The organism is Desulfovibrio desulfopostgatei (genome assembly GCF_053570645.1).
Genome location: NZ_JBRBQS010000002.1, coordinates 1167915 through 1281653, shown reverse-complemented (window position 1 = coordinate 1281653; position 113739 = coordinate 1167915). Strand labels below are relative to the sequence as shown.

The 113739-nt window shown below is 57.4% G+C and carries 111 protein-coding genes and 1 tRNA gene (1 of these 112 cut by a window edge); 63 read left to right on the top strand and 49 right to left on the bottom strand.

From position 1 onward, the window contains the following. The 6 genes from ACUZ9Q_RS05735 to ACUZ9Q_RS05710 all read left to right on the top strand — a co-directional run. Positions 1 to 169, top strand: partial view of a class I SAM-dependent methyltransferase gene (locus ACUZ9Q_RS05735; RefSeq protein ID WP_449247486.1) — the 3' portion only. 416 nt of this gene lie to the left of the window's left edge; only the last 169 of its 585 coding nucleotides appear in the window; its start codon lies beyond the left edge, outside the window; its stop codon occupies positions 167 to 169. Between the two features lie 87 nt (positions 170 to 256). Then, positions 257 to 1825 (top strand): glycosyltransferase family 4 protein, encoded by a 1569-nt coding sequence (locus tag ACUZ9Q_RS05730; protein ID WP_449247485.1) that lies wholly within the window; start codon positions 257 to 259, stop codon positions 1823 to 1825. Beyond that, the gene (locus ACUZ9Q_RS05725; RefSeq protein WP_449247484.1) at positions 1740 to 2816 is read left to right on the top strand and encodes a glycosyltransferase; all 1077 of its coding nucleotides are present in this window, start codon (positions 1740 to 1742) and stop codon (positions 2814 to 2816) included. The genes ACUZ9Q_RS05730 and ACUZ9Q_RS05725 overlap by 86 nt, the downstream gene beginning before the upstream one ends. Before the next feature lie 15 nt (positions 2817 to 2831). Next, on the top strand, positions 2832 to 3983 hold the full coding sequence (gene wecB, locus ACUZ9Q_RS05720) for a non-hydrolyzing UDP-N-acetylglucosamine 2-epimerase (RefSeq protein WP_449247483.1): 1152 nt from the start codon (positions 2832 to 2834) through the stop codon (positions 3981 to 3983). Further along, on the top strand, positions 3971 to 5230 hold the full coding sequence (locus ACUZ9Q_RS05715) for a radical SAM/SPASM domain-containing protein (RefSeq protein ID WP_215647675.1): 1260 nt from the start codon (positions 3971 to 3973) through the stop codon (positions 5228 to 5230). The genes wecB and ACUZ9Q_RS05715 overlap by 13 nt, the downstream gene beginning before the upstream one ends. 66 nt (positions 5231 to 5296) lie before the next feature. After that, positions 5297 to 6847 (top strand): hypothetical protein, encoded by a 1551-nt coding sequence (locus tag ACUZ9Q_RS05710; RefSeq protein ID WP_449247482.1) that lies wholly within the window; start codon positions 5297 to 5299, stop codon positions 6845 to 6847. A 190-nt stretch (positions 6848 to 7037) separates the two neighbouring features. Here ACUZ9Q_RS05710 and hslU read toward each other — a convergent pair whose 3' ends face one another. Next, a complete protein-coding gene (gene hslU / locus ACUZ9Q_RS05705; protein WP_215647677.1) occupies positions 7038 to 8351 on the bottom strand; it encodes an ATP-dependent protease ATPase subunit HslU in 1314 nt (437 codons plus the stop codon). Positions 8352 to 8605: 254 nt separating this feature from the next. On the opposite strand from hslU, the gene tpx reads away from it, so the two are divergent. Continuing rightward, positions 8606 to 9109, top strand: coding sequence for a thiol peroxidase (gene tpx, locus ACUZ9Q_RS05700; protein ID WP_215647678.1), 504 nt, complete (start codon positions 8606 to 8608; stop codon positions 9107 to 9109). A 119-nt stretch (positions 9110 to 9228) separates the two neighbouring features. On the opposite strand, the gene ACUZ9Q_RS05695 is transcribed toward tpx, so the two are convergent. The 4 genes from ACUZ9Q_RS05695 to ACUZ9Q_RS05680 form a co-directional block, all read right to left on the bottom strand. Then, on the bottom strand, positions 9229 to 10092 hold the full coding sequence (locus ACUZ9Q_RS05695) for a metal ABC transporter permease (protein ID WP_233482756.1): 864 nt from the start codon (positions 10090 to 10092) through the stop codon (positions 9229 to 9231). Beyond that, a complete protein-coding gene (locus ACUZ9Q_RS05690) occupies positions 10085 to 11011 on the bottom strand; it encodes a metal ABC transporter ATP-binding protein (protein ID WP_192111504.1) in 927 nt (308 codons plus the stop codon). Before ACUZ9Q_RS05690 ends, ACUZ9Q_RS05695 begins: the two co-directional genes overlap by 8 nt. After that, positions 11001 to 12047 (bottom strand): metal ABC transporter solute-binding protein, Zn/Mn family, encoded by a 1047-nt coding sequence (locus tag ACUZ9Q_RS05685; protein ID WP_449247481.1) that lies wholly within the window; start codon positions 12045 to 12047, stop codon positions 11001 to 11003. The genes ACUZ9Q_RS05690 and ACUZ9Q_RS05685 overlap by 11 nt, the downstream gene beginning before the upstream one ends. Positions 12048 to 12134: 87 nt before the next feature. Then, the gene (locus tag ACUZ9Q_RS05680; RefSeq protein WP_209817622.1) at positions 12135 to 12995 is read right to left on the bottom strand and encodes a pirin family protein; all 861 of its coding nucleotides are present in this window, start codon (positions 12993 to 12995) and stop codon (positions 12135 to 12137) included. A gap of 124 nt (positions 12996 to 13119) precedes the next feature. On the opposite strand from ACUZ9Q_RS05680, the gene ACUZ9Q_RS05675 reads away from it, so the two are divergent. Further along, the gene (locus ACUZ9Q_RS05675; protein ID WP_346654785.1) at positions 13120 to 13986 is read left to right on the top strand and encodes a M23 family metallopeptidase; all 867 of its coding nucleotides are present in this window, start codon (positions 13120 to 13122) and stop codon (positions 13984 to 13986) included. A 119-nt stretch (positions 13987 to 14105) separates the two neighbouring features. Here ACUZ9Q_RS05675 and ACUZ9Q_RS05670 read toward each other — a convergent pair whose 3' ends face one another. Both ACUZ9Q_RS05670 and ACUZ9Q_RS05665 read right to left on the bottom strand, forming a co-directional pair. Then, a complete protein-coding gene (locus ACUZ9Q_RS05670) occupies positions 14106 to 14429 on the bottom strand; it encodes a hypothetical protein (protein WP_215647681.1) in 324 nt (107 codons plus the stop codon). A gap of 2 nt (positions 14430 to 14431) precedes the next feature. Beyond that, the gene (locus ACUZ9Q_RS05665) at positions 14432 to 15280 is read right to left on the bottom strand and encodes a 50S ribosomal protein L11 methyltransferase (protein ID WP_022658596.1); all 849 of its coding nucleotides are present in this window, start codon (positions 15278 to 15280) and stop codon (positions 14432 to 14434) included. Between the two features lie 227 nt (positions 15281 to 15507). Between ACUZ9Q_RS05665 and ACUZ9Q_RS05660 the strand changes: the two genes are divergently transcribed. From ACUZ9Q_RS05660 to queD, 4 genes are all read left to right on the top strand, one after another. Then, a complete protein-coding gene (locus tag ACUZ9Q_RS05660) occupies positions 15508 to 16284 on the top strand; it encodes a class I SAM-dependent methyltransferase (protein WP_215647683.1) in 777 nt (258 codons plus the stop codon). After that, complete coding sequence (locus ACUZ9Q_RS05655; protein ID WP_449247480.1) at positions 16281 to 18029, top strand: YcaO-like family protein; 1749 nt, start codon at positions 16281 to 16283, stop codon at positions 18027 to 18029. The genes ACUZ9Q_RS05660 and ACUZ9Q_RS05655 overlap by 4 nt, the downstream gene beginning before the upstream one ends. Before the next feature lie 358 nt (positions 18030 to 18387). Then, the gene (gene queE, locus ACUZ9Q_RS05650; RefSeq protein WP_449247479.1) at positions 18388 to 19026 is read left to right on the top strand and encodes a 7-carboxy-7-deazaguanine synthase; all 639 of its coding nucleotides are present in this window, start codon (positions 18388 to 18390) and stop codon (positions 19024 to 19026) included. 8 nt (positions 19027 to 19034) lie between these two features. Beyond that, positions 19035 to 19391, top strand: coding sequence for a 6-carboxytetrahydropterin synthase QueD (gene queD / locus ACUZ9Q_RS05645; RefSeq protein ID WP_022658592.1), 357 nt, complete (start codon positions 19035 to 19037; stop codon positions 19389 to 19391). A 473-nt stretch (positions 19392 to 19864) separates the two neighbouring features. On the opposite strand, the gene ACUZ9Q_RS05640 is transcribed toward queD, so the two are convergent. Then, positions 19865 to 21055, bottom strand: a complete 1191-nt coding sequence (locus tag ACUZ9Q_RS05640; RefSeq protein ID WP_215647686.1) for an HlyD family secretion protein — start codon at positions 21053 to 21055, stop codon at positions 19865 to 19867. A gap of 175 nt (positions 21056 to 21230) precedes the next feature. Between ACUZ9Q_RS05640 and ACUZ9Q_RS05635 the strand changes: the two genes are divergently transcribed. Then, on the top strand, positions 21231 to 21953 hold the full coding sequence (locus tag ACUZ9Q_RS05635; RefSeq protein ID WP_192111493.1) for a hypothetical protein: 723 nt from the start codon (positions 21231 to 21233) through the stop codon (positions 21951 to 21953). Between the two features lie 465 nt (positions 21954 to 22418). Here ACUZ9Q_RS05635 and ACUZ9Q_RS05630 read toward each other — a convergent pair whose 3' ends face one another. The 4 genes from ACUZ9Q_RS05630 to ybgF form a co-directional block, all read right to left on the bottom strand. Continuing rightward, positions 22419 to 23336 carry a manganese-dependent inorganic pyrophosphatase gene (locus tag ACUZ9Q_RS05630; RefSeq protein ID WP_192111492.1) on the bottom strand — a complete coding sequence of 306 codons (918 nt, stop codon included), beginning with the start codon at positions 23334 to 23336 and terminating at the stop codon, positions 22419 to 22421. A gap of 185 nt (positions 23337 to 23521) precedes the next feature. Further along, positions 23522 to 24643: a tyrosine recombinase XerC gene (locus ACUZ9Q_RS05625; RefSeq protein WP_449247478.1), complete on the bottom strand. Its 1122-nt coding sequence runs from the start codon at positions 24641 to 24643 to the stop codon at positions 23522 to 23524. Continuing rightward, positions 24640 to 26004: a DNA-processing protein DprA gene (dprA, locus tag ACUZ9Q_RS05620; RefSeq protein ID WP_449247477.1), complete on the bottom strand. Its 1365-nt coding sequence runs from the start codon at positions 26002 to 26004 to the stop codon at positions 24640 to 24642. The genes ACUZ9Q_RS05625 and dprA overlap by 4 nt, the downstream gene beginning before the upstream one ends. A gap of 42 nt (positions 26005 to 26046) precedes the next feature. Then, a complete protein-coding gene (ybgF, locus tag ACUZ9Q_RS05615) occupies positions 26047 to 27387 on the bottom strand; it encodes a tol-pal system protein YbgF (RefSeq protein WP_449247476.1) in 1341 nt (446 codons plus the stop codon). Positions 27388 to 27846: 459 nt separating this feature from the next. Here ybgF and ACUZ9Q_RS05610 point away from each other — a divergent pair, with 459 nt between their 5' ends. Then, the gene (locus tag ACUZ9Q_RS05610) at positions 27847 to 28866 is read left to right on the top strand and encodes a hypothetical protein (RefSeq protein ID WP_449247475.1); all 1020 of its coding nucleotides are present in this window, start codon (positions 27847 to 27849) and stop codon (positions 28864 to 28866) included. A 122-nt stretch (positions 28867 to 28988) separates the two neighbouring features. On the opposite strand, the gene ACUZ9Q_RS05605 is transcribed toward ACUZ9Q_RS05610, so the two are convergent. Together ACUZ9Q_RS05605 and ACUZ9Q_RS05600 are read right to left on the bottom strand one after the other, a co-directional pair. After that, the gene (locus ACUZ9Q_RS05605; protein ID WP_449247474.1) at positions 28989 to 30275 is read right to left on the bottom strand and encodes a CgeB family protein; all 1287 of its coding nucleotides are present in this window, start codon (positions 30273 to 30275) and stop codon (positions 28989 to 28991) included. After that, entirely contained in the window at positions 30275 to 31555 is a 1281-nt protein-coding gene (locus tag ACUZ9Q_RS05600; protein WP_449247473.1) for a glycosyltransferase family 9 protein, read from the bottom strand. Before ACUZ9Q_RS05600 ends, ACUZ9Q_RS05605 begins: the two co-directional genes overlap by 1 nt. A gap of 233 nt (positions 31556 to 31788) precedes the next feature. Here ACUZ9Q_RS05600 and ACUZ9Q_RS05595 point away from each other — a divergent pair, with 233 nt between their 5' ends. The 5 genes from ACUZ9Q_RS05595 (at position 31789) to tilS (ending at position 36374) form a co-directional block, all read left to right on the top strand. Then, complete coding sequence (locus ACUZ9Q_RS05595) at positions 31789 to 32496, top strand: precorrin-2 dehydrogenase/sirohydrochlorin ferrochelatase family protein (protein WP_449247472.1); 708 nt, start codon at positions 31789 to 31791, stop codon at positions 32494 to 32496. Beyond that, positions 32483 to 33310, top strand: coding sequence for a cytochrome c biogenesis protein CcsA (gene ccsA / locus ACUZ9Q_RS05590; RefSeq protein WP_192111486.1), 828 nt, complete (start codon positions 32483 to 32485; stop codon positions 33308 to 33310). The genes ACUZ9Q_RS05595 and ccsA overlap by 14 nt, the downstream gene beginning before the upstream one ends. A 13-nt stretch (positions 33311 to 33323) precedes the next feature. Continuing rightward, positions 33324 to 34616 carry a glutamyl-tRNA reductase gene (hemA, locus tag ACUZ9Q_RS05585; RefSeq protein ID WP_022658581.1) on the top strand — a complete coding sequence of 431 codons (1293 nt, stop codon included), beginning with the start codon at positions 33324 to 33326 and terminating at the stop codon, positions 34614 to 34616. Beyond that, a complete protein-coding gene (locus tag ACUZ9Q_RS05580; protein WP_449247471.1) occupies positions 34616 to 34954 on the top strand; it encodes a hypothetical protein in 339 nt (112 codons plus the stop codon). Before hemA ends, ACUZ9Q_RS05580 begins: the two co-directional genes overlap by 1 nt. A 289-nt stretch (positions 34955 to 35243) precedes the next feature. Next, the gene (tilS, locus tag ACUZ9Q_RS05575; protein ID WP_449247470.1) at positions 35244 to 36374 is read left to right on the top strand and encodes a tRNA lysidine(34) synthetase TilS; all 1131 of its coding nucleotides are present in this window, start codon (positions 35244 to 35246) and stop codon (positions 36372 to 36374) included. A 354-nt stretch (positions 36375 to 36728) separates the two neighbouring features. Here the strand turns inward: tilS and ACUZ9Q_RS05570 are convergent, their stop codons facing one another. Further along, positions 36729 to 36998, bottom strand: a complete 270-nt coding sequence (locus ACUZ9Q_RS05570) for a hypothetical protein (protein ID WP_449247469.1) — start codon at positions 36996 to 36998, stop codon at positions 36729 to 36731. 409 nt (positions 36999 to 37407) lie between these two features. After that, positions 37408 to 40188, bottom strand: coding sequence for a DNA polymerase I (gene polA / locus ACUZ9Q_RS05565; protein ID WP_449247468.1), 2781 nt, complete (start codon positions 40186 to 40188; stop codon positions 37408 to 37410). A 94-nt stretch (positions 40189 to 40282) separates the two neighbouring features. Between polA and ACUZ9Q_RS05560 the strand changes: the two genes are divergently transcribed. From ACUZ9Q_RS05560 to ACUZ9Q_RS05540, 5 genes are read left to right on the top strand one after another with little or no spacing between them, the layout of a single operon-like run. Further along, a complete protein-coding gene (locus ACUZ9Q_RS05560) occupies positions 40283 to 41410 on the top strand; it encodes an MlaE family ABC transporter permease (RefSeq protein ID WP_227117839.1) in 1128 nt (375 codons plus the stop codon). A gap of 1 nt (position 41411) precedes the next feature. Next, positions 41412 to 42332: an ABC transporter ATP-binding protein gene (locus tag ACUZ9Q_RS05555; protein WP_449247467.1), complete on the top strand. Its 921-nt coding sequence runs from the start codon at positions 41412 to 41414 to the stop codon at positions 42330 to 42332. Beyond that, a complete protein-coding gene (locus ACUZ9Q_RS05550; protein ID WP_192111481.1) occupies positions 42329 to 43297 on the top strand; it encodes an MlaD family protein in 969 nt (322 codons plus the stop codon). Before ACUZ9Q_RS05555 ends, ACUZ9Q_RS05550 begins: the two co-directional genes overlap by 4 nt. Continuing rightward, positions 43297 to 43893, top strand: coding sequence for a PqiC family protein (locus ACUZ9Q_RS05545; protein ID WP_192111480.1), 597 nt, complete (start codon positions 43297 to 43299; stop codon positions 43891 to 43893). Before ACUZ9Q_RS05550 ends, ACUZ9Q_RS05545 begins: the two co-directional genes overlap by 1 nt. Continuing rightward, positions 43890 to 44987, top strand: a complete 1098-nt coding sequence (locus ACUZ9Q_RS05540) for an HD domain-containing phosphohydrolase (RefSeq protein ID WP_227117563.1) — start codon at positions 43890 to 43892, stop codon at positions 44985 to 44987. Before ACUZ9Q_RS05545 ends, ACUZ9Q_RS05540 begins: the two co-directional genes overlap by 4 nt. A gap of 105 nt (positions 44988 to 45092) precedes the next feature. On the opposite strand, the gene ACUZ9Q_RS05535 is transcribed toward ACUZ9Q_RS05540, so the two are convergent. Beyond that, positions 45093 to 45479, bottom strand: a complete 387-nt coding sequence (locus tag ACUZ9Q_RS05535) for a carboxymuconolactone decarboxylase family protein (RefSeq protein ID WP_449247466.1) — start codon at positions 45477 to 45479, stop codon at positions 45093 to 45095. 105 nt (positions 45480 to 45584) lie between these two features. Here ACUZ9Q_RS05535 and ACUZ9Q_RS05530 point away from each other — a divergent pair, with 105 nt between their 5' ends. Further along, a complete protein-coding gene (locus ACUZ9Q_RS05530; protein ID WP_449247465.1) occupies positions 45585 to 46565 on the top strand; it encodes a LysR family transcriptional regulator in 981 nt (326 codons plus the stop codon). A gap of 66 nt (positions 46566 to 46631) precedes the next feature. On the opposite strand, the gene grpE is transcribed toward ACUZ9Q_RS05530, so the two are convergent. Continuing rightward, positions 46632 to 47285 carry a nucleotide exchange factor GrpE gene (grpE, locus tag ACUZ9Q_RS05525; protein ID WP_225529781.1) on the bottom strand — a complete coding sequence of 218 codons (654 nt, stop codon included), beginning with the start codon at positions 47283 to 47285 and terminating at the stop codon, positions 46632 to 46634. 206 nt (positions 47286 to 47491) lie between these two features. Between grpE and hisD the strand changes: the two genes are divergently transcribed. The 5 genes from hisD to ACUZ9Q_RS05500 all read left to right on the top strand — a co-directional run bounded on the left by hisD (position 47492) and on the right by ACUZ9Q_RS05500 (position 51317). Further along, positions 47492 to 48796: a histidinol dehydrogenase gene (gene hisD, locus ACUZ9Q_RS05520; protein WP_192111477.1), complete on the top strand. Its 1305-nt coding sequence runs from the start codon at positions 47492 to 47494 to the stop codon at positions 48794 to 48796. A 27-nt stretch (positions 48797 to 48823) separates the two neighbouring features. Then, the gene (locus ACUZ9Q_RS05515; protein WP_192111476.1) at positions 48824 to 49705 is read left to right on the top strand and encodes a phosphoribosylaminoimidazolesuccinocarboxamide synthase; all 882 of its coding nucleotides are present in this window, start codon (positions 48824 to 48826) and stop codon (positions 49703 to 49705) included. Positions 49706 to 49922: 217 nt separating this feature from the next. Continuing rightward, positions 49923 to 50693, top strand: coding sequence for an enoyl-ACP reductase FabI (locus ACUZ9Q_RS05510; protein ID WP_192111475.1), 771 nt, complete (start codon positions 49923 to 49925; stop codon positions 50691 to 50693). An 81-nt stretch (positions 50694 to 50774) separates the two neighbouring features. Next, positions 50775 to 50915, top strand: a complete 141-nt coding sequence (locus tag ACUZ9Q_RS05505; RefSeq protein WP_022658565.1) for a hypothetical protein — start codon at positions 50775 to 50777, stop codon at positions 50913 to 50915. 310 nt (positions 50916 to 51225) lie between these two features. Beyond that, positions 51226 to 51317 (top strand) — tRNA-Ser (locus tag ACUZ9Q_RS05500). A gap of 337 nt (positions 51318 to 51654) precedes the next feature. Here ACUZ9Q_RS05500 and ACUZ9Q_RS05495 read toward each other — a convergent pair. Beyond that, on the bottom strand, positions 51655 to 52335 hold the full coding sequence (locus ACUZ9Q_RS05495) for an outer membrane protein (protein ID WP_192111474.1): 681 nt from the start codon (positions 52333 to 52335) through the stop codon (positions 51655 to 51657). Between the two features lie 297 nt (positions 52336 to 52632). Beyond that, positions 52633 to 52929: a hypothetical protein gene (locus ACUZ9Q_RS05490; RefSeq protein WP_192111473.1), complete on the bottom strand. Its 297-nt coding sequence runs from the start codon at positions 52927 to 52929 to the stop codon at positions 52633 to 52635. A 303-nt stretch (positions 52930 to 53232) separates the two neighbouring features. On the opposite strand from ACUZ9Q_RS05490, the gene ACUZ9Q_RS05485 reads away from it, so the two are divergent. Next, positions 53233 to 53499: an RNA recognition motif domain-containing protein gene (locus ACUZ9Q_RS05485; RefSeq protein ID WP_022658563.1), complete on the top strand. Its 267-nt coding sequence runs from the start codon at positions 53233 to 53235 to the stop codon at positions 53497 to 53499. 350 nt (positions 53500 to 53849) lie between these two features. Here ACUZ9Q_RS05485 and ACUZ9Q_RS05480 read toward each other — a convergent pair whose 3' ends face one another. After that, positions 53850 to 54062: a hypothetical protein gene (locus ACUZ9Q_RS05480; RefSeq protein WP_192111472.1), complete on the bottom strand. Its 213-nt coding sequence runs from the start codon at positions 54060 to 54062 to the stop codon at positions 53850 to 53852. A 163-nt stretch (positions 54063 to 54225) separates the two neighbouring features. After that, positions 54226 to 54513, bottom strand: coding sequence for a hypothetical protein (locus ACUZ9Q_RS05475; RefSeq protein WP_449247464.1), 288 nt, complete (start codon positions 54511 to 54513; stop codon positions 54226 to 54228). A gap of 1308 nt (positions 54514 to 55821) precedes the next feature. On the opposite strand from ACUZ9Q_RS05475, the gene ACUZ9Q_RS05470 reads away from it, so the two are divergent. Continuing rightward, positions 55822 to 56511 carry a MotA/TolQ/ExbB proton channel family protein gene (locus ACUZ9Q_RS05470; RefSeq protein ID WP_215647694.1) on the top strand — a complete coding sequence of 230 codons (690 nt, stop codon included), beginning with the start codon at positions 55822 to 55824 and terminating at the stop codon, positions 56509 to 56511. Between the two features lie 2 nt (positions 56512 to 56513). Then, positions 56514 to 56945: a protein TolR gene (gene tolR / locus ACUZ9Q_RS05465; protein ID WP_449247463.1), complete on the top strand. Its 432-nt coding sequence runs from the start codon at positions 56514 to 56516 to the stop codon at positions 56943 to 56945. Between the two features lie 270 nt (positions 56946 to 57215). Here tolR and ACUZ9Q_RS05460 read toward each other — a convergent pair whose 3' ends face one another. The 10 genes from ACUZ9Q_RS05460 to ACUZ9Q_RS05415 all read right to left on the bottom strand — a co-directional run bounded on the left by ACUZ9Q_RS05460 (position 57216) and on the right by ACUZ9Q_RS05415 (position 65867). Then, positions 57216 to 58304, bottom strand: coding sequence for an ABC transporter substrate-binding protein (locus tag ACUZ9Q_RS05460; RefSeq protein ID WP_192111468.1), 1089 nt, complete (start codon positions 58302 to 58304; stop codon positions 57216 to 57218). A 202-nt stretch (positions 58305 to 58506) separates the two neighbouring features. Further along, positions 58507 to 59274 (bottom strand): ABC transporter ATP-binding protein, encoded by a 768-nt coding sequence (locus ACUZ9Q_RS05455; RefSeq protein WP_371740799.1) that lies wholly within the window; start codon positions 59272 to 59274, stop codon positions 58507 to 58509. A gap of 18 nt (positions 59275 to 59292) precedes the next feature. Further along, the gene (locus ACUZ9Q_RS05450) at positions 59293 to 60165 is read right to left on the bottom strand and encodes an ABC transporter permease (RefSeq protein WP_192111467.1); all 873 of its coding nucleotides are present in this window, start codon (positions 60163 to 60165) and stop codon (positions 59293 to 59295) included. Between the two features lie 4 nt (positions 60166 to 60169). Next, complete coding sequence (locus ACUZ9Q_RS05445) at positions 60170 to 60982, bottom strand: ABC transporter permease (RefSeq protein WP_227117568.1); 813 nt, start codon at positions 60980 to 60982, stop codon at positions 60170 to 60172. Between the two features lie 16 nt (positions 60983 to 60998). Continuing rightward, positions 60999 to 61700: an ABC transporter ATP-binding protein gene (locus ACUZ9Q_RS05440; protein WP_022658549.1), complete on the bottom strand. Its 702-nt coding sequence runs from the start codon at positions 61698 to 61700 to the stop codon at positions 60999 to 61001. A 558-nt stretch (positions 61701 to 62258) separates the two neighbouring features. Continuing rightward, complete coding sequence (locus ACUZ9Q_RS05435) at positions 62259 to 62516, bottom strand: hypothetical protein (RefSeq protein WP_215647696.1); 258 nt, start codon at positions 62514 to 62516, stop codon at positions 62259 to 62261. Next, positions 62513 to 63577, bottom strand: coding sequence for a DMT family transporter (locus ACUZ9Q_RS05430; protein ID WP_449247462.1), 1065 nt, complete (start codon positions 63575 to 63577; stop codon positions 62513 to 62515). Before ACUZ9Q_RS05430 ends, ACUZ9Q_RS05435 begins: the two co-directional genes overlap by 4 nt. A gap of 9 nt (positions 63578 to 63586) precedes the next feature. Then, entirely contained in the window at positions 63587 to 63988 is a 402-nt protein-coding gene (gene gcvH, locus ACUZ9Q_RS05425; RefSeq protein ID WP_022658546.1) for a glycine cleavage system protein GcvH, read from the bottom strand. Positions 63989 to 63992: 4 nt separating this feature from the next. Next, the gene (gene lpdA / locus ACUZ9Q_RS05420; protein WP_449247461.1) at positions 63993 to 65420 is read right to left on the bottom strand and encodes a dihydrolipoyl dehydrogenase; all 1428 of its coding nucleotides are present in this window, start codon (positions 65418 to 65420) and stop codon (positions 63993 to 63995) included. Positions 65421 to 65429: 9 nt separating this feature from the next. Further along, a complete protein-coding gene (locus ACUZ9Q_RS05415) occupies positions 65430 to 65867 on the bottom strand; it encodes an OsmC family protein (RefSeq protein WP_022658544.1) in 438 nt (145 codons plus the stop codon). 205 nt (positions 65868 to 66072) lie between these two features. On the opposite strand from ACUZ9Q_RS05415, the gene ACUZ9Q_RS05410 reads away from it, so the two are divergent. Further along, a complete protein-coding gene (locus ACUZ9Q_RS05410) occupies positions 66073 to 67491 on the top strand; it encodes a sigma-54 interaction domain-containing protein (RefSeq protein ID WP_192111462.1) in 1419 nt (472 codons plus the stop codon). A gap of 53 nt (positions 67492 to 67544) precedes the next feature. Here the strand turns inward: ACUZ9Q_RS05410 and ACUZ9Q_RS05405 are convergent, their stop codons facing one another. The 3 genes from ACUZ9Q_RS05405 to ACUZ9Q_RS05395 all read right to left on the bottom strand — a co-directional run bounded on the left by ACUZ9Q_RS05405 (position 67545) and on the right by ACUZ9Q_RS05395 (position 71659). Continuing rightward, positions 67545 to 68525, bottom strand: a complete 981-nt coding sequence (locus tag ACUZ9Q_RS05405) for a hypothetical protein (RefSeq protein WP_233482732.1) — start codon at positions 68523 to 68525, stop codon at positions 67545 to 67547. Positions 68526 to 69133: 608 nt separating this feature from the next. Then, positions 69134 to 69682 carry a hypothetical protein gene (locus ACUZ9Q_RS05400; RefSeq protein WP_298992658.1) on the bottom strand — a complete coding sequence of 183 codons (549 nt, stop codon included), beginning with the start codon at positions 69680 to 69682 and terminating at the stop codon, positions 69134 to 69136. 90 nt (positions 69683 to 69772) lie between these two features. After that, complete coding sequence (locus ACUZ9Q_RS05395) at positions 69773 to 71659, bottom strand: alkaline phosphatase family protein (RefSeq protein WP_192111459.1); 1887 nt, start codon at positions 71657 to 71659, stop codon at positions 69773 to 69775. 658 nt (positions 71660 to 72317) lie between these two features. Between ACUZ9Q_RS05395 and ACUZ9Q_RS05390 the strand changes: the two genes are divergently transcribed. Continuing rightward, the gene (locus tag ACUZ9Q_RS05390; protein ID WP_192111458.1) at positions 72318 to 73892 is read left to right on the top strand and encodes an outer membrane homotrimeric porin; all 1575 of its coding nucleotides are present in this window, start codon (positions 72318 to 72320) and stop codon (positions 73890 to 73892) included. Between the two features lie 183 nt (positions 73893 to 74075). Here the strand turns inward: ACUZ9Q_RS05390 and ACUZ9Q_RS05385 are convergent, their stop codons facing one another. Further along, a complete protein-coding gene (locus tag ACUZ9Q_RS05385; protein ID WP_215647783.1) occupies positions 74076 to 74924 on the bottom strand; it encodes a MerR family transcriptional regulator in 849 nt (282 codons plus the stop codon). A 494-nt stretch (positions 74925 to 75418) separates the two neighbouring features. On the opposite strand from ACUZ9Q_RS05385, the gene ACUZ9Q_RS05380 reads away from it, so the two are divergent. The 25 genes from ACUZ9Q_RS05380 to ACUZ9Q_RS05260 all read left to right on the top strand — a co-directional run bounded on the left by ACUZ9Q_RS05380 (position 75419) and on the right by ACUZ9Q_RS05260 (position 97739). Next, on the top strand, positions 75419 to 76015 hold the full coding sequence (locus ACUZ9Q_RS05380; protein ID WP_192111456.1) for a BMC domain-containing protein: 597 nt from the start codon (positions 75419 to 75421) through the stop codon (positions 76013 to 76015). A 20-nt stretch (positions 76016 to 76035) separates the two neighbouring features. Then, positions 76036 to 77487, top strand: coding sequence for an aldehyde dehydrogenase family protein (locus ACUZ9Q_RS05375; protein ID WP_449247459.1), 1452 nt, complete (start codon positions 76036 to 76038; stop codon positions 77485 to 77487). Positions 77488 to 77545: 58 nt separating this feature from the next. Continuing rightward, positions 77546 to 80104, top strand: a complete 2559-nt coding sequence (cutC, locus tag ACUZ9Q_RS05370) for a choline trimethylamine-lyase (RefSeq protein WP_449247458.1) — start codon at positions 77546 to 77548, stop codon at positions 80102 to 80104. A 57-nt stretch (positions 80105 to 80161) separates the two neighbouring features. Beyond that, positions 80162 to 81094, top strand: a complete 933-nt coding sequence (gene cutD, locus ACUZ9Q_RS05365; protein ID WP_215647779.1) for a choline TMA-lyase-activating enzyme — start codon at positions 80162 to 80164, stop codon at positions 81092 to 81094. Between the two features lie 57 nt (positions 81095 to 81151). Further along, positions 81152 to 81691, top strand: a complete 540-nt coding sequence (locus ACUZ9Q_RS05360; RefSeq protein WP_192111452.1) for a BMC domain-containing protein — start codon at positions 81152 to 81154, stop codon at positions 81689 to 81691. Positions 81692 to 81694: 3 nt separating this feature from the next. Then, positions 81695 to 83206, top strand: a complete 1512-nt coding sequence (locus ACUZ9Q_RS05355) for an acetaldehyde dehydrogenase (acetylating) (RefSeq protein WP_449247457.1) — start codon at positions 81695 to 81697, stop codon at positions 83204 to 83206. Between the two features lie 129 nt (positions 83207 to 83335). After that, positions 83336 to 83623, top strand: coding sequence for a BMC domain-containing protein (locus ACUZ9Q_RS05350; RefSeq protein ID WP_022658528.1), 288 nt, complete (start codon positions 83336 to 83338; stop codon positions 83621 to 83623). Between the two features lie 192 nt (positions 83624 to 83815). Continuing rightward, positions 83816 to 84487: a phosphate propanoyltransferase gene (locus ACUZ9Q_RS05345; protein WP_192111450.1), complete on the top strand. Its 672-nt coding sequence runs from the start codon at positions 83816 to 83818 to the stop codon at positions 84485 to 84487. Position 84488: 1 nt separating this feature from the next. Next, positions 84489 to 85310, top strand: a complete 822-nt coding sequence (gene eutJ, locus ACUZ9Q_RS05340; protein WP_192111449.1) for an ethanolamine utilization protein EutJ — start codon at positions 84489 to 84491, stop codon at positions 85308 to 85310. A 58-nt stretch (positions 85311 to 85368) separates the two neighbouring features. Further along, positions 85369 to 85962: a hypothetical protein gene (locus tag ACUZ9Q_RS05335; RefSeq protein ID WP_022658525.1), complete on the top strand. Its 594-nt coding sequence runs from the start codon at positions 85369 to 85371 to the stop codon at positions 85960 to 85962. 7 nt (positions 85963 to 85969) lie between these two features. After that, positions 85970 to 86257 (top strand): EutN/CcmL family microcompartment protein, encoded by a 288-nt coding sequence (locus ACUZ9Q_RS05330; protein WP_022658524.1) that lies wholly within the window; start codon positions 85970 to 85972, stop codon positions 86255 to 86257. Positions 86258 to 86260: 3 nt separating this feature from the next. Continuing rightward, on the top strand, positions 86261 to 86833 hold the full coding sequence (locus ACUZ9Q_RS05325; protein ID WP_240824675.1) for a BMC domain-containing protein: 573 nt from the start codon (positions 86261 to 86263) through the stop codon (positions 86831 to 86833). A 29-nt stretch (positions 86834 to 86862) separates the two neighbouring features. Continuing rightward, a complete protein-coding gene (locus tag ACUZ9Q_RS05320) occupies positions 86863 to 87192 on the top strand; it encodes a hypothetical protein (RefSeq protein ID WP_449247456.1) in 330 nt (109 codons plus the stop codon). A 45-nt stretch (positions 87193 to 87237) separates the two neighbouring features. Beyond that, the gene (locus tag ACUZ9Q_RS05315) at positions 87238 to 87516 is read left to right on the top strand and encodes a BMC domain-containing protein (RefSeq protein WP_108702565.1); all 279 of its coding nucleotides are present in this window, start codon (positions 87238 to 87240) and stop codon (positions 87514 to 87516) included. 201 nt (positions 87517 to 87717) lie between these two features. Next, complete coding sequence (locus ACUZ9Q_RS05310) at positions 87718 to 89043, top strand: 4Fe-4S dicluster domain-containing protein (protein ID WP_308584809.1); 1326 nt, start codon at positions 87718 to 87720, stop codon at positions 89041 to 89043. A 17-nt stretch (positions 89044 to 89060) separates the two neighbouring features. Further along, positions 89061 to 89612, top strand: a complete 552-nt coding sequence (locus tag ACUZ9Q_RS05305; protein ID WP_192111444.1) for a BMC domain-containing protein — start codon at positions 89061 to 89063, stop codon at positions 89610 to 89612. A 139-nt stretch (positions 89613 to 89751) separates the two neighbouring features. Further along, positions 89752 to 90099, top strand: a complete 348-nt coding sequence (locus ACUZ9Q_RS05300; RefSeq protein ID WP_192111443.1) for a BMC domain-containing protein — start codon at positions 89752 to 89754, stop codon at positions 90097 to 90099. Between the two features lie 7 nt (positions 90100 to 90106). Next, positions 90107 to 90538, top strand: a complete 432-nt coding sequence (locus ACUZ9Q_RS05295) for a EutP/PduV family microcompartment system protein (RefSeq protein WP_215647770.1) — start codon at positions 90107 to 90109, stop codon at positions 90536 to 90538. 841 nt (positions 90539 to 91379) lie between these two features. Continuing rightward, positions 91380 to 91853, top strand: a complete 474-nt coding sequence (locus ACUZ9Q_RS05290; protein WP_192112053.1) for a cytochrome c family protein — start codon at positions 91380 to 91382, stop codon at positions 91851 to 91853. A 91-nt stretch (positions 91854 to 91944) separates the two neighbouring features. After that, entirely contained in the window at positions 91945 to 93909 is a 1965-nt protein-coding gene (locus ACUZ9Q_RS05285) for a methyl-accepting chemotaxis protein (protein ID WP_233482722.1), read from the top strand. A 141-nt stretch (positions 93910 to 94050) separates the two neighbouring features. Beyond that, a complete protein-coding gene (locus tag ACUZ9Q_RS05280) occupies positions 94051 to 94401 on the top strand; it encodes an ArsR/SmtB family transcription factor (RefSeq protein WP_449247455.1) in 351 nt (116 codons plus the stop codon). A gap of 75 nt (positions 94402 to 94476) precedes the next feature. Next, complete coding sequence (locus ACUZ9Q_RS05275; RefSeq protein ID WP_449247454.1) at positions 94477 to 95619, top strand: permease; 1143 nt, start codon at positions 94477 to 94479, stop codon at positions 95617 to 95619. A gap of 18 nt (positions 95620 to 95637) precedes the next feature. After that, positions 95638 to 95880 (top strand): thioredoxin family protein, encoded by a 243-nt coding sequence (locus ACUZ9Q_RS05270; protein WP_192111438.1) that lies wholly within the window; start codon positions 95638 to 95640, stop codon positions 95878 to 95880. Positions 95881 to 96032: 152 nt separating this feature from the next. Next, positions 96033 to 97064 (top strand): acyltransferase family protein, encoded by a 1032-nt coding sequence (locus ACUZ9Q_RS05265; protein WP_296934994.1) that lies wholly within the window; start codon positions 96033 to 96035, stop codon positions 97062 to 97064. A 105-nt stretch (positions 97065 to 97169) separates the two neighbouring features. Then, positions 97170 to 97739, top strand: coding sequence for a hypothetical protein (locus tag ACUZ9Q_RS05260; protein ID WP_449247453.1), 570 nt, complete (start codon positions 97170 to 97172; stop codon positions 97737 to 97739). Positions 97740 to 97868: 129 nt separating this feature from the next. Here the strand turns inward: ACUZ9Q_RS05260 and ACUZ9Q_RS05255 are convergent, their stop codons facing one another. Continuing rightward, positions 97869 to 98747: a PhzF family phenazine biosynthesis protein gene (locus ACUZ9Q_RS05255; protein WP_449247452.1), complete on the bottom strand. Its 879-nt coding sequence runs from the start codon at positions 98745 to 98747 to the stop codon at positions 97869 to 97871. A 215-nt stretch (positions 98748 to 98962) separates the two neighbouring features. On the opposite strand from ACUZ9Q_RS05255, the gene ACUZ9Q_RS05250 reads away from it, so the two are divergent. Then, on the top strand, positions 98963 to 99184 hold the full coding sequence (locus ACUZ9Q_RS05250) for a YgdI/YgdR family lipoprotein (protein ID WP_192111434.1): 222 nt from the start codon (positions 98963 to 98965) through the stop codon (positions 99182 to 99184). A 111-nt stretch (positions 99185 to 99295) separates the two neighbouring features. Here ACUZ9Q_RS05250 and ACUZ9Q_RS05245 read toward each other — a convergent pair whose 3' ends face one another. From ACUZ9Q_RS05245 to ACUZ9Q_RS05235, 3 genes are read right to left on the bottom strand one after another with little or no spacing between them, the layout of a single operon-like run. Next, on the bottom strand, positions 99296 to 100072 hold the full coding sequence (locus ACUZ9Q_RS05245; RefSeq protein WP_192111433.1) for a MetQ/NlpA family ABC transporter substrate-binding protein: 777 nt from the start codon (positions 100070 to 100072) through the stop codon (positions 99296 to 99298). Between the two features lie 51 nt (positions 100073 to 100123). Beyond that, positions 100124 to 100819, bottom strand: coding sequence for a methionine ABC transporter permease (locus ACUZ9Q_RS05240; protein WP_022658505.1), 696 nt, complete (start codon positions 100817 to 100819; stop codon positions 100124 to 100126). Next, positions 100816 to 101796: a methionine ABC transporter ATP-binding protein gene (locus ACUZ9Q_RS05235; RefSeq protein WP_297891459.1), complete on the bottom strand. Its 981-nt coding sequence runs from the start codon at positions 101794 to 101796 to the stop codon at positions 100816 to 100818. The genes ACUZ9Q_RS05240 and ACUZ9Q_RS05235 overlap by 4 nt, the downstream gene beginning before the upstream one ends. An 83-nt stretch (positions 101797 to 101879) precedes the next feature. On the opposite strand from ACUZ9Q_RS05235, the gene ACUZ9Q_RS05230 reads away from it, so the two are divergent. Then, a complete protein-coding gene (locus ACUZ9Q_RS05230) occupies positions 101880 to 102110 on the top strand; it encodes a hypothetical protein (protein WP_449247451.1) in 231 nt (76 codons plus the stop codon). Positions 102111 to 102162: 52 nt separating this feature from the next. Then, positions 102163 to 103221 (top strand): 4Fe-4S binding protein, encoded by a 1059-nt coding sequence (locus ACUZ9Q_RS05225; protein ID WP_449247450.1) that lies wholly within the window; start codon positions 102163 to 102165, stop codon positions 103219 to 103221. Positions 103222 to 103315: 94 nt separating this feature from the next. Here ACUZ9Q_RS05225 and ACUZ9Q_RS05220 read toward each other — a convergent pair whose 3' ends face one another. The 9 genes from ACUZ9Q_RS05220 to ACUZ9Q_RS05180 all read right to left on the bottom strand — a co-directional run bounded on the left by ACUZ9Q_RS05220 (position 103316) and on the right by ACUZ9Q_RS05180 (position 113370). Next, entirely contained in the window at positions 103316 to 105409 is a 2094-nt protein-coding gene (locus ACUZ9Q_RS05220; RefSeq protein WP_449247449.1) for a cytochrome c3 family protein, read from the bottom strand. A 35-nt stretch (positions 105410 to 105444) separates the two neighbouring features. Next, positions 105445 to 106017 carry a hypothetical protein gene (locus tag ACUZ9Q_RS05215; protein WP_300553572.1) on the bottom strand — a complete coding sequence of 191 codons (573 nt, stop codon included), beginning with the start codon at positions 106015 to 106017 and terminating at the stop codon, positions 105445 to 105447. A 13-nt stretch (positions 106018 to 106030) separates the two neighbouring features. Further along, complete coding sequence (locus ACUZ9Q_RS05210; protein WP_022658500.1) at positions 106031 to 106156, bottom strand: hypothetical protein; 126 nt, start codon at positions 106154 to 106156, stop codon at positions 106031 to 106033. 13 nt (positions 106157 to 106169) lie between these two features. Continuing rightward, complete coding sequence (nrfD, locus tag ACUZ9Q_RS05205; protein WP_227117611.1) at positions 106170 to 107348, bottom strand: NrfD/PsrC family molybdoenzyme membrane anchor subunit; 1179 nt, start codon at positions 107346 to 107348, stop codon at positions 106170 to 106172. Continuing rightward, on the bottom strand, positions 107342 to 108352 hold the full coding sequence (hmcB, locus tag ACUZ9Q_RS05200) for a sulfate respiration complex iron-sulfur protein HmcB (protein ID WP_323389992.1): 1011 nt from the start codon (positions 108350 to 108352) through the stop codon (positions 107342 to 107344). Before hmcB ends, nrfD begins: the two co-directional genes overlap by 7 nt. A 96-nt stretch (positions 108353 to 108448) precedes the next feature. Further along, positions 108449 to 109477, bottom strand: coding sequence for a hypothetical protein (locus tag ACUZ9Q_RS05195; protein ID WP_449247448.1), 1029 nt, complete (start codon positions 109475 to 109477; stop codon positions 108449 to 108451). Between the two features lie 13 nt (positions 109478 to 109490). Further along, on the bottom strand, positions 109491 to 111599 hold the full coding sequence (locus tag ACUZ9Q_RS05190; protein ID WP_449247447.1) for an aldehyde ferredoxin oxidoreductase: 2109 nt from the start codon (positions 111597 to 111599) through the stop codon (positions 109491 to 109493). A gap of 81 nt (positions 111600 to 111680) precedes the next feature. Beyond that, positions 111681 to 112448: a 4Fe-4S dicluster domain-containing protein gene (locus tag ACUZ9Q_RS05185; RefSeq protein ID WP_022658495.1), complete on the bottom strand. Its 768-nt coding sequence runs from the start codon at positions 112446 to 112448 to the stop codon at positions 111681 to 111683. 31 nt (positions 112449 to 112479) lie between these two features. Further along, positions 112480 to 113370: a formate dehydrogenase accessory sulfurtransferase FdhD gene (locus tag ACUZ9Q_RS05180; protein WP_323389991.1), complete on the bottom strand. Its 891-nt coding sequence runs from the start codon at positions 113368 to 113370 to the stop codon at positions 112480 to 112482. Positions 113371 to 113739: the final 369 nt, after the last annotated feature.

Sequence of the window (113739 nt, the reverse complement as noted above, 5' to 3'; positions counted from 1 at the left end):
ATATTCGCATGCAGGCTACAAGCACCTTCTTGAAGCCGCAGGCCAGACATGCCTTTACAGTTCATCTGCATATATTGGGAAATATATAGGAGGGGGATACCTGGATTGGAACACTTGCATCAGCTCACCCTTCCCGACTTTTGAAAATGCACTTACATTTACATTCTAAGGAGCAGTGAGGCTCCCTGCTAACAATACGGTGCAACACAATGTCATTTTTTGGGAATCACACACAGATGTAATGAAGAGAATTTAAATGCCTCCTATGCAGACACTCCACTTCACTCCACGTAATAAAGCTGTCACATTAAAAATTGACGGTTGTGAAACCAATTTTCCACCGCCAATTCATATTCACGCAGGGCAATCAATTCTTCATTGTATTGACGGAAAAGTTCATATAAACCCAGAACTAATTTACAAAAAAAAATTACAAATATTTTTAACGCTTTATAATCAAGATAAACAAACAAGTTGGAAATTTGCCAGTGGGCAGCAAGTAACATTGCACAATTGCACAACAGATCCCATTCTTTTTCAAGAAGATGGAATGAAGATTGACGAATCATGCCTGCCTGATGGCGCAAAAAATTTAGCTCAGCCATCGCCCAAGCCTTGGAGCATCTTGCAACTGTATGTTGAAGATCCTGACCCATCAGTATATGCATGGCATGTATCATACGCTGTGCTATTACATAATACTTTTGCGAAAATGGCATGGGATAAGTTTGTTTCTCCCAACAAAAGCAATAAAAGACACAATACTAAAAAAATCCTCCCCAATATATATATTATAGCACGCAATATCATGCTGAATGATGCTGTGGGCAACTTTTGCACAGAACTGGCAGCTTTTTTAAACAAATATGGCTATCAAACTACTCTTTTTGCACACGACTTTTCTCCGGAGCTCGCAGGAAGGGTCTGCTCCCTTTTCCAGATCCCCCAAGCAGCCTATGGCGAAACAATTTTTTATAATTACTCAATAACAGACTCTTTTTTCCCTTACATAGTAGATATCCATGCTGAAAAAAAAATATTATATTATCATAATGTTACGCCAGGACATTGGTTTTCATCGTGCTTTCCACAATATGGTCAGCACCTTGACTATGCCCAATCACAGTACCCTCTATTTTCTGCCTTTGACGCCGTAATAGCTAATTCTGATTTTAGCTTGAAGCAAATTCGTCCTTTCTTACGTAAAGACGCCGCGCTTTCCATATTTCCCCCCTATTTTTCGTTAAAACCACCAACGGTAATGGGAATATGTCCTGCACACACACTTGAAGGTAGATATTCATTACTATGGGTTGGTCGTATTGCTCCACACAAACGCCCCGACTTAGCCCTGAAAATCTTTGACGAACTTGTAAAATCTGGCGTGGACGCATCCCTTACCTTTGTTGGCGGTGGACGCTACGATTTTCCAAGCTTCGCGGAACACATTGATGCCTGCCTGGCGGCTCTTCCTGCCGAAGCCCAGTCACGTGTGCAGTTTATGCAAAACATATCTGATGAACAGCTCGCAGGGCTTTACAACCACTCCGACCTCCTCCTTTGCACTAGTGCTCATGAGGGCTACTGCATGCCACTTGCAGAAGCTGCAGCGTGCAATCTTCCGGTAGCCGCCATGCCGCAGCCCGCTGTATTGGAAACACTAAATGGCGGCGGAATAATTCTTGAAGAGAGCCCGCAACTAGCTGCTCAAATGATCAAAAATTTCTTGACCAGCGCGAGTGAAGAAGAACGGCGCGCTGCAATACCTGTTCTTAAACAGTTACCAACTGATGAACTCCTTCGCATTGTTAAGGGTGATGCATAAAATGCCTCTTACTATTCTTTTCAATACATATCCTGTGGCATTTGATTGCCCTGGTGGCGGTGAGGTTCAGTTGCTCAAGTATATGGAGCAACTAGAAGCGGCAGGTGTCCACGTGATTCGCTATGACCCTTGGAATGCAAAAAAACAGTTCGATCAGGCTGACATAGTTCATTATTTTTCCGTGCAAGGTGGCTCCTGGCGTTTTTGTATACATGTCCAAGAAGTACGCAAAGTTCCGCTGATTATTTCACCTATTATCTGGATTGACGACCCTGCAAAATATGGCATGGAAGAAATAGGCGCTACGCTGCGTATGGCTGACCATATTCTTCCCAATTCACAGGCGGAGTGCGATCAGCTTGCCAACACCTTTGACATGCCGCCCTCACTTTTTTCTCCAATAGTGAATGGGGTGGATGATATCTTTTTTGTTCAAGCTGATCCTACCGTTTTCCGTAATCAATTTGGCATCCAGAACAAATTTGTTCTCTGCATGGGCAACATCGAGACGCGCAAAAACCAGTTGCGCCTGATTGAAGCACTGCAAGGTTCTGGCATCCATCTTGTACTGGCTGGGCAGGAAAGAGAAGCAGGCTATGCGGCGCAATGCCGCGCCGCAGCGGATGCAACTGTGCACTTTGTCGGGGTGTTAGAGCATGGCAGCGAGCTGCAACGCTCCGCTTACGCTGCTACAGAAGCACTGATTTTGCCTTCTACGCTGGAAACACCCGGTCTCGCGGCGCTGGAAGCTGCTGCTGCCGGATGTCGCATTGCCGTTACGCAGGAAGGCTGTACGCGTGAATATTTCCGCGATTTTGCCGAATACATGAACCCATACGACACAACAAGCATACGCCATTCCGTACAAACTGCGTTGAATTCCCCCCGGAGGCCAGAATTTTCCACGTTTATAAAAGAGCACTACACGTGGAAGCATGCCGCCCAACAACTCATTGCCATATACAACAACGTATTGGGCACACGGGGATAGAAAAGGCACAAAAAGATGAGCGCAAAACCCGTATTTGTCCTTGTGGGTACTCGACCTGAAGCTATAAAGATGGCTCCAATCATTTTGCGCCTTCAACAGTCTGGATTGTTGCGCCCTGTAATATGTTCCACAGGGCAGCATAAAGAAATGTTGAACCAGGCTCTGGCCGATTTTAACATCCATCCCGATATAAATCTGACTGTCATGCAAGAAGAGCAAACACTCACAGGCCTCGCCGGCAGGTTGCTTCTGAGGCTCGAGGAAATGCTTAGCGATGTAGCCCCTGCCTGCATTCTTGTGCAAGGCGATACAACAACCGCCTACGCAGGAGCAGTAAGCGGTTTTTACACAAAAATTCCGGTGGGGCACGTAGAAGCAGGTCTCCGTTCGGGTGACATGTATGCTCCCTATCCCGAAGAATTCAATCGCAGGGCCATAAGCTTGGCTGCCACATGGCATTTTGCTCCAACCCGAGGCGCAGCAAACAATCTGCTTCAAGAAGGGGTCGCGGCTGATAGGGTTCTTATTTCCGGCAATACCGTGGTTGATGCGTTGATGTACATGCGGGCTGTGATCAGGCAGACACCGCCGCCGCTGCCCCCAGTTATCGAAGACATTTTGCGAGCTAATGCCCCGTATGTGCTTATTACTGCGCATCGCAGAGAAAATTTTGGGCAAGGAATGGAAGACATTTGTTCGGCCATTGAATCGTTGGCTCACTTGCACCCGAACTGTTTTTTTATCTACCCAGTTCACCTCAATCCACAGGTACGAAAGGTTGTGGAGCAACGCCTGTCAAATCTTCCCAATGTAATACTAACTGAACCATGCGGGTACCGCCCTTTTTTACGCCTTCTGGATAATTGCCTATTCGTTTTGAGTGATTCCGGCGGTATTCAAGAAGAATCGCCATCTTTTGGCAAAAGGGTGCTGGTAATGCGCGACCGTACAGAGCGCCCCGAGGGGGTAGAGGCTGGTTTTTGTCGCCTTGTGGGTGCATCAAAGGATAACATCATTACAGCGGCTGAAGAGCTTTTTGTCTTGTCTGCCTCCACAGGCTTGCCTGGTGCCAACCCTTATGGAGACGGAAACGCCGCGGAACGCATTGTTACCCAACTTGAAAAAAATCTTATTGGCAAAACAGAGGCTGCTACGTGTCCACGCTAAAAAGAGCTGTTTCAATTTTACAAAAGAAGGGCTTGGCCCACTTTTGCAAAAAGGCCTTTCACTATACAGGAAGCGCCTTCCGCTACCGCTTCTTTCCGCATCAGGATAAAAGAAACACCAACTGGCATCGCTATATTCAGGATCTTGACGCCCGCGTCGAAGTGATGAAGGCCAGCCCATGGAAACTGGAAATAGAGTCCACCTCTGTCTGTAACCTTCAGTGCATCATGTGTTCTCACGTTTTCTCCCATCCCCGAATCGGAAAGCATTTCAACCTGGACTTGTTGGGGCGTCTTTCAAAGATGCTTCCAGCTGCAGGTGAGTTTCAGCTTATGGGCTCAGGAGAACCGCTCATCAGCCCAGCTTTCTGGAAAATTATGGATATTATCGGCAATAATCCTTCCTATATGAAACCCACCATCGGCATCAGCAGTAATGCTGCAGCCATGACACCATATATTGCCGCAAAACTGCTGAGTTCGCCATTGAGGGAAGTAAGTTTTTCGCTTGACGCCGCAACCCCAGAAACCTACCAGAAGATCCGCAATGGCGACTTTATGCGCACGGTTGAGCACATCCGTCACCTTCTGCAATGCCGCGGCAAAGATAATACAAAATCTCCACGTGTCATGCTCAATATGACCCTAATGCGCGAAAACATCGATGAACTACCCCAATTCATAAAACTGTCCCATTCGCTAGGAGTTGACGCCATACAGTTCTGGCCCCTTCACGATTATGGTGACATTGACGCTGAAGGGTGGAATGTGAACCGCAATGGCTGGAAGTTCAACTACAGAGATCAGATGCTTGGTCAAGACGAGGCGGACGCGCAACACGCCAACAGCGTCCTTGACGAGGCCGTTGCACTTTCAGAAACGCTTGGAGTGCCAATAATCTGGCCCATGGGTGGAAAAACTCATATCAAACCCATAAAAAAACATCATACAGTGTCAACGGCGTCCTCCCTCAAGCCAGCAGTATCAAAGGGCATGGCATGCCCTGTTGATTGCGTTGCCCCCTGGGAATGGATGCTGGTTAATGTTAATGGAGATGTGCGCCCGTGCTGCTACGTGCAACAATCTTTTGGCAACATACGGCAGCAACTGCCAGAAGAAATCTGGAATGGCGCTGACTACCGTGAAATGCGCCGATACCTTGCTCAAGGCAAACTGCCGCCGCAATGTCGCAATGCAGCCTGCAAATATGCTCGGGGCAACTGGATGTATTCCAATCCCACTGATTAGAGGTCTGACAAGACCCAACAGAATTTTTATTCGCATCAAGAGACTGACAGACTAGGACAACACCCCATGCAATTTTCGAATATGGCCAACACAATGGCCTACACCGAGAGTATTGTAGCCGCAGCCCTCAGGCGCAGTCTTGGGCATACCCCTAAAATTATTCCTTTTGACGGGGGCCTTGTAATTCTATGCGGTAAAACATCCTCCTGGGCTAGCGGAGCCCCTTATTGCGGTAAAGTGCTGGTACTGGGCAGGCCTACTGATGGAATGTTGCGTTTCCTCGGGCTGAAAAATGCCCCTGCGCTGCCTTCTATTGTCGGGCAAGATGCATGCGCCCCCGCCCGGGGAGAACTCCCGTTTACGGAGAGTCCTGCCTTTTTGAATTACATTTCACACCCTCTTTTAGCGGGACTGGCAAATCATCTCCACAGGCGGCCTTTTACACGCTTTGATTACGAAGATGAATGGAACAACCTGGGATTTGGGCGCATCAGAACTGATAATTCGCCATGGGCTGTTGAGGGGGGTATTGAATCTGACGGTGCAATCGAACTGGCTTCCATTCAACTACGAGATGCCCAGCAACAGTGCCACTACGCGGGCAGTTATCTATCCCTGCATGATACGCCAACGTCTTCCATTTTATGGTGCGCGCGCCCTGTTGGGCCGCTTGACAGCACAGAATGGAGCATTGTTGAGCGTTTTATCAGCGACTGGCGTTCTGACGACATGCCCTGCCTGCCCTGCTTGAAACAAGCGCCCGCTGGCTTCCGCTGCCTGGTGACCATGCGCCTGGATTGCGATGAAGATGTGGCCTCAGCCAAGGATGTTTTTGATTGGTACTCAGGAGAAGGCATCCCTTTTTCACTCGCCCTTAAAACAAGCCTTGACCTGAAATCTGACGATCTTGCCCTCTTGCAGGCAGTATCAGACGCAGGAGGTACGCTACTTTCGCATTCTCACATGCATCAACTCAGCTGGGGGCCCACACCAGAAGCTGCGGTGAGTGATGCTGCAACCTCGCGCAAGCGCTTTGAAGAACTTTTCCCTTCGCTGACTCCTGTAAAACTGGCGGTATCCCCCTTTCACACCAACCAGCCCTACGCAGTTCAGGCTCTGGCAAAGACTGGTTTTACAGGCTTCGTTTCCGGCATTATTCATAATGATCCCGAATACCTGATGGGAAGAGCTGGCGTGGTCCCTTTTGTAGACTCCCCCATTGTAAGTATCAGCCAGCAGTCTATGCTGCATGGGGACTGTTACCGCCGCCAGCACTACAGCGTGAACACTCACATTATGGCATTTGAAGCGCAGTATCAGGCAGAAGGTATCTTTGGCTATCTTGATCACCCGTTTTCATCACGTTATCAGTATGATTGGGAGAGCAAGGAACAACGCCTTGAGGCCCATAATAAACTAATAACTACCATACAATCTTACGCTAATATTGCCTTCTGGGCACAGCAAGATTGTTTCGAATTTGTTAATGCTCTTGCTGAGGTACAACTCAACGTAACTCCACAGGGCCTCGTTCAAACTGTGCACCCGAGTAGGAACGATATTGCCTACCGATTCAAGGGCAAAGAATATCTACTTGTCGATGCAGCATTTTTTTAGGCGTTCCGCGCACGAGATGCCGTCACACAATCATAGAGGTTGCCCTCCCCCCTTAATTGGGGGCCGCTGTGCCTCGTCTTTGAGTTACAAAAAAACCGGCCACTGGCCGGTTTTTTTGATCCTTGATTCCTCGATTCCTTGCACGCTGCTTATGCTGTAACGTTGCCCAAGCCGCGCACAGGCCTAGAGCCTACAGAATATACTGGCTCAAATCCTGATCATCGCGCACATCCTGCAAGTGCTCTTCCACATAGGCCTTGTTGACCACCACCTGCGCACCGGGCATTTCGGGCGCGTCAAAGGATATGTCAGCAAGGATTTTTTCCATGATGGTATAGAGCCGCCGCGCGCCGATGTTTTCCGTGCGGGTATTGGTGTCTTCGGCAAATGCCGCGATTTCTTCCAGCCCGTCATCCGTAAAGCTCAGGCGAATCTGCTCCGTGCCCAGCAATGCCTCATACTGCTTGGTCAGGGCATTGTCCGGCTCCTTGAGGATGCGCAAAAATTCTTCCTTGCCCAGAGGCTGCAATTCCACCCGCAAGGGAAAGCGCCCCTGCAGTTCGGGGATCATGTCCGATGGCTTGCTGAAATGGAAAGCCCCCGCCGCAATAAACAGGATATGATCCGTGCGGATCATGCCATACTTGGTGTTGACCGCACTGCCTTCCACTATGGGCAGCAGGTCGCGCTGCACGCCCTCGCGCGAAATGTCTGACGTGCGGTTTTGCGAGGAGCTGGCGATCTTGTCGATTTCGTCAATAAAGATGATGCCCGTCTGCTCCACCCTTTCGCGGGCCTTGTCCACCAGGGCTTCCTGATCCACAAGCCTGCCCGATTCTTCCTGCACAAGCACGGCAAAGGCATTGCGCACCTTCATTTTGCGGCGGCTGTGCTTGGGCGGAAAGGCCTTGCTGAACATGTCCTTAACCTGCCCCCCCATCTGCTCCATGCCGGGGATAGCGAACAGGTCAACGCTGCCGCCGCCCTGTTCGGTCACTTCCACTTCCACTTCCCGGTCGTCCAGAAAGCCAAGGCGGAACTGCTGCAAGAGCTTTTCGCGCGTGGAGGCGCGCTCTTCCGACCCAAAGGAGCTGGGCAACAGCAAATCCATAAGGCGCGATTCCGCAGCGGCCTCGGCAGCCTTGCGTACACGGGCGTTTTCCTCATCGCGCACAAGGTTGATGCCGATTTCCATGAGGTCGCGCACCATGGATTCCACATCGCGCCCCACATAGCCCACTTCGGTAAACTTGGTGGCTTCAACCTTTACAAAGGGCGCTCCGGAGAGCTTGGCCAGGCGGCGGGCAATTTCCGTTTTGCCCACGCCCGTGGGGCCCATCATGATGATGTTCTTGGGCGAAACTTCATCGCGCAGCTCTGGCGCAAGATGCTGCCGCCGCCAGCGGTTGCGCACCGCCACGGCAACCATGCGCTTGGCCTGTTCCTGTCCCACCACAAATTTATCAAGCTCGGCAACTATGCCGCGAGGTGTCAAAGTACTCATCAAATTCTCCTGCTATAGGCACATTCGTATGTAAATATAGGCATTGCCGCGCACATGGCAATGGAGAGACAAAAGGTTTTCTCCACCGTAGCAGCGTACCTGCGCGTACTGCCCTTGCGTACACTTTCCTGCAACGATACACTGAAAAGGTGAGAGCGAGAAATCTGGAAATCCAACCTCGCTAATAATAACCATTGACAATAAAGCCTTGATAGCACAGAATCCAAGAACCCTGAAACAATAAGGAGTTTCCTATGGATACAGTTACGTTCAAAGGCAATGTCATGCATCTTGAAGGCACCCAGCCCGCCGTTGGCGGCAAGGCTCCCGACTTCACGCTGACCGCCAACGATATGAGCCCCCGCAGCCTGAAAGACTACGCTGGCAAGGTGCTTGTGCTTGTATGCGTTCCCTCGCTGGATACTCCCGTATGCGATATGGAAGTTCGCCGCTTCAATACCGAAGCCGCCGCGCTGTCCGACAAGGTGCGTATTGTGGCCGTGAGCCGCGATCTGCCCTTTGCGCAGGCCCGTTGGTGCGGAGCTGCTGGCGTAACCGCTGTTGAAGCCCTCTCCGACTACCGCGCTGGCGCCTTTGGCAAGGCCTATGGTATCCTGATCAAGGAGCTGGATCTGCTGGCCCGCACGGTCTTTGTGGTCGCCCCCGACGGCACCCTGGCTTACAGCCAGCTTGTGGGCGAAGTTACCCACGAGCCTGACTACGCCGCCGCTCTGGAAGCGGTCAAAAAGCTGGCCTAGCTCATACAAGCTACCCAAAAGCCAAAACGCCTTCCCCAACTGAAAGGGGAAGGCGTTTTTTTTGTGGTATCGGCCAGAGCGGGCCAGAGCAGGCGCAAAGATGCGCTGCGGCACTGCCGTCAGGAGCGTCTGCGGCCCGTGGCCTGAGCGGCAAAGAGGCTCACCGCAAACCAGCAGCAAGCCACAAGAATAATGGTGGCCCCGCTGGCCGTAGCCAGCCATTCCTGAGCGGAAAGGGTCAGCCCTGCGAAGGCGGATGATGTGCCCACCAAAAGCGCCCACCAGAACATGCCCCCGGCAGAACGGGCAAAATTGCGGGCCGTGGCGGCGGGCACAATGAGCATGGCCGTCACCAGCAGCACGCCCACCGCCCATACAGAAAACATCACCACCAGTGCCAGCAGCCCGGCAAAGGCATACTGCCACATTGCCACGCGGACACCGTGAACCCGCGCCATAACCGGATTCAGGGCAATATACATCAGCCGGTTGTAACCCACGGCCTGAAACAGAAGCAGGGCAATAAAGAGCAGGGCCAGAAAGCCAATTTCACCATCGGTGATGGTAAGGATATCGCCGTACAAAAAGCGCTGCATGTCCCTACCTACGCCCTCGGCACGGCTCACCACGGCAAGGCCAAAGGCCACCACGGCAGAAAAAACAATACCGATGACTGTGTCGGACGAAAGGTCGCTCTTGCGCCGCACAGCCATGATGCCAAGCCCCACCAGTATGCCAAACAGGGGCATGGCAAGACGCGGCGGCACAGCCAGTATCAACCCCAGCGCAACCCCGGCAAAGGCCGAGTGCCCGATGGCGTCTGAAAAAAAGGCCATGCGAAAATTGATAACTTCCACCCCGAGTACAGAGGCCATAGGGGCCAGCAGCAGCACTCCGAGCAAGGCTTGCTGCATGAAACGCATTTGCAGGCAATCGAGCGGAATCATGGAAATAAGCGCATATATTGGGCTGAGATCAGGCACGGGAACCTCCCTGATCCGGCGATTTTTCGCCGCAGGGTTCACTTTGTGAGGCGCTCATGCGGGCAGCCAGGCGCGCGTTCAGGCGGGCGGCCTCCCGCCGCTCTATGGCCGCATAGTTGGGCAGCAAGCCCTCGGCTTCGCTCACCACGCCGCACTGCGGGCAGCCGGGGTCTTCAGGGTCGCACTGGTCCGGGTACAGGTGGATAGGCACGCCAAAAAGTTCCATAAGGGTCGAAGATGTCAGCGTGGCGCGCGGCGCGCCTGTGGCGCATACTGTCTTGTTGAGGCAGATCACGTGGGTTGCGTAGTGCGCCACCAGAGGCAGATTGTGGCTGACCATGATCTGCGTAAAGCCGCGCTCGTGCCGGGCGGCATCCAGCAATTCCCAAAAGAGCCTCTCGCCGCGCACGTCTACGCCTGCCGCAGGCTCGTCCAGCACCAGCAGTTCCGGATTGCGGCCAAGAGCCGCAGCCAGCAGCACACGGCGCAGTTCGCCGCCAGAAAGGTCACCCATGCGGCTCTGCTCCAGATGCTCGGCCTTGACCATCTGCAAAAGCTGCCGCCCCTCGCTGCGCGCCCAAGGGCGCAGGCCCAGCCACAAGGGCTGGCGCTGGCGGCTCAGGGCCAGAAATTCGCATACGCGCAAGGGCAGGCTGCGATCCATAATCAAATGCTGCGGCACATAGGCCATGCGGGGCTGATGCTCTAAACCAGCGAACTGGATACGCCCTGTATAGGCCATTTCGCCAATAAGGCAGAGCAGCAGCGTGGTCTTGCCCGCCCCGTTGGGGCCCACAAGAACCGTGCTGCCGCCAGCGGGCGCGGTGGCGCAGATATTGTTCAGAATAAGATTGCCCCCCCGGCTGAGGCATACATTCTCAAAGCAGACCGAGGGGGCAAGCAAGCTGTTATTTGCCAAAGTACTTCTCTAACGTGGCAATATTTTTTGACATAACTGTTTCGTAATAATCAAGGGGCGCGCCAGACGGCCCCGAGGCCAGAGGGTCAAGCTGCACTGCCGGAACACCCGTTTCCGCCGCAAGGGCGAGCACGGGCTTGTCCGAATACTGGGGCTCGCCAATGAGCACAACCGGCTTGGATTCTTTTATCTTTTTTACGAGATCAAGCAGACGCGCCGCAGAGGGTTGAGCCTCTTCATCTTCCTGAATCACATCCACAAGGTTCAGCCCGGCATCGCGCACAAGGTAGGCCATGCCATCGTGCAGGGCCACCACATTCTTGTTGGCGGCATTGGCCCCTACGGCGGCAAGGCGCTGGCCCAGAGCCTCAAGCCTTGCGGCATAGGCATCCGCAACCTGCGGGCAGTTTTTTGCGGCAACCGGCGCAGCAGCAGCAAGGCCACGGCCAATATTGCGCGCCATCACCGCAGCTTGCAGCGGGCTGGAAAAAGCATGCGGATTCAGGCCGTCGTGGTCGTGCCCATGGTCATGGCCGTGTTCGTGAGCATGATCATGCCCTTTTGCCGCTGCCGCAGGGTTGTGGTCATCCTTATGGGCTGCGTCCGCCTTGCCGTGGTCGGCATCGTGATCTTCGTCATGTTCTTCAACAATGGCGTTTATGCCCTTGCTGCTGTCGATGACGGCGATCTTCTTGCCTGCGGCGGCAAGCGGTTTTTCCAGAAAGGACTCCATACCCAGGCCGTTGATGATCACAACATTGGCCTTGGAGAGCTTTTGCATGTCCTTGGGGGTCAACGCGTAGTCGTGCGGGCAGCCGGTCTGGGCGGGAATGAGCAGATCAACCTGCACATCCGGGCTTGTCTGGGCAACGGCGCGGGTCAGCAGATACACGGGATAGGTGGTGGCAAGAACGCGCACCTTGGGCTCGGCGGCAAACGCGCCAGTAACCGCAAAAGCGGTTACGAGCAGCATGCATAAAAGTGCCAGGCCGTGATGTTTGCCCTTGCGAAACAAGACAGAAATACAATTGCTCATGGTACTTGCTCCTGTTTGCAAAGCAAATTGGTCAGATAAGACCCCGCAGCAGCCGTGTCAAGCCGGATATTTTCAACCCGACAGCGGTTAATCCTGAGCGGACGGAAGCCAGTGTTTGATGAATCTGCCTTCTTCAATTTCAAAATACGCCTGCATCAGCTCCTCATCCGTATTCATGACAATGGGGCCGCCCCAGGCAACCGGTTCCCGCAAGGGTGCGCCGGAAACCAGCACAAAGCGGCATTCCTCTTCGCCGCCTTCAAAGGCCACGGTGTCCCCATCGCCCAGCAGGTAGGCGTGCCGGGCCAGCATCGGCTCCCTGCCCTCCATCAAGAAGCAGTCGCCAGCATACAGATAGGCAAAAACAGTGTGGGCGGGGTTGGTCTCCACCTGCCAGCGCGCCCCAGGTTTGAGTCGCACGTCAAGAAAACGCACATCCACATAGTCGCCCCTGGCAGCGCCTTCAACGCCCTTGTATTCACCCGCGACCACGGCCACGTAAGCGGCCTCTTCCTCAACGCACGGCACCATATCAATGGTGATGTCGCGGTACTTGGGATCGGTCATCTTGTGGGCGGCCGGCAGATTGATCCAGAGTTGCAGGCCGAGCATGCGCGGCGAGGCAAGGGGCATCTCCTGATGCAGAATACCGCTCCCGGCGGTCATCCACTGGCAGCCGCCATCGCGGATAACGCCAGCATTGCCCAGGCTGTCCTTGTGCTCGATGACGCCATTCACAAGATAGGTGAAGGTTTCAATGCCCCGGTGAGGATGCATGGGAAAACCCTTTACGTAATCCTCCGGATTTACGGAATCAAAGGCATCAAGCATAAGAAAGGGATCAAATGTTTTGACTGTGGGCGAACCAAGCACGCGCACAAGGCGCACACCTGCGCCATCAATAGTGGGACGCCCCGTGACGTCTCCGGTGATGGATCGTAACTGCATGTGCTGCCTCCTTGTGCCGGGCTTTTCGCCGTATGTGCAGTAAGCCTGGCTTGCATTTTTTACAGTGCACCGTATGCTGCCGACCTGTTCGCGCTCAAAACGCAGCCACAGACGGGGAGAATACGTGTCGAAATTTCTGAGCAGACTCGCGCTTGGTGCCCTCTGCATAGCCCTTGGCTGCCCTCCCACGGAACTTGTTGCCGAGGGCGCATCGGTCGCGCCCGCTGCCGACAGCGCAAAACCTGCCACAGAACTTGCTGCGGAACCCAGCGCGGGCCAGCCAGACAGCCCAGAATCCAAGGCTGGACAAACAGACGCGCAAAAAACATCTGCCAGCAGCCAGCATGCAGCGCCTGAATCTTCCCCAGCAATACCGGAATCAGCCCATCCCGGATCAGCCGCCAATGCCGAGGTTTGCCGTTCCTTGCCGCCCCTGCGAGAGCTGATTACATCCCCCTTTGGCAACCGCCGCATGCCCGGCTGGCTCAGCAGGCGCGGCGTGGTCATGCGCGATCATGGGGGTGTAGACATCCGCGCGCACATGGGCTGGCCTGTCACGGCCTTCAAGCCCGGCACAGTCATCCGCGCCGGAGAAAACGGCCCACTGGGCATCTCCGTTGATGTCCGGCAAGAGGACGGCATGACGGCGCGCTACGGGCACATGTCAAAAACTCTGGTAAAAACCGGGCAGCGCGTTACCGCAGGCGAACCCGTGGGGCTTGTGGGGTGTACCGGCAGAACCACCGGGGCCCACCTGCACTTTGGCCTGCTGGACGCCTCCGGCAAAGCCGTTGATCCTCTGCCCTATCTGCATTCTGCTGATGAAGTGCTGCGCCCCGCCCCGGCGGACATACCGCCCGTCATTGAAGCGCAGTCTTGCGGGCCTGTGATGCGCGGCCCCAACGGACGTCCCACCCGTATGGGCACTACGCTGAAAGATCTCGATAACTACACTCCGCCGCCCATCCCCACCTGGGATCAGCGCCGTTAGCAAGAACAGCCAGCCAGCGTCTCGCACAGGGGTCCGGGCAGAGTCCCACCCCGATCAAGGGAGAACGCCCCGCACAGCAATGGCCAGAGAATGACCTGAACAATGGCCTGATTCCAGACCTAATTACGGGTTCGCCGATCTGCCGCCGTACGGGCCTTTTTGCGCACTTTGGGCCACAGGGCCGCCACAAGCACAAGCTGCCCAACCACCAGCACCGGGTCGCGGTCAAACAGGCCCGCGCCGAGCACAAGGCCCGCCCCAAGCAGGGCTGCGCCGCGGCTGGCGTAAAACCTGCCCGCAAGCTGCAAGACAACACCAAGCCCGACCACTATGGCAAAGAGCATTGCCGGGGCGGTTTCCGGCGCAAGAACAATGGGCAAACCGGGCAACGCAGACGAAATATCCGCCTGCGCCGCCGCAGCTGCCAGAGCAAATACCGTCAATGCTAATCCCAGACCAGCGCGCACCACTCGCCGTCAATAACGCGGCGGGGTTTGGGCAGGCATTGGGCCATATAGGCTTCTTCCACGCTGTCAGCCTGAATTTCAAGCAGGCCGGAGAGCACCAGGCATGCGCCGGGCTTGCAGGCCCACACAATGCGCTGGGCAAGATCAATCAGCGGGCGGGCCAGAATATTTGCCAGCACCAGATCATAGGTGCGGCCTTCAAGCGCGTCTATGCTGCCAAGGCCCACTTCAAAGCCCTCGATTCCGTTGATCTGCCTGTTTTCAATGGCATTTTCCACGGCCAGCATGTCGATGTCGTAACCTTCACCGGTCAGGCCGCTCTTGCAGCAGGCAATGCCAAGCACGCCCGAGCCAGTGCCGAGATCCAGAAAATGCTGGCCCGGCTTGACGCGCCCGGCTTCCACAAGCTCGCTCAGCACGGTGAGGCACAGGGCCGTGGTGGCATGATGGCCCGTGCCAAACGCGCTCTTGGGCTCGATGACAATCTTTTCCCGACCGGGAAAATCATTGCTGTCGGCAAGCCAGGGGGGCAGCACCACAAAACGGTTGCCGCAGGGCACAGGCGTGAAAAACTGCCGCCATGCTGCCAGCCAGTCCTGATCCTCAAGCGTGGTCAGGGTGTATTCCGCAGCGGGAATGCGGGCCTGAAGGTCGCTTTGCAGGTTGTTGATAAATTCGGGGTTTTCGCAATGCACGCGAAAGCGGGTTTCACCCGTGGGCAGGGTTTCTTCTTCCCAGCCAAAGGGCACACCCAGGGTCAGCAAGCCGGTGGCGCGGTCTGCATCTTCTTCGGCCACAACCATTTCCAAACGAAAAATCTGCTTCATAATCCTCTCGCTCAGTGTTTGCGGCGGGGCCACTGGCACACCAGCCGACCAGCCAACAATGCCAGACTTCCCCTGCCGGGTCGAGCCCCTTTGGCGGGCCGAACTTCTTTTGCGAGGCGTTGGCCCCGTAATACATACTTAATCAATAAGGATTGCCATGCGCCTAAAATGCGGGTATAGTAACTAACTTATCGAAGCCTTTGTATTCCCCTTTGCAAGGAACATCCATGTCTGACTCCCTGTGCACGCCGTTGTCACCCGAGGAAACATCGCCCAGTCTTTCCCAGGCCCATGCCGCCGAACTTGAGACCCTGCTGGAACGCATCCGCACCGATTTTGATGTGGAATTCGAACCGCTGCATGTGGACGAAAATCCCCTTGAGGTGCTCTCCATACAGAATATGAGCGCCCATCTGGACAAGCTGCTGCAACGCAAGGCCATCCATGATCCGCTCAAGGATCTGCCCCTGTGGGCAAAGCTTTGGCCCGGTTCTTTTGTGCTGGGCCGCCTGCTGCGCAAGTACGAACCGCAGGGCAAAAGCCTGCTGGAGCTAGGCGCTGGCTGCGGCGCGCTGAGCCTTGTAGCCGCCCGCTACGGCTTTGCGCGCGTGGTGCTGAGCGATGTGGTGGAGCAGGCCCTGCGCTTTGCCAGGGCCAACGTGCTGCGCAACGGCCTGGGCGACCAGATTGAAGTCACCCATGTGGACGTGACCGCGCCGGGGCGCGACCCGCGCTTTGCCAGCGGTTTTGACATTATCGCCGCCTCGGAAATTCTCTATCTGGACGACCTGCACAGACCTCTGGTCAAGTTTGTGGATCGCCACCTCGCACCCGGCGGCAAGGCATTTTTCTGCACCGATGTAGCCCGCGCCAAACCCCATTTTGGCAAAATCGCGGCCAAGACCTTCAAGATAACCGAAGGCCGCATCGGCGTTAAATCCCACGATGAAAACGGCGAAGAACAGCGCCGTCTGTACAGCATTCTGATTCTGGAGCGGCCATGAACGAACAGTTGCCCATTATAACCCTGGCCCCCTGCCCCAAGGGCTACACGCGCGATCTGGACAAAACCATGAGCCCCGCGCAGACCATTGCCCGCGTTCGCGAGCGGCTGGATTCCTCCCGCCTCGACATTTTGTCAAAAACGCGCCGCGTGGACGTGGGCAGGCTTGGCATACCTGTGTTCCTGAGCGTGTGCGGGGCCGATGCCCGGCGCATCATGCCCACCCGCAAACAGATGGGCAAAGGTTCCTCCGCCGAACAGGCCGAAGCTTCGGCCCTTATGGAACTGATGGAGCGTTTTGCCTTTTTCAGCTTTTGGGAAGAACGCCCCCATATGGTCAGCGCCACATGGAGCGAGGCCGAGGCCCGCTTTGGCAGCGATCTGCTGTCCATTGAGGCCATGCTGCGCTCGGTGGACGACACCCTTTCGCCGCAGGATGCCCGCCGTGTGCTTGACCTCACGCGCTGGCAGTTCTACCCCGCCACCCGCCTGCTGGACGGCAAAACCGTATGGCTGCCGCTGGACTGGTTCAAGCTGCTTGGCGAATTTAACGGCACTTCGGCTGGCAACAGCCGTGAAGAATCGCTGCTGCAAGGCCTGAGCGAACTGATCGAACGCCACGTGTGCTGCCGCGTTGACCGCAACCTGCCCACCACGCCCACCATCGACCCGGCATCCTGCGCCTTTGACCCGGTGCTGGCCGAACTGCTGGCGGCCTTTGAGCGCGAGGGCATACGCATTGTGCTGAAAGATTTTTCGCAGGGCATGCCCCTGCCCACGGTTGCCGCCGTTGCCTGGGATCCCAAAACCTTTCCCGACAGTTCTGAAATCGTCTACACCGCAGGCACTGCGGCTTCTCCTGCCAAGGCGGCCATCCGCGCGGTTACGGAAGTTGCCCAGCTTGCAGGCGATTTTTGCACCCGCGCCTGCTACGAGGCCTCAGGCCTTTCCAAGTACACGGCCCTTGAGCAGATCAACTGGCTTATCGAAGGCCCAACCGTCTCCCTTGCCAGCCTGCCCACCGTGGAAAACGCCGATATTCGCGAAGAACTGCTCACTGCCCTGCGCGGCCTTGCCCCGCTGGAGCTTTACGCGGTAGAAACCACGCATCCTCGCCTTGGCATCCCCACCCACTACAGCATTGTGCCGGGTCTGCATTTTCGCGAGCGCGACCGCAACCAGAGCCTTGGACTCTTTGTGGGCCGCAAGCTTGTGGAAGAAGCCGATGCGGAAACCGTGCTGCACGGGTTGAAAGTGCTGGAATCATGCTATCCCGGCGCGCATTTTCTGCCTTTCTTTGAAGGCATGCTGGCCCTGCGCGCGGAAGACTTCAACACTGCCCGCAGCGCCTTTGCCGCAGCCGTTCCCCTGCAACCGGATGCGGATTCCCAGGCTCTGGCCTCCTTTTACCTTGGCTATACAGACACCCTTGAATGCCGCTGGCAGGAGGCCCTGCCTGCGCTGGCAGCCGCTGCCAGGCTCTGCCCGGACATGAAGGAATACGGCAATCTGCTTGGCGTGGCCCACTTCAAGACGGGTGACTATGCCAAGGCGGCTGAGGCCTTTAGGGCTGTGCTGCGGGTGGACAAAGGCTCTGCAATGGATCTGGCCAACCTCGGCCTGTGCGAAAAATTCATGAGCAATGCCGAGCAGGCCCGCGAATATCTGAGCGCCGCGCTGGAGCTTGACGCCAGCCTGGATTTTGCCCGCAATCATCTGGCAGAACTGGAAGGACAGGCGAACTGATCAGGCTCTAGAATTGGCTCCATAACTGGCTCCATCCCCCAATCGGGAATTGGCGTGCCTGTCTGGCGTAATGCCGCAAACACGGTTTTGCCGCGCTGAATGCGTCAGCGCCGGGTTTTTGATGCTTCCGTGCAGGAATACGGGTGCGCAAAATCCCGGCGCTTGCTTTTCAAAAACTGCGAGTCCTTTGCCTGGATTCTTCCAGCACTCCATTGATATTCTTGATAAAATACACATTTTGCCTCAGCATGTCTCTGAGGGTATAAGAATACGCGCTTCACGCAGAAAAATTGCGGCTGCTTGCCTGTGAGGTAAAAGGCAGCGTATGACAACTATGCGGTGGAACTGGAGAAATATAGTGAGCTTTGCAGTCAAGGAAATCTTTTATACGTTGCAGGGGGAAGGGTTCCACGCGGGCCGCCCCGCGGTTTTCTGCCGTTTTTCCGGCTGCAACCTCTGGTCAGGGCGGGAAGAAGATCGCAAATTTGCCAAATGCCCATTTTGCGATACAGACTTTCTCGGGGCCGAGAAATCGGGCGGAGAATTCAAAAACGCAGCTACGCTGGCCCAGGCGATCTGCTCTTTTTTCCCCAGCTATACGCATCCGGGCTATCGGCCTTACGTGGTCTTCACAGGTGGGGAGCCTGCCCTGCAACTTACAGAAGAATTGTTGCAGGAGTTGGACCGCTGCGGTGTGGAAACAGGAATAGAAACCAACGGGACGCTCGCCCTGCCCAAAGGCCTGGACTGGATTACAGTCAGCCCCAAGGCGGGAACAAAGCTGGTTGTTACATCCGGGAGCGAGCTGAAGCTCGTCTGGCCTCAAGAGGGCATTTCCGTACAGGATTTTGAGCAACTGGATTTCAAACATTTTTTTCTGCAACCACGCGACTATGCAGGTCAGTCACAGGCAACAGAAGATGCTGTCAGAATCTGTCAGGATCGCCCGCTGTGGAAGCTCAGCCTCCAGACGCACAAGTTTATCGGCATTGCTTAGGAGAACATATGGATATTTACGTTACTATGACGTTTGACGCGGCGCACCGGTTGCCCGCTGTACCTGCGGGCCACAAATGCGGCAATCTGCATGGGCATACTTTTGTTGTTGAAGTTTATGTGCAGGGCGAAGTGTCTGAAACCAATGGCTGGGTTGTTGATTTTGGCGACATCAAAGCGACTGCGAAGTCGTATGTTGACCAGCTGGATCACACGTATCTGAATGATATTGAAGGGCTTGAAAATCCCACCAGCGAAAATATCGCCATCTGGCTCTGGGGCAAGCTGGATCCCCAGATCAGGGGGCTTTCAAAAATCGTGGTTAAGGAAAGCCCCACGTCTGGCGCCGTGTACACCGGGAAGTAGGGGGAAGATAGCAACGACAGATAGGAGGGGCGGGCGGATTTTTCTGACTCTCAATTTATCCATTTGATCATGGCTGAACGAAATATTCAGAGAGCTGTTTTCAGCACTTCAGAAGAATCTTCAATCATGGCTGAAGCAGCTTTTGATTCAAAGCGGAAGCGTTCTCTGGCATTAACGCGGCGCGGAGGGAGATCCCCTGAGTGAGCGCAGCGAGGGAAGGAAGCTCCCGCAGCTATAGCCGCGTTGCCCTCGTAGCATAAAGATAGCTGAAAGCCCTCTTTGGCGGTGCTTCGGGGGGGATGCAAGGGGGGCCGCGAAGGGGGCGAAGCCCCATAACCGGCCCCGCCTTGCCGCGCGCCGCGCAGGCGTCCCAAATTTCGCCGGATGACGAAATATCATACCCAAAGGGCAATAAATTCAATCAACAAGATTCATCAACTAGGTCGCCTGCCGCACAGATGCGCAGCATCCCCCTAATTCCAGAAAACCCTCGTCATAACCTCGCACTTCCCCAGCATGCCGGGTTCAAACTGCTTGCCCTCGCCATCACTGATGGTTATGCGCACGGGCACGTAAACTTCCGGGCGGGCCGCAGTCTCACTGGCATCCTTGCTATCCGCAATGGCATTGGGCGGCAGGGGCTGCGGGTCGAGCCTGTCATAGACGCGCCCTTCAAGCCTGGTGTCATTTTTCAGGGTTATGGCGCATTTCTGGCCCGGCTTGAGGGCATTGGCGGCATCCTGCGTAAAAAAGGCCAACAGCCAGAAGGATTTTTGCGCTTCCTTGCCCTCGGGCAACAGCAGGACCACGGGTTCACCGCGCTGCACAGACTGCCCCGGCATGGCGATGCCGCGCAGAATGCGCCCATCCTGCGGCGCGTAGAGATTGCCGTCCACAGCATTTTGCGGCACGGCATTCATGGCAGCGCCCAAGGCGCCTGCCACATATTTTGGCGCATAGCGGTTGCTTGAGGCCAACTGTTTGTAACGCAGAGCTTCCGCACGCACTCGGGCAAGTTCCTGATCTATGGCTGCGCGCACAAGGCTGACCTGTTCAAATTCCACAATGGCCCGCTCCTTGGCAAGGCGGGTCTGAGCTTCCGCCTGCTTGGCGGCTGCGTAGCGCGCGCTGCCCACGGCGCGTTCACCGCCCTGGCTATCAAGGGTGCGCAGGGCAAGCTGGGCGCGCACATGCTCTGCCACGCGCTCTTCACGCGCTTTCTGTTTGAGATCTTCATCATGCCGCGCCAGTGCGATGCGGCGCACCATCTCCTGTTCCGAATCCTGCGCCTGCTTGAGCCGGGCTGCGGTTTCTTCAATGCTCGGCGGGCCAGCCATAGCGCGCAGACCGGCTGCCTCGCGCCCGGCTTCGCCCACACGGCCAGCATAAGCTCTGGCGTCCAGCCGGGCCAAGACCTGCCCTTTTTTGACGCGGTCGCCCTCGCGAACAGCCACGGATTCGACCTTGGCGGGGAATTCGGACGAAACCGCATACACCATGCCGTCGAGCATGGCCCAAGTGCTTGTTACGCGGCCAGATTCAATCCACCACCACCCGGCGGCAACCAGACAGCCTATCACCCACAGGGGCAGGAGGCGCAAAAACATGCGGCCATGCTTTTTCAGTCTGGGTTCGGGCATTTGCAAATATATTGGTTCGGGCATGTCGTGTCCTGTGGGGTTGGAGCATTTTCATGACATTATCATAAAAACATGCAGATACCGTACCATACTACCCGCAATGCTCTTTACAAGCCGCTCGCAGACGCTTACAAAAGCTGCATTCACGGAGAAGCGGCTTTTTGCCGTCAAATCTCCGCCAGGGGAGTCGACACATATCATGGTCTTATCGCGAATTTGCGCCCTGCTTTGCCTGGGCTGTCTGCTTGCCGGCTGCGGTACCACCCGCCCTGTAGTTGTGGTGGAAAAAGACGAATTCATGAAAATGGCGCATAACATGCCCAAGGAACTTCAGGCCCGTGACCTGCTGGACAAGGACGGCTCCTACACGGCCCCCATGTCGTTCAAGGGTTTGAAAGACTACGGCGACATACTTTTCACCCGCCTTTCGCCCTCATTTATGCTGCAAAACGATACGGCGCACGATGTGTATCTTGGCGAAACATTTTCCGCCACCATCCTGCCCGACAGCCGCGTGCAGCGTTTCCCCAACGGTTTCAGCATCAATCATGCCACGCAGAAGCTTAAAGTCAATATGGTCGGCATTGCGGACTGGAACGGGGACGGACAGGATGAATGGATAGTTTCCTGCTTTGTGGAACCCAAGAGGGGCGGGCGCACCCGCATTTATTACGTGCTGGTTCCACCGCCGCTCAATGATCAGGAAAAGCTCAAGGGCACTGTTGCTGCGGTATACGAGTGCTTTGGCCTTTCCTGCACGCTGTACGTGCGCGACAGCAAGGTCATTCAGCGCGATGCCGCCGATCCGCTCTTGCCGCCTACGGAAGTGCATGACGTGGTGCCCGGCTTGCAGCCTGTCACTACCCCGCCCAACAAGGCCAAACAAAAGAGCGGCGAAGGTCTGGAAGAGCGCAGCCTGTAGGCCGCACACTCGTCCAACCCTGCAGTATAAGAATCAGAGGCTGTCGGTTCGCACAGAACTGGCAGCCTTTTTGCGTCCGAGCACCAGCAGAGCCAGCCCTCAACTGAATTGCGCGGCAACATGCAGGCGCTGCGGTCAACGGCCTGCCCCGAAGGCATCCCCCACGATTTTGGCGCATCTTACGCACCCTTGCCCCTGCCCCCGCGCGCGGATAAAGCACTGCAAAAGCGGAACTGCCTGCGCGAGGGGGCCGCTGTTGGGCATCCCGCCGCAACCGCACAAATCGCCCGCCAGTGCGGCACTGTTATGACGCCGCCTCACCCAGCGCAAAAGGCAGCCCCTGCCCCTCAAAAAAGCGCCAGGTGCTGCCCTGCAAAAAAGAACCCCGCCAAGGCAGGGGTTCGGTTCGCAAGAACCTGCTTCCCTGCCCCGGCGGGGCAAAATCATTTCAAGCTAAGCTAGAGCTTACTTGAAAGCCTTTTCAAAGTTGGGCACGACCTGCTTTTTGCGGCTCATCACGCCGGGCAGCCACACGGATTTGCCTTCGGCCTTCACGCCAAAAGCCTTTTCCACCACGGAAGGATCGTCAGAAACGATCAGCATTTCAGAGCCTTCCTTCATGATGTCGGTGAGCAGCAGGAACACGCTGTGACGGCCTTCGCCCTTCACGCGGGCGATTTCGGCCTGAAGGCCAGCCTTGACGGGTTCCAGAATGGAAAGGTCGACCACTTCGAGCTGGCCGATGCCAACTTTCTTGCCGCCCATGTCGAAGTCCTTGTAGTCACGGAAGACCAGATCCTTCATGGAGGTGCCTTCAACGGCGCTCTTGACCTTGAACATTTCCATGCCCAGAGCCATCACGTCGCTCACGCCCGCGATCTTGGCCAGTTCTTCAACGGCCTTCTTGTCGGCGGGGGTGCAGGTGGGGGACTTGAAGATAACGGTATCGGAGAGGATGGCGCACAGCATGCCGCCAGCGATGCCCTTGGAAATTTCCACGCCGTAGAAGTCAAACATGTTCTTCAGCACGGTGCAGGTGCAGCCCACGGGCCAGATCCAGGCTTCCAGGGGCGCGGAGGTGGTCACATCACCAAGCTTGTGGTGATCAGCGATACCGAGCACACAGGCGGAATCCATTCCCTTGGGGGCCTGAGCCAGATCGGAATAGTCCACCAGATACAGATTCTTGCCAGCCACGTCGGCAACAACCTGGGGAGCGGTGAGACCGAACTTCTTGAGCACGAATTCGGTTTCAGGAGTGGGCGCGCCCTGAGCGGCAGGGGTAACGTCCAGACCGCGCTTGCTGTACAGGTCGGCGGCGGCAATGGCAGAAATGATGCTGTCGGTATCAGGATTCATGTGACCAATAACTAATGCGGACATGACAGTCTCTCCTTCCGGTATTGTTCGGGTATGCGGTTCAGTGCGACCGCTTTGTTCTCTTTAGCACAAAGTCCTGTCCATGCCAAGGTCTTCGCACAAAAAAACCCGAAACAGATTAGTGGACACTCTACCCTACAAAACACATCTATTTGAAAATAAACGATATTTTTAACTTAGTGATTTTTTTATTTTTTCGTCGCCTTGGGATGGGCCTTGTCATAGGCTTCCATCAAATGCTCAAGGCTTACCTGCGTGTAGCGCTGGGTGGTGGTCAATCTGCGGTGTCCCAGCAGCTCCTGCACGCTGCGCAGGTCGGCCCCTGCCGAAAGCAGGTGCGTGGCAAACGAATGGCGCAGGCTGTGCGGCGACACTGTAAAATCCAGCCCGGCCCGGCGGCACAGGCGCTCCACAATGCGCGCGGCCTCCCTGCGGTTCAGGCGCGAACCACGCGAACCCACAAACAGGGCCTGCTCTTCCGGCAGGGCCAGAAGCGGGCGCTCGTCAAGCCATGCCCTGAGGCTCTCGCACGACGTGTCGGAAAGCGGCGCAAGCCGCTCACGCGAGCCCTTGCCCATAACGCGCAGCACGCGCGATGAAAGCTGCACATCATCAATATTGAGGCCAAGCGCCTCTGAAATGCGCAGGCCAGAACCGTAGAGCAGTTCCGCAAGGGCAAGGTCGCGGCACAGCAGGCGCGCGGATTCGGCGCTCTCTGTCCCGGCCTGCCCATGCTCCGCATCCAGCAAGGCAAAGGTTTCGTCCACATTCAGGGCGCGAGGGTGGCGTTTTTCCTGCCGGGGATTACGCACCTGCGCGGCCACATTTTCTGTTACCACACCATTGCGCTGTTGAAAACGGAAGAATGAACGCACAGCCGCCAGTTTTCTGGCCATGGAGCTTTTGGCCTCGCCCTGACGGAACAGCCAGGCCAGATAGGCCTGCACGTGCCGCCGGGTGACGGATTCGGGCCTTCCAAGGTCAGCATCCTGCCCGCGCAGAAATTCGATGAGTTGCGCAAGGTCGCTGCCGTAGGCTTTGAGCGTGGCGGGCGAAGCGCCCTTCTGCACTTCCATCCAGGCCAGAAAGGCATCAACAAAGAGCTTTGCCCGGTCGGGGCCGGGTTTGCGTTGCCCGCCAGCGGCCTGTTCCTGCGTGTTTGGCGTGGCTGCCTCAGTCAACGAGCCTTGCGTTTGCTTGCCCGCAGTTTTTTTGCGCGCTGTTGTTTTGGCCGCAGCAGCACCGCGCCCGGCCTTTGGGCTGGCGGTCGCGCCGACCGGGCCTTTTTGCCCGCCCTGTGCCCTGCTCATGCCGTCACCTCATAGCGCGCGCCGGGCAAACGCCGCACCTTGCCCAGCATCTCAAGCCCCACAAGAGCGGCATTGGCCGCCGCAGCGCTCAGCCCTGCGGCATCAGCCAGAACATCGGCATGGGTGGGGCCATGCTGACGCAGATACGCAAGCAGATCAGCGTTGCCATCGGCGGCAGCGGCGTTTTCCGCAGCGGCGCGCTCGCCCTCGTTGAGGGGCTGCCCTGTGCATGCATTGCTGCTGGCATCATCTATAATAGGTGCGGTTTCGCTGGCATGCGCCCCGGTTGGGGCATCCTGCCCATTGGCCTTGCCGGGTTTGCCAGCTGCTGCGCTGGGTGCTGACGCTCTGGACGTGCCTGCCGCCTTGGATGATTGCGGCACAGGCACATCCTCCAGCAGCCCTTCCTCTTCACCGGGAACACTGCCCTCGCTGATGCCAAAGGGCCGCAACTGCTCCGCAAGATCACGCAACACGTCCTCGGCGCTGAATACGGCATGCGCGCCCTGACGCACCAAATCCTGACAGCCAAGGCAATGGGCATCCAGCGCAGGCCCCGGCACGGCGTACACTTCGCGGTTTTGCTCCAGAGCCAGCCGCGCCGTGATAAGACTGCCCGACCGCTGGGCGGCCTCCACCACCAGCACTCCCAGCGACAGCCCGCTGATAATGCGGTTGCGGATGGGGAAATTGCCCGCATGCGGCAGAGTGCCGGGCGCGAATTCAGAGATCAGCAGACCCCGGCGCTCCATTTCATCAAAAACAGTCATGTTGCCAATGGGATAGAGCATATCAATGCCCGTTCCCAACACGCCGATGCTGCGGCCAACGCGCTCAAGCGCGGCCTCATGGGCAACCCTGTCTATGCCCAGCGCCATGCCGGAAACAATGGCAATGCCGCAGGCCGAAAGGCAGCGCGCCATGTATTCGGCCACAGACCTGCCATGTTTGGTGGCCTTGCGCGAGCCAACCACCGCAAAACCCGGCGATTGCAGCAGGGAAAGATCACCCCGGCAATAGAGCAGCAGGGGCGCATCAATAACCGGGCGCAGCAGCACGGGATATTCAGGGTCTGTCCACAGGACTATGGATGCGGCAAGATCGCGGGCGCGATCCCATTCTTCTCTGGCAGTGACACGCCACGACCCCGTAGCCAGTTCGGCGGCCTGCCCCTTGTTGACGCCCGCCTCATGCCAGAGTTCGCGCGCCTGCACGGCGGCGTAGGCCGAGCCAAAGTGCCGCGCAAGGCGTGCGGCAGAACGCGCACCCAGCCCACGGCAGTGCCGCAGGGCAAGGCTGGCCCAGTATTCCTTGCGGGCGGCCTCGTCCATTACAGCCAGAGTTTTACATGGCTGGCTCATGCCGCCACCGCTGTATGGCCCAGCGCCGCTGTGCAGCCCATTTTACCGGGCCAGACCACGCGACCGGGCAAGCCCCGCCGCTTCAGAGTTGGGAAACTGCGACAGCAGTTTTTTGTACGCCTGCGCGGCGCCTTCCTTGTCGCCCATACGGCTCAGGGTCATGCCGGTTTTCAGCAGGGCATCGGCATTCTTGTGATGGCGAGGCCACTGGCTGTTGACCTTTTCAAACTGCGCCAGCGCATCCTTGTACTTGCCCTGGGCGTAGTAGCCCTCGCCAATCCAGTATTCCGCATTGGCGGCAAAGCGGCCCTGCGGGTATTCCTGCAAAAAGGTCTGAAAACGGCCAATACTGTCTGCGGCACGGCCAGACATGGCAGGCTGCAAGGCAGCCTTGTATGCGGCTTCCTCGCCCTTGCCGCTCTTGGGCAAGGCTGCGGGCTGGGCTTGCGCCGAGACAGCAGGCGTGGCGGCAGTGCTTGCCGCCGAAGCAGGGGCCGAAGCAGGAGCAGGTGAGGCAGCGGCTTTGGCAGCCTTGCCCTTTGCGCCGTTTTTGGCGGCGGCATCCCCAGGCAGGGGCGGCAGGCCCAGCCCAGGATGTTCGGGCGGCAGCGCAAGATCAGAGACCGGCACAGAAGGCACGGGGACATCAGGATTGCCCCCGGCTGCGGCAACAGGCGGCAGCATGGGCTGAACCGCCCCCTTTCCGCTTGCGGCAGAAGCAGCAGGGGGCAAAGCCGACTCGGGCGGCAGAGCGAAAGATGCAGCAGATCCGGCCGAAGCAGCCCCCGCCGCGCCCTTGGCGGCAGCTTGCGGCTTTTCTGCGGAGCTTTGCTGTGCAGCGGTCTTTGCTGCAGGGATCTTTTCCGCAGAAGTTTTGGGCATCGCCTCGGCTTCGGCCCTGGCGGTCTCACGCGGGGCGGCAGCGGGAATGGGCCTGATTGTGGCGGCGGGATCAATAGTACGGGCATTGGACGCTGTGGAGTTTGCTGGAACAGCACTGGCTGCGGGCTGAGCGGGATTGACTGGAAGGCGCTCGGAGCTGCTGGGCGCAACCGGGCCGTGTGCGGTAAGCTGGGCGCTTTCCGGCTGGGCAGGCGTAACCACAACGCTCTTGTGAGGCTGCGGCGGAATAATGGGCACCACGGTCATGCCGGTTTTTTGTCCGCCACGGGTGCGCACTTCGTAAACCCTGTTATTGAGCTGGGCAACCTGGGTATCAAGCGTATTTACGCTTTGCTCCAGCGTACGCAATCGCTGGTCGGTCTCGCGCAGCAGCTTCTGGTTGGTTTCGCTGGTCGATTCCACCTGACGCATTTTGTCAGAAGAAGCGCAGCCAGCAACCAGCGCAACGCAGGCCAACGGCACAACAATCAGTGTTTTCATCCCGGTCTCCAGCACAAGAGCATTCTTGCGTTGAAATATCGCTCAATGCATCAAAAGCCCGCAACAGACGCCCATCAAAAAAATTTCGGCCCGGTCTTGTCGCTTGCCCGGCTGCTAAAGCCGACAGAACTGCAAACGCACAAGCCCATCAACCTGCCAACCTTTCTTGTGCCTCAACCCCGGCCATATTTCAAGAACTCTTGCAGCGGCAGCGTTTTTCAGGCAAGAACAGGCTTGCTCACGCTCGTACTACATAACAGATACGGACAACCGGAGCATCGCAGCATCAAAAAGTCTGTTCCGCAGCTTTTGGTGTGCCCTGCGCCCGGCTGCAAACGGGATTTTGCCTTCATTCGCACGTGCACAGGTGGCTCACCCGAAACACGGCAGGCAAAAGGCGGCAATAATCCGCATGAACAGTTCCTATCCGGCATCAAGCCAGACCGGAGGCGAAGCCAGATGAATTTTTTCCAGGAAATGGCAGCGGCCCTGACAACTTGGATGGACGCGTTGCGGCATCTTGGACAGTCCTTTCCCATGGCGCGCATGGGCCTTGACGCCCTGAGCATAGCCCTGCCGCTCGCGGCCCTGCTGGCCTTTGCGGGTCTGGGTTTCATGTCTGCCACCGCACGGGCGCTGGCGGTTACGCGCAAGCGCGCCTCCTATGAAAAATGCGCACGCCAGCTGGCCTTGCTCTCATTGCTGCTGGGCTGGGCGCTGCTCATCTGCGGCAGGGTCTGGCTCTTCTTTACGCAAAGCTCCTATACGCCCGACTCCATCTCCGACTTCATGGTTGAAATGAGCTGGATCATGCTCGGGCTGGCCGTACTTATCAACAGCATGTATTTTGCCTTGTGGAAATTCTTGCTCAAGCTGCCCATGCTGCATGTGGGCATGGGCGTGGTCAGCGGCATTCAGGGCATCATCGCCACCGTGGCGTCCCTGGCTGCGGCCCGCCTGCTCACGGCACTGGCCCGCCCCGATGCGGACTTGCTGACCCTTGGGCACATTTATGTTCCCGGTTTTGGAACCCCCTTCTGGTGCGCCCTTTTCTGGTCGTTGCCCCTGATGCTGGCCGTGGCTGGCGGCATGGGCGCTTTCTGGCTTGTGCTGCGCCGCAAATATGACGACTTTGGCCGCGACCACTACAATACCATGCTCCCCTGGTGCGCCACATGGGCGCGCAACGCCTGGGCTGTTTTCTGGGTTATTTTGCTGGCATCCTCGGTGTTTGACGTGCAGAACGCCTGGCAAAACGACACGTTTACCGCCACTGACGCCATTATGGAAAGCGCAGAGCTGCTGCTCTGGCTTGTTCCGGCCCTGCTCTGGACATTCGTGGCCCGCAGCGCCACCCCCATGCGCCACAAGATCACCCTGCTGGCCGCGCTGATGCTGGCAGTTGCCATCATGCTGCCCTTCTACCTCAACATGACGGAAATCACCCTGCCCCCATCCATGACCGATATTGTGCAATAGCGGCTAATTGCCGCATGGATATGACGTAAAAACCCCGCCTCCACGGCGGGGTTTTTCGTATCTGCGCGCTGCTGGCAAAACCGGGCATGGCGCACAAGGAATTATGCAACGATATTGAAAAGTTATTTTTTGCCGTACTGCCTGCGCCATTCATCGAGAAACAGCAGGGCAGCCTCGGTTTCTGTCAACACGCCGCTACGGGCGCGCAAGGCATTGATGACATCGTCAAATCCGGCATTGGGGCCAAGGCCAAGCCCCTGCAACATCGCCGCCATGTCCCTGCGAATCTCGGGCGAAAGCACGGCCTCAACATCGGACGGCATGCCGCCGGAAGAACCCAGCTCCACCGGCCAGGGGCCGAGGCGCTGCTCCACAAAGTCGAGCAGCGCAGCCATGCGTTGCTCGTACGTATGATCGCGCAACACCCGCTCCCTTGCGCGGGCGGCAAAGGCGTGACGCTCGTCCGGATGGGCCAGAAAATACTCAATGCCCGCGTAAAATTCTTCCAGCGTGCCAAAGGTTGCCAGTTCATCCTGCGCAAACAGCTCGGGCATGAGCGCCCGCCTGTCCACAAGCTGAAAGGCCCCCATGCACGCCAGTTCAAACGTGCGCGGATTGACAAAATCGCCCTTGCTCACAAGCTCCGCAGTGCCAAGGCTCGAGTGCAGATTCAGGTTGACGCGCGTGGCATTGTAGATTTTGACGCTCTCATCCGCATCAATGCGCGCGCCGCCGCGCTGCACGTGGGGCGCAAGCAGGCTCTCGCCGTCCCAGTCCGACCCCCAGATTTTAAAATCACGCCCCACAAGCTGACGAAAAGCCAGCCGACGGTTGGGGTAACCCGCGCCAAGAAAGCCGATATCGGCCCCATATTCGCGCTTTTCCTGCTCGGTCAGCTCCAGTGGCTTGTGGAAATCCGGCTGGGCCGCCAGCGGCAGATACAGGGCATTGCCCTGCCCGATGCCCGAGAGCATGGATAAAAAAGGCTCTTTCTGGATAACGGCAAAAACATCGTACAGTGGCGCGTAGGCCTTCCAGTAATCAAAAACCTCGTGATCTTCCACAAACCACATGGCTGTACGCACGCCCGACCTGCGCAAACGCTGCAACAGGCTGCGCCCTATGGGAGCCTGCGCCAGGGCCAGCACCAGATGCGGCTCCTGCGCCTGAACCTGCGCCCACACGGCCTGCGAAACCACCTGCAAAAAAGAATTTTCCAGTTGGGCAGTCTGCGTCGGGGCCAACCCGAGGCCGCGCAGCCCGGTAAAGGCCGGATGCAGCAAGGGAGCCTCAAACACGCGCACGCTGTGCCCCAGCCCGCTGAGGGCGCTGGCGCAGTAGCGGCCGATGGGCAGCGAGCCGCCGTACATGGGCAGCACCACAAGAATTCGCAGAGGAGCGGCGGGCATCAGCAGTATCTCCCTGGCGGCAACATCCAGTCCGCATCGTTATAAAGCCATTCGTCAAGATTCGGAGCTTGCGGGGCAAGAGCGGCGCTTTCGTCCGGCATGGGCAGATGCAGGCGCGCAGCCAGAAAATCGCGCACGCGCCTGCGCTCCTGCGCATGCGGGTCACTTCCCGCGAGCAGGTGCGGCAGCGTGCCCAAGGAGTCCATGCCCGTGCGCCACAACTGCAAATCCGCTGGCAGGGGCGGCCATGATTCCGCCTGTGCGGCGGCAAAGGGCGCGCCCGATTTTAGACGGGCAAGTACTGCGGCAATGGAGCGCAAAAGCTCCACCTGCGCCAGGGGCTGACCACAGGCTACATCGTAGGGACAAGGGGCGGTTTCAAGACACGGCCCGCAGGAGCGCGCCGTCTGCCACACATGATGGCCCTCGCCGTATGGCCCGGTTTCGTGCAGCCAGGCTGAAGAGAGAAAAAAACCAAGCACAGGCACGCCAAGGTGCGCGCCAAGGTGCATGATGCCCGTATCGGGCGTGATCAGCGCATCCAACCCGTCTACGGCGTCAACAAGGGCGGGCCAGTCTGTTTTGCCGCTGCAATCTTCCACCCTGTCGAGCATCTTGCCAGGCAAATGCCGCAAGAGTTGACGGGCAGCGGGCTGCTCCGCCCTTGAACCCAGCAACAGAATGCGCGGGCCGCCCAATGCCCCAAAGGCTGTGCGCACCGCCTCGGCCAGCACGGGCACGGGCAACGAGCGGCGCGATTCGCGCCCTGCCAGCACCACGCCGAGCCCTCGCCCGCCGGGGGTCGCCACAGGGTTGACCCTGCGGGGCTCAACCGGCTCTGGTGCAAAATGCGCCCAAAAATCCACAAGATTCATCGTTGCCAGCGCGCGCCGCTCACTGAGGCGGAAGCCAAGACGCGCCCAGGGCGAGCGCGAAATGCCCCCGGCCTCTGGCCGGTACCCCTGAACCTGTTCCACCTCAAAAACTCGGCACAGGGCCGCAGTAGTGCCGGAAAAATTGCAGTTGTACACGGCTTCAAAGGGCAAGCCCTGCCAACGGTCCAGCACAGCGGTGTTGCGCGCCAGCGCCTCTGCCTCGGGCCTGCCGTGCACCGACAGGGCGTGCAGCTCGGCAAAGGGATAGAGCACCCTGGCCAGCGGAACCAGGCTGACATCCACGGCAAGATGAACCTCGCCGCGCAAGGCCAGGCTCAACAACAGGCGCTTGGTCTGCACCAGATCGCCAAAGCGTGCCGCCTGTATGACCAAAAATTTGGGCATGTCGTTCCGTATGGTTGTTGATGGCAGTAACCGGTCAATAGCCGCAAGCCTGCGTAAAACTGCCAATTGCCCACAATCTAAGGCAATCTGTCCACCTAGGCAAGCAATGTGCGGCGCAGCTTCGCTGCACAACAGTCAAAGTTGCGCAAATGCTGCGGCGCGCAAGCCCTTTGCAAAATATTTCGCGCTGCTGTATGCTCACCCTCAAGCTTCTTTCACCATCTGGATCACACATGCGCGCACAACTGCCCCTCGCCCCGCTCTACCCCATATTCATCTCGCTCTCAGGCATTCGCTGTCTGGTGGTCGGCCTTGGTCAGGTGGGGCAACGCAAACTTTCCGGCCTGCTGGCCTGCAATCCGGCATCCGTGCTGGTGCTCGACCCTGTCGGGCCTGCGACGGAATCAGCGCCGGAAGCGGCGGAACTGCTACGCGATCCAAGGGTACACTTTGAACGCCGCGCCTGCGAGGCTGCCGACCTCAATGGCTGCGGGCTGGTATTTGCCGCCACGGGCAGCGCTGCGGAAAACAGCCGCATTGCCGCCCTGTGCGCCGTTGCGGGTATTTTGTGCAACAGCGCGAGCAATCCGGATGAGGGCTGTTTTCAGGTGCCAGCCGTGGCCCGCAGCACCCCGCTTGCGGCGGCGCTTTCCACTGGCGGGGCAAGCCCCGCGCTGGCCCGCCGCTGGAAGGGCGAACTTGAACGCTGGCTTGAACCGCGTTCGCGCATGGCAACCCTGATGGGTCGGCTGCGGCCTCTGGTTCTTGCCTTGGGGCACGATACAGGGCAGAATACCGGATTGTTCCGCAAGCTGGCAGAATCACCTCTGCAACAATGGCTGGAAGAACACGACCATGAAAACTGTACGCGTTATTTGCAGGCGGTGCTTCCGCCCGCACTGCACGCCAATATAGCGGAGTTGCTCCATGATCTCCCCTGAATTTTCCACCGCCGTAACCCTGCTGCTCTATGGCTCCGCCAGTGTTGCAGGGCTTGCGGGCGTTGCCGCGCGCAGCGCCCTGTGGCGCAAGATAGGCTGTAGCGTGGCGCTGGCGGGCTTTGCCTGTCAGACGCTCATGCTTTTTCTGGGCTTTCACAAGGCCCTGCCCGGCGGCCTGAGCGCTGGCGCGTACTTTCAGCTCATGGCCTGGTTCGTGGTGCTCTGCGGCATTGCCGCCTGGGCCAAGCTGCGGCAGGAAATTCCGCTGGTATTCGCCACGCCGCTCGGGCTTATGCTCTTTGCCATGTCGGCCCCGTATCTGGCCTCGGTGGTGCAGGTTCCGCCCTCGCTCAACACCTCATTTTACGCCCTGCACATCGGCTCGCTCTTTTTGAGCCTTGCCCTGCTGGCGCTGGCCTTTGCCGCCGGGGCGCTGTTTCTGTTCATGGAGGGGCGCATCAAGAGCAAGCTGACCATGAAGGGCTTTTGGCTCGACATGCCCGCCCTCTCCATGCTTGATAAAATCAACGCCATCACGACCATGATCGGCTTCCCCATGTACACTCTGGGCATCGTTTCCGGGCTTATCTGGGCCAAGCCGGTATTTGGCGGCACGGTTACGGGCGACCCCAAGGAAGTTATCAGCATTGTGATCTGGCTGTTCTACTCCGTGCTTTTCCACAACCGCCTCACCAAGGGCTGGAAGGGCCGCAAGCCTGCGCAACTGGCTGTTTTTGTATTTATTCTCTGCCTCTTTTCAATCATTGTGGTGAATACCTTCATGGAAACACACCACGCATTCATCCGGCGCTGACCGGGCTATCATCATGGACTGTGATATCTTTCTTGTCGGCCTGAATCATCGCACTGCCAGCGTGGACGTGCGCGAGCGCTTTGCCCTGGTCAACCACTGCGATGAAGAGCATTGGGCCGTGCCATGTGTTGGCGCGGTGAGCGAAAGCGTGATCCTTTCCACCTGCAACCGCGTGGAGCTGCTGGCCGCCGGCAACGGCGACGTGGCCGGGCAGGTGCTTGAAAACTGGGCCGTTGCGCGCGGCGCAAAGCCCGAGGAACTCAAGCCCTACGTCTACGTGCACAAGAATCTGGAGGCGGTGCGCCATCTGTTTTCTGTGGCGTCCAGCCTTGATTCCATGGTGCTGGGCGAACCGCAGATTCTGGGCCAGCTCAAAACCGCCTACCGCAAGGCGGTCAAGTGCCACGCCACGGGCGTTATACTTAACAGGCTGGTGCACAAGGCTTTTTCCGTAGCCAAAAGAGTGCGCACAGAAACTGCGGTGGCCTCCAGCGCGGTTTCCATCAGCTATGCCGCCGTGGAGCTTGCCAAACGCATTTTTGGCGACATGAAGACCCACAAGGCAATGCTGGTGGGCGCTGGCGAAATGGCCGAACTTGCCGCCATGCACCTTTTGCAGTCGGGCATTGATGAAATTCTGGTTGCCAACCGCACGCTCGAACGCGGGCAGGAGCTGGCAAAGCAGTTCAAGGGACGGGCTATCCCCTTTGAAGACATGGCAGAGCACCTGACAGAGGTGGACATCATCATCACCTCCACCGGTTCGCAGGAACCCATCATCCGCGCGCGCGACATCCGCGCCGTGCTCAAGGCCCGCAAAAACAGGCCCATGTTCTTTATCGACATTGCCGTGCCGCGCGATATCGACCCGGACGTCAACGGCCTCGACAACGTCTATTTGTACGACATTGACGACCTCAAGGAAGTGGTGGAAGAAAACCTCGCCACCCGACGCGACGAAGCCGCCAAGGCCGCGGATATCGTCAATGAGGAAGTGCTGCTGTTCTCCCGCTGGCTTTCAAGCCTCGACGTCCAGCCCACCATCGTTGACCTCATCCAGCGCGGCGAACGCATGGGACAGGAAGAACTGGCCAAGACCCTCAAAAGGCTCGGCCCGGTGAACGATGAAACCCGCGATGCCCTTGAGGCTCTGGTGGGTGCGCTGGTGCGCAAGCTCAACCATGACCCCATCATGTTTCTCAAGCGCGGCAGCATGTCCCAGGAGGGCAACGGCCCGCGCATCAGCATTGCGCGCCGTATTTTCAATCTGGATAAAACTGGCTGCCCCTATTCGGAGGAACACTGATGCGCTGGTACGGAATTGACGACATTACGGAAGAAGATACCGCTAAACTGAGTGCCACCCTCACCGAGATGGAGCTTACCTCGGGCATGGACGGCCTCTTCTGGCTGCCCGTTCCCGCCGACATGCTCTCGCCAGTGCAGCAGAAGCATGAGGAAAGCTGCGGCCCCCACGTCATGGGGCTGGAAATTGAAGAAAATTTTGTGCGCCTTGAGCTGCTTGTGCGCGCGCGTGGCCGCATGCGCTGCGAATGTGTGCACTATGCCTCGCCCGAACTGCGCGACCGCATGATCGTATGGCTTGAGAACCTGCTGGTGGAACTGGGCATCAATCCGGCTTAGGGTCAGTCTCTAACTCATTCTTTTGTCCAACTGGCTGCGTCAAAAAGATATTTTTTACTCCAGTCATGTACCGTAAGAGTACACTCCTTTCGTAAAAAAAGCCTTTTTCCTTGCCCTTGGCGCAAAATCATTGAGTTAGAGACAGCCCCCCAGGCACGGCTTTTTGATACGGCTTTGGGGCGGCACATGCTGCTCCCCAAAGCCCTCCCGCACTAGGCATTCCCAGCCTCGCGGACTCAAATCTCTCAGGGCCGACATTTTGCCCATACATCCTTGCCGCAGGCATGCCATGATCAAATCCGCGCCTACGCTGCAAAACATCCCGCCCACTGCGGCCCGTCTTTGCCTTGAGGTGGAGCGCTTCTGCCTGACGCGGCTTGGGCTTGCAAAAGGTTCGCGGCTGCTGCTGGCTCTTTCCGGCGGGGCCGATTCCACAGCGCTCGCCGTTGTGCTGCACCTGCTGGCCCCACGGCTCAGGCTGAGCCTCCACGCCCTGAGCGTTGACCACGGCTTGCGGGACGAATCTGCGCAAGACGCTGTATTTACACTCCAGGTATGCAATATCCTGAACATCCCCTGTACCGTGCGGCAAGCCGATGTGCGCAAGCTGGCCGAAAACAGCGGTACTGGCATTGAAGATGCCGCACGCCGATTGCGCTATGCCCTGCTTGAGCAGGAGCGCGTTGCCGTGGGGGCCGACTTTATCGCCCTTGGGCATCACGCTGGCGATATGAGCGAAGACGTATTGCTGCGCCTCACGCGGGGCACAGGATGGCCCGCCCTTGGAGGCATGGCCGCTCGCGATGACGAGCGCCATCTGCTGCGCCCGCTGCTGGCAACGGACGCGCAAGCGCTGAGAACATTGTTGGTCGAATGCGGCATTGACTGGCGCGAGGATGCCAGCAACCAGAGCCGCCAATACAAGCGCAACAGGCTGCGGCTGGATGTGCTGCCCCTGCTGCGCGAAGAAAATCCCTCCCTTGACCGCACCCTGCATGATCTGTGGCAAATGGCGCGGCTGGATGAGGATTACTGGAATACGGCGCTCGATGCGGCCCTGGCTGAACATCCGTGGATTGTGGGGAAGGGTGACGCGGAGCTGCGGAAGAATGAAAACGGCGCCGAAGGCCCCAGCCTGATCTTGCCCGCGAAGTTGCTGGCGGGGCTGCACCCTGCTGCCCGATTACGCTTGTATGTAAGGGCTGTGCGGTTTTTGTGCCGCCCTGCGGCGGGGAATGCTGACAAAGATTCTGACAGTTCGGGGCAGATTCACGGTCAGGCTCGCGCCCGAACTTTGCTGGCTCTGGATGATGCTCTTGCCAAGGGGCGGGGGAATACGAGGTTTCAGTTGCCCGGTGGGTTGGAAGCGTATCTTAAGGGTGGAAGTATTGTTTTTCGCCACAAGGGCTTAAACTCTTAGAGCTTTCTCGATTTTTTGTCCCTCGAGCACATCAATTTTCGCCTGACAGGCGATTGGGACGCCTGCGCGGCGCGCGGCAAGGCGGGGCCGGTTATGGGGCTACGCCCCCTTCATCCTGATGCCAAATCCCGTTTTACGTGCTTTGGGCCGCCATCGGCGTCTACGCCGCCGGGCGGTAAGGCACGAAAATCTGTCGCTTACGGCGCGGCAAAGCCGCGACCTACTCCTGATTTCCGGTCGTGTTGACGTTGCCAACACTCCGTCGGGGCTGCGCCCCTTTTGCCCCCTTGCATCCCCCCGGAACACCCCCTAAGAAGCGTTTTCAATTCCCATCAGGCAACGAGGGCAACGCGGCTATCGCTGCGGGAGCTTCCTTCCCTCGCTACGCTCACGCAGGCGATCTCCCTCCGCGCCGCGTAAATGCCAGAGTACGCTTTCGCTTTGGATGGTTTCCGTTTCAGCCAAATACCACTGTTTTTTATGCCTTGAATAAATGCTTTGCCCCTTGCGCATGCCCTTGGCTTTCCAAGTCGATAAAAATAATAACCATTGCAGATAGATAAAAATTTTGTTCAAAAAAACAGCCCATTGCAAACAACACCTACCCCGATCAACCGTGATCAAGCGAATGTCCTACAAGTCAGAAAAATATCGTCCTTCATAAGAAGCTGGTCGTGGAGTTGCCTTCCTTATACTCGCCGGAGCGAAAGCGGAGGCGATGGCTGGTGTTGGGCTAATTTGCAAAATACGCGTTTTGCGGACTGAAAAGAAAGCGCCGGGATTTTGAGCGCAGCGTACTCAAGTACGTGAGCATCAAAATCCCGGCGCTGACGCATTCAGGCCACAAAAGTCGGGTTTGCGTAAATCAGCCTGACAGGCTCACCCCAAACCGCAAGGCAACCATTTGCATGGTGGGGATTTTTGCTTTCTGGCAAGGAAAAACGTTTTTTTATGCAGGGAGTGTACTCTCACGGTACTCGACCGAAATAAAAAACCGTTTTGACGCAGCCAGAGACAAAAAGCCCCCCATGCTCTAGTGGGCGGAGCCCCAATCCCTGCCCTGCCCCCAGTCAACGACCAACGGCACAGACAAAGCCACGCCGCCCGGCATAACCCCGCCCATAAGCGCCGCCACCCGTTCACCCGCAGCAGCCGCAGCCTCCGTGGGCACTTCCAGCAAAAGTTCGTCATGCACCTGCAAAAGCAACCGGGCATCCAGCCGCTTCAACTCCGCATCATGGGCCACAGCCAGCATAGCAAGCTTGATGATATCCGCCGCTGACCCTTGAATCACGGTATTGATAGCCTGCCGCCGCGCCAGCGCGTAGTTCTGCCCGTTGGCGGAATGGATATCGGGCAACAAGCGCCGCCGCCCACCAAGGGTGGTCACATAGCCCTGCCGCTTGGCAACAGCCTCCACCTCTTCATAAAACTGCTTCAGGCCTGTAAGCCGCTCAAAATAGCGCGCAATGAATTCCTTGGCCTCGTTGGTGGTGATTTTCAGCTCCTGAGCCAGTTTTTGCGCGCCCATGCCGTAGATAAGACCAAAGTTGATGGTCTTGGCATTGCGCCGCTGGTCGGGGCTGACCTCGCCGGACGGCAGATCGTACACCAGCGCCGCCGTGCGGGCGTGGATGTCCTCGCCGTTGCGGAAGGCTTCAAGCAGGGCCGTATCCTGCGACATGTGCGCCAGCACGCGCAGTTCTACCTGTGAATAGTCGGCAGAAACAAGGGCGTGATCCGGCCCGGCGATAAAGCACGAGCGCATGCGCTTGCCCAGCGGGCCGCGCACGGGGATGTTCTGAAGATTGGGATTGCTGGACGAAAGTCGTCCCGTGGCCGTAGCCTTCTGGTTAAAGGTCGTGTGGATGCGCCCGCGTGGGTCCACAAGGCGCGGCAGGGGATCCAGATAGGTGGAGCGCATTTTTTCCAGTTTACGAAACTGGAGAATGCTCTCCACCACGGGGTGTTGCCCGGCCAGTTTTTCCAGTGTTTCCTGATTGGTGGAGGCCTGACCGCCACGGGTTTTACGCGGCGAGGGCAGCTTGAGCGTGTTGAACAGCACCTCGCCAAGCTGCTGGGCCGAGCGGATGTTGAACGTGGTTCCCGCTGCGGCAAAAACTTCCTGCGTGAGCCTGTCGATCTCGCCCTGCACGTCTGAAAGAAAAGACTGAAAGGCCGCTGCGTCAATGGCGACGCCGCGCGCCTCCATCTGGGCCAGCACGGGCGTGAGCGGCAGTTCAAGCGTGCGGTACAGGTCGAGCAGACCGTCAGCCTCCAGCCGCTGTTCCATGGCGGCGGCCATGCGCAGGGCCATGCTGGCGGGGCCGTTGCCGCCCTGCCCTTCGCGCAGGGGGATGCCCCAGCGCACAGCCAGACGGGGCCAGCCGTAATCGCTTTCCTCAGGGTTAATGAGGTAGGCGGCAAGGCCAAGATCAAAAAAGAACGGCGGATTGGCCTCGGACGGCAGCTTGCGCCAGCAGGCGGCGGCTATCAGCTGGGCCTTGAGGTCAGCCGTCACCAGCCTTTGCGCCCCGGCAAGCCATGTGCAAAGGTCTTCCACATTACCGCCCCAGCGAAAATCATCGCCGCCAGCCACGGCCACGTGGGGCGGTTTGCCCGGCCCGCCGGGCCAGATTATTGCGGCCTCGAGCCCTGCGCAGGGGGGCAACTGCCCTGCTTCGCTCAGGAGCGGAGCTTCGGGTTCGTCGGCCACATCCAGCAAGCTCATCTGCGGGCCTGCCCCGGCTGCGGGGCGAGGTTTTGAAGGGGATTTTTCGGCGGGAGCCATCAGCGAACCCTGGGCAGCGAGGCGGGGCGCGGCGGCATCGGCACCAGTATTTGAGCCAGCATTCGATACAGACCCGCCAGTTGCAGAGTCAGACTCGGCCGGAGCCGCTGCCGAACCTGCTGGGGCGCTGCGCTGCAAACGGGCCAGCGTTGCCATATCGCGACGCAGGGCGTGCAGTTCAAATTCCTCCGCCATGCTGGCGCACTGGGCTTCATCCAGAGGATTGACGGTCATGTCGTCAAGGGTCAGCTCCGTGCACACATCCAGTGAAAGGGAGGTGAGCTGCCGCCACAAAAACATGTTTTCAAGGTGGTCGCGCAGCTTGTCCTGAATCTTGGGGCCAAGCAGGGCAAAATGGTCGCGGATGTCTTCAAGCGTTGGGCATATTTCAAAAATTTTCTGCGCCGTCTTGGGGCCGATGCCCGGCACGCCGGGGATATTATCGCTCGTGTCGCCCACAAGGGCCTGCACATCGGCCCACTGGTCGGGCCTGAGGCCGCTTTCCGCCGTAAATTCTGCGGCAGAGAGCAGTTTTTCTTCCTTGGATGCAGGGTCCCACATGTACACGTTGGGGCCGAGGCACTGCTTGAGGTCTTTATCTCCGCTTACGATAACCACGGGCCGCTGGGCGGAAAAACGCGCCGCCAGCGAGGCTATGCAATCGTCAGCCTCGCAGCCGTCAGAAATCTCAACAGGAATGCCAAGAGCCTTGACCATGCGTACAATGGGGTCCATCTGCCGCACCAGATCTTCTGGCGTGGCGTCACGGTTGGCCTTGTACAGTGGGTAGAGGTCGTGACGGAAGTTCTTGCCCTTGCCGTCCTTTACGAAGAGAAAATGGGCGGGCCGTTCATCGCGCAGAATGCGCAGCAGCACGCGCGTTACCACCACCAGCGCGTTGGTGGGAAAGCCGTCGGAGCGCTGCATGTTCTTGTTGGCAAAAAAACCGCGATATATAAAGGCAGAGCCGTCCATAAGAAAGACAGGTTCGGCAGAAAGATTGAGGCGTTGTTTCAGCGACATGACAGCCCGGTGGTTTGGGGTTTCAAAAAGGTTTCAAAACGGTTCGCAGGCCAGGACGCTTGCGAAGATGTTATGCTACGCGTATAGTATAGTGATGGAAACAAGTCCGCAAGTGACCGTATCTGTTCAAGGGCCGCTGCTGCGCGTAAGCGTTGGCGGGCGCTGGAATCTGGACGAACCCTGGCCGCTGGAGGCCATGGCCGCCCTGAGCCAGGTAGCCGACCAGCGCATCCGCGAAGTACGCCTTGAAAGCGCCGACCTAGGCCAGTGGGACAGCACCCTGCTGGTTTTTCTGGTGCAAATGGTCAAGGCGGCACGCGCCCGTGAGCTGCCGGTGCATACAGAACTGCCCGAAGGCCTCGAGCGCCTCATCAAACTGGCCTTTGCGGTTCCTGCCAAGGCAGGTTCCGAACGCAGCAAAACCGATGCGGGCTTTGTGACCCGCGTGGGCGAAAGCGTGCTGGCTCTTCCGCCCAAGATCGCGGACTTTCTGAATTTTCTTGGCGAGATTGTGCTTTCCATCTGGCGGCTGTTTCTTGGCAGGGCCAAGATGCGCCCCATGGATCTGTTTGCCGCCATGCACGAATGCGGCGTGGCCGCCCTGCCCATCATTTCGCTCACCAGCCTGCTGTTTGGCCTGATTCTGGCCTTTGTGGGCGCGGTGCAGCTCACCCAGTTTGGCGCGCAGATTTACGTTGCGGGCCTTGTGGGCATTGGCATGTTGCGGGTCATGGGGGCCATTATGGTGGGCGTGGTCATGGCGGGCCGGGTGGGCGCCGCCTACGCCGCCCTTATCGGCACCATGCAGGTCAACGAAGAGGTGGACGCCCTCTCAACCCTCGGTATTTCTCCCCACGATTTTCTTGTGCTGCCGCGTGTACTGGCCCTCATGGCCATGATCCCCCTGCTGACCCTGTATGCCGACCTCATGGGCATTATCGGCGGTTTTCTGGTGGGTACCACCATGCTGCGGCTGAACCCCATGGAATACATCAACGCCACCATCCAAATGGTGCCCTTCAAGCATCTGATTATAGGCCTTGTGTACGGCACGGTTTTTGGGGCCATTGTGGCTGTGGCCGGGTGCTATCAGGGCATACGCTGCGGGCGTAGCGCCCAGGCTGTGGGCCAGGCCACCACTACAGCGGTGGTGCAGGCCATTGTGGGCATTATTGTGGCGACCGCCATTATCACTGTTATCTGCAACGTGCTGGATGTGTAGCATGCCTGACGCCGCCCAGCCCTCCATCATCCTGCCAAACACGGACGCGACCAGCGCTGCTCCGTCCAGCCTGGCCCCTGCCGTGCCGGACGAAGACGTGCGCATCAGGGTGCGCGACCTTACAGTGGCCTTCGGCTCCTTTGTGCTCATGCGCAACGTGTCGTTTGACGTGCGCGTGGGCGATATTTTCATGGTCATGGGCGGCTCCGGCTGCGGTAAAAGCACCCTGCTGCGCGTGCTCATGGGCCTTAAGGAGCCGCAGCAAGGGCAGATTTGCTATAATGGCGAAAATTTCTGGGCGGGCACGGAAGAAAGCCGCAGCCGCATCATGCGCAATACGGGCGTGCTCTTTCAGGGGGGCGCGCTGTGGAGTTCCATGACGCTTGCGGAAAATGTGGGGCTGCCCCTGCAGCAGTACACAGACCTCACCGATGATGAAATCAGGGAGCAGGCCTCGCTCAAACTGGCCCTTGCGGGTCTGGCCGGATTTGAGGATTATTACCCCTCGGAGATCAGCGGCGGCATGCGCAAACGCGCGGGGCTTGCGCGAGCGCTGGCGCTTGATCCGCAGATTCTCTTTCTGGACGAGCCTTCCGCAGGGCTTGACCCTGTCAGCTCCCGGCTGCTGGACGACCTGATACTGGAGCTGCGCGACAGTCTTGGTACCACGTTTGTTATTGTTTCTCACGAGTTGCCGAGTATTTTCACCATAGCCAGAAACAGCATCTTTCTGGATGCGCAAAGCAGAACGGTCACTGCCAGCGGCAATCCCAGCGAGTTGGTGAAAGACCCCAATACAGACCAAAGCGCAAAGCTCTTTCTGACCAGAGGCGGCATGCGCGACCGGAATGAAGACGCAGGCGAAAGCGCTACGGCGGCAACTTCGCACGCTGCAACTTCGCACAAGGAACAATCCCGATGAACTCGCAGTCATACAAAACAACTGTCGGCGCTTTTGTGCTGGGGGGCCTGGCCCTGCTGGTGCTGGGCATCATGCTGCTCGGCGGTGGCCGCCTTTTCAGCAATGATCTTGAATATGTGATGTACTTTGATGGTTCGGTCAGCGGGCTTTCCACGGGCGCGCCGGTCGTGTTCAGGGGCGTGCCCATGGGCAGCGTCACGCGCATCAACCTGGTTGCCAACGCGCGTGATTCCAACGTGACCATCCCCGTCTATATCCGCATTGATGAACGCAGCTTCGTGCGCGCCAGCGGCGCCGCCGCGCCCTCCGAGTCATTCCAGCAGGAAATCATACGCCGCATGGTGCAGCGCGGCCTGCGAGGACGGCTGCAACTGCAAAGCCTCATCACCGGGCAATACCGCGTGGAGCTTGATTTTTATCCTTCCACGGCGGCCAACTTCCGCTCCGCTACGCCGGATATGGAAATCCCCACCATTCCCTCGCCCATTGATACGCTGCAAAGCACACTCTCGCAGATGCCGCTGGAGCAGATGGTAAATTCCTTCAGCGCCGTGCTGCAAAACCTTGCCCTCGGCCTCAGCGACGACAAGCTGGGCAAGGCGCTTACGGCGTTCACCAACACCTTTCAGGAAGCCCACGGCATTCTGCACGAGGGTGCCATACGCACCAATACGGAACAGGTTCTCAAAAGCCTGAGCACGGCCAGCGTCTCTGTTGAAAAAGAACTGCCAGCCACGCTGGTTTCCTTCCGCGAAGCCATGCAGAGCATGGCTGTTGCGGCAGATCAATTACGTGTGGTCACAGCTTCGGCTCAGGGTATTCTGGGGCGCGATTCGCCCACCATGAACGACCTGCGCCGCCTTCTCAAAGAGAGCACAGATACCATGCGCTCCATGCGCGCCCTGGCCGAGATGCTTGAACGTAATCCCGAAGCTCTGCTGCGGGGCAAGCAAGGAACACGCTGATGCAACGCAAAATCCTTTTTCTTTCACTGGTGCTGCTCACACTTTTGAGCGGCTGCGCGCGCAGCACCCCCACGCGCTATTATCTGCTTGAAAGCGCCCTTGAGCCGGTCAAGGCCGACACGCTGCCCAGCAAAAACCTGCGCGTGGCGCAGGTCACCGTGCCGGATTACCTTGACCGCAACAGCATTGTCAGCCGTGTGAACGGCGAAACAGAGCTTGTGGTTTCGCAATTCCACGCCTGGGCGGAGCCCGTGGGGCATGGCGTGCGCCGCGTTGTGCAGGAAGTGCTGACCCCGCCCTTGCTGGCTGTGGGGCTGAACGTGCTTGCGCCGGGCGACGACACCCGCGCCGACTATGTGCTGCTTGTGGATTTGCAGAGGCTGGACGGCAATTTCGACTCCAAGGCCGTGCTTGAAGCGCGCTGGACACTCAAAAACCGCCACGACGACGTAATCGCCCGAGGCATTTATGCCGATGCTGAACCGGTGGCGGGCAAAACCTATGATGTGCTCACAGCGGCAGAAAGCCGCATGGTGCGCCGCATGGGCGAACATCTAGCCGCCCGCCTGCCCGTACTCACACGGGGCAAGTCATGAGCTGGGCAGAAGAATCCGCCGATCCATCCCAGGTAGACAGGCGCAACATCATCCTGCTTGTGGATGACGCGCCTGAAAATCTGCGCATTCTCAGTGAATGCCTGCGCGACAAATACACAATCATGTTTGCCAAAAACGGCACGGACGCCCTGCGTCTGGCCCTGCGGCAACCCCCGCCAGACCTGATCCTGCTTGACGTCATCATGCCCGGCATGGACGGTTACGAAGTCTGCAAACGTCTGCGTAGCGATGCGCAGACCCGCGACATCCCGGTTATGTTCATTACGGCGCAGAATGAAGAAACTGACGAGGCCAAGGGCCTTTCGCTGGGCGCGCAGGATTACATAACCAAGCCTTTCCGCTCCTCGCTGGTGCGCAACCGCGTAGCCAACCAGCTCAAATACAAACTCTACCGCGACCACCTGAATGATCTGGTGCTCGCCCGCACACGCCAGCTTGCCCTTACGCAGGAAGCCACAATTCACGCCATGGCAAGCCTTGCGGAATGGCGCGATACGGAAACCGGCGCGCACATCAAACGCACGCAGAACTACGTGAAGGCGCTGGCCGTCTATATTTCGCAACTGCCCGAGTACAGGGACGAACTGGACGCCGATGCCATTTCGTGGCTCTACCTTTCTGCGCCGCTGCATGATGTGGGCAAGGTCGCCATTGCAGATACCGTGCTGCACAAGCCCGGCCCCCTTACCGATGAGGAATACGAAGCCATGAAGGAACACACCACGCTGGGGCGTGCTGTGCTGGCCTCGGCTGACAAGTTTCTGGGGGAAAATTCCTTTCTGCGCATCGCCAGCGACATTGCCTACTGCCACCACGAGCGTTGGGACGGCAAGGGCTACCCACGCGGCATTGCTGGCAAGGACATTCCGCTCTCCGCCCGCCTTATGAGCGTGGCCGACGTGTATGACGCCCTGCGCAGCAAGCGCGTCTACAAACCCGCCATGCCGCACGAAACAGCCATGCGCATTATTGTGGAAGGACGCGGAACCCAGTTTGACCCAGAAGTGGTGGACGCCTTTTTGGCCATGCAGGAGCAATTCCGCAGCATCGCCGCAAAATATTCAGACATGTAGCTGCTCCTGAACTTTGCCGCGTCATGGCGGGCTTCTGCTTCTGCCCGGCATTTCCCCATTTTCTGACGCAGCGGCTGCCAACAGCAACCGCCACGCCTGTCTGCCCTACACTTTCTGCCCATCCTGCCCGTCAAAAACATCCCTGGCGGCAAACAGGCCGTTCAACGCGGCGGGAAAACCCGCGTACACGGCCATCTGCATAATGACCTCCAGTATTTCCTTGCGGGTGCAGCCCACATGCAGGGCAGCCGCAATATGCACGCGCAGTTGCGGGGCCGCGTTGCCCATTGCTGTCAGGGCCGCCACAACGGCGATCTCCCGCTTTTTCAAATCCAGACCTGGCCTTGAATAGATATCCCCGAACGGAAATTCCACAAGGTATTGCGCAAAATCTGGGCAAATGGCCCGCACCCTTTCCAGCACTTCTTCCCCGCCGCGTCCGTCAACCTGTTCCAGCATGGCAAGCCCTGCGGCATAACGATCAGTCTGCATGACATTCTCCGGTGTAATGGCCTGGCTCAATGCCGTGACCCTGATCAGACTTTTATGCCCATGCCCGCGCTTTGCCTCTTGCCTTTTTGGTGATACCTTTAAAGCATGGCTAACGATCTTTTTGACATCCCCGACTGGCGGCTGCTGCGCTATTTTTCTGTAGTTGCAGAAGAAGGCAGCCTGCGACGCGCCGCTGACAGGCTGTATATGACCCAGCCGCCCCTGAGCCGCCATATGCGGCATCTGGAAGAAATGCTGGGCCTCACGCTGTTTGAGCGCCACAGCCGAGGGCTCACACTCACGGAGGCAGGGCTGGAAGTGCTACGCATTGCCCGCCCGGTACTGGAAGCACAGGACGCCGCAGGACTGCGCTTGCAGAGGCTCGGACATGGCAGGAATGGATCGGAAGCGCCCTTGTCCATTGGCCTGACAACAGCCTTTGAACAGGGCATTTTTGCGGGCTTTATAAAAAGACTTGATACTCTCAACGGCAGCCCGGTGCGGTATGTGCGCCAGTCATCCCCCCAACTTGCGCGGGGAGTTCGCCGGGGCAGGCTGAACGCGGCGCTGGTGGCTCTGCCGCTTGATGCTGCGGGCGTGCATGTTAGCCCGCTGCCGTATGCAGAACCGCTGCTGGCAGCTTTGCCCGCGGCATGGGTTGCAAGCCTGCCCCATGCAGGCAACGGCGCAGTAAAACTGCAAGACCTGAACGGCAGACCTCTTTTCTGGTTTCGGCGCGAGAACAATCCCGCGTACTTTGACCACATGCGCGGCATTTTCACCCATGTGGGCTTTGCACCAGTTTATCTGGAAGAACCGGAAGAGCACGATGTGCTGCTGGCCCGCATTGCCCAAGGGGATGGCATGGGGATGCTGCCTCGTTCATTTTCCGCCATTGGGCGGAGAGATGTTGTCTTTTGCCCGCTGGCGGAGGGGGAACTGCTGGAACTACGCCTGGGCCTGGCGCTGCAAGTGGGTGGCGATTACGGCACGAACGGCAGTGCTCATGAGGGGGACGAACCGGAAACGACATCACAATTGCGGCAGATCATTGCCGAAGCCGCCCATTTTCTGGGCACGGCATAACCAGCGCAAAAAACAGAAAAGCCCGGCAGCCGAAGCCGCCGGGCCGAAAAGCCGCGCACAAAAAATTTACTGTTTTACCATCACCTTGGCGGGGCGGAGCAAACGGTCGCCCAGCTTGAAACCCCGTTGCAGCACACGCGCTACAGAGTTGGGGGCAAAATCGGGGCGGTCTTCAAAACCCACGGCTTCATGCACGTTGGGATCAAATTCCTCGCCTTCCTCGCCGAGGGGCTTGAGGCCATGCTTTTCCACCGCATCAAGCAGGAGCTTGTGGGTCATGGCCACGCCCTGCAACATGTCTTTGCAGGCTTCGCTCTTGCTGCCGTAACGCAGGGCCAGATCAAGGTTGTCGAGCGTGGGCAGCAGGTCGCCCAAGACCTTTTCAGCCGCGTAGCGCATCTGCTCTTCATGTTCGCGCGTGAGGCGCTTCTTGAAGTTGTCCATTTCTGCGGCATTGCGCAGGCGCATTTCTGTCAGCTCCGCCTTGCAACGTTCTTCAAGGCTTTCGCCTGAGGCCGCCTTGTCTGCCGGGGCAGTATCAGACTCCTGCACGGAATCGGCAGCGGGGTTTTTGCCCGCATTTTGACCGAACAGAATACCGTCTTCTTCAAGAAAACCATCTTCCGGTCTTTCGGGCTGGCATTCTGCCCGGTTATCCGCCTGGCCGCCCTGCTGACTGCCCTGCTGTCCGAATGAGTGGTTCATTTTATGACGCTGCATGCTTCCTCCTGAATCGACCCCGGCGGGGTCACGATGCTTTCCGTTAAGTAAGTATGCTTGTCCACCCTGTCAAGGCGCTGCCGTAACTGCAAAAAGTTTTGTTCCGGCTCCACAGCGCCAGCACTTGCGCCAGTTGCCAGACATCTGCGCCTCGACATTCTGCGGCGGCTTCTGTATATTGCCCGAACCAGAAGAGGAACAGCACTATGACATGCCGAATTTTGACGCTGCAACATGAACAGGAATGGCCCGCGCTGGCCCAGTGGCTGCAAGGGCGGCACAATCCCGGCAACGGGGTGGAAAGCGCCGTAACCGACATTATCAACGCTGTGCGGCAAAAGGGCGACGATGCCCTTGTGGAGTACACGCGCAATTTTGACTGCCCTGATTTTGCCCCGCCCCTGCGCGTCAGCGAGCAGGAAATCGCCAAGGCGGCAGCCTCAGTCACCATTGAAAGCCGCGAAATCATCGGCGAGGCTGCGGCCAACATACGCTCTTTCCATGAAGCTCAGGTTGAGAAATCGTGGTTTCTCACCCGCCAGGACGGCAGCATTCTCGGCCAGCAGGTTACATCTGTTGACGCGGGCGGCCTGTATGTTCCCGGCGGTCAGGGTGGCAATACGCCCCTTGTTTCCAGCCTGCTCATGAGCGCCATACCCGCCCAGGTGGCCGGCGTGCCGCGCCTGGCGGTATTTACGCCGCCCCGCAAGGACGGCACGGTTAATCCGCATATTCTTGCCGCAGCGCATCTTCTTGATATTGATGAAGTTTACCGCGTTGGCGGGGCATGGTCCATTGCGGCCATGGCCTACGGCACGCAAACCATTCAGCCTGTGGATGTTATTGCCGGGCCGGGCAATATTTTTGTCACCACTGCCAAGCGCATGGTGCAGGGCATTGTGGGCATTGATATGATCGCCGGGCCGAGCGAAGTGCTCGTGCTGGCCGATTCTTCCGCCAACCCCGCATGGCTCGCTGCGGATATGCTTTCGCAGGCGGAACACGATGCTCTGGCCTCGGCTATCTGCATCACTGACGATGCCCGTCTGGCCGATACCCTCCAGCAGGAGCTGAAAAAGCAGTGCGCCGCCCTGCCCAGAGCCACCACCGCCGCCCGCGCGCTGGAAGACTGGAGCGCCATTGTGGTTACGCCCAATCTTTCCGTAGCTGTGGCGGTTGCCAACATGGTGGCCCCGGAGCACCTTGAACTGTGCACCCGCGACCCCTGGGCCGTATTGCCCTTTATCCGCCATGCCGGGGCCGTATTCATGGGCCAGCACAGCCCCGAACCCGTGGGCGACTATTTTGCCGGGCCCAACCATGTGCTGCCTACACTGGGAACGGCGCGTTTTTCATCGGCTCTTTCGGTGCAGACCTTCTGCAAAAAGACCAGCATCGTAGCCGCTTCTTCAACCTTTTTACAGCAGAACATGCAGTCCATAGCCGCCCTTGCCCGGCTGGAAGGCCTGGAAGCCCACGCCCGCTCAGTTGAAGCGCGCGGGAAGAAATAGCAAGAGCCAGAGGAATCAGGAGCCATCATGAAAGTCGTGGTAAAAACCGAGATCAGCGCCTATCCCCTTCTTTCTCGCGGGAAAGTGCGCGACATCTATGATGTGGACGAAAAAACACTGCTCATTGTCACCACTGACCGCATGTCGGCCTTTGACGTGATCATGAACGAACCCATCCCCTACAAGGGCGTGATTCTTAACCAGATCACCCTGTTCTGGATGGAAAAGTTCAAGGATATCATTCCCAATCACTTGATTGAAAGCGATGTGAACCGCTTCCCCGCCGCTCTGGCCCCCTGGAAGGACGAGCTTGAAGGCCGCGCCGTCATCGTGCGCAAGGCCAAGCCCCTGCCTGTGGAATGCATTGTGCGCGGCTACATCACCGGCTCCGGCTGGAAGGATTACAAGGCCACCGGCACCCTGTGCGGCTACAAGCTGCCCGCCAACCTGCGCGAATCCGACAAGCTGGAGCCTGCGCTGTTTACGCCCTCCACCAAGGCCGAACTCGGCCAGCACGATGAAAACATCAGCGTGGCCCAGGCTGCGGAACTGCTTGGCGCGGAAACCGCCGCCCAGGTTGAGCGCACCACGCTTGCCATTTACGAGGCCGGGCGCACCTATGCCGCCGGGCGCGGCATTATCGTGGCCGACACCAAGTTTGAATTCGGCTTTATTGACGGCAAGCTGCACCTCATTGATGAAGTGCTCACGCCCGATTCTTCCCGCTTCTGGCCCGCTGACCAGTATCAGCCCGGTCAGGGCCAGCCGAGCTTCGACAAGCAGTACCTGCGCGACTGGCTGGAAAAGCAGCCCTGGAACAAGCAGCCCCCGCCGCCCGCCTTGCCGGAAGAAATCATCAAGGCCACGGCGAATCGCTACCAGGAAGCTTACGACATCCTTACAAAGTAACAAATTGAGCGCGTCCGGTACAACAGTGCCGGGCGCGCCTTTGGCGTGGCAGCCTAGGCACTTTTTTCACAAAAGCGCCGGGCTGTACCATCGACCTGCCGTCCACTGTCCGACAGCGCCGTATATTGTGCGGCTTTTTCGCCCAGGCGCGCTGCCGCTGTTCTGATACACTTTAGTGCCGACTCGTTCGGCTCGCATTGTTTTTTCAGGAGGATCCATGCTGCTGCAAGGAAAGAAAGCTCTTATACTGGGTTTGGCCAATAATAGAAGTATCGCTTACGGCATTGCCAATGCCCTTAAGGAACAGGGTGCCCGCCTGGCGTTCAACTATGTAGGCGATGCCATCAAAAAACGCGTTGACCCCCTGAGCGAAGAGCTTGGCGGTGAATTCACCTTCCAGTGCGATGTGTGCGATGACGCGCAGATTCAGGCCGCCGCCGACCTCGTCAAAGAAAAATGGGGCGACCTGGACATCCTCGTGCACTCCGTGGCCTTTGCCAACCGCGAAGACCTGGGTGGCCGCTTTGTGGACACCTCCCGCGAGGGCTTCCGCCTTGCCATGGACGTTTCCGCCTACTCGCTTACTGGCGTCTGTCGCGCTTTTGAACCCCTGCTGCACGAGGGTTCTTCCATCATTACCATGACATATCACGGTTCCACCAAGGTCATTCCCGGCTACAATGTCATGGGCGTTGCCAAGGCCGCTCTTGAAGCCTCCGTGCGCTACCTTGCCTGCGACTTTGGCACCAAGGGCATCCGCATCAACGCCATCAGCGCCGGCCCCATCAAGACCCTTGCCGCTTCTGCTGTTTCCAGCATGAAGGATCTGTGCAGCATTGTTGACCGCAACGCCCCGCTGCACCGCAACGTCACCACTGGCGACGTGGGCGGCACGGCCCTGTACCTCGCCTCTGACCTTGCCCACGCTGTGACGGGCCAGGTCATCTATGTGGACAGCGGCTTCAGCACCATAGGCGTGATGGGTTAACCCCCTGCTGACAAGAACAAGAACGCGCGCTTGCGCAATGGCGCGGCCTCAGCAGCCTGATGCCGGCAGAAGGATCAGATCATGGACGTCCTGACACTCAACGCTGTGGGCATTACCGTTATGGCGGTCTTTGGGCTGTGGGCTTTTTACCGCGCCGCGCAGATCACCAAGAAAAAGCGCAAAGATGACGAGACCAAAAACAAGGACCGCAAAGACGATTAGCCAAGGCCGATCGCGTGCAGCCCTGTTGATATATTATGCAAGGCCCGCCCGGAATTCCGGGTGGGCCTTTGCTCTGGGTGCTGTGGGACTTTGCGCTGAGGCCAGTGCTCTGGGCGCGTTGCTGTGCTGCGGAGCTTCGCCAGGCTCGATGCTCTGTGCGCGAACAGGAATGGCTGCGCTGCATTGGGGCTGGTTGTTGCCCTTATGACAACTTTTTTGCAACAAACTGCCCTGATTCAATTTTTTCTCTTGCAATTCCTGAATGCCTGCTATATAGGTATTCGGCTTTGAGCGGTGAACATCACCGAATGGAGAGGTGTCCGAGCTGGTCTAAGGAGCACGATTGGAAATCGTGTGTACGTTAACAGCGTACCGGGAGTTCGAATCTCCCCCTCTCCGCCAGATTTCAAGGAGTTACTGGAAACAGTAACTCCTTTTTCTTTTGTTGAACCATCACTATCCGTGATACTTTTCGTGACAGCTTCAAAAATTGCTATCCCCCCTGCCCCAAAAGCTCTCTGCACCTGCTCTTTTTAGCAACCAGCCAGACAGCCCCATACTCTGTGCAAGCAACTCTATCCCAAACAAACCCAGCTCTAAAGACGGATGCCAGCCATTCAACGAGCAGCCAGCGACAGGCGCCCTCGCATCCGGATTGCCACCGTGAGTCTCTCCCCCACAAAAAAGGCCGCCCAAGCAGGACGGCCACAGGAAGGGAGGTGGTCATGAAACAATGTGCTTAAAACGTATACCGCAGGCCAAGGCTGAATTCATTGGCATAGGGGGCCATGCCAAGCTTCTGCTTTTCGCCCAGGATGGTCTTTTCGGTTTCCGAGTATCCCAGACCCACAAACCGGTAGGCAAGATCAGCGGAGATGTTGTCGGTAAAGGCATAGGAAACGCCAGCGCCTGCATTCCAGGCAAATACCGTGTTCAGATTCGTAGTGCTTTCGCTTCCCACGCCGGGGATTTCAATCTCGTACTTGCTCTTGAGAAAGCCCATGCCAAGGCCCGCGCCAATGTAGGGCGTGAAGGCCGTATCGTTGTGGAAATCCCAGTATGCATTGAGGAACAGGGTCTGGAGGCCCCAGGTGCCCTTGAGGTCAGCGGCGTTGCCGCCGTTTTTGAGATCCCAGCTGGTGGTGGAGTTGGTGCGGATGTCGTATTCAATTTCCGCGCGCAAGGGGACCTGGTTCAGGGAATAAAAGTCATAGCCAGCGTAAATGCCGCCTCCCACCGTGTTCTGCGAATAATTCTTAACGTCAAAGGCGTTAACAACCGCACCGCTTCTGGACATGGAACCAGTGCTCTGAATGGAGTCAAGGAACTTCAGGCCCACATAAAATCCGGAATTTTCCGCCATGGCGGGTGCTGAAAGCGCCAGAGTCAGAGCAATGGCAAGAGCAATCCTCTTAAACATATTTCCTCCAAAAATTTATTTTCCATAACCTTCCTTGGCTTATAATGTTAAGCTATATTTGTTATTATATCAATTAGTCTTTAGCCTATATTATTTTGAAAATTCCCAAAGGCTCTCCCCCAAGGCAACCATGTGTGGCATCCCCCGTGACAAGCCTTGCCTGGGCATAATTCCACCCCATAGACGCAAAAACTGACTTTGCCTTAACGCGCAAAGCCAGTTTAAGCACACACAGCAGCCACAAAATAAAAAAAATCAAACCCTTATAATCTGAACCGCGCCATTTTCAGTCGCATATCACCTACGGCGCTGGCCGCATCCCTCGTACATGGAAAGAATCTTGAATATATCGTCATGATTCTGTGAGGATTCGTCAGATTCACCTTGTGCCCGCTGCTTGAGTATTTTTTCCGCCCTTTTCAAAAAGGCGTCGGCACCTTTAGTCTTGTACGTCTCATCTTCCCCAAGCGAGATATTAACTGTTTTGCCATCGCCCACGGGTTCAATCGACATTGTCTGCCCATCATGAAAGGTAAAAACTTTTTCTTCCTTGCTTGTGAGAATATTTGCGACAAGCCGTAATTTATAATTCATACATACTCCAATTTTTTCTATTTCAATCAACTATCATACCAACATAAAATTACAGTGTCTAAATAATAATAAAAAATAATTTTTTAGATGCTATCTCTCTGACCAGACTGATAATAATTTTATAAAAGCTGCAAGTTCAAGCTGTAATATCTCTTCCCCACCAATTACATTCATTGACATTTTCCAAGCCTCGCCCTATATTTCCACATCATTGATTGGGTATAGTAAATTTTTCGCCAGAGACTTTACATGGGTAAGGCTTCAAGCAGAAAGTCTACCTCCCTTAACCCCTTGGAGTCTCACATGGCTACTTCTATTTATGTCGGTAATTTGTCCTGGTCTGCCACTCAGGACGGCGTTGAAGCTCTCTTCAAGCCCTACGGCGATGTTCTTTCCGTGAACCTGATTTCTGATCGCGAAACCGGCCGCGCCCGTGGCTTCGGTTTTGTTGAAATGGACGAAAGCAGCGCCATCAACGCCATCTCTGCCCTTGACGGCAAAGAAGTTGACGGCCGCGCCCTGCGCGTGAACAAGGCTGAGCCCAAAAAGCCCGCCGCCCGTCGCTGGTAAGTCCAGTACGCATTTAAAATGCAGGAAGGCCGTGATTTTCACGGCCTTCTTTTTTATCTGAACTAGCCCCTAAAACGCCTGCGTGCAGAGCACTTCAAAAAAGCCCGCATGGTATCAGCCAATTTGTACCAACAATTCGGCCTGAACGGACACAGCAGCTTACCCCGAAAGCAACCGGCTTATCCGACCAGCTACAACGCACGGGGGATTCTCCCCCGCAACCATCATCAACCCAAAAGGGTGTGAAGGATTTACCCCCGACAAAGCACAACAACGCTCAGCCCGTGGACTTTTTAGCGTTGCCTCCTATGGGGACAGCCCATCACACCCTTTTTATCTATTACCCAGCTTTATAATGACGTTGCGTCAAGACGTGTTCTCAGTTCATTTGCTACAAACCGCAATTTATTACTAAAATTATCTTTTTTCACCAACGATGTATTCATACCGAGCCATTTATGTAATTTCAAATCATCTGATGCTGGCGGAAGACTTTCTAGATATCTTTTCCAATTAGATAAAATTCGTTCTATTTCAGCACGTTGTTTTGAGTTAATTTGCATAATTCATTCTCCTGTTCATGTTCAAAAAAATTGTACCTCCTCACACAGACAAATAATCGTTGTCCGTTGTAAAATAAAAGCCAGTGCGGATTGTTTGTAGAATAAGTCATCCCTGTGCAATGCTCGCAGCATCATACACCACCACAAAACTGTTCAGGAAGCGTCATTCAAGATTATTTTTGTACATGGAAAGCACCTGATCAATACTGTCTTGCCCTTCCCGGGTTTCATCCCATCCGGCAATGCCTCTACCTTCTAATATCTGCTCAACTTTTTTTACAAAATCGTTTGCTCCTTTTGTCTTATATGAAGCACCATCATCAATGATGATGTCCATTGTCTTACCATCGCCCACTGGCAAGATTTTCATTTCGTGACCATCTGCAAGGGTGAATATTTTTTCACCCCTGCTTTTGAGAGCCACAGAAACAAGATCAAGCTGATATTCCATAGCTACTCCCATCAATCAATACCTGCTGGCAGTGTACCACAACAAATTAACAGTGTCTCTAAAATTACTATAATTAAAAAAACCAACAAAAACATACACCAACAACAAGACTACACCAGTTACATATACAATTGACCTTATTGTCACATAACTGTACGCATTGGCAAACGCGGAAACCACCCTTCATAAATCTGCAGGCAAATCCCGTTTAACCATTTTTAATAATTGCATATTATCATTTTCATTATTCCTTTCAGCCTGTTTGCAAACAGGGGATCGCAAATACCTGTCTAGCAAGCCAATGAGGTAACAGAGAAACAAACAGATACTGTGAGCTGTCCACTTTCAAGCCGTCCAGTCTGTGCCCCCACTCAAGCACCTGGCAGGCTTTCGTGGTTAATCCCTTTTGACTACTGGCAACAAGAAGATTATGTTGCCCGCATGAACAAAGAAAATCTCCCTGTCATTCATCCCTGTATCAAATGTGGAAAGGCCCCCAAGGTCGAAGTATCCAGACCTGAAGGCAGAGTTAACGACATATATCGGCTTGTCTGCGAATGCGGAAACTGCCCTTTGCAGTGGTCTGTCAGCGAATCGGCTGCCATCAGGCTATGGAATTCATACGTTGCATCCTGATAATCAGTAGTGCTGCAATTTTTTGGGAGTCTGCAAAAAGCATAACAATGAACTGAAGTACGCATGACGCTCTGAGTGCCTTGGATTATCACACCCTTGCCTCATTAATGCAGATTTATTAGCTAGTTGCGGCTGAGTTCAGCGTATTCTGACAGATCAGATACATTTTCAGCGAGTCTCAGCAGGATTGCGCCGCCCGCAGCTTCAGGATTGATGCCGGGAAAACGCTCTACAGCCAGTCAGCCACCACAGGCAAGGAGGAGGAACACAACTCCTCCTTCTTTTTTACGCACCTGCAACTAATTGCTGTCACTGAAAATCCGCCACACCCAGCACCATAACATGCGAATATGAAGGCTGCCCCATTCTGGAGGCGCAGGCCTTGGCGTGGATTTTTGCCGTCCGAAAACGGATTTTCCTGCTGGCGCAGCCCGTTACAGCGTTGGACTACGTGAACTTTCCCTGCATCACGACGATTCCTGAACATTGCAGGCGGTTGCCTGTGATGTGCGTAGTGGAATTCTCTTTCGATCTCATCAGCAACAGGTAACATACTCAACATTATACTGTTTTGCTTGAATTTATCGCTGTCAGGTTGACAAAGCTTGCGGAGCGTACTACCACACAATAGCTTTGAATTTCAATTTCATATTCTTTTTTTGGGGGGATATAATGGATTCCATGATCCAGGCGGTGTTGCAGGCAACATTTGTTTCCAAGTGCGTGCTGGCGCTGCTCTTGTGCATGTCTGTGGCAAGCTGGGCCTATATGTGCAGCAAATGGCTGTTGCTGCGCACTGCCCAGCAGCGGACGCAGGCGGGGCTGGCGGCGTTTGACGAGGCCGGGGAGCTGAGCCGGGCACTACCAGTGCTGGCAAATGACAAGCACTCTCCCCTTTTTGGCATTGCGCGCCGCGCCATCCGTGAATTCAACCGTATTTCCCGCACTGGCGACGTTGACCGCCTTTTGAACGACAATGTGCGCAGGGCCCTGCACTTTGCCGTGGCGGAAGAAATGGCCGTTCTCAAATCATCCCTGGCCCTGCTTGCCACCGCCGCCAACACTGCCCCCTTTATCGGCCTGTTCGGCACGGTGTGGGGCATCATGCATTCCTTCACCGCCATTGCCCAAATGAAGAGCGTTTCGCTGGCAACTGTCGCGCCCGGCATTGCCGAGGCGCTCATCGCCACCGCTGTAGGCCTGTTTGTGGCCATACCCGCAGTGTGCGGCTACAACGTGTTCCGCGCCAAACTGGCCCATATCGAGGGCGTATGCATCAACTTTGCAGGCCAGATGCTCAACCGCCTGCAACACGAAGCGCCACAACACGCTGGCGGCATAGCATTTTCAGAGGAGCGCTAGTCATGGCCGCATCTTCCGCCGACGACGATTTTGTTGCCGATATCAACGTCACGCCCTTTGTGGACGTGATGCTGGTCTTGCTGATCATCTTTATGGTCACAGCCCCCATGATGACCGAAGGGCTTGATGTGGCCCTGCCCAAGGTGGAGACCTCCGAAGTGCTGCCCACGGATGACGACCACGTTATCCTGACAGTCAAAACAGGCGGCGCACTGTTTCTCAACGAGCAGGAAACAGACATGGACAGTCTGCCGGATGCCCTGAACGCGCAGGTAAAGGACAGCGGGCGGCAGCTCTTTGTTCGGGCCGACAAGGATGTTTCCTATGGCATGGTTATGAGCGTGATGGACAGGGTGCGCAGCGCAGGCATCAAGGACGTGGGCCTTGTGACCACCTCCGTGCCGGATGATGGAGCTGAAGAAAAAGGCAAATGATCAGCGGCCAGACCAATTGCTGATTGCAGACCGGATACCCGCAATATTCCCGCAAAAACAATCCCAGCAGCAACCCTTCACGAGTTTTGCCGGGGGCAAAGTCTCCCCCGCCCTGCCCCCGCGCACGGCCTTTCACTCTCATCCGCTGTCATCTCCTGTCATCCCCTGCCCAGCCATAAAAAGTAAGGGGCCTGTTCTTGCCCGGCAATAGGCAAAGAACAGGCCCTGTACTGCCGGATTTACATCCGGCGCGTGTCCGTGGGGGAGGAGCTACTTCCAGCTGGGAATGGGCAGCTGAACCTGCTTGAGGAACTTGTCGGTATTGATCTGGGCGTCCTTGAACTTCTTGATTTCAGCAGGCGAGAAGCGCTTGATGCTGCCAAAGAAGTCGGCCACAGAGTTCTGCCACTTGTCGGCCTGCGATTCGCCCTTGGATCTGTCGAGCAGAGCCATGGTTTCTTCATAAGACCAGCGGGGGTGAATCTGGATGTCGAGCTTGGCTTCTTCGTCAGTCATGCGAATGCCGGCGAATTCGTTCATGTACTGGCGGTATTCCTTGATGATGCGGGGACTGGGGCCTTCTTCGCGCAGCATGTTGGAACCGCGCAGGTACACGCGCAGGAACTTGGCAACCAGTTCGGGATTTTCATCGCACCATTTTTTGTCGCCCACGAGCGAAGACACGGTGATGCAGTCCATGTCGGTCATGGAGCCTGCGCGCTGCCACTTGCGGGAATCAGCCACAAAGGTAAAGGGCGCCCACAGGCACACTGCGTCGCCAATGCCCTTTTCAAAAGCAGGCACGGCAGAGGGCTGTTCCATGTTCACCAGGGTCACGTCGGCTTCGGTAAGGCCAAGGATGCTCAGCCACTTGCCGATCATGTAGTGAACGGTGGTCTGGGAGGTGTACAGGATCTTCATGCCCTTGACGGTTTCAGGGCTGCCGTACACGTTGGGATACTTGGGGTTGTAGCCCTTGACCTTGGCGGCGGGGCTGTCGGGGCGCAGGTAAAGCACGTGCACTTCGCCTTCACTGATGATGGGGGCCACGGAGTAAATATTGTAACGGATGCCGCCGATCAGCTGACCGCCAACGCCCGTGGAACCGAGCACCCATTCCTTGGCGGGCAGGGCTTCCATCTGGGCAGGGCCGCTGTTGAACAGCAACATCTTGATGTCCAGGCCTTCTTCCTTGTCCCAACCCATTTTCTTGGCGTACCAGATGTTGAAGCCCGGGGATTCGTCCATCCAGCAGGTGGAAATTTCAACGGGCTTGTCGGCTGCCAGAGTGGCGACGGGGCCGCCGCAGATGACAGCGCCCATGCACAGCAGAAGCGCGACCAGAAGCAGTTTTCTCATGCATGACTCCTAATTGGTTAGTGGACAGATCCGCTTTTACGAAAACCTTTCAACTGCTTGAACCTTCAAACAAACCACTTGAGCAACCTCGGCAAGTGCATACAGGTTTGCCGAGAAATCTATGCTGCCGCATCCGCGGCAAGGGCCGTACCGCTGGCAGGCGCACCCAGGTGCGGCGCGGCCCTTGCTGCTGTGCGCAGTGCTAGAGCGTAAGTTTCTGTTCTTCCGTAATCCTGGCCCGCAGTTCGAGGAACGCGGGATCCATGGTGTCGCGCGGGCGCGGTAGCGGCACGTCATACGAGGTGTGCACATGCCCCGGCAGCTTGTCTTCCATGGTGACGATGCGGTCGGCGAGGAACAGGGCTTCATCAATGTTGTTGGTCACAAAAATCATGGTGCGCTTGTCCATGTGCCAGATACGCTCGGTTTCCTGCTCCATGAAAAAGCGGGTCTGGGCGTCAAGCTGGCCAAAGGGTTCATCAAGCAGCAGCACCTCGGGGTTGAGAGCATAGGCGCGGGCAATACCCACACGCTGCTTCATGCCGCCCGATAGCTGGTGAGGATAGTAATCCTCAAAGCCTTGCAGACCCACCATGCCAAGATAGTGGTTGGATATCTCACGGATCTTCGCAGGTTCAAGCCCGCGCACCTCAAGGCCGATTTCCACGTTCTGGCGCACAGTCTTCCACGGAAAGAGCTTGTAGCTCTGAAACACCAGGCCGATCTGCGGGCCGGGGGCCACAATCTGCTTGCCGTCCAGATAGGCTGCGCCGGATGACGGCGTTTCAAGCCCGGCGAGAATGCGCAGCAAGGTTGTCTTGCCGCACTGCCCCGGCCCGAGGATGACCAGAAACTCCTGGTCGCGCACCTCAAGGGAGATGTTTTCCAGAACCGGAACCACCTGGGTTCCCTTCTGGATGAAGGTTTTGCTTATATTGTCACAGACAATTTTTGGCTGCGTGTCTTTCACGTTCAGCTCCTTGGCTCTCTAAAGATTCTCGATTTCACGCTGCCAGGGGCACAGCTTGCGGGTCAGCAGATCCATCCCCAGGGTGAACACCAGCGAAACAGCGGTGATAATGAGCATGCCGCCGATAATCATGCCGGGGTCGGACAGCTTCATACCCTGCACAATGATGTAGCCAAGGCCGGAACGGGAATTCACAAGCTCCGCCGCCACAACGCATGTCCAGGCGCTGGACATGGCGATCTGCAAACCAGCCGTAATGGCGGGCAGTGCGCCGGGAATGCACACAAGGCGGATTTCATCCCAGCGCTTGCCGCCGATAATGCGCACCACATCGAAAAATTCTGGTTCGATGAGTTGCAGGCAGCTGTAAGAGTTGAGCACCACCGGCACAAAGGAGCCAATGACGATGATGAAAATCTTGGGCGCTTCACCAATGCCGAACCACAGAATGGCCACAGAAATCCAGGCCAGGGGCGGCATGGGCTTGAACATGTCGAAAATGGGCTTCACAATGGCGCGGAACGTTTCGTTGAAGGCCATGAACAGACCCAACGGGATGCCAAAGCCAGCGGCGATCAAAAAGCCGATGATAACGCGGCGCGTACTGATCCACAGATGTTCGAGCAGGCCGAGGCCGGAAAGCTTGTTGACGCTCAGGTCGTGCAGGCTTTCCACCACCTGAAAGGGCGTGGCCAGCGCGCTGCTGTACCCGAACACGTTGGACGTGGCAGCCCACTGCCACAGGCCGAAAAAGCTCACCAGCGAAACGATGTACAGAAAGTATTCGCTCTTGAGGGCACGTATCAGCGAAAACTCGTACTTTTTCGTGTTCTTGATGGTTTCATTGCAGACGCTCTGGGTCTGCCCGTTGGACGCCGAGGAAGACTGCATGGCGCTATCTCCTGATGCCGGCCAGCAGCCGGGATTCGATCTTGTCAATGATGAAACCGATGATTGCGCCGGCAATACCCACGCTCACCATGCCCACCATCACAAGGTCGGTACGGCCAAGCATGCGGCCAATGGTGATGAGGTAGCCAAGGCCCTTGTCCGCGGCCAGCAGTTCAGCGGCAACCAGAGTCACCCAGCAGTAGGCCAGGGCGATCTGCAAGGCGCCAAACACCATGGGCAGCGCGGAAGGAACGCAGATGGAGGTAAATATCTGCCAGTCGGAAGCGCCATAGGTTCTGGCCATCTGGATATGCACGGGGTTGGTCATGCGCACGCCGGTGTAGGTATTGATGACGCACGGCACGATGCCCGAAAGCCAGATGATAAATACCTTGCCGGGCAGACCGATGCCGAACCAGAAAATGGTCAGCGGAATCCAGGCCACCGGCGGAATGGGCCGGATGATTTCAAATATGGGGCGCACAAGGCCGCGCACCGTGGTGAACCAGCCCATCGCAAGGCCCAGGGGCAGGCCCACAATCAGGGCCAGCACATAGCCCAAAAAGGCTTCCTGCATACTTGTCCAGGCATGCTCCAGCAGCACTGCGCCGTCAGGAGCGGGATTGGTGAGCTTGTCGAACATGAGGCTCAAAATGTCGTAGGGCGAGCTGAGCAGCGTGCTGGGAATGCGCCAGTCGTTGCTGTCAGCCGGGCCAACACACATCTGCCACACGCCAAGAAAAATACAAACGCTCAAAACCGGCAGGATGCGAAGCCGCATGGGCTTGCGGTAGGTTACTTTTTCATTGCATTGCATAAGCTGTCCCTTTTTCCTACCACCAGCGGATGAGGTCTGTGACCTGGCGGCGAAGTTCGACAAAACGCGGATCCCTGAAATCCCTCGGGCGCGGCAGGTCAACAACCACTTCCGCCCTCACCTTGGTGGGCTTGGGGCTCAGCACCAGGATGCGGTCAGCCACATACACGGCTTCTTCAATGTTGTGCGTAACAAAAAGCACGGTGCTCTTGAGGGTCTGCCACAGCTTCACAAGCTCGTCTTCAAGATAGAAGCGCAGCTTCACGTCAAGCTGGCCGTAGGGTTCATCCATAAGCAGCAGATCGGGGTTCACGGCAAAGGCGCGCGCCACGGCGATACGCTGCATCATGCTGGCCGAAACCTGGTTGGGATACAGCTTGGCCGTATCTTCCAGACCCACCATCTCCAGGATCATATCAAGGCGTTCCCTGAGCTGCTTGGGCGGAACCTTTTTTATGCGCATGCCATAGGCCACGTTTTCTTCCACGGTAAGCCACGGCAGAGCCGTTGGTTCCTGAAACACAAAGGCCAGGTTATGCTTGCGCGGATTTGCCACTTCACCATCAATGTAGATGTTGCCGGAGGTGGTTTCCGTGAGTTTGGACATGCAGTTGAGAAAGGTTGTTTTGCCGCATCCCGTAGGCCCGACTATGCAAACCAGCTCTCCGCGCTTGATGGTAAAGTTGACCTTATCCAGAACGGTAAGATCCCCATACATTTTCGTTAAATCCCTGACTGCTATTTTAGCGTCGGAACAGGCACAGTCATCGGTTTGCTGCACGGCTGCACTCCTTGGTGAGAGTTGTTGAATGTCCCGGTCTGCCGTCCGGGTGCGCAAAAGAAGCCAAACGCCCCTGAAAGCTGCCAATGGGCTGCCGGGATGGTCGCGCGTGCTTCGAAATTCTTTGTGAGTCATTTTGCATAATATATACCATTTTTCACAACTCCTGCAAAAAACCGCTTATCATCAGCTATTACAGGATATTTTTTACTCTGTATCCCCATGTTGCGGCACTGGTTGCGACACGAACGCGCATTTTGCGACACTTGTGACGCACCAGCCACTGACGCGCACATTTGGGGCTTGCGCGGGCCGCTGTACCTGTTTTTTCCAGGCCACGCTAGGGAATAAAAGAACAACCCCTGCCGGGATGCCCTCGACTCCCCATCTCTCGGTGCAAGGGAGGCGACAATTACGTCGCACTTTCCTCAGCAGGGGATGGTTTGATCTTTCCGGTTTTGATCGGGCCTGCCGTTTTGCGCGGTCGGCCCTAGGCTAGAGATTGCGCAGCACCCGCTGCCTGCCGTCCGGGGTGATTCCGTACGCAACGCCCTGATCGGATTCGTTGCAAACGGTCACAATACCCACGCCCTTGAGGGCTTGCAGCTGGGCCTCAATATTCGCCGCATTGATCTGCCTTTCGCCCGCATATTCTGGTTTCAGGGCGGCGCACACATCACAGGCAGTGCGGGGCGCGCCATCCAGCAGCAACCTGCCCACAGCCAGCCGCAAAGGCAGCCGAACGCGCATCACAGCCCCTCCTGCGTTTGACGCAAGGCTGTTCCGCCCTTGCCCTGCATGACAACCAGCACTATGCCCGCCACTATCACCACCGCGCCCGCCACAAGATTACGGGTAACGGTAACGTTGGTGAAAAGTGCGCTGAACAATATGCCCCAGAGGGCATAGGTCACGTTCAGGGCCATGGCCCGGCACACGCCGGTCATGTTCATGGCCGTGTACCAGCAGCGGTATGAAACGCAGCCCACCAGGCCCGCGGTTATGCAAAAGGGCAAACCGGGGCTGGCAAGGGCCTGCGCCAGCAGGTCAGCCGCGTCCAGCCCCGGCTGAGTGCGCCCCAACAGCACAAAGGCCGCAGGCACGATCACCAGCATATACAGCAGGCTGGAAACGATCTGATAGACATTCAGGGCCACAACAGGCTCGATAAAATCCATGCCCGCCGTTACGCACACGCCTTCGGATGCCCAGCCAAAGGCGGCCAGAAAGGCGAACCCCAACCCCAGATAAAAGGCCTGACCGCCCACGCCGCCCTGCGGCGCAGACCAGCCCACGGTAAACGCGCCCGCCACGCAAAGCACAAGGCCGCACATGGCCCTTGCGGAAATGCGCTCTTTCAGAAAAAAGCGCGCCAGCACCGCCGCGATGGCCGGATACAGGGTGGAAATGGGCAAGGCATAGGCTGGCCCTGCCAGCGAAATGCCCATCAGATAGCCGCCCATACCGAGGGGAGCACCCATAAAAGCGCCCATGACGCAGTATCTGCCGGGCTTGCTGCAAAAGGTGCGGAACACCTCCCGCCCCTTGCCCTGGGCCACATTAAGAACAAGAGAAAGACAGGCCGCGCTGATGTCGTGACAGCCCGCGGCAAACAGGGGGGCCAACAGCCAGAATTCAGGTATGCTGAACGGCTCTTTTACCAGCCCCTGCTTCAGAATAGGGCCATCAAGACTGAAAATTACCCCGGTCAGCGCAGCGAGAAAAAGCCCCTTGCGTACATATGCCGCATCCCGCGCAGAGGTGCTGCACGCGCCCCTGTCGCTTTTCGGGCCGTTGCCGGAAGGGCCTTTCACCGTTTGCCCCTAGCCCTTGCGCAAAAGGTTGAGATAGGCGGCGCTGTCGGCCAGCGTTGCGGCCTCGGCGGGGTCGTCCATGCGGATGCGCAGCATCCAGCCTTCGTTGTAAGGTTTGGCATTGACGAGGGTGGGCGTGCTTTCCAGAGTTTCATTCACTTCAAGCACAGACCCGGCAACAGGCATGAACAGGGCGTTGACGGACTTCAGCGATTCAACGGTGCCGAATTCCTGACCGTTTTTGTAGGTTGTACCCACGGCAGGCAGGTCAACAAAGGCGATTTCGCCAAGCTGGTCCTGGGCAAAGTCGCTGATGCCTACGGTGGCGGTTTCGCCTTCCACGCACAGCCACACATGTTCGTCGGTATAGCGCAGATTTTCGGGCAAAGCCAATTGGTCAAGATCTTTCATGATACTACTCCTCTTCCATACGCAGGGCAGCGTCGCCAATGGCTTCTGCCAGCGTGGGATGGGCGTGAATGGTGGTGGCTATGTCGTTGATGGAAGCGCCCATGCGCAAAGCCAGAGTTGTTTCGGCAATAAGGTCGGTGGCGTGCGCGCCAGCCATGTGCGCGCCAAGCAGGGTGCCGTCGCTGGCATCCGCCACCAGCTTGCAGAAGCCGGGCAGTGCGCCCATGGCCTGGGCCTTGCCAAGTTCGCGCACCTGCACAATCGAGGTCTTGACCTCATAGCCTGCATCGCGCGCCTGCTGCTCGCTCATGCCCACGCAGCCAATTTCTGGCGAGGTGAAGATGGCCGAAGGCACAAAGCGGTAATCCATGGGAGCGCCCTTGCCGCCGGTCAGGCAGTCGTTAACGGCGCAAAGAGCCTCGGCGGCAGCCACATGGGCCAGCATGACGCGCGCGGGGCCAAGGGCATCGCCAATGGCGTACACGCCGGGCAGGGATGTGCGCATGTATTCATCAGCGCGTATCCAGCCGCGTTCGTCCGTGGCAACACCGGCTTCCTTGAGGCCCAGCCCGGCGGTCATGGAGGCGCGGCCCACAGAAACAAGCACCATCTCGGCGCTGATGGGGCGTTCGGGCCTCGCTGGCGAGCCGCTCACAAAGGGCGACGGCGCAAGCATGCCGCTGACGCCGTTTTCATCCACGCGCACGTGGGTGAGCGTTTGCCCGAGTTCGCACGCAATACGGCGCTTTTTCATTTCGCGCTGGAGTAGAGTGCTGATGTCTGCATCCACCGAAGGCAGGGGCAATATCCTGTCCTGCCCTTCAACCACTGTGACCGTGGAACCGAACGCCCGATAAATGCAGGCCAGCTCGCAGCCAATGACGCCGCCGCCCACAATGATGATGGAGGCAGGCACGTGGATGAGCTTGAGGGCGTCGTCGCTGGTGAGAATGTGCTTGTGGTCGGCTGTCAGGCCCGGCAGGTTCACAGGATGCGAACCCGTTGCCAGTATGACGTAATCCGCTGACAGGCTGGAGCTTGCGCCGTTGCCGGTCACCTCCACCGCGCCGCCGCCAAGCAAACGCCCCTTGCCGCGCACCAGGGTTACGCCAAGGGCGGCGCAGGTTTTTTCAAGGCCAGAACGCAGGGTGGCGCAAACGCGCTCCTTGCGCTCGTAGACAGCCTGCGGGTCAATGCTCACGCCGCCTTCAATCTTGACGCCGAACTGCACGGCCTGCTGGGCAATCTCCAGAGCTTCCGCAGACGACTTGATGGTCTTGGTGGGAATGCAACCGTTGTTGAGGCAGGTGCCGCCAAGTTCGGCGCACTCCACAAGGGTTACGGCCATTCCGGCCTTGGCGGCCGCAAAAGCCGCCGTGTAACCGCCAGGGCCGCCGCCCACAACGATCATGCTTTTTTTCTGGTCGGACATGCCGGACTCCTAATCCTCGTCGTCGGCGAGCCTGAGGTTGTACTTCACGGGGAAGGCGGCCTCCAGCGAACCCGTGACCAGGCAGCCTTGACGCATGATCTTTTCCACCCGGTCAAAAATAAATTCGTACTCTTCATCCAGATGCACGGTAACATCGATATCAATGCCAGTTACCCTGCCCCGGCCCAGATCATCGGTGCCGGTATGCAGCGTGGCCCTGGCCTCGATTTTGTCGTACTTGGCGTTGCGCGTATCCAGAGCCTTGTCCAAAGCGGCGCAATAGCAGTACAGGGCAGAGGCGGCCAGGAGCTTTTTGGCCGTGCCGGAACGTTCTTCGGGCGGAATCTTTTCGCCGTCTATGGTGAGCACGCCAAACGCGCCGCTCTCCATATCCAGATCCACCTTGCCGCCGCGGCGGCAGAGAGAAACACTGAGTTCATGTGACATTTCAAAGCCTCCAGGCTGAAAAAACGCAAGAGCACCCTGCCCTCGCGCGATTTGGCCTGCCTATTGCACTAATAGTGCCATCAGATTGCCCTTGGCTTCACAACGCCATCAGCGCTTGTGTTTTATGGCACATGCCGCTAGTATCCCGGCCCGGAAGCGACATTTGTGTCGCGACAAACGACATTTTTTGCAAGGTTGCCGCCACATGCTTTCATCGCCCCCAGTTCCCCCAATTAATGTGGAAAAAAGCTATCGCCGCTTGCTCAATCACCTGCCCGGCATGGCCTATCGTTGCCGCGTTCTTAATATAGACGCGCCGGAAAGTGATTATCTTCAATATGAACTGGAGTTTGTAAGCCGTGGCAGCTACGAGCTTCTGGGGGTGCCAGCCGAAGACATGGTGCTTGACCATCACAACACCATTGAACTGATGACCCACCCCGATGACCTCGGCCCCAGCCGCAAAGCCATCCGCGACAGTATTGTCGCCCATGAGCCGTATCAGGTCATGTACCGGCTTTTGCTGCCCTCAGGGCGCGTCAAGTGGCTGTGGGACCAGGGGGAAGGCGTGTACGATGATACGGGCGTTCTGCGGTATCTCGAAGGCCTGATCATGGACGTGAGCGAGCAGAAATTTCAGGAGATGGCCCTGCGCGAAGAAAATCGCGAGCTGCGCACCTCTGTTATCAATCTTTACGGCCTGGGCAACATTGTGGGCAAAAGCGAGCCCATGCGCCGCGTGTACAGCCAGATTCTCAAGGCGGCAGAAACCGATTCCAACGTCATCATTTATGGCGAAACAGGCTGCGGCAAAGATCTTGCCGCCAAGAGCATTCACGAATACAGCGGGCGCAAGGGCCGTTATGTGCCGGTAAACTGCGGCGCGATCCCCGAGCAACTGCTGGAGAGTGAATTTTTCGGGCATGTGAAGGGGGCGTTCTCCGGCGCGCATGCCAATAAAGAAGGCTACATAGGCGCGGCCAACGGCGGCACGCTGTTTCTGGACGAAATAGGCGAACTGCCGCTGCACCTTCAGGTCAAGCTGCTCAGGGCCATTGAAAACAAAATGTACACCCCCGTGGGCGGCAATACGCCCAAGGAATCCTCCTTCCGCCTCATTGCGGCAACCAACCAGGATCTTTCAAAAATGGTGCGCGAAAAAACCATGCGCTCCGATTTTTATTACCGCGTCAACGTGCTTTCCATCACCCTGCCGCCCCTGCGCGAACGCCACGGCGACATTGCCCTGCTGGTGGAGGCGTGGCTTGAAAAACGCGGACTGAACCTTATTCTGCCGCCCCATGTGCGGCTGGCTGTGGAGCAGTACGACTGGCCCGGCAACGTGCGTGAACTGCACAACTTTCTTGACCGGTACCTCGCCTTTGGCGACGAGGCCCTTCTTTCGCTGGGGGATGCCGGACGGGCCGACCTGCTGCTCAACACGCCCCAGGGCATCAGCCTTGAGCAGGCAGTGCTGCAACTTGAAGAACGCATGATCAGGCAGGCGCTTGAAAAGTGCCGCTGGCACAGGGGCAAAGCCGCGGAAGAGCTGGGGCTGAACCTGCGCACCCTGCAACGCAAAATGCGCAGAATGTCCGGGGGGAGTGAAAAACTGCAAGGCTAGAAGACAATTGTCTGCAATACCGGATAGCTATTTTTGCTTATCCCGCATGCCTGTCACGAACGGCGTGCGGGATTTTTTTTATGCGCAGTAACAGGATCAAGACCAAAGCAGCGGCATAATTCATCAGAAACCATGCGGTTTTTATCAAGCAGCATGCAATAGTCGTTGTCCACCCAGGCCTCAATGGCAGCAATACCCTCGCGGTCAATAACGCGCCAGCCTGCACCGCCTTCATTGGGATCATCCCATACGCGCACAAATTTTAAAAACAGGGTCAATATCTTTAATTGTGGGCTGAAATGGACTTTGACACAAGAACAGACTGTCCATAGTGACAGTTCTTTGCGTAACGTCTTGTACAATACAATATTCAATATGATAGGCTTGTTCAATTGCCTGCGTGGATTTTCAAAACCCTTAAAGCTATCAAGCTGTACTCTTAATCCACCTGCAGACAGATTAACTACACGTATCGAAGCACATATACTTTCATCAACATAGCCAAATGTAGCATTATCTATGTCATTCATCGATTTAGGCAACTGGTTGTTGCAAATCCACAGAGAAATTTTTTTGAGCATCAGTGGAGTGAGTCCAACGCGCTCATGCCGTTGCAGATCGCGCTGCACATATTTTGGGGGCATGGCGATCTCAACAATGCACTGCTTTGACTTAGTATCTATATAGTTTGCGACAATCCGTGTTTTAAAAATAAAACCATGCCTGATAGCAGGATATGAAATTCCAAGATACTTTTCTGCAATTGCATGAGGTATTTTTACATACAGGCTACAACGTTCGCCTTTAAGAATATCAGGCAAAAAACGCTTGTTTGATTTAAGCAATATTTTTTGTGGAGAAATATACAGAACATCACAGGCAACGTTTTCAAGCTGGCGTTGTCTGTCTACAAAAAAAAGCCGCAACAACAAATAGTGCCTTTGTGCGGCCACAAATATTTTACCGGGCTGAACGGATCGAAACCGGAGCGATGCCCTCCAGAAAAAGTCAACAATTGTTTCGAGAAACTTCATGTATCCCCCCAATTGTCAAACCTAAATGTACAATCGCACACTACCCCTCATTAAAACTTGGTAAACATTCACGGTATATTCAGCCTAACGTGGATTTGCACGCCAACATCAATAGCACTAGTACTTTTATGCTTATTATTTACATCTACACTTTTAATGACAAATGCTGACTATTATCAAAACAAAACAGACATGCTGTCAAAAGCACTACTGATTACTTAACTTGAACAATTCCAAATTTATCAGAGAATAACAAGTACACAGACAACATTACAGCACTTAACAAAAATAGTTATGCCACAACAGGCAGTTATAAAAACATAAAGATGCTAACTATTGCCACATATATCATAACCATTTTTAAATAAATACAGAAAAAATCCATAATTAGCTATTATCGAAAGCTTTTTCATCAGCCAGACCGTGCCAGACAGGTTTAACCTGCTCGCATGCAGATAAAACAACAGCCTGCGGTGACTGAACATGAAGCTCAATCCCCGCAGGCGCTTGGAGGAAGGTATGGGTCGGAACCGCAGCCCGGCTGCGGTTCCAGATAACCGCGCAAGCCATGCCCCCACACGGCAGGCGCGGTCACAGCGGCAAGGAAATTAAGCGCAGTCGTGCTTGTCCCAGGGTTCGCGGTTATCGCGCTGGATAACCGATTCCATGCGCACCAGGGCTTCTTTAAGCTTTCTGATTTCATCAAGCTTGAGGTTGGGATTTTTCATTGCCTGATAAATGATGCCGCCGGTGCACTGGGCGCTGACGGGCAGATCCGCAATGGTGGCAATGGTAACGGCTATGTCCTGCGCGTTAACGGCGCGGGCAACGGCACCGGCCTTGCTGTCAACAGCCAGCCCATAGAAGGCCACGCCGTCAGCGGCGGCAACCACCACCAGGGTGCGGCGGTCGGCGGCTTCCAGAGCGGCGGCCAAAGCGGCCTCGTCACCCTGCACCACCAGCAGCGCGTCTTCCGCGCCTTCAAGGGCGGCAGCTTCAACTTTTTTGCCGCCAAGTTCCAGGGCCAGAGCTTCAAGACCAGCGCTGTCGGCATTGGCCAGCAGGACGGCTTTTTTCTTCAGCTTGTCCAGCGCTTCGGATGCGCCGCTGAGCGCAACGGAAGGCAGCATCAGGAGAATCGCTTTCTTTTCAGCCATGATCTTATCCTTGTCGTCCGCCCCGCCAACGCGGGGCTTTGTGTTTTATCGTGCCGGGGCAAAAGCCGTGCCCTTGCCCCGCATGATGAATTAATCAACCAGATTGGGGTTTTCCATGATCTGGTAAATGGGCGCGCCTTCGGCGTCGGCGGGCACAGGATTGCCCGTGATGTAGCAGAAGGTGGGCACAATGTCGGCCAGCCAGCGCGGGCGGGTATAACGGTAGCCCTTGCGGATGTTGGGGCCGCGGAACATGAGCAGGTTCTTGAGGCTGCCGCAGCCGGATTCGCCGGTGGGCAGGCCATAACCGTGTTCAGCCATGTATTCGGGTTTGAGCACGTACACCACATCGCCAGCCTGCGCGCCGCCCATGCCAAACACATGCGCGTCTTCCTTGCGCACGGCCAGCAGCACGGGGCGGTCGCCCGTGTCGGGATGCTTGTAGTCCAGCAGGGCGTTGATGATACGGTCGCGCACGTTTTCGTAGTCTTCCTGCTCAACAATACCGCCGGGGTAACGGCCCTTCAGGTTCACGTACACAAACATGTAGCGCTGCGGCACGGCAAGCGACTTGCTCACATCAAGCACGTAGTTGAAGCCTTCGGTTTCCTCGTAGATATCCCAGTAGTTCTCGGACTTCTTGGGTTCGTAAGAACACAGGCCCGCTTCCTTGAGGGCGTGGGCCGTGTTGAGGATGGGGCCAAGGGGTGTTGCGCCGTGGTCGGAGCACACGCACATGACGGTTTCGTCGCCCATGATGTCCATGAGACGGCCAAGCAGACGGTCTTCCACTTCATAGATGTAGCGTTCCATCTTTTCGGCCTTGGTGCGAACAGCCTCGTCCGCGCTGTCCAGCTCGCTGAGCCAGCCGTGATAGAACCAGTCAATGGGGTGGGAATGCATGTAAAAGAGATCCCAGTCCGCATTGGCCTTGATGAGGGATTCAATGGTGTTCCAGAGCCATGCGCTGTGAAAGTCCACCAGTTCGCACACGGTGTCGGTATCAATAATGCCGTGCAGATAGGCGACCAGACCAATATCGTTGGCCGTGATGTGCTTGGTGAAGTCAATCTGCGCGGCGGCTTCGGCCGGGGCAATAAAGCCGCAACGGCCAGCAATGCCGGAGATGTACAGCTTGAATTCTTCCGCATCGTCAGAAAGCTGCATGAGCTTGGCGCGGAACACGCCCTTTTCGGTGCGGCCATCGGCCTTCACGACAAAGTCGTGCTGGGCGGGTTCGCTCCACTGGCCAAGCTGGATGGTAAAGAAGGCCTTGGCGTAGTCCTTTTCAGGGCAAAGGGCCATGCGGTCATAGCCTTCATCGCCGCTCTGCCACACAAGGCAGTGCCAGGTCTGGTCTTCGAGGGGTTCAATGGCTTCCTTGAAGTGCATACGCACGTTCATTTCAAGGGGTTCTTCGCCTTCCGGCAGGTTGGCCCAGCCTTCGGCATCATCAAAGGTGCCCTGGGAACCCATGGGATAGAAATCTGTGGAGATAACGCTTTCAGAGCACAAAAATTCCTTGTGCTCATTGCCGTGCAGGGGCCAGCGCGTTTCGGCGGGGCTGAGGCCCTCGCCCATGATCATCACGCCGTGCTGCATCTTGGACGGCCAGGACATGGGATAGTTGACTACGAGGCACTTCTTGCCAGCCTTGTCCCACGCGTCCCAGATGGTCTCTGCGGTGAGGATGCTGGAACCGAAAGCCTGCGAGGTTTCCTTGTAATCAAGGCTGCGGCCTTCATGATAGTAATAGTAGTCTTCCACGCCGTGGGTGCGGGGCCATGCGCCCGTGCAGATAGTGGCCCAGGACGGCGGAGTGACCGTAGGCAGATTGAAACCTTCGGGAATGTAGCTGCCCTCCTGCATGAACTTTCTGAAGTTATCGAGCCCCCCCTGAGCGAGCATTACTTCAAGCCTTTTAGGAATAAGGCAGTCGTAACCTATAAGGGCGGCGCGCTTTGCTTTTGCAGCCATGATTAAAACTCCTTCGTAGTACCGACGGGCACTGTTGTGATATTAACGCGCCCCTCCTTTCAATTTGCATGCCAAATGATTCACAACGTCCCCTGCCCTTTTGCCATGCCCGCCAGACCTCACTTTTTTCCAATCCGTTCTTTGCGGAACATGCAGCGCCGCCCAAATTAGCGACAAATGTGTCGTGTTTTTCAATCAAAATTGTTATCATACTAAATTTATTTAATTTTTATGAAAAATTTTTTTGTCGCAACATACGACAACTCTGCCGCATATTTACCCCATCCACACGCAATCCAGCAAAAAAGTAAATTATTTCAACATGGTGAAATTTGGCACACAGGATGCAAACATGCAACAAACCTGTTCCCGACCAAACACACCGTGAGGCGTCCTTGGCTGCACCCATGCCTGTTGCTGCTTTCCGCAGCTCCCTCTTTGCACAAAAGCACCTGTACGGCATTGCGCCCTGCGGCGGCCTCTTTGCGCAAAGCGCCGCGCCATCCCCTTGCATCCTTTACATCCCCTGCACCAGACCAGCCGGGCCCGGCCTCGCCCGGCAGGATCGGATACGCTTCCCTTGAGTGCGGACAACTTCGCCCGCGCTCTCTTTGGATCAGGCTGTAGCAAATGGATAACGTTTAACTTGGGAGGTACTATGTCTTTGAAACGGAAAACCATTCTTTCCGCAGCAGCTCTTGCGCTTACATTGGGGTTGGCGTTTGGGCAGTCTGCCGAAGCGGTGGATTTCAAGGCACGGGGCATCTGGTCGATGGGCTTTGGCGTGGGCGATTCCAGCCTGACCAAGGACGTGACGACCAATGGGGCAAAACAGAAGGCCAACAACTCTGACCAGTTTGTTTCGCGTCAGCGCGTTCTGCTCTTCCTTGATGCCGTTGCCTCAGAAAACCTGATGGGCAGCGTGCAGTTCAAGCTTGGCCCGCAGGACTGGGGCAGATCCGGTCAGGGTTCCTCCCTTGGTGCGGACGGCACCCTGGTGCGCGTGACCCAGGCCAACATGCAGTGGTCGGTTCCGCAGACCGATCTCAAGTTCAAGATGGGCTTGCAGTATCTGGCCCTGCCCAACGCCGCTGGCGGCTCTGCGGTGTTTGACACCCAGGCTGCCGCTGTGGTTGGCAACTATGCCTTTAACAAAAACGTGGGCCTCACCGCCCTGTGGATGCGCCCCTTCAACGACAACTATCAGGGCGGCACCTACAACAACGTGATCAGCAACGACAAGGCCAGTTATCTTGATAACATGGACCTGTTTGCCCTGAGCATGCCCCTGACCTTTGACGGCATCAGCATCACCCCCTGGGTCATGCCCGGCATGATGGGCCGCAACACTGGCAAGTTTGGCGCTTTCACCAACTATGGGCTCAATGATGGCTCCCCCGCCACCACCCTCTACCCCTATCTGAACAAGATCGGCGCGGGCCACGGCCTCAACGTGACCGGCGTGACCAATGCCTCCAAGGAATACGGCACCGTGTTCTGGGCTGGCCTGCCTGTTAAGGTTACGGCTCTGGAACCCTGGAACATTGAATTCGACACCAACTACGGCTTTGTCGAACAGATGGGCAGCTTCAACGTGATGCGCCGCAACAACGCCAATGATGTGGTCCACGGCAGCACCCAGCGTCAGGGCTGGCTGGCCAAGGCCCTTGTGGAATACAAGCTCGACTGGGGCGTGCCCGGCGTGTTCGGCTGGTACGCTTCCGGCGACGACGGCAACGTCAAGAACGGTTCCGAGCGCCTGCCTTCCGTGTGTGCTTACGGCAACTTCACGTCCTTCATGGGCGATGGCAACCTCGGCTGGAGCCCCAACGTCAACTTCATGGACAAGTCCCTGTCCTACGCTGGCACCTGGGGCTTTGGCGCGCAGATCCGCGACGTCAGCTTCCTCGACAGGCTCACCCACACCTTCCGCGTGGCATACTGGGGCGGCACCAACAGCCCCTCCATGGTCAAGTACATGGACCATGCCAATGCGTGGGATTCCACCTCCAACATGTTTGACGGCCCTTACATGACCACCAACGATGGCCTGCTGGAATTCAACGTGATTTCTTCCTACAAGATTTACGACAATCTTGAGATGAACGTTGAACTGGGCTACGTGGCCAATTACATGGACAGCAGCACCTGGAACAAGAGCTACCAGAACTTCGGCTCCTACTCCAAGCAGGACGCCTGGAAGGGTCAGGTGGTCTTCCAGTACAAGTTCTAAAGATCCGGCGGTTCCTTCCTCCGGTACAGGCCTGCTGCCGACCACGCATACTGGTCGGCGGCAGGCCCATTTTTATGCCCTGCGCTGTGAATATAGCGCAAAAAGGCCGTTGCCCGGACTCCCGGGCAACGGCCTTCACTTTTGCCGGGCTGTGCCAAACAGCGCCCGGCGGCATGCTTCCGCCTAAACGAATGTGTCGTTGGGGCGGCGCACCCGCACGAGAACCTCGGTCACAAAAAGCGCTTCATTGTTGGTTGTCCAGTAATCGGTGACATACCGTTCAAACGCATCCGGTGCATGCACATAGCTATTAGATGCACACCAGCGTTGCAGCTTGCGGTAGGTGTCGCTGATGGTTTCGTAAGGGCCTATGTGATAGCAGCTTGCCATGAGCACGCCCCCAAGCGTCTGCATCAGCTCAGGCTTGCATGGGCGCATGGGGCGCTGCAAAACCTGTATGGGCTGCTCCACCTTTTTCAGCCTGTCTTCTACCGAAGAAAAATGGACAATGACCGGCCCGGCAATGTTGTTATCCAGTGATTCAACATAATTGGTAAAGCCCATATTGATGATGGTGGACTTGATGTCCAGAGAGAACACCTCGTCATGGAACAGCAGATTCTGCGGCGGAACATATTTAACCGAGACCTGCCGCAGATCGTTATCCAGCACCATTTCCGCCTCGTGCAGCAGCTCAAGCCAGTCATGGATGGAGGCCGAGCGCAAACGCAGCACGTCTTCCTCCTGCCGCAGGTCTTCCATCTTGGTAGTAAACATCTCGCGCAGAGCCCTCAGTGAGGCGTTGCTGTCCGCATCAAAGGCCGCGCGGATTTCTTCAAGCCGGAATCCCATCTGCTTGTAATATTTGAGAGGCGGCACTGAGAGCACATCTTCATGCGTGTAATAGCGGTAGTTGTTAGCCCCGCGCAGGCGAGGCGTGATGAGGCCCAGCTTGTCGTAAAAACGCAGGGCCTTTTTTGAAATATTCGAAGTCTCGCTCATTTCGCTTATGGTGTAGCGCTGAGAATTCATGAAGCTCTCCTGAATGTGCGGTGTCCGGCTTGGGGCGTACCCTCCTTGATAGTGCAAAAGTCGTTCCGGCCTCTTCCTCTCATGCCCCCATCCTCAATGCGCTCATGCGATCTGAACCTGCTACCTGCGCCCGCTTCTTCAAATCCGGCCCAAGGTTCCAGTTTTAGGGAAGGTCGCCGCCTTTTGCTGCAAAAAGCAGACATTCTTGCGACAGGCCCGTAATTAAACGCAAAAATGCCACTGATCCCGCTGTGCGCTCCACTGTCGCCATGCGCTCGCATACCCGCGCAGCAGGCGGAAAAATCAAAAAACAGCCAGGTAAGAGGCCAAAACCCGCATTCCGCAAGGGCTGCAACAAATTTCACACACAAGACGAAAAAAATCGGGATATGGCTTGACTTTTCCCTATAGGGGAACGGCTAGAAAGGAACTAGGAGATTTGCTCCGCCCGGCTATGCCCGGACACGAACACGGGTCCCCATGAGGTGAGTTGTATGCAGTATACAGGTGAAGAAGCCCTTGGCCTGATTGAAACTCTTGGCATGGTTCCGTCCATTTACGGCGCGGACAGCATGCTCAAAGCCGCGGATGTTGATCTTGTCGGCTATGAAAACGTTGGCTCCACGCTCGTTACCATTATGGTTCGGGGCGATGTGGCCGCAGTTAAGGCCTCTGTTGACGCTGGCGCCGCTGCTGCCGCCTCTGTGGGCAAGCTTACGGCCACCAACGTCATGCCCCGCCCTGCGCGCGGTATGAGCGGCATTGTCCGTGCGCATACGCTGGACGAAGTGGCAGAAGACGACCCCGGTCTGCGCGCCCTGGGCATGATTGAAACCTTCGGCATCGTCTTTCTTATGGAAGGCGCGGACGCCATGATCAAGGCCGCCGATGTGGAACTGATCGGCTACGAAAACGTGGCCTCCGGTTACTGCTCCGCCCTTGTGCAGGGTGATGTGGCCGCTGTGCAGGCCGCCGTGGCCGCTGGCATCAAGGCCGTGAACAATATGGGCGCTACCGTTTACAGCTCCGCTGTGATCCCCACGCCCCACCGTCGTCTTGTCAGGCTTGTAAGGCGCTACGCCCTGAGCTGACCGGGTTCATCGGAGGAAACATGATCGGCGACAAGGATCTTATTTCCATCCAGCAGGCTCGCATCCTTGCTGAAAACGCGGCTGACGCTCAGACGCGGCTTTCCGCCATGCCTCAGGAATCACTGGACACGGTGGTGGAAGCCATGGCTGAAGCCGCCGCCGCTGAGGCCCAGTCGCTTGCCGTCATGAGCCACGAAGAAACCGGATGCGGCGTGTGGCAGGACAAAATGGCCAAAAACCTTTTTGCCTGCCGCCGCGTCATCCAGAGCGTGCGGGGCATGCGCTGCGTGGGCAGGCTGCCCCAGAGCGCCGATGCCGCGCCAAACGTGTTTGAAGTGGGTGTGCCCGTGGGCGTTATAGCCGCCCTCAGCCCCTGCACCAACCCGGTTTCCACCACCATCTGCAATGTGCTTGCAGCGGTTAAGGCGGGCAATTCCATTGTGGTTTGCCCCCACCAGCACGCCGTGGAATGCACCAGCCGCGTGGTGGCGTCCATGTCTGCCGCCGGTCAGGCCCACGGCCTGCCCGAAGGTTCTGTGACCTGCCTGACCATGGTCGCCGACAGCGGCATTGAAGAACTCATGCGCCACCGTCTTGTGGCTCTGGTTCTGGTAACCGGCAGGGACAGCATGCTTGAAGCGGCGCGCCACAGCGGCAAGCCCTTCATCTACGGCGGCATGGGCAACGGCCCGGCCTTTATTGAAGCCACTGCCGACATTTGCAAAGCCGTGGACGACATCCTTGCCAGCAAAAGTTTTGACAACGGGCTGGCCCCCTCTGCCGAGCAGTGCGTCATTGTGGACGGCAAGATCGAGCCGCAGGCGCGCCGGGCATTTGAGGCGGGCGGAGCCTGTTTTATCAACGAGGCGCAGGCCCAGGCCCTGAGCGAAACCATGTTTCACCCCAATGGCCGCCGCAACCGCGCCATGCTGGGGCAATCGGCAACAGTGCTGGCCGAAAAAGCGGGCATTGCCGTGCCGCAGGGTACGCGCGTGCTGCTGGTTGAACGCCGCTACGTGGACCCCGCCGACCCCTTTATCAGGGAACTGCTGGCCCCTGTGCTTGCCTATTATGTTGAACCGGACTGGCGGCATGCCTGCGAAAAATGCCTCGAACTTCTGCTGCGCGAGGGTCACGCCCAAACCATGACCATCCACAGCCAGGATGAAGAGATCATCCAGCAGTTCGCGCTCAAAAAGCCCGTGGCCCGCATGCTGGTCAACACGCCTGCCGCTTTTGGCGGCATGGGCCTTACCACCGACCTTTTCCCTTCCATGACGCAGGGCAGCGGTCTGGCCGGGCACGGATTCAGCTCCGACAACATTTCACCAATGAATCTCATTTATCGGCGCAAGGTAGGTTACGGCGTTCGCGGATTCTCGTTCAGGGAACAGCAGAGCGACCAGGCCGACCCCGTTTCAGACGCACTGCGGCGCGTTTTGCGCAAGGCTCTCAATGAATTGAACAGGTGATGCGGAACAAGCCCCGGCAGCAGCCGGAGCCGCCATCGCAAACCATGGAGGAATCAACGTGGATCTTCATGATTTTACTCAAAAGATAGCAGAAGTCACCAAAAGCCTGACGCCCGAAGAGCGCGAAACGCTGCGCAAGATATTTGCCACGTCTTCCGGCTCGGCTGTCACCCTCACGCCCACTGCCCCCGCGCAGCATTCCGGCCCCAAGGCTGGCGTGTCTGACGGCGTCAACGTGCCTGACGGCCCTACCGAGCGCCATCTCAAGCTCAAGACCAACTATCTTTTGCAGATGCCGCGCATCACCATTCACCGTGCGCGCGCCATTACCAAGATTGACAGCGAAAACCCCGGCATGCCGCGCATTCTGCTGCGCGCCAAGGCTTTCCGCTACTGCTGCGAAACCGCGCCCCTGGTCATTCAGGATAATGAACTCATCGTGGGCGCACCCAACGGCGCACCGCGCGCTGGCGCGTTTTCGCCCGATATTTCCTGGCGCTGGCTGCGCGACGAGCTGGACACCATCGGCTCCCGCCCGCAGGACCCCTTCTATCTTGCTGAAGAAGACAAGAAAGTTCTGCGCGAAGAAATCTTCCCCTACTGGGAAGGCAAGTCCGTGGATGAATACTGCGAGGCCCAGTACCGCGAAGCCGGTCTGTGGGAACTTTCGGGCGAATCCTACGTGTCCGACTGCTCGTACCACGCCCTCAACGGCGGCGGCGACTCCAACCCCGGCTATGACGTCATCCTGATGAAAAAAGGCATGCTGGACATTCAGCATGAAGCGCAGGAACACCTGACGCACCTGGATTACGCCAATCCCGAAGATATCGACAAAATCTACTTCTACAAGTCGGTTATCGAAACGACCGAAGGCGTCATGTGCTATGCAAAGCGCATGTCGGAATACGCCGCCCAGCTTGCGGAAAAAGAACACGATCCCAAGCGCAAGGCCGAACTGCTCAAGATTTCCGAGATCAACGCCCGCGTTCCCGCCCACGCTCCCACCACCTTCTGGGAGGCCATTCAGGCTGTGTGGACCGTGGAATCACTGCTGGTGGTTGAAGAAAACCAGACCGGCATGTCCATTGGCCGCGTTGACCAGTACATGTACCCCCTCTACAAGGCCGACATCGAAGCGGGTCGCATGACCCCCTGCGAGGCATTTGATCTCGCTGGCTGCATGCTGATCAAGATGTCTGAAATGATGTGGCTCACCAGCGAGGGCAGCTCCAAGTTCTTTGCTGGCTACCAGCCCTTCGTAAACATGTGCGTGGGCGGCGTTACCCGCGAAGGACGCGACGCCACCAACGAGCTGACCTACCTGCTCATGGACGCCGTGCGCCACGTGCGTATTTACCAGCCCTCGCTGGCAACCCGCGTGCACAATTCTTCGCCGCAGGAATACCTCAAGAAAATCGTGGCCGTCATCCGTTCCGGCATGGGCTTCCCCGCCGTGCACTTTGACGACACCCACATCAAAATGATGCTGGCCAAGGGCGTGAGCATTGAAGACGCCCGCGACTACTGCCTCATGGGCTGCGTGGAACCGCAGAAATCTGGCCGCCTCTACCAGTGGACCTCCACTGCATACACACAGTGGCCCATCTGCATCGAACTGGTGCTCAACCACGGCGTGCCGCTGTGGTATGGCAAACAAGTCTGCCCCGACTCCGGCGACCTGAGCCAGTTTGACACCTACGAAAAATTCGAGGCCGCGGTGAAGGAGCAGATTCGCTACATCACCAAGTGGTCCAGCGTCGCCACGGTCATTTCCCAGCGCGTGCACCGCGACTTTGCGCCCAAGCCGCTCATGTCCATCATGTACGAAGGCTGCATGGAACACGGCTGCGACGTGGCCTCCGGCGGCGCCATGTACAACTTCGGCCCCGGCGTGGTCTGGAGCGGTCTTGCCACCTATGTGGACTCCATGGCCGCCATCAAGAAGCTTGTGTACGAAGACAAGAAGTACACGCTCGAATACCTGAACGAAGCCCTCAAGGCCGACTTCAAGGGCTACGATGCCGTGCTGGCAGACTGCCTTGCCGCGCCCAAGTACGGCAACGACGACGACTACGCCGACAACATCGCCGCCGACCTTGTGTCGTTCACCGAGCAGGAGCACCGCAAGTACCGCACGCTCTACTCCATTCTGAGCCACGGCACCCTGTCCATCTCCAACAACACGCCCTTCGGCCAGTTGCTTGGCGCATCCGCCAACGGCCGCAGCGCATGGCAGCCCCTTTCCGACGGCATCAGCCCCACCCAGGGCGCGGACGTCAAAGGCCCCACCGCCATCATCAAGAGCGTGTCCAAGATGTCCAACGACAACATGAACATCGGCATGGTGCACAACTTCAAGCTCATGTCCGGTCTGCTGGATACCCCCGAAGGCGAACAGGGCGTCATCACCCTCATCCGCACGGCCAGCATCCTGGGTAACGGCGAAATGCAGTTCAACTACCTGGATAACCAGACCCTGCTTGATGCGCAGAAGAACCCCAAGGACTTCCGCGATCTGGTTGTGCGCGTGGCTGGCTACAGCGCCTTCTTCATCGAGCTGTGCAAGGACGTCCAGGACGAAATCATCAGCAGAACCGTGCTGCGCCACTTCTAGGCCGCCCGGTACTTACGGCAACACAAGCGTAACGGCATACGGCAGGGGAAAAGCACCGTGATCGAAAGAAAAGCCATCGTTTTCAACATACAGAAATACAATATGTATGACGGTCCGGGCATACGCACCATCGTTTTCTTCAAGGGCTGCGCCCTTCGCTGCAAATGGTGCTCAAACCCCGAAAGCCAGCGTCGGCGCTGCGATGTGCTGTACAAAAAAGACCTTTGCATCTCCTGCGGCGCGTGCGTGCCCGTCTGCCCCTCAGGCATTCACGCGCTCGCAGGGGCGCAAGGCCAGCATACCGTCAACAGGGAGCTTGACTGCATCGCCTGCGGGCGCTGCGTCAAGGCCTGCCCTCAGGGGGCGCTGGCCATCGCGGGCGAATGCAAGGGTATTTCTGAACTGCTGGAAGTGGTGGAACAGGACTGGCCTTTTTACCAGAGCTCCGGCGGGGGAGTTACCGTTGGCGGCGGCGAGCCCATGCTCCAGCCGGAAGCCGTGGCAAACCTGCTCCTGGCCTGTAAGCACAAAGGCATCAACACCGCCATGGAAACGTGCGGCTATGCCCGCCCCGAAGTGGTGCGCCAGCTTGCCGAAGTGGTTGATCTCTTCCTCTTCGACATCAAGCACATGAATCCGGAAAAGCACTACGCCCTCACGGGCGTGCGCAACGAGACCATACTGGCGAACCTGAGCTGGCTGCTTGAAAACGGCAGCAACGTGCGCATCCGCATGCCCCTGCTGAAGGGATACAACGACGATGCGGAAGAACTGCACGCAGTAGGAAAATTTCTGTATAATTACAAAGGTATGAAAAACCTGAAGGGTGTTGATCTGCTCCCCTACCACAAAATGGGCGTCGGCAAGTACGCCCAGCTCGACATGGAATATCCCATCAAGGACAACCCTGTGCTTGATGACCGGGATATGGCGACCATGGAGAGCATTTTGCGTGGCTACGACCTCGATGTGAAGACCATCAGGCATTAACGCAGACAATTACGGACAAACCCGCGCCGCGCCCGTGCGCAGTGAAGGAGAAAAAGCATGCTGGCATTAGGACTTGTGGAAACGAGGGGCTTGATAGGAGCCATTGAGGCTGCCGACGCCATGCTCAAGGCGGCAGACGTGCGCCTGCTCGAAAAGTCCCTTGCTTCCGGCGGGCTTGTGACCATCACCATTGCGGGCGAAGTGGCTGCCGTGCAGTCCTCCGTGGACGCAGCAGCGGCCTCCATTGCGCGCATTGAAGGCGCGGAGTGCGTTTCGCGGCATGTCATCCCCCGCCCCGATGCGGAGCTTGAACATATTTTGCTGTTGCAACCGCGCAGCATTGAGATTGAGGCGGCGGCCCCGGCAGAGGCCGCACAGGAAGGCCAGACAAGCATGACTGACCCCGCCGACAAGGCGAAGCCCGCCACGCAGGCCGCGCCCCCGAGCAAGGAAAAGCTCGCGGGCATGAGCATAAACAAACTTCGGCAGTTGGCCAGAGACCTTCAGGTTCCGCTCACGCGCGGGCAGATTGTCTCCTCCGACAAGAAAACGCTGATAGACGCCATTTGCCGGGCGGCTCTGAAGGAAAAGGAGTAAAAAATGGTCGATAAGGATTTGCTCTCCATTCAGGAGGTGCGCGCACTGGTTCGCGCTGCGCGCAAGGCGCAGCCGGAATTCGCACAGATGAGCCAGGAGCGTGTGGACGCCGTGATCAAGGCCGTTTCCGAAGCCACCGCTGCCCAGGCTGAAACGCTGGGCGCAATGGCTGCGGAAGAAACCGGCTTTGGCAAACCGCAGGACAAAAAGACCAAGAACCTGCTTGCCAGCGAAAAGGTCTATGCCTGCATTCGCGACATGAAGACCGTGGGCGTTCTTTCCACCAACAACCAGACCAAGGTTGTGGAAGTGGCTGTGCCCGTGGGTGTGATTGCGGGTATTGTGCCCTCCACCAACCCCACGTCCACCACCATCTACAAGTCGCTCATCTCGCTCAAGTCGGGCAACGCCATTGTGTTTACGCCGCACCCCAGCGCCCGCAAGTGCATTGCCAAGACGGTGGAAATCATTCAGGGCGCGCTGCGCAGCTGCAACGTGTCGCCCGATCTGGTGAGCTGCATTACCATTCCCACCATTGAAGGCACCAACGAACTGATGAAGATCTGCGATCTCATCCTTGCCACGGGCGGCCCCGGCATGGTCAAGGCCGCGTACAGCTCCGGCACGCCTGCCCTGGGCGTGGGCGCTGGCAATACGCCCGCCTTCATCGAGCGCACCGCCGATATCGAAAGCGCCGTGACCAAGATCATGAGCAGCAAAACTTTCGACAACGGCACTATCTGCGCCTCCGAGCAGTCCATCGTCACCGAATCCTGCATCGCCGCAAAGGTGCGCGCCACGCTGGAAGCCCAGGGAGCCTACTTCCTCCAGGGCGAAAAGCTGGAAAAGGTCAAGAACGTCATGGAACGCGGCAATGGCAGCATGAACCCCGCCATTGTGGGACGCGACGCACAGACTATTGCCCGCATCGCCGGCATCGACGTGCCCCAGGGTACACGCCTGCTCGTTTCGGACGAAAAGGGCGTTGGCCCCAAGTATCCTTTCTCCAAGGAAAAGCTCACGGCCCTGCTCGGCTTTTACGTGGTGGAAGACTGGCATGAAGCCTGCGAACTGTGCACCGCTCTGCTGCACAACTGCGGCGCTGGCCACACCCTTGCCATCCACTCCAACAACGAAGAAATCATCCGCGAATTCGGCCTCAAAAAGCCTGTTTCGCGCATCATGGTCAACACGCCCGCCACGCAGGGCGCGGTGGGCCTCAGCACCGGGCTGTTCCCCTCGTTCACCCTGGGCTGCGGGGCCGTTGGCGGCAGCGCCACTTCCGACAACGTCACGCCCATGAACCTGATCAACATTCGCCGTGTGGCCTATGACCTCAACTCCCAGTGCTGCTGCTCCGGCAACGGGCACGGCGCGGCCAGCCATGCTGCCCCTGCCGCCTCCTGCTGCTCCGGCAGCGGTCATGGCACGTCTGCCCCGGCTGCCAGCGCTGGCAACATTGATATCAACGCCGTCACCGAACTGATTGTGGCCGAGCTGAAGAAGGTTCTTTAGCAGCAGCTACACCGGGCTGGCCAAGCCTGCCCAATGTAACCGTAACAGCCCGTTATTGCGGAATGCCCCCAACGGCATGACCCGCTCAGGGGCACAACAGCATACGCAAATAACGCAAGGAGAATAGCTATGACCGCTTCCGCCAACGCTCTGGGCATGATCGAAACCCGTGGTCTTGTGGGCGCCATTGAAGCCGCCGATGCCATGGTGAAGGCCGCCAACGTAACCCTTATTGGCCGCAGCCAGGTTGGTTCCGGCCTTGTCACCGTTATGGTGCGCGGCGATGTGGGCGCTGTTAAGGCCGCCACTGACGCCGGCGCCGCCGCTGCCAAAAAGGTGGGCGAACTCGTGAGCGTGCACGTGATCCCCCGCCCCCACAGCGAAGTGGAAATGATTCTGCCCAAGCGCGAAGCCTAGTCTTTGCCGTATCTGGCCCCCCGGCGCACACTGACGTGCAGCGCCGGGGGAGCCACAGGCGGAACGCCTCTACGGAAACGGCGCGGCGTTGCCCATAAAAAACGCCCGCCAAAGGAATTTGAGCCTGCGGCCCGATTCCCGCGTATTTACAAGGCGGTTGCCAATGCGCAGCCGTTGCATGCTGGAGCCAAGATGAACGAACAAGCGATCAAGGACATTGTGACAGACGTTGTGCGCAAGGTGCTGACAGAGCAGTGCGCCAGCAGCGACAGGGAAGAAACCATGAACGCCGGGCCCATCCCGGTGGAGATTTCCGCCCGTCACGTCCATCTGAGCGTCGAAGATGCGCTGTCGCTGTACGGTGAGGCCCTGCGACCCGAAAGGCCGCTCTCGCAGCCGGGACAATTTTTGTGCGTTGAACGTGTGCGGCTGATCGGCCCCAAGGGCGTCATGGACAAGGTGGCCGTTCTCGGCCCCGCCCGCAGCGTTTCGCAGATCGAGCTTTCCAAGACCGATGCCCGCATTCTGGGCATCAATCCTCCGGTGCGCCAGAGCGGCGACACCAAGGACACCCCTGGCATCGTGCTTGCATCCACCACGGGCATTGTGGGCCTGGAATCGGGCGTGATTGTTGCCGCCCGCCACATCCACATGCACACCGATGATGCCGAACGTTTCGGCCTCAAGGACAAGGACAAGGTCGCCGTGCGTCTTGATACGGAACGGCCCATGATTCTTGAAGACGTGCTGGTGCGCGTGAGCGACTCCTTCAAACTTGCCATGCACATTGATGCGGACGAAGGCAACAGCGCAGGCTGGAAGCCCGGCGTCACCGGCGTCATCGTGCGGCGCTCAAGGGGCTGATATGGACTTTGCCGCAGCGGATAAACTCATCGCCACGCTTGACCAGTGCCGGGAAAATCCCCGCAAGGTCAGCCCCACGGAACCCCTTTATGTGGGTGTAGACCTTGGCACCGCGTACATTGTGGTGGTTGTGGTCAACGCCAAACGCGAGCCTGTGGCCTGTGCCATGCGCTTTGCCCAGGTGGTGCGTGACGGTCTGGTGGTGGACTACGCGGGCGGCGCGCGCATTGTGCGCGAGCTGACCGAAGAGCTGGAAGAACGCCTTGGCCGCAAGCTTGAAAATGCCGCCATCGCCGTTCCGCCCGGCACCAGCGAGCGCGACTGCGCAACCCACCGCCATGTGGCGGAGGCCGCTGGCTACCGCGTTACCGCCCTGCTTGACGAACCCACTGCGGCCAACAGCGTTTTGCAGGTGCGCGACGGCGCCATCGTGGATATCGGCGGCGGCACCACCGGCATTGCCCTGTTGCAGGACGGCAAGGTTGTGTACGTGGCGGACGAACCCACAGGCGGAACACACGTTTCCCTCGTGCTGGCTGGCAATTATGACATTCCTTTTGACGAAGCTGAAGACCTGAAAAAGGACGTAAGCCGCCACAAGGAACTTTTGCCCGTGGTGCGGCCCGTGATTGAAAAGATGGCGGCCATCGTCAAGAAGCACATTCAGGGGCGCAAGGTTTCGGCCCTGTACCTTGTGGGCGGCACCTGCTGCCTAGCGGATATGGAATCCATCATCCAGAAGGACACTGGCGTGCCCACATTCAAGCCCGCCAATCCTTTTCTGGTGACGCCGCTGGGCATCGCCCTCAACTGCACTGACTAAAGCCTTTAGCTTTTGTGAATATAATTCATAGCCTTAAATGATTATAGGAGCGCGGCTTATGCCCGTGGAACTGAACACACTTATTACCGCCGTGGTGCGGGCCGTGCTGGATCAGCTTGATACCAGGCCCGCATCCGTGGCTCAGGTGCTGGCCCCCAGGGACGAAGCCCTCGCCCGTCAGGTGGAAAAGCGCCTCGGCAGCGCCATGCAGGTGTGCTTTCAGGGGCAGAGCGCCGGGCAGGAACCGGCCCTCTACATCCTGCCGGAGCTTTCCTGCCCGGATATGGCGGATCTGGCGCTGGGGCGCGGCTCAAGCCTTGCCCAGCGCGAAGTGCTTGACCTGCTCTTGCAGGGCAAACAGGTGCGCACCCTTGGCTTTGCCTACCGCGCACACGCCGCCACTGCCCCGGACGCGCTTTTGCGCCTGTATGAAGAGTATGAAGCGCGGCTTGCGGCCTTTGGCCTGACGGAACTCACCGAGGCCGCGCCGGAGGCGTCGCGCACGCGCGATTGTCTTATAACCGCAAACCATGTGGCCGAGGCCGCCGCAACGGGCGCGCGCACCCTGCGTGCTCCCCAAGGGGCCGTTGTAACACCGCTGGCGCAGGATGCGGCGGCGGAACGCAACATGACCATTTTGAAAGATCTGTAGGTGTCGCATGCTGATAGGCATTGTCGTCGGTAACGTATGGGCCACGCGAAAGGAAGATTCCCTCAACGGGCTCAAGCTCATGGTGGTACAGCGCCTTGACCTCGCCCACAACAGGCTGGCCGAAAGTTTTGTGGCGGTGGACTGCGTGGGAGCCGGTATTGGCGAGCGCGTGCTTATCACCACCGGCAGCCCGGCCCGCAAGGCTCTGTACAATCAGGAATCCCCTGTTGATGCAGCCATTGTGGGCATTCTGGATCAGGAAGAAATGATGGGCAAAAGCCCGGAGAGCGAATAGCTCATGGATACGCTGGGCATTGTGGACAGCCGCAGCATAGCCGCTGGGGCGGAGCTGGCCGACATCATGCTCAAGGCCGCTCCGGTCACGCTGGTGCGCGCTTCCGTTGTGTGCGCAGGGCGCTTTCTCATCCTTGTGGGGGGAGACAGAGAGGCGGTAGACGCCTCGGTGCAAGCCGCCAGAGCAACGGAAGCGCGCCTTGCGGGCAGCTATGTTGTTTCCAATGTGTCCAGCCAGGTACTCAATGTTCTGCGGCGCATGCCCGCTGAAATCGGCGGCGCGGCCCTGGGCGTTGTTGAATGCCGCAACGCGGCAGACAGCGTCATAGCGGCAGACAAGGCCGTCAAGCAGGCGGCGGTGTCGCTGATGCGCATGGTTCTTGGCCAGGGCATTGGCGGCAAATCGTACTTTGTGCTGACAGGCGATGTGGCCGCCGTGCGTGAAGCCGCAGCCGCAGCCGCTGACGTGCTGGGCAACAATCTGATGCGTATGGTGGTCATTCCCCAGCCCGACCCGGAAGTGGTCAGCGCGCTGGCTGGCACGGCGCGGCGTAACGCCAATGACGCCCAACAATAACCCGCGCCTGCGGAACGAACGAGGCACATATGGGAAAAACACTGATAACCATTGATAATCTTGATCAGTTCATCCACGGCAACAAGCTTGTGATGGACTCCGCTAAGATTCTGACCCCCGGCGCGCGCGATGAACTTTGCAAACGCGGCGTCCAGATAAGCTACGACGAGGGCACCGCGCACTGCGCACACGGCGAATGCTCGCAGCACGCGCATGACGGGCACGACGAACACTACGATGACCTGCTCATCGGCGTGGCCGCCATCATCAAACAGCACTATGGCATCACCGACCCCGACGAACTGCGGAAGGTGACGCTGGAAACCGTGGCAGTGATCGGCAAGAGCCTTCACGCTTAAGCCTCTGCCGCGCATACGCAAACATAAAAGGAGATTACAATGGCTATAATGACTGACGCTCTCGGCATGGTTGAAACCCGTGGTCTTGTTGGCGCTGTGGAAGCTGCCGATGCCATGGTCAAGGCTGCCAACGTGACCCTCATCGGTCGCGAACAGGTGGGTTCCGGTCTGGTGACCGTGATGGTGCGCGGCGATGTGGGCGCTGTTAAGGCCGCCACCGATGCGGGCGCTGCCGCTGCCTCGCGCGTGGGCGAACTTGTGAGCGTGCACGTTATCCCCCGCCCCCATGAAGAAGTGGAAATGATTCTGCCCAAGTGCAAGTAAGGCCTGAAGCCGGGCTATGTGATTGCGGCGGGTGCGGTTAGGGCAGTTTACGAAAGAAATGGGGTAACTGCTCTGCAGGGGTTTTCCTGAAAATCCTTGCCACGAAATGCGAGCAGGCAGGCTTTGCCTGTCGCAAGCGAACATTTCAGGAGTGAAATGCTCTGGCGGCCCGCTTTGCGATAATTCCAGTGAGAGGACATCATGGGAAAACCAATTGTTGACGCCATTCGCGCGGCTGGCGTGGTAGGTGCGGGCGGCGCAGGCCTGCCCACGCACGTCAAGGCCGACGCCGCCGCGCAGACGGTGTTGGTCAACGGGGCTTCGTGCGAACCGCTGCTGATGAGCGATCCGTATCTGATGGAAACACAGGTGGACACTCTGGTGCGCGGCCTCGAGGCCATGATGGATTGCACAGGGGCCGGGCGTGGCGTCATCTGCCTCAAGGGCAAACACGCCCACGCCATGCAGAGTGTACGCGAAGGCGTTGCCCGCCTTGGCAAGGGCCGCATCGAGGCCTTTGAACTGGGCGACTTCTACCCCGCTGGCGACGAGCAGGTGATGGTCTATGAAGTGCTTGGCGGCATTGTGCCCGAGCGCGGCATTCCTTTGCAGATCGGCGCAGTGGTAAGCAATGTGGAATCGCTCTGCAATGTGGCCCACGCGCTGGACGGCAAACCTGTGACCCACCGCTACCTCACCGTGGGGTGCGAGGTGCGCAAGCCCATGGTGGTGCGCGTGCCAGTGGGTACGCGTGTTGCCGAGGTGCTGCAATTTGCGGGCGGGCCGACCATTGACGAATACCGCGTGGTGGACGGCGGCCCCATGATGGGCCGCGTGCTGCCCGATACGGATCAGCCCGTCACCAAAACCACAAGCGGCCTCCTTGTGCTGCCGCCCGACCACAACGTGGTGTGCCGCAAGGTCATGGACCCGCACACGGTCAAACGCCTTACCAACACCATTTGCTGTCAGTGCTCGCAGTGTACCGATCTTTGCCCCCGGCAGTTGCTTGGTCACAGCCTGCACCCGCACCGGCTTATGCGCGTGCTTGACGGGCAGGCCGTGGATTCGCCCATTGCGCGCGAGGCCCTGCTCTGCTCCGAATGCGGCATCTGCGAAAAGTTCGCCTGCCCCATGGGCCTTTCGCCCAGGGAAGTGAACGCGCAGCTCAAAAAGGAACTCATGGCCGCCGGGGTCAAGTGGGAAAACAGGGGCGAACCCCTCGTGGCCTCGCGTTTCCGCGATGACCGCAGGATTCCCACCAGCCGCCTTGTAAGCAGGCTTGGGCTTGCGGGTTATGAAGCGCACCCGCACTTTGCAGGCGACTACACGCCTTCGGAAGTGCGTATTCCCCTGCGCCAGCACATAGGCGCGCCCGCTCTTGCCGTGGTGCATGCGGGCGATCACGTCAAAACAGGCGACCTCATCGGTGAAATTCCCGAAGGGGCCATGGGTGCGCGCGTACACGCCAGCATTGACGGCGTGGTCACTGCCGTTGAAAACGGCATCATAACCATCAAGGCGTGAGGCAACAGGTGAGCGGCATGAAATTACGCACTATTGGCTGTGTGGAACTGAACAGCATCGGCGTGGGCATTCAGACGGCGGACGAAATGGTCAAAGCCGCCAATGTGGAGCTGGTTATCTCCCGCCCCACCTGCCCTGGCCGTTATCTTGTGGTCATCACCGGCGATACCGGAGCCGTGACCAGCTCCGTGCAGACCGGGTTGCACCTGGGCGCGGATCTGGTGGTGGATTCCTTTATCATCCCCAACGTGCACGAAAGCGTCATCCCAGCCATGAACGGCACCGCCATCAGGGAAAAGATCAACGCTCTCGGCATTATTGAAACATATACCGCAGCCTCCTGCGTGCTGGCGGCGGATGCCGCAGCCAAGGCTGGCGATGTGCACCTTGTGGAACTGCGCCTTTCTGCGGGCCTGGGCGGCAAAGCCTTTGTGCTCATGACGGGCGAGGTCAGCGCCGTGCAGTCATCCGTGGACGCTGGTGCGGCCAACGTGACGGACGGCGGCCCGGTGGTCAGCAAGATTGTGATACCCTCGCCCAGCGATGATCTCAAAAAGCAGTTGCTCTAGAAGCAGATGAACTTTGAAATGTGAAGCATTTCAAAGTTGAAATGCTCTAACCAGTTTACTCTCGGGCAACCCCTTGCGCGGGGAGCCAGACTCCCCGCGCGCCCATCAACATTCCCTCAAGCAAACAGGCAGCCGCACCATGGAAGAAGCGAAACAGCGCGTCATACAGGAGTATGTGCCCGGCAGGCAGATCACTCTGGCGCACCTTATCGCCAGCCCCCAGCGCGACATTCCCCTCAAGCTCGGCCTTGACGAAAGCGCAACGGACGCCATCGGCATACTCACCATCACGCCCAGCGAAGGCGTGATCATTGCCGCCGATATCGCCACCAAGGCCGCCGATGTGCAGATCGGCTTTCTGGACAGGTTTGGCGGCTCCCTGCTGCTCACCGGCGATGTGGCCAGCGTGGAAGCCGGGCTGCGTGAAGTGCTGCGCTATTTTGGCGATGTGCTCCACTACGCCCTGACCGATTGCACCCGGTCATAGGCCTGCCATGCGCCGCATTATGCTTATGGGCGAACGGGGGGTGGGCAGACGCACCGTTGCCCGCCTGCTGGGCTGCACCGTGCCGGATCTGCGGCGTACCATGGCTGTGGAATACGCTGGAGAATTTGTTTTTCCCCCGCCGGAATTTCTGGAAAACCGCCGTTTTTACTGCGCCCTGATTACCCTGGCCACGGAATGCGCGGCCATTCTTTTTGTGCAGGACGCCACCCGCCCAACCTCCGCCTTCCCGCCGGGTTTTGCCCGCATATTCAACCGCACCGTCGTTGGCATCATCAGCAAGACAGACATGGACGCAGCCAACACGGAACGCGCAAGGCGCTTTCTGCACAGCGCAGGGACAACGCAAATCGTTGCGCTGAGCTCCGTAACCCTCGCTGGCGTAAACGAACTGCGCGCCGCCCTGCCCCTCAAAGCCTGATTCCTTTCAGACACAGGCCATCACAACAGATGCGGTCAGGCCATCCCCCCCCCCCGCATCAACCATTCCCCAGAATCTGCATCAATTCAGTCAATATCCATGCGGAGGTTCATTTCTCCAGCATGAGCCCTCCACGCGTACGTACCATACCCGCGCCCCTGATTTGTATTCCATGGCTTTCGTATAAAAAGCAAAAAGAGTTCTATACACATTTTCTTATCAAATGATGCAAGATAGCAGTGTTCAATCAATGATGTGCCAAAAACTTTATGTATTGCATAAAAAAATTTTACATATTGCAACTTTACTATCATGATGTTCATGGCATGATCTTGCCTGTTTTCGGGAGTCTATTCACTTTAAAATTTTTTTGTGCTAACTACTCAAAAATATGCTTATTTTCAGCACTATTTTAGAAAATCGCCAATGCTAACCAATAACGTATTTTTTTATGTTTAAAAAAATTATCCATAAATAATACTATTATCGCTTTTCAGCTTATTCATTGCTTGACCAGTGAGTGCAATTTTCAAATTCATGGGTATAATAACATAAAAAATTTGCATTATAGAGTCTGAACCTCCTTCAGGCCAGGGTGCGGCTTTGGCCTGATCATCACCGATGAAAAATGAAAAAAACCGCATGAAATCAAAACATGGCATAATCATTTACTAAAACATGCCGAAAGGCTCTGCGTTGCTGCGGCATTACCCTGCGCAAGGGTATAGGGTTTCCGCACTGATTCACGATTCATGGTTTACGTTTTTTGAAGTGACAAAGTCTCCGCTCCTCCTGGCGCTCCTGGCTGGCTGCAAAAACAACCATCAAAGAGAACGTGATAATGCTGTATTTATTTAAAAAATGTTTACTTTCAGCCTTATTTTTAGCATTTATTCAGCTATTTTTTGTTCAGGCAGGCAATGCAGACAACACTAAAACCTACATTGGTTCTAAAAACTGCGCTCCATGCCATGAAGAGCAGTACAATTCTTTTATCAAGCATTCCAAAAAAGCCCATTCATGGAATTCTGTAGCCATCATGAAGCCCAAGCTCAAGGAGCACGAGCTTCAAAAATGCTACGAATGTCACACCACAGGCTACAACAAGGGCGGATTCAAAAGCATAGAAACAACGCCCGAGCTGGCCGATGTTGGTTGCGAAACCTGCCACGGGCCAGGCAGCGAACATGCGGAAAATCAGGATCCTCAATCCATCAGCAGAAAGCCTGCCGTGGAAACCTGCACGGCATGCCATAATTCCGAGCGGATTCAGGATTTCAAATTCAAGCCACTGATCTTTTCCGGCGCGCACTAGCTCGGGGGTAGCAATGCTTTTATCCAGATCGCTTAATTTCAAAATTACTGTATCCATTGTCACTATTACTTTTCTCGTCATAAGCTGCATAATGACCCTGGAATATGCCGGGGTTAAAAAGCTTATGACTGATGAAATCCGCTCCAGCGCGCATATGGAAACAGGGCTGATCTATATGGGCATTGAAAAGCCCATGATCGTGGGTGACAACAAGGGAACAGCCGACGAATTCAGCAAGATCAAAAGCAAATTCGGGCATATTACCGCTTACATGACCTCCTACGCGGGCAATATCACTTACAGTACGGACGACACCACCCTGCGCAAGGATTTTGCAGCGGTTGAAGCGGACAAGGAGCTGGCGGGCCTGCATGTGCGCGGCCTCAAACAGCCCATTGAGGAAGCCATTTTTATTGACCAGAACGGTAAAAAAATTCTGGGCAGCGTTTTTTCCATAGCCAACCAGCGCAGGTGCTATCACTGCCACGGCGAATCTGAACCAATCCTCGGCCAGCTGGTGATGAAACTTGACGTCACCAACGCCTGGACCGCCATGGAAAACCAGTTGCTGCGCTCGTCCATCATGGGGGCTGTGGGCCTGCTGGCCCTCATTGCCTTTACGGTGCTGGCGATCCGCCATTTTCTCATTCGCCGGATTTCGCGGCTTGTTGCCAATGCAGGGCAGGTAGCCGCAGGCAACCTTGCCGTGGAGTTTGACCAGCAGGGTAAGGACGAACTTGCCACGCTTTCCACCGACATTGGCAAAATGGTGGCGCAACTCAAAGACAAGCTTGGCTTTTCAGAAGGCGTGCTCAACGGCATTGCCGCCCCCTGCCTGATCATTGGTGCGGACAAAAAAATTCTCTGGCTTAACCAGCACCTGTGCGACCTGCTGGAAAAAACCGCAAAGCCCCAGAGTTTTCTCGGTCTGACATCGGGCAAATTTTTGTGGAATGACGAAAATCGCGAAACCACCGCAGTGCGCGCCGTGCTGCACCGCAAAAAATTTGTGGCCGAGCGTGAACTCCCAACGGAAAAAGGCAACCTGCGCTATGTCACGGTGACTGCCACGCCCTTTTTTGACATGGATAATACTCTCATGGGGTCGGTGACTTTCTGGAACGACATTACCGAAATCAGAAAAAATCAGCGCCAGATTGAAAAGAACGGCGCCATGGTCGCCAGGGTGGCGGAAAATGCAGGCGAAATTGCCACCCACCTTGCCCATATATCCGACCAATTGCTGGAACGCATCGGCCATACCAGCGAAGGCACAGCCAACCAGCAAAACAGGATACGCGAAACCGCCACCGCCATCGAAGCCATGAACGCCTCCATAGTGGATGTGGCGCGCAACGCTGGCGATGCCTCCGGCAATGCCGATCAGGCCCGGCAACGCGCCCAGAGCGGCCAGAAGATCACCGATCAGTCCATTGAGGCCATAGCCGATGTGCGCAGGCACACCACAACCATGAGCACGGGGCTGCACGATCTTGGCAGCAAGGCGCAGGACGTGGGCAAAATCCTTGGCATCATCAGCGATATTGCCGACCAGACAAACCTGCTGGCCCTTAACGCCGCCATTGAGGCCGCCCGCGCTGGCGAGGCAGGGCGCGGATTTGCCGTGGTTGCCGATGAAGTGCGCAAACTGGCGGAAAAAACCATGCAAGCCACCATGGAAGTCTCTTCTGCCGTCAAGGGCATTCAGGACAGCGCCCAGAGCAATATTGCGCTGATGGACGAAACTGACGCCAGCGTACAGCAGGGTGTGGAGCTTGTGACGCAGGCGGGTGAAGCCTTGCAGGAAATTGTCACCCAGGTCATGCAGACCGCCGACATGATCGGCATAATCGCCACTACGGCTGAAAAGCAGTCCGCCGCTTCTGAAGAAATCAACGGCAACATCGGCACGGTTGATTCCATCGCGCTGGATATTTCCAACGCCATGACAGAGCTTGGCGTCACTGCCCGCGAGGTGGCCCAGATGGCCGCCGACCTGCGCGAGACCATTGCCTCCATGAGCAATGGGAACGGCAACGGGCACAGCGATTCCTAGAAAGGCACAACCGCTGCCCATTGACCCGGCGCACCACAGGCCCAGATACATCAATTCATTAAAAGCTGCGGCGAACGTTTGTTTGCCGCAGCTTTTTTTCGTCCTCTTGACACTGATCAATTAATGTTGAAATATCATTTTATGAAAAGCAAAACTGCCGCCAACATCTTTGAAGCCCTGTCGTCCGAGGTACGCCTCGACCTGTTCAGACTGCTGGTCAAAAATGCCCCGCAGGGGCTGGTGGCTGGAGAAATCGCCCGTCAGCTGGATATTCCCTCCACCAACCTCTCCTTTCACCTCAAGGCCGTTGTGCACAGCGGTCTGGTGATGGTTGAAAAGGAGGGGCGATTTATGCGCTACAAGGCCAGCATCCCCCTGATGCTTGAGGTGATCGCCTACCTCACGTCAGAATGCTGCTCCGCCAACCCCGGTGAGTGCCGGAAGTTCCGGGCAGCAAGCAGCGTATTGCCAGGCATCCTCCCGAAATTATAAATAAAAGGGCCCTGCCCTTTTTTTAGCTTCAATATATCAACTATTCAACAAATATTAAAATAAAAGATGCTCACCATGAACACGCCTCTTCAACAAAAATGCTGCTGCAAAAACGATACGTTGCAGCCCCACAAAGCGTCAGAAACGCGTGCCTGGAACCTCAGATATGCTGCGGCTATTACCGCCCTCGGCGTGGTGTGGTGGCTGGTCTATTCCGTCATTCAGCCTGCGGCGCACTGGCTGGCTGTGGGCCTTATGGGTTTTGCCCCTGGCTCGCCCATTGCGGAATCCGTGGAGTTCTTCTTCTATGACACGGCAAAAATTCTGCTCCTGCTGGTAGCGCTTATCTACGCCATTGCCTGGGCGCGGGCCGGACTCAACGTGGAGAGGGTGCGCGATTATCTGAGCGGCAAGGCAAAGGGAGTAGGCTATTTTCTCGGCTCCGCCTTTGGCGCGGTTACACCATTTTGCTCCTGCTCAAGCATCCCGCTGTTTCTCGGCTTCACCACGGCCAGCATCCCCATGGGCATTACCATGTCCTTTCTCATCACCTCGCCGCTTATCAACGAACTGGCCGTTGTTTTGTTGTGGGGCCTGCTGGGCTGGAAGATCACCGTGGCCTACGTGGTTGTGGGCATGATCGCTGGCATCATTGGCGGCTGCCTCATGGACGCCATCAAGGCCGAGCGCTGGCTGCACCCCTTTATTCTTGAGGCCATGGCCAACATGCCCGCGCAAGCGGAAGAAGCCAAGAGCGCAGGTGCCGCCCCGGTCTGCTCCCCACGCATCACCCTGCGCCAGCGGCACGATTTTGCATGGTCGGAAACATCCACCATCTTCCGCCGCGTGTGGAAGTGGGTGATCATCGGCGTTGGGCTTGGCGCGGCCCTGCACGGCTTTGTGCCGGAAAACTGGTTTGCCGAGCATCTTGGCGCCGGGGAGTGGTGGTCGGTGCCGCTTTCCGTCCTGCTGGGCATCCCTCTGTATTCCAGCGTGACAGGCATCATCCCGGTTATGGAAAGCCTGCTGACCAAGGGGCTGCCCATCGGCACCACACTGGCCTTCTGCATGAGCACGGTAGTAGTCAGCCTGCCGGAAATGCTCATGTTGCGGCAGGTCATGACAGGCAGGCTGCTGGCTGTTTTTGTGGGTTATCTTTTGCTTATGTTCACCCTGGTGGGCTGGTTGTTCAATCTGACCGGATCATTTCTGGCGTAACTTTCAGGAGCAAAACAAATGGAAATCAAGGTATTCGGCCCCGGCTGCGCACGTTGCGTAGAGGCGGAAAACGTGGTGCGTCAGGCTGCGGAACAGGCTGGCGGTGAAATTTCGGTTATCAAGGTATCTGATTTCAGAGAAATCATGGCCGCGCGCATCATTTCCACCCCAGCGGTGATGGTCAACGGCCAGATCAAATGCACGGGCAGGGTTCCCACAGGGGATGAGGTCGCCAGCTGGATTGCGGAAACCCGCGCTTAAGCCCTGGCTCCCTCCCCGGCCATTACCAACATATACCCAGATGTCTTCGGCCCGCCGCGCAGATGCAACCAGCTTGCCCTGCGTGGCGGGTCACGTTATTGTCGGGCATTGTTCCGGGTGCAATTTCGCATATTTCCACCAAGGCCGCCCCAATGCACTATCCCCACATTGCCCTGCTGAAAACCAAGTGCCTTTTTCTGGTTGTGGTTATGCACTGCGTCATGTTTTACGCCACGCCCTTTCCGTTCTGGGAGCTCTATGCGGATACCCCGCAACCCTGGGCAGATTTGTTCACGGCCATCTCAGGTTCTACCCTCATCCAGTGCTTCATGTTTGCATCGGGCTTTCTGTTTGCCGCCTCGTGGGATGCTGGCAAGCGCACCCCCCTGCAACACGCGCTGCACAGGGGGCGCAGGCTCCTGCTGCCCTGGTTTGGCGTGGGCATGCTCTGGGTAGCCCCGCTCTACACGCTCTTTTCCATCCCCGCGTTTGGGCATCCGGCAGACGCAACACTGCTTGAAACGTGGAAATCCGTTGCGCTCGGCCTGTTCACAGATCATCTGTGGTTCTTGCTGGTGCTGTTCTGGATCACCCTTTTCTGGATTATCGCCCTGTGGATTCTGCAAAAGCTGGGGCGCGACACGGCCCTTACCGGCGGCATGGTGGCCCTTGTGGCCGCACTGTGCTTGCAGAACTATGGCGGCTGGCTCAAGTGGTATTGCCTGTGGGAAGCACCTTCGTTCATTCTGTGCTACTACATGGGCATTGTGGCTTTCAGAAATCACGAGGCCCTCAATGCCCTGTGCCGCACCCGCCCGCTGGCTCTCGGGCTTGGACTCACTGCGCTGATAGTTCTGCTGTGGCCCTATGCAAGCGCGCCTGTGAGCGGCTGGATCGTTTCCCTGCTCTGCGCCTTGCTGGTGTACCATATGTTTTTACTCACAGCCGGGCTGTACCCGCTGTTGCAGGCATTTGCTCCTTTTGCCTGGTTTGAGCGCAACGGCTTTCGTTTTTATCTTTTTCACCTGCCCACGCCCCTGCTGGTCTTCATGTGGCTTTACAAGCCCTTGCAACTGCCGCCCGTCGCCTTTGTGCTGCTGAACATTGCCATCACCCTGACAGTGACATCTGCCCTTGTGGCCGCAAGCCGCAAGCTGGAAGAAAAACTGGGCATAAAATTATAAATGATTTAGCACTGTTTGGTGTTTTATCCCCCTGTTTATTGGTGTACGGTTTTCAGGCGCATATTTTGCGGCACTGCGCGAAATCCTTGCTCGGGAGGGAATACCATGATGGGGTTCTTGAAGCTGGTGTTGGCATTTGCGCCCTGGCTGTCGTTTCTGATCATTGCGCACGGCAGCATGTTTCGGCTGGAGCTTGGCCTTGGCATCGCTTTGGCCCTCAGCATCCTCATGGGCGTGCTCAAACTGCACCGGGGAGTGATACTGTGGGTGGGGCTGGCCTTTTTCAGCGCGGCATCCGTGCTTGTGATCGGCATTCAGAACATGTGGACAGTGCGGTACATGGGAGTGCTTGCCAATAGTGCTCTGGCGCTTGGCACATGGGCAGGGGTCGTCATGCGCAAGCCTTTTACACTTGATTACGCCAGGGATCACACCGATCCGGCGCTCTGGGATTCCCCTGTTTTTCTGCGCACAAACATGATTATTACTTCTGTCTGGGGTGGGGCGTTCACCTGTAATGCCCTGCTGGCGTGGCTCAAAATGAAGCAGCTCTTTTTTTCAGAACTTACCTACGAGCTGATCTCCTACACCCTGCTCCTTGGCGTAGCCGTATTTACCCAATGGTACCCGGCCTATCTGCGGCAGTTGAGGGCCAGTCAGCAAACGGCGGCGTAACGCTGCACACGCATTTTACAAATTACGCACGACAACGCCCAATAATATAATAAGTAAAGGACTGCACCCCATGACACGGCGCAGTCCTTTATGTTTTGCAGGTGCGGCTTTCGGCAAAAAACGCAAAAATCAGAGTAAATATCTGCCCTCAATTCTGATTGTCGCACTGCCGCCAAACAGCACTTTGCCCGCAGTTTCCTTCAGCTTGACCACGTTGAACGCCGTCTTTTCCGCATTTTGTTCGATTGAAACAGCGCTGCCGTCCCACAGGGAATTTTTAAGCATATAATAGCCAAAAGCCGAATTTCCCGACCCTGTCGCCGGGTCTTCAAGATAGCCAAAGCGGGGCGCAAAAACCCGTGTACGCATTATATTTTGGCTACATGCAACCTCTGCACTGAAAACAAGAATAATATCCACTTCGCTGTCGATGCAAAACTGCTTCAGCGCGGCTTCATCCGGGTGCATGGCGAGGACTGTTCCCAGCGAAGCAAAGGGCACGATCAGCGTGCGCAGGCCAGCATCAATGCACTCCACATTCAGATCTTTTCTGATTTCTGATTTTGAAATAGCCAGATGTTGCGCAACTGCGTCCATATGCGGCTTTACAGGCAGTTCAACCTTACCTGGCGCTGTAATAAATACCGCGTCAGAGGTGGAAATTTCGTTGTAAACCTTCAGGCTGCCCTTGCTTGTGGTGATGGTTATTTTCGGTTTTTGCAGCAGCTTTGGGTCGTTGGCGATCAGATCGTACATGCAGGCAATGGTGCCGTGCCCGCAAAACGCAACCTCGCATTCAGAAGAATAATAGCGCAAATGATAGTGCGCGTCTTCAACCGGCGTGCAAAACACCACTTCTGATACAAAGCCCTCATGTTCCCTGGCCACAGCCAGCATGTCCTTATCCGCCAGTGGCCGCCCTTTTTCAAGATACAAACAGGCTGCCGGATTTCCAGACGAAGAATGCGAGGTAAAGGCATCTATCTTTTTATACGGATAACTGCTCACTTTTGCTCCTTATGGCAAAAGGAATGTGGAGTGGGGGCTGACCATTATGGGTTGGGGCACCCGCAAGCTGTTTCGCCATGAATATTTTATGCCATGCAAAATACTGCGCGCATTGCGTATTGGCAAGCATTCCGATTGGGTGTATGCGCTTTACCGCGTCATGAACGAGCCCGCCAACGGCCCCATATTTTTTGCAACAGCCGAGGATGTTACGCATGAGAAAAATCGCCCTGATCCTTGCCCTGATGATGAGCACCTTTATGCTCACCGCCTGTGGCTCCAAGTACATTGCCGTTACGAAGGATTACACCATCTACATCGGCACCAAGAAGCCCGTTATCAATCCTGAAAATGATTCCGTGAGCTTTGAGGACGACACAGGCAAAACCCACACCATCCCCCGCGAAGACTTGAAGCAGGTTCGTCCCCTGCCCTAGCGCGATTTTTGCCTGACCGCCCAGCGCGGCAAGGGTGCAAAAGAGCAGCCGCCTTACAGCTCCATCAGGAACCGTAAGGCGGCTGCCTTACTTTATGCCGTAAAACGGAATTTAGAACACGGGCACGATGCCGCGTTCAACCAGATTTTTCTGGATGTATTCCTTCACTTCGGGGGACTGCACGGCCTTCATGAGGGCCTTGGCCTTGGGGCTGTCCTTGTCTTCACTGCGCACAACAATGATGTTGGCGTAGGGGGATTCGCTGCCTTCCATCACAAGGGCGTCACGCGAGGGCACCAGACCGGCTTCGCCAGCAAAGTTGGTGTTGATGACCGAAGCGGTCACGTCGTCCAGGGTGCGGGGCAGCTGGGCCGCGTCAAGCTCGTGGAACTTGAGGCCAAGGGGGTTTTTGGTGATGTCGGCCACGGTAACGAGCGCGCCGGGCTTGATGGCGATCACGCCGTTGGCTTCGAGCAGGCGCAGGGCGCGGGCTTCGTTGGTGGGATCGTTGGGCACGGAAACGCTGTTGCCCTTCTTGAGGTCGGCAAGCTTTTTGATCTTCTTGGAATACACGCCCAGAGGTTCGATATGCACCTTGCCGATGGAAACAAGGTCAAGCTTCTTTTCCTTGTTCATGTTGTCAAGGTAGGGTTCGTGCTGAAAGAAGTTGGCAAAGAGCTGCTTGCTGGCCAGCGCCATGTTGGGCTGCACGTAGTCTGTAAATTCCTTGATGACCAGATTGTAGCCTTCCTTGGCAAGCAGGGGCTTGGCCGCCAGCATAATGTCCTTATGCGGGAAGGGGGTCACGCCGACAACAATGTCTTCAGCGGCGAACGAAGGGGCGGCCAGCGCCAGAACCATGGCCAGAGACAAAAGCAGACGTTTCATAAGCGCTCCTGCAAGGGTAAAGGGTAAAAAAGTTCACACGCCGCCGCGGGCCTAGCGCAAAATCTTGTACAAGAAATTGCAGACGCCCTGAATGAGCAGCACGAGAAGGCAAAGAATAATGACCGAATACACCATGATATCGACCTGAAAGCGGTTGTAGCCGTATTTGACGGCCAGATCGCCCAACCCGCCGCCGCCAACGGTTCCGGCCATGGCCGAATACCCCAGCAGCGTAATGGCGATAACAGCCACGTTCAGCACAATGGAAGGCAAGGCTTCAGGAATCAGCACGCGAAAGATGATCTGCGTGTTGCTGGCCCCAAAAGACCGCGCAGCCTCAATAACGCCCCTGTCCACCTCAAGAAAGCAGGTTTCGATAAGCCGCGCCACAAAGGGAGCGGCGGCGATGGTCAGCGGCACTATGGCCGCCGCGCTGCCAATGGAGGTGCCCACCACAAAACGGGTGAAGGGAATGAGCGCAATGAGCAGAATGATAAAGGGGAAGGAACGCAGCAGGTTGACCACAAAATCCACGGCCTGATACACTGAACGGTTGGGCTTGAGGCCGATGGGATTGGTGACGATCATGAGGATAGCCAGCAAAAAGCCCGAAATGAGCGAAAACAGCGTGGAGAGCAGCACCATGTCCAGCGTTTCCCACGTTGCCGTAATAATTTCCGGCAGCTTGTCCAGAAACCGCTCCCACAGCGGGTAGTAGGCCGCAAGGCCGCTCATGTTCTCAATCATGCTTGTTCACCCGCGTTTTCAGAATAGGCCAGAATCTCCCAGAACAGGTTCTGCGTTTTCAGATAATGCAGCACTGCGTCCAGGTCTTTGTCCTGCACGTTGATGATAAGAAAGCCGAAAACATCGTCGAGGTAGCGCTCAAGCTTGCCGCCAACGATGGAAAAATCAATGGCCAGCGTGCGCGCCATCTGGGTGATGACGCTCTGCTGCGAAATTTCGCGCGGAAACATGAGGCGGATGTTGGTGCCGCCGGGAATGAGCGTATACTCGTCCTCCACCATGGCCTGCATTTCCTTGGTGGGCGACAGAAAGAGATTTTCCGTTTTGCCCATGGCCACGGTTTTGCCGCCATCAAGCATGAGCAGGCTGTGGCAGAGGCGTTTGACCACTTCCATCTGGTGCGTGACCATGATGATGGTGAGGTTGAGCCGCCTGTTGATGTCTTCCAGCAGATCCAGAATGGACGAGGTGGTTTTGGGATCAAGGGCGGAGGTGGCCTCGTCGCACAGCAGCACACGCGGGTTGAGCGCCAGCGCACGGGCAATGCCCACGCGCTGCTTTTGCCCGCCGCTCAGGCTCTGCACACGCTGTTTGGCCCTGTCGGCAAGGCCCACAAGCTCAAGCAGCTCCATGACGCGCTCTTCGCGCTTGGCAACGCCCCACAGCGAAAGCGGAAAGGCCACGTTGTCGAACACGTTTTTGCGGGACATGAGATTGAAATTCTGAAAAATCATGCCCATTTTGCTTTGCAGCATACGCAGGGCCGTGCCTTCGAGGGAGGCAACTTCAACGCCCATGACTTTGACACTGCCCATCTGGTAGGGTTCCAGGCCGTTAAGGCAGCGCAACAAGGTGGACTTGCCCGCGCCGGAATGCCCCACTATGCCGAAAATCTCCCCCTCGTGCACGTGCATATTGATGTCTTGCAGCACAAGGTGACTTCCGTAGAGCTTGCCAAGATTGGTTACCTGAATCATGCGATGGTTCCTGAGCCTGTTTTCGGTGTCGCCAGACAATGCGATATTTGTCCGCGAAAGTAAAGAATTCACGCAGGCACAGCATGAATAACCCGGCATTCTACCCCAAGGCGGCGTTCAAAATCAAGCTGCCAGCGGAGGCCCCGCATACGGCGGCGCGCAGGGGCAAACAAGGCCTGCAATGCATTTCTTCGTGCGGGCAGTATCTGCTATCTCCCGCGCATTGCTGTTGCCGCCCCCCCATTGCCGCCCCTGCGCCGAGGGAAGGCATCCTGCATGTGATGCCGATCATGGACAGCCATGCGCAATGGTGACACAACCAGTGGCGCAATTGTTTATCTGAACAGTCTGAAAGGATATTCCATTATGAACCAATCCGCCGATTCTGCGCCAGAGGCTGCACAGCCCACAGCGCCAGCGCATACCCCCCTCGCAACCAAACCTCCCAAACGCCGCATCACCCCCACCCTGCTGCGGCGCGGCATACAGGGCGCATTCGCCATTTTTCTTGTTTGGGTGGGCTGGAATTTTTACCTCTACGTGCAGTGGGCCACGGGAAAAAGCCAAGCGTTCACGCCCAAGCCACCCTCGGTGGAGGGCTTTTTGCCCATCAGTGAACTCATGGCCGCGCGCCGCCTGTTTGAAACCGGCATGTGGGACGTTGTGCACCCTGCCGGGCTGACGCTCTTTTTGGCAATCGCCCTCATGGCCCTGCTGTTCCGCAAGGGATTTTGCGGCTATATCTGCCCTGTGGGCCTTGCCTCCAACCTGCTGGGCCGCCTTGGCGAGCGCCTGGGCCTGAACCACAACCCGCCGCGCAAGCTGGAGCTGGCGCTCCAGGCCATCAAGTATATCCCACTGGCATTGCTGTGTTATTTCAGTTTTTTTGCCATGGGTGTGGACGAAATTGACTCTTTCATGGGCGCGCCATTCAATATGGTTGCTGATTCAAGCATGCTGTTTTTCTTTTTGCGGGCGTCAACCACGACCTTGATTGTGGTTGGCGTGATTGTGGCGGCCTCGCTGGTGGCGCGCAATGCGTGGTGCCGTTTTCTCTGCCCTTACGGGGCGTTTCTGGGCATTCTGGCTTTGGCAAGCCCTGTGGCGGTACGCCGCAACGCGGCTACCTGTACGAGCTGCCGCCGCTGCCAGCGCGCCTGCCCTTCGGCCATCGCCGTACACGAGAAAACGCGCGTCAATTCGCCGGAATGCCTTGGCTGCACCGCCTGTATTGAAGCCTGCCCGCAAAAAGACTGCCTCCACCTTTCTGCGGCCCGTAGCCGCGTGCCCTTCTGGACAGTTGCCGCGGGCTGCCTTGTGCTGCTTTTTGCCGCGTACCTCTGGGCCGTGGGCACCGGGCACTGGGTTTCAGAAGTTCCCCCGGCCATGCTGCGGCGCTTCCACATGATCCAGTTTGGCGGATAGACGGACACTCGCCTCAGGGGTTTATAAAAACAGCATGGCGGCAAAGGTATTCCCTTTGCCGCCATGCTGTCATTTATGATTAGGCTTTAGCCTGTTACCAGACCGGGGCTTCCGCCGGATCGCGCTTGATGTGGCAGGCCTGACAATCCGTTGCACGGGGCTTTTCAAGCTTCATGCGGGTGTGGCAGTCCATGCAGCGCTGGTGGTAGGCAGCCTTAAGCAGGGGCCTGCCGTCCGGCATGGTGGTCACGCCTGCGGGCAGATTTGCGGGATGACACGAAACGCAGCGCGGCGGCGTCATACCCTCTTTAAGGCGCGGGCTGTTGTGGTGGCAGGCCGCGCACTCCAGGCCATCCTTGGCATGCATGCCTTGCAGGCCTGCGGCCTTGCGGCCAATGCCAGACCGGAGCTTTTGCAGATGCTGCGCATGGGCAAAGTCCACTGGGCGGAATTCCTTGCTCATAAGCTCTATGCGTACCTTTTCGGGCAGACCGTCAGAGACCGGCCCAAGCTTGGGCGCGTCAGACGCCTCAACGGCGGGTTGAGCACTTTGGGCAGGAGGCGGCGTTACCGCAGGTTGCAAGGCCTTGGCCGCAGCAGCGTTGGCTGCCGGGTCGGGCTTTGCAGCCGGATTTTTGTCCGGCGGCGGCAACAGAATGGCCGAAGCCGCAAGCGCTGCTTCCGAAGCGTCGGCAGACTGCTGCGCAGCCTTCACCGCAGCGTCCACTGGCAGCAGGATTGCTGAAGGCGCAAGCTTGGCGTTCTGCTGTGCATTTTGGGCGGGCAGGCTTTGCGGCAGGGCCGGGGCTTCCAGCCCAACGGTTCCATTGGCGGCAGCCGTGCCTGTTGTGGTCGCCGCTGCGGCGGCCTGAGGCGAAGGCAGATTACTGGGCAGCATCAGCCCCATGGTGCCCTTCACGCCGGGGGCGGCGCGGTGGCAGAAGGCGCAGTTGCTACCGCTCTTGCTCACGGGCCTTGGCGTATGGCAGCCCGCGCATTCCGGCGCGGAGGTGGTCAGGCTGGTGTGGCAGTTCACGCAGGAATTTTTGGACGTAACAGAGTGCATGGCCTGCGCCAGCGGAATGTTCTTGCCCTTGGGGTCGCCGCTGGGCGTATGGCAGGTGATGCACGACTGCCTGACGCTGGTGTGGTGGCAATCCACACAGTTGAGCGCCCTTTCGTGCAGGCCGTGGTCAAAAGGCACGGCAGGCATGACCGTAGGCCATTTGGGCCCCTGCGGATACAGGGGAGAAAGCGGCACCTGGGGCGGCGTGACCTTGTCGGTCAGCACCACGCCCGTGGGTCTGTCCATGGTCATGATGGAGGGGCTGGCCTCAAAGCGGGGCAAGGCCTCAAAGCGCGCTTTGTCATGACAGGTGGCGCAGTCCACAGGGCCGTGCGGCAGCTTTTGCTCCGCCAACGAGGCGTGGCACTTCATGCACACTTCATGCGCGGCGGCGCGCAGGGGCGGCGGCGTATAAGCGGCATCTTTGGTAGCAAGGGCCGAACCGGGGCCGCTTTCGTGACAGGTACGGCACGAATCAATGTTTGGCGGCAAGGTGGGTGAAAAATCCTTGGCATGGTGACAGGTCACGCAACGCTGGGGATCGTTCTCCGCCAGGATTGCACCGGGGGCCAGACCGGGCTGCGCCTTTACGGGGAACGCGCCGGAGGTCAGATGCCGCTGGTGCAGGGAGGCGTCCATCTGCGGCTTGTAAGGCTTTTGAACGGGCAGCTTTGCGGCATCGGCAATGGTGTGGCAGTCGCGGCACTGCGCCAGGGACGGCCCAGCGCCCTTTTGCGCATGGCACGTAGCGCAGGCCGCATGAAAGGCCTCCTTGCGCGCGGCTGGATCGCTGGAATTCATGCCCGCAAAGGCGCTGAACACAGGCGTTTGCATAATATTGACCGGCAGACCCGCGCTGTTCTTCTCCACGCCGGGATCAGCCGCGTGGCAGCTCGCACAGGCGTTGGCCTTGGCATGGGCCGCATGGTCAAAGGCCACAACAGGCATTTTAAGCTCCTTGGCGCGCTGACCGCCAAGGTAGATGGTGTTGCCCGCCAGAGGCGCGGAAGCTGCCTGGACACCAACAGCAGAAAAACACAGCGCCACGGCAAACACTGCACTGGCGGCCACAAACCGCATGGCGCAAGCAGAAACGAGGGCTGTACTACATATGGTTCGCATTAACTCCCCCTTGGGGACTTTGATCAGAAAAACCATCAGCGCAGCAACCGTGCAAACTGGCAACGGGGCGCACACCACAAAAAAACATGCCCGGCAACAAGGTGCAGCAAGAGCCAGAGTCCATACCCCGGTATGCCCGAGCGGGCAAGCAGGCCAGTGAACGGCAGCAGCACCAACAGGGCCATAAGCCGCCAGTCCGCCTTGGTGGCGGCGGCGCGCAGGTCGGCCAGCAGCAGGTGACGCAACGGCAGGGCCAGCGCCCCAAGCGTCAACAGCACAGCGAGGCCGTCCGCCCAGCGAAAGGCCATGCCCGGCCAGTCAAGGCCCAAGCCGCGCCCGATAAGCACCGCATGGCCGGGGGCAAACAGCACCACCACCAGAGCCATGAACAGCAGCCAGAAAATGGCGTCGTTGACCAGCACGCGCACGGGCCACTGCCCGCGCAGCAGATCAAGCGGCACAAGGCGCGCGCGCCAGCGGGCCGCGAAATCCGCGGGATTGCAGTCGCTGGCCTTGCACTGGCGCAGGCGCAGCACGCACCCGGCCAGACATCCCAGCAGGGATATGAGCAGCCCCCAGCCAGTGAGAAAGGATATCAGCGTTGTCATAACGTGCTCCAGCCTAATCCTTGCCGTTCAGAAAGAGGTAAAAGCCCAGCAGGCCGAACAGGGCAAAGCAGATGAAAATAAACATCCAGCCCGTGCCGGACATCAGGGATGCGTAAAGCGAATAAAATACCGTCTGCATGGCGTCCTCCCTGTCAGGCTTCGGGTTTGTAGTCAGGATGATCGCGCAATACGGGCATCTTGGCGCACACAAAGCGGTACACCGTCACAAGCCCCACCAGCATGAACAGCGAAAGCGTGATCTCGCCCAGCGAGGGAAAATACTTGAGGTGCGTGGGCAGATTGTAGTTGTAGGCCACAAGGCTCACGTCCATGCGGTTGAGCATGACCCCGAATACAGACAGCCCCGCCGCAAGGCGGATCATGCCGTAACGCCGCTCGCGCACGCCCACGGCAAACATGAAGGCAGGCACGATGACCAGAGCCATTTCCAGCAGCCACAAAAGGCCGTAACCGCTGAACACGTACTTCCAGCCATTGTCGAGGGTGAGGCCGCCGATCTTGATGACAAAATAGCCCATCATCACCAGCGATGCGCCCCGCGCAAGGCTCAGGCTCACGCCGTCAAAGCTCTTGGCGTGGTTTTCGTCCATGTACTTGTGCATGCCGGCGTGGGCCAGCGTGCCTTCAAAGATCACCATGGAAAGCCCGGCATAGAGGCTCGACACAAAGAAATACACGGGCAGCCATGACGAGTACCACAGGGGGTGCATCTTTGAGGGAACCATCACATACAGCCCGCCCAGAGAAGACTGGTGCAGGGTCGAAAGGATGATGCCCAGCGCCACCAGCGGCATGATCAGCTTCATGAGCATGGCGCGCAGTTTTTTCCACCCCAGCCACTCGCAGGGAATCACAAACCACAGCACCGCCATGACGCAGAGGTAAAAGAACTCGCACACGCCCACGGTAAACAGGAGTGATGTGGTGCCCTGTGACACAAAGACAGGATACGGCAGCCGCCAGGGCTGGCCCACGTCGTACAGCAGGTCGGCGATGACAAAGGCGTAGCCGAAAAAAGCCGTGGTCAGCGCGGGCCGCCACATGGAACGCAGATTGCTGAAGCCGAAGATGTAGTAGCCCGCCGCCAGCGTAAAGCCGCCAGCAGCAAGGGCCACGCCGCACAAGAGGTCAAAGCCGATCCACAGGCCCCAGGGGTAGTAATCATCAAGGTTTGTAACCGCGCCGATGCCCCAGCCAAAGCGCATGACCGTGGCCACGGCTCCGCAGAACAATATGACGGCGGTGATGATGTTGCCCGGCGTGTTGAGCAGGCCAAGCGTATTTTTCAGCAGTTCCGAAGGCTTCAGCATTGTCCGCCTCCCTGGCCCTTTTCAGGATTATGGTCAGCGGGCTTGCAGCCGCAGGCTTGTGCGCTGTTTTCTGCATGGGCGTCAGCGCAGCTCTGGCCTTTTGCCTGCTGCGCACCCTCGCAACGGGCCTGCTCCACCATTTTTTTGTAATGCTTGCTCATGGAATACGCGCCGCCCAGAATCACCGGCCATATTCCGGCAATAACGGCAATGGAGCCAAGCATGCCGCGCGTAAGTTCCGGCGCGGAAACAGCAGGCACATCCGGCTGCCCCAGATCGGCATGCGGCACGGGCGAGAGGTACAGCCAGTTGGTGCCGCCCATCTCGTGTTCGCCATAGATGTGGTCTTCGTACATGCCGGGATTGTCCATGATGCGGCGGCGGGCCAGTTTAACAAGGTCGCTGCGCCGCCCAAAGACCAGAGCCTCCTTGGGGCAGGCCTCCACGCAGCCGGGCAGCAAGCCCTGCTTGAGGCGCGGGGCGCACATGGTGCACTTGTACACCAGCGGATTCCAGGCGTTGTTGTAGTCGTAGGCAGGCACGTAGAAAGGACAGGCCATCATGCAGTAGCGGCACCCCACGCAAAGCTTGGGGTTGTACACTACCGGGCCTTCCTCTGTTTTTACAAAGGCTTTGACAAAACAGGCCGAAGCGCAGGCCGGTTCCTGGCAATGATTGCACTGCAACTTGCGGAACACGGGGGCATGCCCTTCCGGCTGATATTTGTTGACCACCGTATAGGCCTTGAATGTGGGCCTGCGGGTCTGCTCAAATACCGAACTGTCGTCAACGGGCTTTTCCAGAGGCGGCAGCACGTCGGCATTGACCTTCTGGCAGCCTTCCTCGCACTTGCGGCAGCCGATGCAGCGCACTGAATCGTGCAGCACGCCCACGGCATCGGGGCTGCCGTCATAGGCAAAGGGGGCTGCCCCGGCAGCACCGGGAAGCGCGGCTCCGGCCACGCCGCCGAGGCCCAATATTTTCAAAAACTGTCTGCGCCGCATGGCGATCCTCCCCTGCTTGCGCATTGCATCATTTCATGCCCCATGTCTGCCGTGGGGCAAGCCGCCAAGGCGGCGCCGTAAACACGCCCCTGCGGCCTATGGGCTGGCAATGGCCCCCACGTCCTCATTCTCCGCCAGAAAGGCGGCGTAATCTTCATCGAGGTAGCGGGTGGAATACAGATACACCGTGCCCACGGAGCTTTCCGTAAACCTGATGTCCGCGTATTCCTCGCTTTCCGCCATATCGCGCAGGCACTGCTGCAAGGCTTCGGCCTCAAAAAGAAAAGGCGGGTATTCAAATATTTCAAGGGCCACAGGCCGGGGGTAGTCGCGCGAACTGTCGCGCACCACGCTGGCGACCTGCACCATCCTGTTATTGGCTGTGGAAAGAATACCCGCATACAGGCTGCTCATCTGCGGCTTGTAATGATAGTATTCCTTTTTGTCCCAGGCGGTAAAAGCCGCCACGTCTTCATCTTCCGCCAGCAGTTCGGTCAGCAGGGCCGCCGCGTATTCGCGCTCCACCACGCGGGGAGCGGTTGCGGCCTCTGCGGGCTCCGCTGCTGGTGCAGATTCCGTTGCCTGCGCCGGGTCAGCTCCTGACTCCGCCAGCGCCTCTGCGGGATGCAGCAGCGAACTCAGCAACTGCCTGCGGCTCAGCAGACGGCGGGTTTTGCGCAGACCCGGCACTTCCGGGTCAGGGGCAGAGCCGGGCTGGGCCTTTTCCATGGCCTTGATGCGGGCCATATCTGCTGCAACAGTCTGCGAATCCGGCCCTTCAAAACGCGGGTCGGGCATGGACTCCAGCTCCTGACGCACAAGGGCTACGGTAACGGGCGGCGCAAGCGCCGCGCGCTCCATAAAAGCGGCCAGCAGTTCATCGGCGGTCACAAGGCGTTCATCACTGCTGAAATCGGCCAGTGTTTCCACCAGCAGAACCTTGTCGGCCTTGCGCTGGTCCACCAGTCGGCGGCTTTCGGCTTCTTCCACATGGGCGGCTGCGCCGGTCTGTTCTATTTTCTTGACGGCTGCGCCAGTCTGCCCTGTCTCCGGGGCGGCTCCGCCGCCCCCGTCAAAGGGGGCGGCCGCCTGCGACTGATTCTGGGCCTGATTCTGATTGCTCATAGACTCTCCAAGGTTACGCGCCGGGAACCAGCTTTTCCTTGGTCATGGTATCGGCCACGTCATTGAGGCCCAGCGAACGGTAATGGTTCGCGCTGGGCAGGCCGGATTTCACATCCCAGCCCTGCACTTCGTAGAACAGGTCGAGGCTCTTTTCGATATCGGCCTTGTCCATACGGATGGTGCCCTTGGTGAAGGGAGCCTTGTTCTTTTTGTCTTCAAACAGCCAGTTGGGATACTGGTCGTGCTTTTTGCGCATGTCCGTGGTCTGCATCTGGCGCGCGGTGTAGGCGCGGTGCAGGTTAAAGGCGCGCTCTGCGCAGCGGTCCAGTTCCTTGACGTCCAGATTGTGCCCGGTGAGGACGCGATAGTATTTGCTCTCAAGGCTGTTGTCGCCCATGTAGCCATCCTGCTTGTTGGGGGTGGAAATCCACGGCCCCATCCAGTTGCAGAATGAAAGCATGTCGTGCAGTTCCTTGCGCTCGATGGACCACTTGGCGCGGATCATCTTGTACTTGTTGGTGGGCTTGTAGTCGCCGATGGCGTCCACCGCGTCGGCAGAACCCCAGAAGTGCTCGGCAAGGCGCTTTTGCACATCAATGGGCAGACCGCTGCGCACAAAGTTGCAGTTGGAGTGGCACATGGGGTCGCGGTTGTACTGGGTGTTGATGACGCACCCGGTCTGGCCATCGTCCTCGTTGGCGTGATGCTTGGGATGCCCCATCTTCCAGTAGACGGTGCGGTGGTCATCCTTCCACTTTTCTTCGGGGATGCCCATTTTTTCAAGCATGTAGCCAGTGCCCATGCCCAGAAGCTGACCGAATTCGCCTTCCTTGTAGGCAATGCGGTGCACGGCAGTCTTGATGAATTCGGGATTGCAGGCGTCCACCATTTCCCAGGGAATGGTTTTGTATTCATCCGCGCCGAGCTTCTGCTTCCAGATGCCGTCTTCGTACATGTTGCTGAAATCGCGGAACAACTGGCCGTAGTTTTCCCACACGCCAAGGTCGTCCATAAGTTCAATGCCCACAAAACCGGCCTGACGCGCCAGATCGCTCTTTTTGCGCGAAAGCTTGGGAAACCATTCGCGCCCGCCAAACATGCCCACGCAGGTATTGAACTGGATGGGGCTGACGCCGAACTTTGCCGCAGTGTCTTCGTCCTTCATCACTGTATAGCAGCGGATGGGACAGGAGAAACAGCCGTTGTTGCGCACGGTGTACTGCCACACGTTGTCGCCCAGAAAATAGGCGGCATTGTTGGTGCGGTACGAAATGCGGTTGAGCGAACGCACATCGTTTGTAAGGGTAACAGGGGCTTCAGATGCGCCCCAGCGCTTGCCCGGCGCGCCCACCCAGCGGGAACCGGCATCCCAGTACTCAAAAAGCGGGCTGGGGAAATTGGGAACCACGTGCTGATTGTTGGCGCCAATGATGGTGCGGTGATAGTTGATGAGTTTTTCCCAGTCGGCCTTGTCGCCCGCAATGTGCACGGGCTGGCTGCCCTGAAGGGCAATGGCCTTGAGCATCTTGGAGCCCATGACAGCCCCTATGCCGCAGCCTGCGGTGTGGGCGCGGCTGTTGACAACCACGGAATAGGGAACCAGATTTTCACCGGCAGGCCCGATGGCGGCAACGGTACCGTCAGCCCCCACTTCTTCGCTGATAACGCGTGTGGTGCGGCGGGTGCCCTGGCCCCACACGTGGCTGGCATCCTTGAGCCATGCCTTGCCATCGCGCACATGCAGCCACACGGGGCGCTCGGCCTTGCCCTCAATAATGAGGAAGTCGTAGCCCGCGTATTTCAGGTGCTCGGCAAAGTTGCCACCCATGTGACCGGAACCGATGAGATGCTGCGGCCACGAAACAGGCATGATGGTTGTAACCGCCGTGCGTCCGCTGCACAAAGCGCCCGTGCCAGCCAGCGGCCCCACGGCAAAAACTATTTTGTTGGCTTCGTCATAAGCCCTGGTCTTGGGCGGTACTTCGTCCCAAAAAACCTTGTAGCCAAGGCCCGTGCCGCCAATAAGATCAAGATACTGATAGGTGTCTTCAACCGTGATGCGGCCCGTACTCAGATTGACCCGCAGGCCCTTGCCCTGATAACCGCCAAATTTCCTTGCCATAAATTCCTCCGGCTCGCTGATGGAGCGTACTTCCTGTGAATGCCTGTTGCGCCTCGCTCTGCAAGACGCAAGGGGTGCGCGCTACTGCTCGTATTTGAGGTTGCGCGGCCCGCCGGGCGATTCCACATGGCAGGCGTTGCAGGCGGCGCGGCGGTCATCGGGCACCATAAGCGAGAACGACCCGCGCGTGGTGGCCTCGCGCGTGCGGTCGCTCCACGGCACATAACGCAGTGCTGCTGCCGGGCAGGCATCCACGCACTTGGGCGCGCCGTTGCACAAAAAGCACTTGTCGGCCTTGCCCTGCTCTTCATCAAAGGTCATCACGCCCCAGGGGCAGGCCTTCTGGCACAGGCGGCAGCCTACGCAGCGGTCTTTGAGCACCATGCGCGTGCCCGTGCCCTTTTGGGCAATGATGGCGTTTTGCGGGCAGGCCGTGGCGCAGGGCACCGGGTGAGGGCACTGCTTGCAGGTATCCTGAATCACCAGCGAGCCTGAGCCGTAAATGCCCTTGGTGGTGTTTTCCAGCCCGCCCTCCGGCCCAAACATGGCATTGCGGCTTATCTTGATGCGCGCAAGTTTGGGGTCGGCCTTGCCGTCGTTAAACTCCGTACAGGCAAGCTCGCACCGCTGACAGCACACGCACAAGGTGGGGTCGCCCACGATCATGCCGGCTGCTTTTTCCATAATCACCAGCGGCGAGGCCTTCATGGTGGCCAGAGCCTCGGAAGCTTGCAGCGTGGCCAGCCCGAGGGCCGCGCAGGAAGTTACCTTGATGAATCCGCGGCGCGAAAGGTTTTCGAGCAGCATATCTTCATCGGCACGTTTCAGTTTGTTCAGCATATCAGCCATACAGCGCTCCTTGTCATGATCGACAACGGCATCATGGCAGCACAAGCTGCCCGTTTTCATGATATATGTGCATGCTGCCGGACTTAACATTGCCCAGCAGAGTCAACCCTGTTGCGCGCGCCATATCCACGGCGCGCGACATGGCGCGAGAAAGGGAGGCAAAAACAGGTACGCCGATGCGCACGGCCTTTTGCGCTATTTCAGAGGCAATGCGCCCGCTGCTGATGATCATATGTTCAGCGGGGTTCAGACCTTCCACAAGCATGTAGCCCACAAGGGTATCAATGGCGTTGTGGCGGCCAATATCAAGGCAATAAAAAACCATGCCCTGCCTGTTGAGCAGAGCTGCATTGTGGCAGCCGCCTGTCTGGTGGAATACTTCGGAGCGTTCTTCCAGCTCCTGCGCGGCCCGCAGAATGACGCGCGGGTCCCAGCTGGGAACTTCCGCGCGCGGCATGCGGCGCAACTTTTTGGCAGCCAGGGGGATGTTCCAGCCCATGGCAGAAGTGATGGTGAGCCTGGGGGCGGCCTGCTCCGTAGAACCGGCCGCCTTGCTACAGCAGACCTCGCGCAGCAGCACGTCCACCCGCACTTCTTCCGCCCCATCGGGAGGCGTTGCCCCGGAGGCGGCGGCAGGCAGGGGCGTTACGTCCATCCCGGCGAGGTCATGCAGGTTTTCAATGAGGCCGCAGGAATAGAGAAATCCCGGCACAAGGTAGCGCAAATGCTGCCCTGAACAGGCCACACGCACAAAGGGCACGCCGTTGACATGCATGGTCAGCGTCTGCTCCCGGCACGACAAAAATACGGACGGCGCAACCTTGCCGTTGCTGTAGGTCAGAATATCGTAGCTGCGCACCGTGGCCGGGGGAGAAGCCAGCGGCAGAACATCGCCTGCGGTTAAGTTTTTGAACAAAGCCATAGCACCCCTTCCTTTCCTATGCGGAGCCGCTGTCTTTACGGAGGCGGCAATTTCCGGCAATCCACAACTATCTGCCCGTGTGCGCCAGAACTCATTGGCGGCCTGGGCCAAGCCGGAGCAATATCTGGGCCAAGCAAAGGCCAAATCTGGGCCCAATATGAGCCAAGGCCAGCTCAAAACTTCAGGCTGAAAGTTGATACAAATTTGTTCTTTTTTTCACATTATTCCCGCAATGAACAATGTGCTCTTTTCAATTCTGCCTGATATCTTGTACTCTGAGAACAGGTGGAGAGAATAACCCTGCGCCAGATGTTGCCCGTAAGCGGTGGGGGGGATACCGCATGGAAGACATGTGTATTCGCGCAACCA

Coding starts and splice junctions, on each gene's coding strand:
- ACUZ9Q_RS05730 (WP_449247485.1), top strand. CDS start 257: ATGCCTCCTATGCAGACACTCCACTTCACTCCACGTAATAAAGCTGTC.
- wecB (WP_449247483.1), top strand. CDS start 2,832: ATGAGCGCAAAACCCGTATTTGTCCTTGTGGGTACTCGACCTGAAGCT.
- ACUZ9Q_RS05710 (WP_449247482.1), top strand. CDS start 5,297: ATGCAATTTTCGAATATGGCCAACACAATGGCCTACACCGAGAGTATT.
- hslU (WP_215647677.1), bottom strand. CDS start 8,351: ATGAGTACTTTGACACCTCGCGGCATAGTTGCCGAGCTTGATAAATTT.
- tpx (WP_215647678.1), top strand. CDS start 8,606: ATGGATACAGTTACGTTCAAAGGCAATGTCATGCATCTTGAAGGCACC.
- ACUZ9Q_RS05685 (WP_449247481.1), bottom strand. CDS start 12,047: ATGAGCAATTGTATTTCTGTCTTGTTTCGCAAGGGCAAACATCACGGC.
- ACUZ9Q_RS05680 (WP_209817622.1), bottom strand. CDS start 12,995: ATGCAGTTACGATCCATCACCGGAGACGTCACGGGGCGTCCCACTATT.
- ACUZ9Q_RS05665 (WP_022658596.1), bottom strand. CDS start 15,280: ATGAAGCAGATTTTTCGTTTGGAAATGGTTGTGGCCGAAGAAGATGCA.
- ACUZ9Q_RS05660 (WP_215647683.1), top strand. CDS start 15,508: ATGTCTGACTCCCTGTGCACGCCGTTGTCACCCGAGGAAACATCGCCC.
- ACUZ9Q_RS05655 (WP_449247480.1), top strand. CDS start 16,281: ATGAACGAACAGTTGCCCATTATAACCCTGGCCCCCTGCCCCAAGGGC.
- queD (WP_022658592.1), top strand. CDS start 19,035: ATGGATATTTACGTTACTATGACGTTTGACGCGGCGCACCGGTTGCCC.
- ACUZ9Q_RS05640 (WP_215647686.1), bottom strand. CDS start 21,055: ATGCCCGAACCAATATATTTGCAAATGCCCGAACCCAGACTGAAAAAG.
- ACUZ9Q_RS05635 (WP_192111493.1), top strand. CDS start 21,231: ATGGTCTTATCGCGAATTTGCGCCCTGCTTTGCCTGGGCTGTCTGCTT.
- ACUZ9Q_RS05630 (WP_192111492.1), bottom strand. CDS start 23,336: ATGTCCGCATTAGTTATTGGTCACATGAATCCTGATACCGACAGCATC.
- ACUZ9Q_RS05625 (WP_449247478.1), bottom strand. CDS start 24,643: ATGAGCAGGGCACAGGGCGGGCAAAAAGGCCCGGTCGGCGCGACCGCC.
- dprA (WP_449247477.1), bottom strand. CDS start 26,004: ATGAGCCAGCCATGTAAAACTCTGGCTGTAATGGACGAGGCCGCCCGC.
- ybgF (WP_449247476.1), bottom strand. CDS start 27,387: ATGAAAACACTGATTGTTGTGCCGTTGGCCTGCGTTGCGCTGGTTGCT.
- ACUZ9Q_RS05610 (WP_449247475.1), top strand. CDS start 27,847: ATGAATTTTTTCCAGGAAATGGCAGCGGCCCTGACAACTTGGATGGAC.
- ACUZ9Q_RS05605 (WP_449247474.1), bottom strand. CDS start 30,275: ATGCCCGCCGCTCCTCTGCGAATTCTTGTGGTGCTGCCCATGTACGGC.
- ACUZ9Q_RS05600 (WP_449247473.1), bottom strand. CDS start 31,555: ATGCCCAAATTTTTGGTCATACAGGCGGCACGCTTTGGCGATCTGGTG.
- ACUZ9Q_RS05595 (WP_449247472.1), top strand. CDS start 31,789: ATGCGCGCACAACTGCCCCTCGCCCCGCTCTACCCCATATTCATCTCG.
- ccsA (WP_192111486.1), top strand. CDS start 32,483: ATGATCTCCCCTGAATTTTCCACCGCCGTAACCCTGCTGCTCTATGGC.
- hemA (WP_022658581.1), top strand. CDS start 33,324: ATGGACTGTGATATCTTTCTTGTCGGCCTGAATCATCGCACTGCCAGC.
- ACUZ9Q_RS05580 (WP_449247471.1), top strand. CDS start 34,616: ATGCGCTGGTACGGAATTGACGACATTACGGAAGAAGATACCGCTAAA.
- tilS (WP_449247470.1), top strand. CDS start 35,244: ATGATCAAATCCGCGCCTACGCTGCAAAACATCCCGCCCACTGCGGCC.
- polA (WP_449247468.1), bottom strand. CDS start 40,188: ATGTCGCTGAAACAACGCCTCAATCTTTCTGCCGAACCTGTCTTTCTT.
- ACUZ9Q_RS05560 (WP_227117839.1), top strand. CDS start 40,283: ATGGAAACAAGTCCGCAAGTGACCGTATCTGTTCAAGGGCCGCTGCTG.
- ACUZ9Q_RS05555 (WP_449247467.1), top strand. CDS start 41,412: ATGCCTGACGCCGCCCAGCCCTCCATCATCCTGCCAAACACGGACGCG.
- ACUZ9Q_RS05550 (WP_192111481.1), top strand. CDS start 42,329: ATGAACTCGCAGTCATACAAAACAACTGTCGGCGCTTTTGTGCTGGGG.
- ACUZ9Q_RS05545 (WP_192111480.1), top strand. CDS start 43,297: ATGCAACGCAAAATCCTTTTTCTTTCACTGGTGCTGCTCACACTTTTG.
- ACUZ9Q_RS05540 (WP_227117563.1), top strand. CDS start 43,890: ATGAGCTGGGCAGAAGAATCCGCCGATCCATCCCAGGTAGACAGGCGC.
- ACUZ9Q_RS05535 (WP_449247466.1), bottom strand. CDS start 45,479: ATGCAGACTGATCGTTATGCCGCAGGGCTTGCCATGCTGGAACAGGTT.
- ACUZ9Q_RS05530 (WP_449247465.1), top strand. CDS start 45,585: ATGGCTAACGATCTTTTTGACATCCCCGACTGGCGGCTGCTGCGCTAT.
- grpE (WP_225529781.1), bottom strand. CDS start 47,285: ATGCAGCGTCATAAAATGAACCACTCATTCGGACAGCAGGGCAGTCAG.
- hisD (WP_192111477.1), top strand. CDS start 47,492: ATGACATGCCGAATTTTGACGCTGCAACATGAACAGGAATGGCCCGCG.
- ACUZ9Q_RS05515 (WP_192111476.1), top strand. CDS start 48,824: ATGAAAGTCGTGGTAAAAACCGAGATCAGCGCCTATCCCCTTCTTTCT.
- ACUZ9Q_RS05510 (WP_192111475.1), top strand. CDS start 49,923: ATGCTGCTGCAAGGAAAGAAAGCTCTTATACTGGGTTTGGCCAATAAT.
- ACUZ9Q_RS05505 (WP_022658565.1), top strand. CDS start 50,775: ATGGACGTCCTGACACTCAACGCTGTGGGCATTACCGTTATGGCGGTC.
- ACUZ9Q_RS05495 (WP_192111474.1), bottom strand. CDS start 52,335: ATGTTTAAGAGGATTGCTCTTGCCATTGCTCTGACTCTGGCGCTTTCA.
- ACUZ9Q_RS05490 (WP_192111473.1), bottom strand. CDS start 52,929: ATGAATTATAAATTACGGCTTGTCGCAAATATTCTCACAAGCAAGGAA.
- ACUZ9Q_RS05485 (WP_022658563.1), top strand. CDS start 53,233: ATGGCTACTTCTATTTATGTCGGTAATTTGTCCTGGTCTGCCACTCAG.
- ACUZ9Q_RS05480 (WP_192111472.1), bottom strand. CDS start 54,062: ATGCAAATTAACTCAAAACAACGTGCTGAAATAGAACGAATTTTATCT.
- ACUZ9Q_RS05475 (WP_449247464.1), bottom strand. CDS start 54,513: ATGGAATATCAGCTTGATCTTGTTTCTGTGGCTCTCAAAAGCAGGGGT.
- ACUZ9Q_RS05470 (WP_215647694.1), top strand. CDS start 55,822: ATGGATTCCATGATCCAGGCGGTGTTGCAGGCAACATTTGTTTCCAAG.
- tolR (WP_449247463.1), top strand. CDS start 56,514: ATGGCCGCATCTTCCGCCGACGACGATTTTGTTGCCGATATCAACGTC.
- ACUZ9Q_RS05460 (WP_192111468.1), bottom strand. CDS start 58,304: ATGAGAAAACTGCTTCTGGTCGCGCTTCTGCTGTGCATGGGCGCTGTC.
- ACUZ9Q_RS05450 (WP_192111467.1), bottom strand. CDS start 60,165: ATGCAGTCTTCCTCGGCGTCCAACGGGCAGACCCAGAGCGTCTGCAAT.
- ACUZ9Q_RS05445 (WP_227117568.1), bottom strand. CDS start 60,982: ATGCAATGCAATGAAAAAGTAACCTACCGCAAGCCCATGCGGCTTCGC.
- ACUZ9Q_RS05440 (WP_022658549.1), bottom strand. CDS start 61,700: ATGTATGGGGATCTTACCGTTCTGGATAAGGTCAACTTTACCATCAAG.
- gcvH (WP_022658546.1), bottom strand. CDS start 63,988: ATGAAAGATCTTGACCAATTGGCTTTGCCCGAAAATCTGCGCTATACC.
- lpdA (WP_449247461.1), bottom strand. CDS start 65,420: ATGTCCGACCAGAAAAAAAGCATGATCGTTGTGGGCGGCGGCCCTGGC.
- ACUZ9Q_RS05415 (WP_022658544.1), bottom strand. CDS start 65,867: ATGTCACATGAACTCAGTGTTTCTCTCTGCCGCCGCGGCGGCAAGGTG.
- ACUZ9Q_RS05410 (WP_192111462.1), top strand. CDS start 66,073: ATGCTTTCATCGCCCCCAGTTCCCCCAATTAATGTGGAAAAAAGCTAT.
- ACUZ9Q_RS05405 (WP_233482732.1), bottom strand. CDS start 68,525: ATGAAGTTTCTCGAAACAATTGTTGACTTTTTCTGGAGGGCATCGCTC.
- ACUZ9Q_RS05400 (WP_298992658.1), bottom strand. CDS start 69,682: ATGGCTGAAAAGAAAGCGATTCTCCTGATGCTGCCTTCCGTTGCGCTC.
- ACUZ9Q_RS05395 (WP_192111459.1), bottom strand. CDS start 71,659: ATGGCTGCAAAAGCAAAGCGCGCCGCCCTTATAGGTTACGACTGCCTT.
- ACUZ9Q_RS05390 (WP_192111458.1), top strand. CDS start 72,318: ATGTCTTTGAAACGGAAAACCATTCTTTCCGCAGCAGCTCTTGCGCTT.
- ACUZ9Q_RS05385 (WP_215647783.1), bottom strand. CDS start 74,924: ATGAATTCTCAGCGCTACACCATAAGCGAAATGAGCGAGACTTCGAAT.
- ACUZ9Q_RS05380 (WP_192111456.1), top strand. CDS start 75,419: ATGCAGTATACAGGTGAAGAAGCCCTTGGCCTGATTGAAACTCTTGGC.
- ACUZ9Q_RS05375 (WP_449247459.1), top strand. CDS start 76,036: ATGATCGGCGACAAGGATCTTATTTCCATCCAGCAGGCTCGCATCCTT.
- ACUZ9Q_RS05360 (WP_192111452.1), top strand. CDS start 81,152: ATGCTGGCATTAGGACTTGTGGAAACGAGGGGCTTGATAGGAGCCATT.
- ACUZ9Q_RS05355 (WP_449247457.1), top strand. CDS start 81,695: ATGGTCGATAAGGATTTGCTCTCCATTCAGGAGGTGCGCGCACTGGTT.
- ACUZ9Q_RS05350 (WP_022658528.1), top strand. CDS start 83,336: ATGACCGCTTCCGCCAACGCTCTGGGCATGATCGAAACCCGTGGTCTT.
- ACUZ9Q_RS05345 (WP_192111450.1), top strand. CDS start 83,816: ATGAACGAACAAGCGATCAAGGACATTGTGACAGACGTTGTGCGCAAG.
- eutJ (WP_192111449.1), top strand. CDS start 84,489: ATGGACTTTGCCGCAGCGGATAAACTCATCGCCACGCTTGACCAGTGC.
- ACUZ9Q_RS05335 (WP_022658525.1), top strand. CDS start 85,369: ATGCCCGTGGAACTGAACACACTTATTACCGCCGTGGTGCGGGCCGTG.
- ACUZ9Q_RS05330 (WP_022658524.1), top strand. CDS start 85,970: ATGCTGATAGGCATTGTCGTCGGTAACGTATGGGCCACGCGAAAGGAA.
- ACUZ9Q_RS05325 (WP_240824675.1), top strand. CDS start 86,261: ATGGATACGCTGGGCATTGTGGACAGCCGCAGCATAGCCGCTGGGGCG.
- ACUZ9Q_RS05320 (WP_449247456.1), top strand. CDS start 86,863: ATGGGAAAAACACTGATAACCATTGATAATCTTGATCAGTTCATCCAC.
- ACUZ9Q_RS05310 (WP_308584809.1), top strand. CDS start 87,718: ATGGGAAAACCAATTGTTGACGCCATTCGCGCGGCTGGCGTGGTAGGT.
- ACUZ9Q_RS05305 (WP_192111444.1), top strand. CDS start 89,061: ATGAAATTACGCACTATTGGCTGTGTGGAACTGAACAGCATCGGCGTG.
- ACUZ9Q_RS05300 (WP_192111443.1), top strand. CDS start 89,752: ATGGAAGAAGCGAAACAGCGCGTCATACAGGAGTATGTGCCCGGCAGG.
- ACUZ9Q_RS05295 (WP_215647770.1), top strand. CDS start 90,107: ATGCGCCGCATTATGCTTATGGGCGAACGGGGGGTGGGCAGACGCACC.
- ACUZ9Q_RS05290 (WP_192112053.1), top strand. CDS start 91,380: ATGCTGTATTTATTTAAAAAATGTTTACTTTCAGCCTTATTTTTAGCA.
- ACUZ9Q_RS05285 (WP_233482722.1), top strand. CDS start 91,945: ATGACCCTGGAATATGCCGGGGTTAAAAAGCTTATGACTGATGAAATC.
- ACUZ9Q_RS05280 (WP_449247455.1), top strand. CDS start 94,051: ATGAAAAGCAAAACTGCCGCCAACATCTTTGAAGCCCTGTCGTCCGAG.
- ACUZ9Q_RS05275 (WP_449247454.1), top strand. CDS start 94,477: ATGAACACGCCTCTTCAACAAAAATGCTGCTGCAAAAACGATACGTTG.
- ACUZ9Q_RS05270 (WP_192111438.1), top strand. CDS start 95,638: ATGGAAATCAAGGTATTCGGCCCCGGCTGCGCACGTTGCGTAGAGGCG.
- ACUZ9Q_RS05265 (WP_296934994.1), top strand. CDS start 96,033: ATGCACTATCCCCACATTGCCCTGCTGAAAACCAAGTGCCTTTTTCTG.
- ACUZ9Q_RS05260 (WP_449247453.1), top strand. CDS start 97,170: ATGATGGGGTTCTTGAAGCTGGTGTTGGCATTTGCGCCCTGGCTGTCG.
- ACUZ9Q_RS05250 (WP_192111434.1), top strand. CDS start 98,963: ATGAGAAAAATCGCCCTGATCCTTGCCCTGATGATGAGCACCTTTATG.
- ACUZ9Q_RS05245 (WP_192111433.1), bottom strand. CDS start 100,072: ATGAAACGTCTGCTTTTGTCTCTGGCCATGGTTCTGGCGCTGGCCGCC.
- ACUZ9Q_RS05240 (WP_022658505.1), bottom strand. CDS start 100,819: ATGATTGAGAACATGAGCGGCCTTGCGGCCTACTACCCGCTGTGGGAG.
- ACUZ9Q_RS05235 (WP_297891459.1), bottom strand. CDS start 101,796: ATGATTCAGGTAACCAATCTTGGCAAGCTCTACGGAAGTCACCTTGTG.
- ACUZ9Q_RS05230 (WP_449247451.1), top strand. CDS start 101,880: ATGAATAACCCGGCATTCTACCCCAAGGCGGCGTTCAAAATCAAGCTG.
- ACUZ9Q_RS05225 (WP_449247450.1), top strand. CDS start 102,163: ATGAACCAATCCGCCGATTCTGCGCCAGAGGCTGCACAGCCCACAGCG.
- ACUZ9Q_RS05220 (WP_449247449.1), bottom strand. CDS start 105,409: ATGCGAACCATATGTAGTACAGCCCTCGTTTCTGCTTGCGCCATGCGG.
- ACUZ9Q_RS05215 (WP_300553572.1), bottom strand. CDS start 106,017: ATGACAACGCTGATATCCTTTCTCACTGGCTGGGGGCTGCTCATATCC.
- ACUZ9Q_RS05210 (WP_022658500.1), bottom strand. CDS start 106,156: ATGCAGACGGTATTTTATTCGCTTTACGCATCCCTGATGTCCGGCACG.
- nrfD (WP_227117611.1), bottom strand. CDS start 107,348: ATGCTGAAGCCTTCGGAACTGCTGAAAAATACGCTTGGCCTGCTCAAC.
- hmcB (WP_323389992.1), bottom strand. CDS start 108,352: ATGCGGCGCAGACAGTTTTTGAAAATATTGGGCCTCGGCGGCGTGGCC.
- ACUZ9Q_RS05195 (WP_449247448.1), bottom strand. CDS start 109,477: ATGAGCAATCAGAATCAGGCCCAGAATCAGTCGCAGGCGGCCGCCCCC.
- ACUZ9Q_RS05190 (WP_449247447.1), bottom strand. CDS start 111,599: ATGGCAAGGAAATTTGGCGGTTATCAGGGCAAGGGCCTGCGGGTCAAT.
- ACUZ9Q_RS05185 (WP_022658495.1), bottom strand. CDS start 112,448: ATGGCTGATATGCTGAACAAACTGAAACGTGCCGATGAAGATATGCTG.
- ACUZ9Q_RS05180 (WP_323389991.1), bottom strand. CDS start 113,370: ATGGCTTTGTTCAAAAACTTAACCGCAGGCGATGTTCTGCCGCTGGCT.